This window comes from Glaciecola sp. 33A (assembly GCF_002836745.1).
Lineage (GTDB): Bacteria > Pseudomonadota > Gammaproteobacteria > Enterobacterales > Alteromonadaceae > Glaciecola.
This window is the reverse complement of record NZ_PJAR01000038.1, coordinates 57,672-155,944: the sequence shown is the minus strand read 5'-3', so window position 1 is coordinate 155,944 and position 98,273 is coordinate 57,672. Positions and strand designations below refer to the sequence as shown.

The following is a 98,273-nucleotide window of genomic DNA, read 5'->3' as shown; positions in this document are numbered from 1 at the left end:
TCCTTGCTCATGACATATCAACAACATCTGCTCAAACACCGATTCAATCTCTTGTTTACGGCCACTGACAAAAACGGCAATCGTTGTCCAGTGTGGCACTGAATCACAGCTCAACGCCTTAAATATAATATTCATTTCACAGCACCACTGGATTTCTCGACTCGAGGTAATGCCTTTGGAATAGGCAAACAGAATGATTTTAAGTAAAGCCGCTGGATCATACACAGGCCGACCATTCTTATTATTTTTATACTTGGGATAGAACACTGATAAATCCAACGTCGAATCAATCAAATGATGGATTGCATGTTCAAACGTGCCAGCTTGAAGTTGGTCGAGATAGTTAATCACAACCATCGTACTTTGCTGATAATTTAGGGAGATAAATCGTGGCATCACCAAGGCTCCTATGGCTAATTGATAATACCTATTTGATCACAAACGGTGATCGGTGGGAAGTTAAAACTGTGTGTTTTTTAAACTATTTTAGGGTTTTTCTACAGCCTCAACGCCAAGTTCACTGGCGTAGGTAAGTTGGTGGCTTTTTTGGAACAAAAAAGATGACAGCTTACCGAAATCCGTGTCCAACTTTTTGTTATGCATTAGTTTTTCCAATTATGATCCATGGGTCGATTGACAGAAAGCGTAGGATTGGCCCATGAAATATCAGTATCTAAAGTTATGGAAAAGCTAACGGGTTTAGAACTAAGAGATATTGTGGGTTCCGGTTGATACTCTACAAATTGAGTTATTTGTGAAATTCCCGTTTCTGGAACGTAGATACGAACTGACTTTCCCGACTTTGATGAGCCTACCAATGTATCGCCCCATTCATTTTCGACTTCAGGTTTGAGAAAGTACTCATTAGTACCGTCAGGCGTGGACACCCATGATTTGGCGCCGTAGACATTTTCTTGATTTGGAGGTGCGTCAAGCCAAACCGTAATATTGGCAATGTCGTAGCTAGGTAGTCCATTTGGAAACAAGACAGCAATGCTTCCGTCTTTTTGCTCATGCAATTCTACTGTAAAGGATCCCACGACCTCTTCTCTTGCAAGCGAGTCGTAGTCAGATATCGCTGCTCGAACCTCTTCGATACTGCCGTTCTCAACCATCACCAAGCCTTTAGCTGGATTAAATTTTGATTCAGTCACAGGACTAGCCTCCTTACTATCACCACACCCCAAAAGAACTGAAACCAAAATAGCAAAACTGAACTTATTCACTAGCTCTCCTTAACGCATAATAACTTATTATGCAGACCGCATTGTAACAACGAGATAGTTTCATTTCACACAGCCCTCATACTCGATTATTTTCAATAGCTTACTATTTTTTCGGTGATAATTTCTACAACTTTTTCTGCGTTTACGATGCATGCATGGTAAACCCGCTCGTCACGTTCTTATAAATACAGTAAAAAAATAACCTAACGTAAAAGTACAATTAAATCAGTGTGGTTACTATGCGTGCATCGTAACCACAAGGTCTAATCTAGCCTTAAGTGCAGGAATTAAATGGTCTGTAGGCCTGTTGTCACTTTTGTAAAATGCGGTTTACTGAGCATTTTTAGAAAGCATTCGACATGTCATGAGAACAAAGCATTATTCAATACAAACTGAGAAAACTTACCTGTTATGGATAAAACGTTTTATTTTGTTCAATCAGAAACGTCACCCTAAAGACCTCGGCGAACAAGAGGTGACACAATTCCTGACACACCTTGCTGTCAATCGAGAAGTGACTTCATCTACACAGAACTTGGCGCTGTGCTCTATTGTGTTTATGTATAAGCATATCTTCGAAAGGGAGTTAGCACTCCTGCCTGATGCAGTAAGAGCTAGAGCACCTACGAGAGTCCCAACTGTACTTTCGCACAAAGAAGCCCTCTCTGTCATTGGACTAATGCACCCCCAATATAAACTCATGTTTTCGTTGCTATATGGTAGCGGCTTGCGAAAAACAGAGTTACTTAAGTTACGGATTAAAGATATCGACTTCGACGCTAAGACTGTATTTGTATTTCGTGGAAAAGGCGGTAAAGACCGCACCACGATGTTACCTAAAAAGCTGATTGAACCATTAAAAGCACAGATAGAAAAAGTACGCGGCATACACATGAAAAATATTGCTGAGGGAAGCGGGATGACAAGCTTACAGACGAGCCTAGCAAGAAAGTACCCCAATACTGTAAAGAGTTTAAGTGGCAATACATATTCCCATCAACCACGCGCTGTGAACACCCTTATGATGGTTATTACTGTCGACATCATCTTCATAGTACGGCATTGGCAAGAGCCTTGAATAATGTATGCGGACAACCGTCCGCTTTTTACTATTACAACAGATTAATATTGCTAGGCGACGTTTGTAAAAATATAGTTAATTTAGAATCTTTCAAAGTTAGCAATTGGTACAAACTTTTCTTAAAAATTTGAGCTGCGTATGGCGGCTTTTGCCGTTAAGCTGTCTAAGACAAGTTCAGGCAGTTAGCTGACTGTCAGGATTTTTTACATTACGACGGCTTAGAGCTCACAGCGATTTACAGGCGTTCACTCGCTCATCTTTCCGGGTATGCTTAAGACAATATAGCTGGTCAGTCATGTTGTGACTAAATCTAAAGCAAAATCGCCTTAAATCTTATGTGAGCAACTGCAAACTATTACTATATTAGTAATCCAAGATTAATCAACCTTGGATTCCAATACCGTATAATGACCTGACGTACCGGTCATATCTCAAGCAGCTAGAACGGGTTAGTAACCTTTGGACATTGGCATCATATAATCCACCTTCAGGACTCAAAATCCTCAAAGAAGCCAATCGTAATGGTTCGGAAACCTGTTCAAGTCGATTAATCAGGTCTCTTGCCCGACTAGCTACCCTTGTTAATTGGGCTGAATTGCTATTGTTGCCCAATACCATCTGGTCAGTTGCTTTAAGCCAATTTCGAGCAATAGCAAAATCACCTTGAGATTTCTTGAATGTATCTAGGAACAATTCATCAATCGGTAAGACATTAAATTGGGAATTAGCGTTATTCCATGGATAGGTCACAACTCCTTGTGCTCTATGTTGAGCAGATATTAATTCCTGCCACCTAGTACTGCTGTCCGTAACCAGCACAGAGCCAGTTGCTTGAGCAATCAACAGTGCCATTTCATAGTTAGGCCCCATTCGAAATTGAACGAGCTGCTCACTAAGTCTAGGCTCTACTTGCTGTAAAAGTGTTAGCGGTGAAACTTCGGCTATTCTCCCTAATTCATCGATCAATTGAGTAGCAGCACCTTCATCCAAACCAAATTGACCAATCAACAACTGAATTCGCGCTTCTCGGGGCATCATAACTGTTGAATTCAATAAGTCTTCAGTAGACAACCTGAAATGTAATCGACGGTCTTGCCCCGTTACTATATCTCGCCTATCGCCACGTTCTCTTGCCATCTCCATCATTGCTCTCATCAGAGGCAAATCAAACTCGCTTGGGTCGGGGATTACATTAATCAATCCGAGACCAATATATGGCTCTAACTCAAGCATGAACATAAATTCCTTTAATGCTTGGTATTTGAATTTGGCTGGATTCTCTATTGGGCTAAAGTCTGGTCTAACAATATTAGGGTTGGTTACCGGCGTCTCAATCAAAAACTCATCAAACATAGATGCCATCGGTAACGCATTACTGCCAATTGTTCGAGTGTCTAGTGGTCCTGTGTATAAGCCTCTGAACTTGCCATCAGATTTTGGCAGAAGTGAGTAAATATCGGTGTCACGAGGCCACAGTACCGAATAGAACTCATAAACCTTCTTAATCTGGTCACTCGAAAGCTCCCGCCTGACGTCTAGCCACGTTTTCCCGCTATTAAGTCCCAAGACATCACGGATGCAGTTGCAGAGTGCCAATTGCCGTTCTCTGATGCCGGCTACAGTCCATGTAGAGCGCAATTCCTCTGGGACATTTTGACAACAATTCTTGTATTTTTTACCGCTACCACATCCACACCGATCGTTGCGTCCTAATAGGGCTTCATCAATATCTTTGTTTAAGTAATTACTCGGTGGTGTCGTTCTACCAAAGGCATCCTGATAGTGAACAGAGCCATCTTCGAACTTAGCATACATCTCCCCACCAAAGCGCACGCCCTCTCTAGGTGGCAATAGTACGTGTCTTAACTCAGACCAATGACAAGTAATATCCCGTTCAGGGCAAAGCCACTCGCTTTTACCAGCCGCAACTGACTCTTTTGCTCTGCTTTTTACGATGTGGTTTATCTTCGTTACATCATCGGCTGATAACTTACGGGTATTGATAAACTCAATAGTGTTGACCATGCTTTGACGCATACGAGTCGCATTAGTACGCTGCTGTAGTGGATTAGCGTTTTCAGGATCTTGAGCGTATTCGAGGTTTGTCAAAATCAAGCAGCGATTCTTGTCTAGTGGAAATATCGTTTGAGAGCCCTTCAACGCAATATCAGGGTCATTAGGATAATCGCATAACTCAAAATCAGGTGGGCAGGCATAGTTATAAATGGTCACCGGGTGGTCGGATAAAATAAATTTCACTTCCGAGTCTTCTGCTGACACCAACTCTCGAACGCCTTCAGCCCACAAAGTGCAATGCATGGTCCGTAATGCCTGCATTTCAGTCATTAACTGTACCTGACTTAGCTCTGGGTATTTACTTCTAATCCAGTCCAAACCTTTAGGAGTTCGAAGTTTCTGAGCGTCTAAATAAGTGAAAAAAACCTCAAAACTATTGTGCCACTTAGCTTGATCGTCAGTAATAAAAGCGCGCACTGCTAGAGAACCGTTGTCGTCTATTGGTCCAAAAAGTTTTTGCTCAATCTCATCGTTTACTTCTGCACCAAAGAATGTTGAATAGAGATGCTCTTTGTAGAATTTTTGTGCAGGTGTGTACCATTTTCGAAATTTAACTTTTTTCAATTCGCCGTTTGGTAAAGGTATATTTTTTGGTGTTAGGTGACAGAGCTGATTATTACGCTCACTCATGAAACCTTTTTGATACCATTGAGGAATATAATGATTATCTTTTGTTGCCATCCCACCTCCATTCCTTAGAGCACTCAATTAGGGTTATTGTCGAGTTTTCAATGCCGGCTAGTTTTTCTTGTGTATCCAAATACTACCAAACTTAATCTCGGTTTGGCGAGAGAAATAAGAGCTGTTACGAATGTGAACATATACTTGTGCTGCATATTCACCTATGTTGCATGTACCTTCATTCGAAAAGGTACACTGTCGTCAAAATCGATTAAAGGGCGGCATTGAGCGTGAAGCAGACGGTTTAGCGTTTAACCTGACTAAGAAGTTTGTTCCAAAATAGGAACTACGAGTGGCAGCTGCCGAACGATTCAAAATAGCAGATTACAGTCATTAAAGCTTGGCAGACTTTCTAAGTAAAAAGTGTCTACAGATTTAGGGGAAGATCGGTGGTCACAATGAATAAAAATAGTAATGAGTTTGACGCAATATACCCAATATCAATTTTCAAACGAAATTTTAGTAGTGTAATGCGCAAATTTGAGTCTAAGAACTGGACTCGCGTTCTAATAACAAGAAACAGTGAACCTGTCGCAGAAGTTACTCACCCGACATCTAATAACTAATTTGGTTGTCAAAGCTCTTCATTCCAAACTGCCGGATGGGCTGGTTTGACGGCAGCTTAGAGCGAATTGCAGTCATACGATAAAATTGAAAGCGACAAGAAAAAACACTCAAACCTCCCTATGAGTGATGTGTGATTTCGAATAAATTGGATTACGCTATTAAGCAAAAGTATCAACGCCACCATAAGATGGCGAAGTGAAAGCGTGAAATACAATAATGAAATTCCAGCAATAATTGTTATGTGAGATTTAGAATGGGCTTTCACCATTATTTATCACGACTCTATAACCATCCACATCTTCGAATGTTTGAGCACCGCCCTCCCAGTATGGGTTGAAGGAGTCGACCTTTATAAAACCAGCCCCAGATATTTTGTCGATAGCCGCAGCAAACTCAAGATCGTCAGGAACATAATATACTAAAAGATTTTCCAACGTAGGCGCACGGCCAGCTTTCTCTTTGCTGTGTGTAGTAAATTCTAAGTGATAATGTTGTTTAGGGTGGCCAAGCATTCGACCACTAAAATCGCCATGACCATCAAAACCTCCAATGACCTCAAAACCGAGTCCGTCAGCATACATTTTTGTTATCTGTTCCAGATTATCCGTAGGTCGACCAACTCTCATTACTGCATCTATTGGTATCATTCTCATCTCCTAATTAATATTTTTGAGTTTTTGTTATTATAAATGATTAAAGTTCAGACGTATGATAAAACCTCAAGCTAAGTTAAGGTAAAGGCTTTTCTAACTAGATAGTAAGATTTTAAAAAGCATTTAATATGGACATTTATGCAATGCAAATTACTGCGGTAGGAATATAGCTATCATAAAGCTTTGCCATCAGGTTGTTTGCTGATGGTGAGCGAAACGAACCTGATATTTTGGTGACGTAACTAATCTATAGGTTACCTTTAATCACTGCATAGCGAATGACCGTTATTGGCACATGCCTGCCCGATAGCTGACTCGCTCCTAGGGGCGAATAGTAGTAACTGGATGTAACTTTGCCGAACGAATGCAATAGTAGACTTAATAAAAAATCAGTCCCCTACTCCCATTGATCAGGTTCGATTAATATTCTGTGAGGTCGTTTTTTATAGCAACGCAGATATTTGACGGTTTTCTTGACGGCTTGCAAAGTAATAGATATAAAAAGCCGCTTAAAAACAGAGGCTTAGCTACAAAATATGGCGGAGAGAGAGGGAGTTAAAAAAATGAATTAAGCAACTGTATTTAATGACTTAAAACCAAAATTATTTTTATAAGTGTTACTACTAGTGTTACTATTTATCGGTATCAATTTGGTAATAAAAACCAATTTTGCAAATAGAAAGCCTTTAAAAAAACGTAATGAATACATTTTCTGTCAATGAGTTATCCAGCTGCGCCCTACTTAAGTTAGCGAAAAAGTCATTCGCAAAAAAAAATCTTAATAAACACTCACAATTATAAGAACGGCTCGATTTGCGATAGACAATGGCTAATCTTTTTCGCATCTATGCTTAATATAACATTATCCACACCGGGAACCGCTGCGAAGAAACCTTTGAGTTTACCTTTTTGTCCGAAAAGCTTAACAGTTCCTGTTCTAGTAAGGTAATCACCCAAATTGACATTCTCAAGGTTGGGTACCTTCATTGCTTTTGCTTCAGCATCCGTAATCAATGCGCTAAATTCAGCAATTTGTGTTTTGTTAAGACTAATTGAAATAGTGTTAACAACATATTCATCAGTCGCAAAAATTACAGCTCTTTTTTCAATTTCATTAGTATAAAGTAAATTTATGGAACCATTATATATTTTCTCTCGACATACAGTCACAGTGCCTTTACCAACCTGCTCAAGCTCCCTTATTTGCATTGCAACTCTTACTTCTTGTTCAGTTCTTTGATTAGCCGGTTTTGCCAGTGAGTTATCACAATTTTCTTGGCTAAACAAAACAGAATGAAAGGGAGTTAAAGCCTTATCATAGTACTTATATTCAATATTCAATCCGAGCGTTCTTGAAATACTTTCATTAGTACCGGTTTTGCAATACAACGAACCCAACGTATCATTCAGTTGTTTATCAATTTTAGCCCGCTCCTCTTCACTAATTTCCGTCCCCACTCTGTCAATAACTTGGATCTCAAGAACATGAGTATTACCTTTAATATAACCATTTCTCAGCATATTTCGGTCATTGATTTTAACTGGGTAGCTAGCTGCTTGCTTAAGTACCTCAGCTTTATATTGCGCTAACTGAGATTCTTTGTCTTGAGAATAAACGTTCCCTGCTAGCAAGAATGTTAAGGTAATTAGCATTGGACTTATTGACATTCTCATTCTTGCTCACCAACTTCTAATATTTGCTCATAGAGAATCTCTAGCACCAAATTCACCAACATTTCCATTTGAATTTCCTAATCAACATTTCGTTTATTGCATCATGCAACAGGCCTATAATTATTATTTGTTTTTTATGCGTATTTTGCAATGTGTTTAGGTGCTCATGTACACTATCATAGGCAGGTAAGTGACGAGATAGAAAAATTGTGCCAAATAGTATCTACTTGGAATAGGGGTAAGAAAACAATTTGGGGGATCTAGTATTGCCGTTTTGATGGAAATGTCAGCTCATGTGAGTGCCAGCTAAAAATTCCTATATGACTTGTTTTCGAGTAAATTGTAATCCTTATGACATTGCAATCTGAATAACATTTTCCCAGTGACAGATAACTTGAAATTATAAAAATAATAACGGAATTTCCAAGGTATTTAGACCATTGCACATGTTAGCTGGAAAAACCCGCACGAATCTTTTTGTGAGTGCGAATTACTCAATGAATAATACTCATGGCATACTACTTAACCACTGGCGTATTAGGTAAGCTGTAAGTACAACTCCTTCGCCTGTGTCCACTTATCATTTGTATCTTTGTTTAGTCATATATTTACCTATTACTGTAGCGATTTTGTTCTAAACAAAGCGAGTAACTCATCAAACGCTTGTCTACCATGTTCATCCAATAATAAATACTTTTCCAACAGTCTCCATTCTTGTGACTGCCATGGTTCAATATCCAACCATCCGATCGGAATACTTAAATCGCGCTCAATAGCTCTCGCTTCTTGCTCGTACAATGATCTTTTTCCATTAACAATTAAGCTTATATGTGGTTGAGTAATGGAACGTCCAATGATTTTATTCGCCAAATCAGTTTGCGAACCGAAATAATAGACGAGTTTGTGAAGGTTTTCTCCCCTATTTTTTGTGGCTTGATAAGCATCTTTTGCAAACATTTTTTATGGTCCTTTAGTTATATGGATGCTTAACCGGCACTAGTCTGTCAATTAATCACATAACCATATTGTTTTTATTTAAACCAATCTATAATTCTTGTTAATGAATTAGTATTTCTTGTTATTTCCGTTATTGAGCTTGCTTTAGTAATTCTCAACTGGCCGAAATCATTTATCGGTTCGATTGGTGCTTTCGCATCACCATAATAGTATGTTTCTGTTTTTCCTTTGCCGTCACCTAAATATGAAATAACGACCGTATGATATTCATCTTTTTTACTCATATAAATACTTCTGAAAACCAATAAACGTTTCTCGGATCACTGATGGCGAACCAAGCTCGTCAACAGCATCGCTAATGGTGTTGTACTTAAGTTCGATTAGACTACGCATTTTATTTGGCGATAACTCTGCCACGCCGTCTTCAACGTATTTTCCAAGGATGAAATTGATAAACTCTAGCTGCTTATTATCAGTAAACGCTTTTTTGATACTTGGGCTTGTCGTTGTAACTCTAGCTTCACGACTAACAGCTTCACTGGCGAAAGCTACATAGCGCAGTACGTCGTATACATCGCTATCTTTAGCATCAATAAGCTCTTTCATTCCATCAAGCTTTTCTTCATCGTAACCGGCTTCTGATAAGCTTAAAAGTAATGCTTCCCGTGTGGTTGGGTCGCTCCATATTTCGCGCAACTGGTCTTCATTTTCAAAAAAATCAGGTAAATCTGAGAATAGACGCTCTACAAATTCTTTGGCTGTTATGGGCTTATCGCCGAACCAATACATTACCGATGAAATATGTTTTATTTGTCGAGTCTTTCCATCACTTAATTTAATGACAACCTTTTTATTTTTCTGGCATTCACAGGGGATAGAGTCACAATCTGGGCAACGAGATGGCTCACAAACACAGGGTACTGAATCGCATTTTTCACAAATAGGTTGACCACATACACAGGGCTCATACCCGCAATCTACACAAGGTTCTTTAGGGCACTTGCATGGGCTAAAACTACAAACTTCGCACGGAGTTTTTTTGCAACTGCAAGGATTGTCACCACATACTTCACATTGATTTTCTGGAGGTAAGGGTTCGCCATCCCATTCGGGGTCAGCAAAATTATGATGTGCTTTTACAAAGTCATAGATTGTGAAATAGTCTTTCCCTTCATACATTCGCGTACCACGACCAACAATCTGTTTAAACTCAATCATATTGTTACAGGGACGCATAAGAACAATGTTGCGTACGTTACGCGCATCAACTCCCGTAGAGAGCTTTCGAGAAGTGGTTAATATGGTCGGTATAGTTTTTTCGTTATCAGCAAAAATCTTAAGATCGTTTTCGCCGGCGGCTCCGTCATTTGCGGTGACGCGAACGCAATAGTTTACATTACTCGTCCAGCCTTTCTGTCTAGCGTATTGATTAATAAAGTCACGGACCATGCCAGCATGTGTCTGGGTAGCGCAAAATACAAGCGTCTTTTCATTTGGTTTGAATTGATCCATCCAGTATTCAACACGCTTTTTTTCTCGTTCTGGGATGGTAATAATGCGATTAAAATCACCTTCTTTGTAAAGACGTCCAGGTTCAGGCTCACCAGTGACGACCACTCCGTCACCTGGACTGTAGACGTATTCATCCATAGTACCGACTGTAGGGTAAACTTTGAACGGCGTTAAGAAGCCGTCATTGACTCCCTGCTTTAACGAATATTTATATACTGGCTCATTAAAGTACTCATATGTATCAACGTTGCCATCGCGTTTAGGAGTAGCTGTTAAGCCTAGATGAACCGCTGGTTTAAATCTGTTTAACACGTCTCGCCATCTACCTGCTTTATTCGCGCCAGCTCTGTGACACTCATCAATTACAACTAAATCGAAAAAGTCTTCCGGGTATTGGCCCAGATAGGCGGTAATGTCTTCGTCAGGATCGCTACCAGATAAAAATGTTTGAAAAATAGAAAAGAAAACACTGGCATTTTTAGGCACCTTCCCCGTTTTTTTAACTTCTTTTGGATTTACTCGGCAAATTGCGTCTTCACCGAAAGGACCGAAATCATTGAAGGCTTGGTTGGCTAATATATTGCGATCTGCTAAAAATAAAATACGGGGACGACGTTTGGCTAATTCAGGATTTTTCTGCGCGGTTAAACTCCACCGACTTTGAAACAACTTCCATGCTATTTGAAAGGCAATACAGGTTTTACCGGTTCCAGTTGCTAATGTCAGCAGTATTTTTTGCTTCCCTTCAGCTATCGCCTCTAGTGCGTTATTAATTGCATTTTCTTGATAATAACGAGGTTGCCAGTCGCCTTTTGTTTCAAAGGGTATTGTAGCAAACCGCTCACGCCACTCTTTTTTGAATTCAGGTGCTTGTTTATCTTGTTCATTAAAGGTTAGGGCCCAAATCTCATCCGGTGATAAGTAACGCTCAACCAGCTTTTCTTCGCCAGTGACCATATCAATTTGATAAATGTCATGCCCATTCGTTGAATAAGCAAATCGGCACTGTAAGCGCTCAGAATAGTCTTTAGCTTGCCGCACCCCTTCGGTATAGCTCAAGGCTTCCTTTTTAGCCTCTATAACTGCTACTTTCTGACCTTTGTGTATAAGCACGTAATCGGCAATCAATCGTTGACTACGCTTTCCACCGACTAATATGCGGCCTTTAGTAATTTCATATTCCCGTCGAATACGGCTATCGCCAACTTGAAACCAACCATCATTTTCGAGGCGGGGATCAATATGGTCAGCGCGCGTTTCCGCTTCATTGCGGTTCGCTTTATTCTTCGGGATAAACGTCATGCGGCAATTCCTTTGCTTTTAGTCAATTCACCAGTAAAGGCTTTTTGCAGGATGGATTTTTTGAGTTCGTCTAATGCAATTATCTTGCCTTCGTAGATTTTTTTTAATGCTATTATCCCTGAATCAAATTCAGAAATATCTTTCCCTAAATTTACTTGACTTTTCATATCTGGCAAACATAATTTTAAATCCAGAACATCACCTCGGGAAATTCCCGGAATTGCAGCACCGTTAGCTAATGACTGAAAATATTGATATTGCGTACTTACAAACCAATAGAGTATCTCTCCCTTGGCATTAGTTGGGCGAATGGCCATCAACTGCCGGCTAATAGCTAATTCTTTATCGTTCATAACATTAATTTTACCAACTCCTGAACCCTTCACAGTGATTAAAATGTCACCCTTAATGGCTGTCCTTTTTGGATGTTCCGTCCACTTAGTGACCACCGGATAAATTTGACCAAAATCTGAGGGACCAGTTAAGTAACCAATACCTGTCCGCTCAGAATTATAATCCTTTGCATCTATATGCTGACCAGATATTAATTCACATAAATTACCTAAATTATATATTTCCCACCCCTCACCACGCTGACTAAACACCTGCTGCAAATAGCTATCAAACAACTCACGGGCGTTTTTAAGGTTACGCTCGGCTGTGGCGCGCGCTTTGTCGATGTCTGCAAAGGCTTGGTCGAGAATGGCAACGATGCGTTTTTGCTCTTCTACATTTGGAAATGGCAGTATACGACTTTCCATTGATCCTTTTGTAACGTGGACCATTGTTGTTCCCGTGCCCTGCTCAGATTTAATAAGCTCCTTATCCCAGTCTAGTAAGTAATAGAGATAATTCTTATCTACCAACTCATCATCTATTTCTATCTTCCAAATATGATAGTGATAGATGACTTTACCACCTTCCCAAATCCTAGGCCCAAATGAGGCTGACCAAGCATATAAAAGGTCGCCATTATCACAATATTTGTCAGCTCCTAACTCCATATCAGAATAAAACCACCCCCTATTTGTGAAGAAGTTACCTACTCTTAGCAGCGGATAAGGTCCCTCTGATAACATTTCGTGCTTCTTATAAGCTCTACCATTAATAAGTCTGCAAACATCACTTAACTTAAGATTAGCCCAGCTCATCACAAAAGCGCCTTGATATTACTTAAAATAGCTTCACTCTCTTTGTCCAGCGCAATAATTTCTTCTATAATTTCAGATGGTTCGCGTAGGGCTATTTCTTCCGCAATATTGGGATTTTTAGTCGATAGGTCCCAAGTTTTTTCGTCTAATTCATTTGTAGCTACTGACCAAGACTTTTCAGATGATTCAAACGTCTTTTGTAATTCAACAAAGTCTTGTAAGTCCTTGTCGTTAAGCGGATTGGTTTTACCCATATTACGGCCAACGTTCAGCTCGTAGAACCATGTGCTTTGAGTGGCTTCACCTTTGGTAAAAAACAGCACAACGGTCTTAACACCAGCTCCTATAAATGTGCCTCCTGGACAATCGAGTACTGTATGTAAGTTGCAGTTTTCCAGCAGTTCTTTTCGCAAGGCAATAGCGGCATTATCGTTATTGGAGAGGAACGTATTTTTAATCACCACGGCCGCACGCCCCCCAGGCTTAAGCGACTTAATAAAGTGCTGCAAAAATAAAAATGCCGTTTCGCCCGTTCTGATCGGGAAGTTTTGTTGAACTTCTGGGCGCTCTTTGCCGCCAAATGGTGGATTAGCCAAAATGATATCGTGCTGATTATTAGGAGTAATGTCTTGTAAATTCTCACCAAGAGTATTTGTATGAATTACGTTAGGTGCTTCAATGCCATGCAATATCATATTCATGATTGCAATTACGTAGGCTAGCGATTTTTTCTCCTTAGCGTAAAATGTTTTTGTTTGAAGTACGTCTAGCTCATGTGTAGATAGTTGTTTTTTCTCGGCTCCGCCTTTACGCATATAATCAAAGGCCTCACACAAGAAGCCTGCCGAGCCAGCAGCACCGTCATAGATGGTTTCACCAATCTTAGGCTTTAATACGTCAATCATGGCGCGGATAAGCGGTCGCGGCGTATAATATTCACCGCCATTACGGCCAGCGTTACCCATGTTCTTAATTTTTACTTCATATAAATGAGAAAGCTCGTGCTTATCGTCTTGTGAGCGAAAACGTAATTCATCAATTTTCTCTAATGCGTCTCTCAAAGAGTAGCCACTTTGGATCTTATTTTTTATCTCACCAAAAATTTCACCAATCTTATACTCGATGGTTTGAGGACCATCAGCACGTTGTTTGAAGCCCTTCAAGTAGGGGAAGAGTTCGCTATCAACGTAGTCCATCAAATCATCGCCGGTTAAGGCGTTGTTGTGGTCAAAGTTACCTTCCTTGTCTTTTGGAGCAGCCCACTTATTCCAACGGTGCTCTTCATCAATAATGTATTGATACTCTTGCCCCATTAGTTCAGCTTCTTGCGACTTAATGAACTCCAAGTCATCCAGGTACTTTAAGAACAGCATCCAAGAGGTTTGTTCGGTATAGTCTAATTCACTTGAGCAACCGGCATCTTTGTGAAGAGTGTCGTCAATATTTTTAAAAGTTTGTTCAAACATCTATGTTGGTTTCCATTACATCTTTAGATTTTAGTTTTCGCCCGCTTAATTATAAGTCTAAAGCCAAGCCGGTTTATATTTGATTCTGCGCTATGGGTTTATAGCCATACCCCAGATTACTAATTAATAGGCTTTTTATATACATTTTTAACTCGATATTTGTTAGCGTCGCTGATAATGATATTCAGTAATGCCTATCAGGCCTGAACCACCATCTTTATAGTTTAAATCCACTTCATTTATCGTTCTGCCTATCATTGTTAATGCTATACTCACAGCACTACCACACTAGTCTATGATGGTTGCCAGCAAAACAGCCTGGGCATATCGACACCGCTTCATATCGCATAAGCGTAACGTAATATTCAAGGCTACAGTTGAGAGACTGAGCGTTAACTCGTGTCGTTCTCACAAATGGGTTGAGTGGCGCTTGTACACACTCTGTTTCGACATTCTGTTGTTGGGTGCCGGTATCTGCTTGTTCAAATGTTGGTATATCATCTTCTGACTCTTTATTACTTTCCGGCTCCAGGTGTCCATCGTTTTCCTTAACCGAATTGTAAGACAATGGGTGAATGTCATTACCCGTTAATTGATATAAATAGTGGATTGCTTCCTGAGCTTGTTTAAACGCATTACCAAAGTAAAGCTCTTCATCTAATCCTTTCAACCAATATTTTAAATATGCGGCATGATCCGTTCGAGGTTGAATTTGATTATCGAAACGCGCGCATATTAGTGCCGTTCCTAACTCAGCTATTAGCTCTTCTAGTGCTATGTTTTCATGCTCAACATCACCCAGCGTTGATCTGTTCAATCGAGATAAGTGACCTGTCCAATGGATAAGTTCATGAATAATAGTCGCGTAATAGTTGTGATCTGCCGGCGCATTTGCAGATGAAGTGAAGTTTTTTCTATGGGGGATAAATATGCTGTCACATTCTGAATTATAATAGGCATTACCGTCATGAAAGTGGATATTAGCGTTGCAGTTTTCTATAAAATCGTCAATTAATAATTCATTTTGGAATTGATCAAACAAGTCTAACTGGCTTTTATCATGTGCTTCAATTTGGTCACCATTGAATAACTTGACCAATTTAAATCCGACTATACGTTTGTCGTTTATTTTTTTATCTCGTGTTGAAATACAAAAAATAGGTCTATGAATTTTTGTAGGTATTGAGCTTTTTTGTACTTTTCTTTTACTCTTGCTCCAATCGGATAATTCAGCCCATTTTGCGCTGGTGTATCCTTCATCTTGTGCTGATCTGATAAGAGCTATAGCGTTGTTGCCAATATAAATATGGCCGCTTATAGGATTATAGGGCTCTAAAACGCCATTGTGCCAGGGCATCCGCCATTCATCCAGTGGACTTCCTAACTGCTGCTTGATTACACTGGCTAAATTATCGAAAGATGCTACTACAGACATTCGTTCTATTCCCTGAACCTGTTTTGTCTCAAAATACTACGCTGTACTCTAGCACTACACTATAAACTTTTGCAGTGTTTTTATTGGCTAGATAATTAAAAATAGTTTAACGTGATGTGGAACGATCCGTAAATAAATGTTGTGCCATTTGCTCGATATTAATAATTTTTAGGTGAACAAAATGACCGAACCCAAAGCTACATATAAAGTAAACGGAGTTATCTATACTTCATTTCAGAAGCCTTTGATTGTTCTGTGCCTGCGCGATACATACTCAAGCCATCCATAAACGAATTACCCATGATCTCAAAATCTAATGTATTGCCATTTTCTCAAAAAAAATGACTGGTTAAATTTATACAATGACTTTTACGTATATTTAGATTTTGATTGATGGATATAAATGTAAAAGAAATTTATATTCGACGAATTTTATTAACGAGGTTATATTAATTGTGCAAATGTAATACTTTCAAAGGAACTGGATATGAGCTACACAGATGGTGATGAGTTTGAACAGGTTGTTTTAAAAACATTCAAAGGCGAAAGTGAAACTCGACCACGAGTGAAACCAATAGATGATTTTTTTGATAACATGAAGGTAGAATTTCCTCGAAATCTTAGAGAAAACTATCCTATTGGAACTACATTCATTGCAACTGTAAAAGTCTGTCAAAAACATAATAAAGATGGTTCTTTGCGTGGTCCTAAATATTTAAAGGCAGACACAAGCACCATAGATGTTCATGAAAAATCTAAATCATCTGAAGAAGAAATGGCTGTTCAGAAGACCGGAACGCAAAGTGGTCGTGCTTATGAATATATTCGAAGAACTGGCGTAATTGAAGATACTGCTGCTGAATCTGATTTTAATCAACTAAGAGAAATTGCTTACTCAAAGGCTTTAGATTTAGTTGAAAGTACAATCTCTCAGGCTAAAATACGAGCGCGGCAAGAAGTAATCAAGAGATATGCTTTACTTAGGTCTAAAAGCCAGTGTGAGGCATGTGAAGAACCGGCTCCATTTCTGAAAAAGAATGGAGAGGCTTATCTAGAAGTCCACCATATTATTGAATTATCAAAAGGGGGAGCAGACGCTCCAGATAATGTTGCGGCTATTTGTCCAAATTGTCACGCCCGTGTTACACATAGTGGTGACGCCAATATTTATAATACAACGATACAAAATAAAATTCGCAAGCTTGAAGATGCAATAAATAAGTTAACATAAACCATTGAACAGAGTATGACGGCTTTGCCGCAATAACATGCTCAACTATCATTAATTTGTTAGCTTTTTATTTATCTCCAATACCTGAATTAGTAATTCTGCGAGAAAATCCTGGATAAGATTTATCGAGGTCATCCAATATAGAATTAACCAACAAGCAAGCATCTGAAATTATATCGGGCAGACTTTGTTGCTTCGGATAGCGATGGAGTCTGTGAAGTGGATTTCCGCATGTTTCGAAGCAGGATTCTCGAACCGGCCCCCATGTTCCATGTGAATACCCAGAAGTCCACGAATAGTGTGCGTCGTAGGCATCTTTAACTCCTGTTCTTTCGCTAATTCTCCTGAGATCCAAGCCACTCCAGCTCCCTAGCTCGATGTTTAAAAACTCTTCCCAAAGATCTTCGCCAGCTATCGCTTCAATGGTGCTCTGATTAATATGCTTGGGCGGGTCCATTAGCTCATCAAATCGTAAAGCATTTAATTTCGCTTGCCCGGCTCCATAAGCACGCCATTTCTTCCATAATTCCGGATCATCTTTATCCAACAAATACCTCAGTGAAATGTGAGCTTCGAGGATTGTTCTGAGACCAAGTCTTCCAAGAATACCGGTTCCAATACCTACACCTAGCATTTCGTCGAGGACTCTTATTACATAAAGTGTTATACCAAATACAGCATCGTGTCTCGCGTCAATAGCGGTTGTAGAGTGTGTGTTAGACCAATGTGACTCGATTTCATTTAGGAGCGACGTTACATCAGCCCGAGAGACAAAAGGTGCTTCTGCAATTATTGGCTCTTTTTCTTCCATAAGAGCAAAACAAGGCGAGTTTCTCCACGCTTCATCCCAAAAAGCATTTGGCCATGTCAAATCTCTCTCGACAAGAGGGTTTTCTGCCAATTCCGAGGCTCGAATGAATGGTCGTATTTCTCTTAGATCACCCTTATACGGATAGCCTAACCATGTCTCTGCCGTTTCTCGGGGCACATGAAATTTTCCCGAAATGACCCGAGCCATCAATTTAAGCCAGCGACAGTCCGTAGCTTCTTGAGACTGATGCGGCAGATTGAAACCCACAGCATTCATCAAAACAGAAATATCGGGCTCTTCTTTAGGTAATAACTTAACCCATGTTTCCCTAGCAGGTAAGTTATCGAATAAACTTAAAACTACTAGCGCTGATGCGGTTTTTTTGTTCTCCAAGATAAACCCAATAAATTGCCCTCTTAACTCTTCAGGGAGCTTTGAAATGCCAGTTAAAGAAATATCTGAAAACTGTTCTTTTTCTCCGTGCTCACCAATGAATGAAAGTATTCTTAGGAATTCTTCAATAGCGTAATCTTGGTCATCAATCACTCGGATGATCGCAGCCCAAATCATTTCGGGAAGTCTTTCATTCGACCAAGACGAAAAAGTAACCTTATCAGCCACTACAGCAAACCCCGACTGTAACTGTTTCCCAACTTTTTTGTGATCATGAAGAGAAGTCCTATTTTTACCACTTCGTGATTTATTTCTCTTGTTTTTACTTTTTGGCATTCAATTTTCAATCCATGTTGAAGTGCGACTCTGAAAGCTAACAACTTATCATATAAGAATAAGTTAAATAAACACACGATCAAAAGCTCTTCTATATTCTTCTCTGAATTTTTTCTCCCTCAAAAGTGTTTCCTCTTTCAACCTGGCGTATGTTTTGTATCGCATCCATTTGGGTTTTGATATTGCGCTGATACCATCCATCGGTTTTAAATGTTTTCCATTTAATTTATTTTGCTCCTTACATACCGCTCTAGTAGCTCTGAATAAACTCCCTTCGTTTGAGCTTGTATGATAAATATTGTGACATGTACGGCACCTGAAGTTGCTTGCAATATAAAGGATTAGTGCTTTTTTATTGCAGCCTGGACAAAGTAACCATCGACGCACACCACCAAAGTTACATGGTGTTTTGGTTATATTGACGTAATCAACAGCGCTAGTTCGCTCAACACGTTTGCTAATCGAATAATGTAACTCCAATACCTCATCTATCAAGCGACAATCAATAGAGGCATTAACCGTATTTCGATTACGCCATTCCAACGTGAACTGACAATTTTGGTCAAAGGGAACGAGCTTGGTTAATTTGCGCAAATCAATACTAAAAAAATCTTCAGTCGTTGCTTTTGATTTGAACTTCCGATATGTACCAGAGCCGATGCCACCCATATTCATTTACCTTTTTCACCCAAATTATTAGCGTAAACTAATGAATTTAGTTCTGTTGTTTCTCTTAATATACCTATACCACCTGTACCAAGCTCCTTAAGCCCTTTAAATACCGAGTGTATAGAAGGTATAGGTAAAACATGCTTATCTAATAACTCGTTATTACCTATACCCGCTAAATGCCTTTACTTATAAGGACTGCTTCAACTTGGTATAGGTGGCTTAGGTAAACGTCAGTTAATCGAATATTTCATTAACTTCATGGCCTAAATGTTTTGCGAAACGAGTCCTAAATTCAGTAGCATCTGGAAGTTCGTAATATTTCCCTTCTCCTCTGCCTGAGCGACCAAACATATTTATTTTTAGTTTTTGCATCAATTTGCCTATTTGGCTTTTTGCACCTAGTGGCTTGATAGATAAATTTTTATCAGCCGCCCAATTACAATATTTATAATTTAAATCAGAACTAGGTATGCGAGTGGCACCATCAAACGGCTTAAGCAGTGACAGCTCGTAATGAAAATATTCTAGTAAGGGTTTTAATCCTTGGAGTTTTTCTTCTATCAAGCCTTTTGTTGCTGGTGCTTTGTATGGGTTAAAGGTACTAAGGTCTATATTGTTTAAGTGGTATAAAAATGCTGCTGCGCCATTTGTCTCGATTTGTTTATTAAGTGCCTTCCAATAATTAGTATCATCTATCGTGTGCTCAGAAGGTTCTAGTATAAGAAACCGGCGCTCTCGCGTTCCAGCAGAAATTACTTGATCATGATTGCCTGTAAAAATGAACCGCGCCATATTAGGAATTGGTTCTGGGTCAATACCCTTCAATTCAAGGCTAATAGCAGGTTCAGAAATAATACCTTTAGCTCTGTCGAACACTTTCTTTTCAGTCATATCAATTTCATCACCAAATATAAGTAGACGTCCTGCTAGTATCCCATTAAAGCGACCCATAATTTGATAACTGCCGTTAACCTGATGTGCGTTAGAACCAAGCATCTTCTTAAGGAGTTTATAAATAGTTCCTTTGCCTGTGCCCTCCGCTGATTTCATCAAAACAGCGACTGTAGGCTTTTCGTCGGGCTTTTGAAAAATATGAGCTAACCACTCAATGAAGTAAGTAAATGCCTTAGTATCATCAGCGCATAATACGTCCCTAATGTGCTTGAGAATTAACGCAATATCACCTTTTTTAGGTTCACATCCAAAACCTTGAAATGTATTAAACATATTGTCCGGAAGTTTCCGTATATTTGGGTAATATCCTATTCCGTTGGAATAAAATGCTTTACCTGGCCACTTGCACCAAGCCTGCCCTTGGTTTTTATTTGCTACTTTGGGTTTGTGCGAATAGTAATGATGAAAGTCACTTATTCTCTCAAATGTCATACGAACGCCATCTACAGGGCATGGTTTGTAACTCATAATCCGGTGGTTACCCCCAATAACAACGTGCGAGTATTGCTCGTTCATTTTAATCAACAACTCAAGTTCGCAATTTGTTAAAGTGTTACCGTCAATCATGTTTTGAGTAGATGGGATAGATTGGTTAAATTCGACGATGTTATTCATAGCCTTTCCTCCTTGTGAATCGCGTTGTAATAATCGTTCCAATCAGTCAGTCCGGCTCGTTTATCTTCACTATTAAAAGGAGGGAAACTAACTGAGCCCTTTACCATACTGGCCGCATGATTTGCTTTTAACTTGCCAGGGTTAATACCCGTTGCTTCTTCTGTTAAAAAGTCGTCATCGCCGGCAAATATAATTTTAACATCGGGCCATTTTTCTTTTATAGCATTACCCACAGGTAGTAAGTTCGCGGCAGTCATTGCAGCTAAAACAGGTATGTGAGTCATTTGATAAAGGCTCGCTGCCGTAGCGTAGCCTTCACAAATAAGTACTTTAGGAACCTTTTTTAATTCGACAAGCGATAACCCGTTAAAGCCATAAGGACAACAAGAACCTGTTATTCGTCCACCTTTTAAAAATCGCTTATTACCATCTAGGAATATTCGTTGTAAATTTTCCACGTTACCACTAGATAAATTAACTAGCGGCACGAGCAATTCGCTGCCAGTGGCTTTTAAACCAATAGCACACTCGATTCCTTTGTCGGTTAAATAAGGGTGTATCGCTGCCTGATCCGCGGCTTCGTATGTTTGCCTGGCATACCTTGCAGTTTTCCTTTGAAGTAGTTCTTTTTTGCGTCCCCTTAGTTCGTTACTTTGTTTTATTCTAAGGCGATCTTGTTGAGTATAACTCTTACCATTTTGCTTAAAGGTTTCTGTTAATCCTGTTTGCCAGTCCCCCATAACTAATAGTTCATTGAAAGCGATATACCACCCATTGTTACTTTTAGGCTTTGAGATTGTAGGAACTCGGTGTAGCTCTTCATCCTGAACAACGTGTTCCACTATCAGACCAAATTCATTGGCAGCCTGTGTTTGCGAATAAATCATGCGGCTACCCTCCTTGAATTTCTAATCTTTGAGTAGTGGGTTAGAATGTCACGTGCTTTTACAATTGATTTTTCATCAACTAATGAATACCGAGTAAAATGCGTGAGGCCTCCACGACGATGCCTGTGTGGTTCCATTTTTCTATCAATAATTAAACCATGCCTATTTGCTAAGCTTGATATAGTGGAATGTAAGCAAGTTTCACCGTATGCCTGAAGAGCTTCAAGCTCTATCATGCCGGCAGGACCACGAAAAATTAGTTCATCAATACATAGTTCTATTTTGAACGGTGCTTTTATTTTGGTATACTTAACGTGTCCAGTTAAGGCGCTGCTTTGGGTTTCTGGAGTGGCGTTTTTCATTTTATCTCACCCCATTAGACAATTCTTGACGTTGTTCAACTAAACTAGAAACTAGCTGTTTAATTTCGTCATTGTTTTTGCCTGAGGCTATTGCTGCTGCCATTGCATCAAGTTCATATGAAATCCAAACCACGGACCTCAACCCCATTGCACAGTTTGGTAGGAAAGTACCTTCGTTTATCCTATTTGCTAACGTTGATTTTGAGAACCTAAAACGTTTCAAAACTTCTGATTTACGCTGGAAATGTATTTCTTTGGACATATAAATATCTATTTGGTGATTGTTGGAATGGTCCCCATGATAAATATTTGTGTGTTTTTTCTAAGGTGAAAATCAAATTTTGATTTTCACCTTGACAAACCTCTTATAATTCTTTTAGCTTTTTTCGAATCTCATTATAATGACTATCGATAGTTTCAGGTGAAAGAAAGTGTTGTTCAGCAACTTGGTTTTTTGCTTCTTCGTATGACTTCCCACCTTTTCTCAAATTGTATATTTTAGAATAAATAATATATTTCAGACCGATGACTCCTTGATGGCCTGATGATGACTTAGATATTTTTAGTTTCTCTAATGCGTATTTTTTACCTATAGCCTCATCCATTGCTTTGATAGTTAGCAAAGACAACTCTCTCTGTACAGAGTCTGGTAAAATTCCATCGGAACTCAATAGCAATGCAAACCTGATCTCAGCTTGTGTACTGAATAGTTCTTCTGAGGGGATTGATTTGTTGCATACATTATTAAATTTAGCATAGTAGTCATCGTAAATTTTATTTGCGCCTGGATACCTTTCAGGAACCAACACTCCATAAGTATTCTGTCCTTCAACTATCTTGAGAGAGGCAAGAACACCTCCGATGTGTATCGCCATGTCAGTACTCCATTATTGGTTTTTCATGTTGTAGCTTTAAAAAACTTATCAAAAGTTTTATTAATACCCATGATAATTACGCACCTTTCAAATTTGAAATTTAAGGCTATCTAACTATCCTTAGCGTTTTAACATTGCTCAGGCTCATGTTACCGTTAGAATTTTGTTCTATATGGTTTGACCAGCAATCCATAAGGCTTCTCCTGCGTTCAAGATATTCAGAGCGGTTGTATGCGCCTCTCACTGAATTTCTATCTGTATGTGCCAAAGCGCTTTCTATTAAATCGGCGTCATGACCTTGTTCATTTAGCGTAGTACTAGCTAGAGATCTCAAGCCGTGTGCGACTAGCTTATTGTGAAACCCCATTCTCTTCAATGCTAGGTTAGCAGTTGATTCATTAGCATGCCGTCTAGGATTTCTATCACCAGGGAAAACGAATTCCCTATGCCCGCTGATTGGCTGAATTAACTCCAAAAGTTGAATAGCTTGGTCTGTCAAAGGAACGATATGCTCTCGCTTCTTTTTCATTCTTTTGGCAGGAATGGCCCAAAGCTTATTATTTAAATCAATCTCTTCCCATCGAGCACCAGCAGCTTCGCCGGGCCTAACCATTGTGTGTAATTGCCATTCGATCAAACATCGAGTAACAATTTTAATACTAGCTGTATTTAACGCCTTCATTAAAATCGGTAAGTCAGCAGGCCTAATTGTAGGCATATTCGTTTTTATCGGTGCTTCAAATGCTTTACTGATGCCCGCTAGTGGATTGCTATAAACAACGCCCGTGTTAACAGCAAAAGTCATTATTTGATTTAATCTTTGGCACAACCGCTTTACCGTCTCTAAACTTCCTGCTGCTGACAAAGGCTTCAAAACCTTAATTACGTCTACAGCGTTTACCTTTGTTATTGGCGTTTTTCCCAATGACGGAAAAATATGCTTTGTCAGTGAACGAAATACATCTTCAGCATATGCTGGTGTTAAAGATGTTTCTTTAACAGCAAACCATTCAGTAGCAACTTTTTGTAAAGTATTTGAGTGCTCCTGTTGTAACTGGCGTTTAGTGTTTTCACGATGGGATTTAGGATCTATATCCTGTGAAAGCAAAACCCTTGAACCATCTCTGGAATCGCGAGCTTGTTTCAGGCTAACTATTGGGAAAGTACCGAAGCTAATGTTACTTCGTTTATTGGTATAAGGATGATAGTAGTTGAAAAGCCAGGTTTTGGTTCCGTTTGGTTTAACACGAAGCGCAAGCCCCCCACCATCTGACAAGTTATATTCCTTATCTTTCAGCTTTGCTTGACTAACCTCTGTATTAGTTAACGGCTTAGTGATTTTCGCCATGTTAGTAACACCAATTTATTTAACAGAAAGTAAATGTTACTTATGATGTTACTATAAATATAGGATGTTACAAGTTCACAATGGATGCTACTGGCAATAAAAAACCCGCTAAACCCTTTTTTAATATAGGCTGCGGGTCTTTATTGGTTCTTATCGAACCTGTGTATGGCGGAGAGAGAGGGATTCGAACCCTCGTTAGGTTTAACCCTAAACACACTTTCCAGGCGTGCGCCTTCAGCCACTCAGCCACCTCTCCAATTGGCGCGTATAGTAAGGAAAACCTTGGCAGCTTTCAAGTACTGATTTACGCATTTCCTTTTAATGTCATGTTTAATTCAGCGGCAAAGCCAAGCATCCTGTTAAGTGGTACTAATGCGCGCTGACGCAATGCTTCCTCTACAAAGATTTCTTTACCTTGGTGATCCACCAATGCGTCTCTCATAGCCTCTAAGCCATTCATTGCCATCCATGGGCAAAGTGCGCAGCTGCGGCACGTAGCGCCATTACCCGCGGTTGGTGCTACAATAAATTCTTTGTTTGGTGACAACTGCTGCATTTTATAAAAAATGCCTTTGTCGGTGGCGACAATAAACTTCTGATTGGGAAGCTCTGTAGAAGCCTTTATTAGCTGAGATGTAGAACCAACAGAGTCTGCCATTTCAATCACGCTAGCAGGCGACTCAGGGTGCACTAGCACCGCTGCGTCGGGATGTAAGTGCTTTGCTTTGAGCAATGCTTGCGCTGAAAACTCATCATGCACAATGCATTCGCCATTCCACATGAGCATTTCTGCGCCAGTTTCTTTTTGAATGTAAGCACCTAAATGTTTATCTGGCCCCCAAATAATTTTCTTACCTTGACTATCAAGATGTTCAACAATTTCAAGTGCAATGCTTGATGTCACTACCCAATCCGCCCTAGCCTTCACTGCAGCTGAGGTATTTGCATAAACCACAACGGTATGATCTGGGTGTGCGTCGCAAAATGCAGAGAATTCCTTAACTGGACAACCTAAGTCGAGCGAACAGGTTGCTTCGAGGGTTGGCATAATGACGGTTTTATCTGGGCTTAAAATTTTAGCAGTTTCACCCATAAATTTTACGCCAGCAACTAACAAGGTTTTTTCTTGTGCATCACGACCAAATCGCGCCATTTCAAGTGAGTCTGAAATACAGCCGCCGGTTTCTTCTGCTAAGGCTTGAATAACTGAGTCGGTATAATAATGCGCAACTAACACCGCATTTTTCTGCTTAAGAAGTATTCTGATTTCTGACTTGAGTTGCTCAGCATAATCCGAGGTTATCGGTATAGGCCTAGCTGGAAAAGGATAAGATATGCGTTGTAATTGTACTGCGTGGGTCATATGCAAAGTGTGTAATTTGTTATGGTCCGAGTAGTATAACTCAGTGCGTCCAAGAATTCACAGATTGGTGCTAACAAATTTACCAGCTTGAATTGGTTGTTTGTAAACCTAGATGACGGTTTGTATTTTTTGACTTGTAAGAAAGAAGTGGTGGGTCGTGCTGGGTTCGAACCAGCGACCAATTGATTAAAAGTCAACTGCTCTACCAGCTGAGCTAACGACCCACTTTCAAAGGATGGTTGGTGTAGATAATTGGTGGGTCGTGCTGGGTTCGAACCAGCGACCAATTGATTAAAAGTCAACTGCTCTACCAGCTGAGCTAACGACCCAATGTGCTTTTCCTGCGTTGCTTATCTACCTCAACGGCGGCATATAATACTGAAATCGAAACTCGGTGCAACCTTTAAATACGATTTATTTGATTTAACTTTAAAACTGCATGTAAAGTAAACAAAAAGCTCATAGTTTAAAAACTACAAGCTTTTTAATTGTTCATTTGCCAAACGGCTTGGTGTTGCGTCAGGGTACTCTGCAACCACTTGTTCGAACAAACGCTTTGCTTTTGCCTTGTTACCGACTGATTTTTCAACCATACCAAGCTTCAAAATCGCGTCCGCACGCTTCGGGGAATCAGCAAATTTATTCACCACACTTTCAAATTGCAGCCTTGCACCATCCCAATCCTGTTTATTGAACAACAACTGACCTAGCCAATAATGTGCATTATCGGTGTAGCTCGAGTTTGGAAAAGTGGATAAAAAAACTTGAAAAGCAGGAATAGCGTCATCGTAGTTGCGTTCTTTGAGTATCAGATTAACTGCTGACTGATAAGCCTGCTCTTCAGATTGGCCAGCTGGACGATTACCTTGTGCGCTTGGCGCAATAACCCCGACTGAATTTCCTGCTGATGCTGTCTGTTCCGATAAATCAGAGAAGCGATTTTGTAACTCAAGATACAGCTCTCTTTGACGCTCTAATATTTGTCCTAATTGATGATTGTGGAGCTCAATAGATCCTCTTATCGTATCGACGTCGCCTTGTAACATGTCAAGTTGTTGCTGGACACGCTGTTGAGCCTCAACACGGCTTTGGTCTTTGCGTTCGAGTATCAACAAGCGAGTGGCAACGTCCGTCGGATTGGTGATGACCGGAGGCGTGTTTTGCACCTTGGTATTTTGAGCGGCGGCATTTTGAGCCTGATTAGTTTGTTTTGGATCATTTAAATCGACAATAGGCGCTTGAGCAAAAGCCCAAGCGCCTGTGAAACTAATAAGACCAACTACAATAATTGGTTTAATCATGATTGCTTACTGATAAACCACAATACCGCGACGATTTTGAGCAAATGCATACTCAGATCCGCCTTGAACTGCTGGTTTTTCTTCACCGTAAGAAACAACTGATACTTGTGCAGAGCTTACGCCTGCATTCATCAAGTATGTCTCTACAGATTGTGCACGACGTTCGCCTAATGCAATGTTGTACTCTGGTGTACCGCGGTTATCACAGTGACCTTCGACTACAATTGACTGTCCTGGGTTCTTAACTAGGAATGCAGCATGCATATCTAGTACTGAATGAAAGTCAGATTTAACTGATGCTTGGTCGAAGTCAAAATAAACAACGTTTTGAGCAACCAACGTGGCTTTTTCACTTTCGAACATATCTTTGGCTTTTTGAAGAGCATCAGCTTTAGCAACATCAACACGCTTCGCTTCAGCATCAGCGACCGCTTGTGCATCAGCAACTTGTTGTGCAGCAGCTTCTGCTTGGCTATTCGCTTCAGCTTCAAGTTCTGCATCTGTTGGGCCAGACTTACATGCCGCTAGGGTTACTAAAGGCACAACCATCAAAAGCGTTTTAAGTGCGTTTTTGTTCAACATACTAGATCCTTATTATATTTTAAAATTCAATTTACAGTAAAAACGGCGACCAACTAGGAGATTTAACTTCCCCATCAGCCACTGGTTCTTTAAACGAGAAGCGTCCGTCAAGTGAAACCCATGCTAATGCTGGTTTTCCATTCTCTAGCACGCTATATATTATCATACTTCCATTCGGCGAAATACTGGGCGACTCGTCCAGATAAGTATTCGTCAGCACCAACATGTCACCGTTTTTTAAATCTTGCTTAGCTATATGATAATCACCTCTGGTGCGATTTACGATAACTAATTGCGAATTGTCAGGGGTTATAGCACCGCCTAAATTCATCTCACCTTCAAAAGTTAGCCTACTTTTTCGGTTGCTTGCTAAATTTACTTGATAAATCTGCGGTTTACCACCCCGTTCCGAAGTAAATATCAAGCTTTTTCCATCTGGCGTCCAAGAAGGCTCTGTATCAATTGCTCTATTTCGCGTGATCCGAGTTAAATTTCGAGTTTGTAAATCCATTATGTAAATTTCTGGATTACCGTCCTTAGACAGCACCATTGCTAGCTTCTTGCCATCAGGTGAGAAATTTGGCGCGCCATTGATGCCAGGAAAATCGGTCAATCTTGTGCGACTTGTCGTATAAATATCCTGTAAATAAATTTGCGAGCGTTTATTTTCAAAACTCACATAAGCCAAAGTGTTGCCATCTGGCGACCATGTTGGCGACATTAAAGGCTCGGGAGATGACAATAACGTTGTTGGATTTACATTATCGTAGTCGGCTATGACTAAACGATATGGTTTTGGGTTGGTATCGCGATCTAACACTTTGATATAAGCGATGCGTGTTAAGAAAGCGCCTCTCTGACCGGTTAACTTTTCATATACAATGTCACTGATAATATGAGCATATTGACGAAAATCACTGCCATTAATTGTTTTGGTGCGTTTTTCGATAACGTGGTCACGTGTCATGACCAATTTTCCGTTCTCGAGCGTTTTGGCCTGTCCGCCTGTTGCTTGCGCACGCAAAACATCAACCAGCTCAAAAGTCACTAAAAACTGGTTCAACCCTGTTGATTCAACACTTCCGACTAGCACCATATCAATGCCTTTTTGTGCCCACGCAGCATAGTTTATTTCAGTATCTGTGGTTGGAAACTGGGGCATTAATGACAACTTCAAGGGATTAAACTTACCACTGCGCTGGAGATCAGAAGCGACAACTTCGCTTAAATTTTCTGGCAAAGATGTATTGCCTAAATATTTAAACGGCACCACACCAATTGGGCGTGCAGACTCAATACCACCGGTAATGATTATTTCATTAGTAGCGGCGTTCAGTTGAAAGTTAAAAAATAATAGGACAGCGGCTGCCATTATCGTTACTTGTTTGCTGCTAAATTTGAATATCCAAGTTGTCATGAATTTAGACAATCCTCTAGTTGGTATTATTGATTTAAATAACTGTTTGTTGGCAATTATAAAAAATAGGGCTGACGCAGTTGACTTAAATCAACCAAAAATACACCATAAGTAGTGCTTCTTTTTAGATAGGACATAGTGTTAGCTAATTAGTTCTCATAAACTAGCGTCGTATCTCTTAATTTTTCATTAACGTCTTTATTACTTGGCATCGGTAATGTTCCTGCTTTCATCGCGGCTGTCCGCAGCGCTAAACACAACGACTCATCGCCGGTCCCAACGGCATCTAAGACTAAACCGTTAGAAGCAATTCGCAGTCGAAGTCGGCAAGACTTACCCGCTATACTGCCTGTTTGTATCAAATTCTGTTCAATCCGTGCTTTGATTTTGCTATTAGCAATTTGCAACTCAGACAATATCTGTCGCTGCCTGCGCTCATTACGATCCGCTTGTTCAAGCTGCATTTTTTCCTGCATTGCATTGTCTCGTAGCGCGCGTTCTTGATCTGCCTTGTCTTGGCGTGCCTTTTCTATCTCTTGTTGTTGCGCTTTTTCTTGCGCTAATCTGGCTTTTTGCTGCAGCTCTCGCTCTGTGCGTACCTGTTCTTCCTTCTGCTTTTTAGCATCAGCCGCTTTTTTACGCTTAACTTTATCAGCAGTGTCGCGCTCTTGCTTCTTGCGCTCTGCTTCTTTACGTTTATTTACAGCTTCTTGATCCTGTTTTCTTTGTGCTGCAGCTTCAGATTGTTGTTTTTCGCGCTTATTTTGCTCTATAACATTACTGTCGATGAAGGTTGCTTCGATAATATTTGGCGCTTGAGTATCTTTATTACCTGTTGCCAGATCGACCGGTGCTGCTGAAAACTTAAAACTCACCAATAAAGACACAACAATAAGCATGTGCGCAGCGCCAGAAATCAAAAATGATTTTTGCTGCAAGGTTAGCGATTTCTTCTCTTTCGTATCGCTTGGCTTAGGTTGGTTTTGTGCACTCATTAATTACGCTTTATTTGGGTCAGTCATTAAACCAACCGACGGCGCACCCGCATTTTGCAACAACACCATCAACTCGACTACTTTCTCGTAATTCACTTTACCATCGCCATTCACTACCACAGGAATAGTTGGCGTTTGCGCCAGCTTAGCTTGTACTAGCGTAGCAACATCCACCGCAGTCAATTCTTCGTCGGGATTATCACCGATATTCAAAAAATACTGCCCTTGCGCATTTATCGACACAATTAACATGTCGTCTTCGTCAGTCTCAATCGTTTTTGCATCAGATTTTGGTAGATCAACTTTCACGCCCTGCATTACTGCGGTTGCTGTTGCCATAAAAATGACCAAGAGTACCAACATAACGTCGATATATGGTACGACGTTAATTTCTGATACCGGCTTTCTGCGTTTTCTCACATACATGTTAACTCTCCTAATTCAGGACAATAAATTTGCTATCAATTATTGAGACTGTTGACTGGAGGACGCCATATTCTGACGATTTAATATAGCTGAAAACTCTTCCATAAAGTTACCGTAGGCGTTTTCTAACTTCTCAACACTATGACTAAAGCGGTTATATGCGACTACGGCTGGAATAGCTGCAAACAGTCCAATAGCAGTCGCAATAAGCGCTTCTGCAATACCAGGCGCAACCATGGCTAGCGTGGCTTGTTTTGCTTGACCCAGCGCAATGAATGAATTCATGATCCCCCATACTGTGCCTAATAAACCAATATAAGGTGAAATTGAACCGACGGTAGCTAGGAACGGTAGGCGCGCTTCAAGCTCGTCAACTTCGCGCGACATAGTCACGCGCATAGAACGATAAGTGCCGTCCATAATAGCATCATTGACTGCACCGGATGTTTTACGTAAACGCACATATTCTTTAAATCCAGCACAAAATATGAGGGGCAAACCGGTTAATTGAGCTCGGGCAGAAAGTTCTTGATAAAGCTTGTTCAAATCAGCCCCTGACCAGAACTTGTCTTCAAAGATTTTCATTTCTTTTGTTGCTGCGCTCAATACAGCATTTCTTTGAAAAATAAAGGCCCATGAAACAACCGACATGGTTAATAACAACAGCATAATAAATTGCACGACAATACTTGCTTCTAGCAGCAAGTTGAGGATAGACATTTCAGACGTCACGTTTAATTTCCCTTAATATAAAGCCAGGTATTGCGATTGGTTTCATCTTTTCCAAATCGACACAGGCTACTCTGACTTCAGCGCTAACGAGCAGTTCTTTTTCAGTACTCGTAACATTGTTATTGTTATTGTTATTGTTATTGTTGTGCGTATTTGCAGAATCTTTGACACGATAAGCGTGTTGCCGAAACACCATACTTGCCTTCTTCAACTCCACTACCTGACAGCTAACACTCAACATATCATTGAAAGCAGCCGCCTTACTATTTTTCATACTAAGCTCTTTGACGACAAAACCGATGGATTGTTCCAATAAAGTTTTTTGTTCTATGCCTAAGTGTCTTAACCACTCTGTACGCGAGCGCTCCATGAACTTCAAATAATTAGTGTGATAGACAAGTCCACCGGCGTCGGTGTCTTCGTAATATACACGTATCGGTATCGAAAAAGGTTCATTACTGAGCAAAAACGACTCCTTTCAGGTTAGATTTTATATAGCAAACTATCCATTATCACTATTTCATATAAGTCATCGTTACTATGAATATAAACATAAGTAGGATGCGGATATTATCGAATTTAAAGGCATAAAATACAACACATAAATTGGATTAGAAAAACTAATCTATAATGAGAATATTTCTCGTTTGATATCTCATCTGATGTGTTTATGATATACACCATTGAATAGCGGCTACAACTTAGTTGTATTGCTTTTGATGTTCCCTGACAACAGTTTTCCTTCCGTTTTACTTGTTGTTTTGCCCATGCATTGCGTGGGCTTTTTTTTGCTTAATATAAGTGCTTGGTATCTAATCGACCTTTGGCATAATTAAACCAAAATGCAAATATGCGTGCTGGGTCGCAATTCGCCCGCGCGGAGTCCGCTGTAAAAAGCCTTGTTGTATTAAATATGGCTCTATAACGTCCTCTATGGTTTCCTTTTCTTCACCGATGGCTGCTGCTATATTATCTAACCCTACAGGGCCACCCATAAACTTTTCAATGATCGCGAGTAACAACTTTCTATCCATAAAATCAAAGCCTTTATTGTCAACATCAAGCATATTGAGCGCTCTACCTGCAACGTCAGCATTTATCTTACCGTCGGCTTTAATTTCAGCGTAGTCTCTTACTCTACGCAATAAACGGTTAGCTATTCGAGGCGTACCACGTGAACGCTTTGCCATCTCAAATGCCCCTTCTTTCTCCATACTTAACTTTAAATAAGCGGCACTACGCTGAATAATATCGGTTAAATCGGCGACGTTATAAAATTCTAAACGTTGCACAATGCCAAAACGATCTCGTAGCGGAGAGGTTAATGATCCAGCTCTGGTAGTAGCACCAATTAATGTAAACGGAGGGAGGTCGAGTTTAATACTGCGCGCCGCTGGCCCCTCACCAATCATGATATCCAATTGATAGTCTTCCATCGCTGGATACAGAATTTCTTCAACGACCGGGCTTAAGCGGTGAATTTCATCAATAAACAAGACATCGTTTTCTTCAAGATTCGTCAGTAATGCAGCAAGATCACCGGCTTTTTCCAGCACCGGACCCGAAGTGGTTTTTATATTCACCCCCATTTCATTAGCGACAATGTTAGCCAGTGTGGTTTTACCTAAACCTGGAGGGCCGAATATAAGCAGATGGTCAAGCGCATCATTGCGCTTTCTGGCTGCTTGAATGAAGATTTCCATTTGTTCACAGACATGATCTTGACCAGTGTAATCACAGAGCATTTTGGGTCGAATTGCGCGGTCAATAACTTCATCTTCCGGATCAGCAATGGCTTGTATTAAGCGATCAGCTTCAATCATAACAACTCCCTATCTTTTTGTAATCTTTTAGGATTGAGCATAATGTGAATACGCGTCATAAAATAGTCAAGATAGTAATTTAACCGCATACGCTTAAACCATTGCCTTAAGTGACACTCTGATCGCTTGCTCGCTTGTCATACCTTCGGTATAAACTTGTTTTATGACTCTTTCTGCTTGCACCGGTTTATAACCCAAAGCGAGCAAAGCACTTAAGGCTTCATTTTTAGCATGTGCGTCGCCTCTTAATGAAGGACGTTGAATCGGGCTGTTCGGTGCAGCAGGGCCCGCCCCATCAAAATGCGTATCGCTGCGTGATAGTTTTTCTAATTTGTCTTTTAATTCTACAACTAAACGCTCAGCAGTTTTCTTACCCACACCCGGCAGCTTTACTAAATTTGAAATATCTTCATGAATAACACATTGCACGAAATCTTGTGCCGACATACCAGACAATATAGTGCAGGCGAGTTTGGGGCCGACACCATTGGCTTTTATGAGTTCGCGAAACAAAGCGCGCTCCGAGGTATCTGAAAAACCAAATAATAATTGTGCATCTTCGCGCACAACAAAGTGAGTATAAATAGTCGCCACTTCACCTATATCGGGAAGCTGATAGAAACTGGTCATCGGCAATTGAATATCATAGCCCACACCATTGACGTCAACTAAGACATCGGGTGGGGTTTTGTCAATTAACGTGCCTTTAATTCTGCCGATCATCGGATTTTTACCCTGCCTTATTTATCTTCTTAAGCGACCGCGCACGATCTTCGAAATTTTGCCTGCGCTTTTACCCGACATTTTAATCAGGCTTTGCGACGTGTGAATATGACATAAAGCAACAGCCAATGCATCAGCTGCGTCGGCCTGAGGCGTTGCGTTCAACTTTAGCAAGGTCATTACCATGTGCTGAACTTGGGTTTTGTCTGCCCCACCCGAACCCACTACAGATTGTTTAATTTGACGTGCTGAATATTCAGCGACCGGCAAGTCAAAGTTAGTAGCAGCTACAATTGCTGCCCCGCGAGCTTGCCCAAGTTTAAGCGCTGAATCGGGATTTTTAGCCATAAACACTTGTTCTATTGCAAATTCAGTAGGAGCAAACTGAGTAATAATTTCACTAACGCTGTCAAAAATACGTTTCAAACGAATGGAGAGTTCGTCATGCGTTAAGCGAATACATCCACTCCCCAAATAGCTAGCCTTACCACCCACGACTTTAATAACGCCGTAGCCTGTAATTCTTGAACCTGGATCGATGCCTAAAATAATACTCATGCGCTAATCCGGAACAAATTGTGCAATCGCATCGCGATTGGTTTTTGACCAAACTCGCTGCATTGCTTCTTGTTTACTCGTCCAATTAAAATCGGTGTGTTCTGTCAACACAATAGGCATACCAGCGGGTACTTTTATGCAAAAAACATATTCGTTATTAAATTCAGTACCGGGCGGATATCGGTACAGCCAAATTGGTCGAATTTTGTATTGATTCATTAATCGACAATCCAATATCGGATGTAACGATTTAGGCAATGCAATACCGGTCTCTTCAGCTAACTCGCGATAGGCTGCGTTGAGCGGTATTTCTCCCATTTCAATGGTTCCGGTTACCGATTGCCAAAAGTTAGCATCGTCATCACGCTGCATAATCAGCACCTGCTTGTGTTCATCTCTGATCACAACCAACACTGACTCTGCGCGTTTCAGTTGCATATTTTTATTCAGCGCCCTTGTCTGATTTTTTAGTATCCGTTTTAATCACGGTTGCAATTGACAGCTCAGCCAATTGTTCAGGGCTCGCAAACCCTGGCGCATTAGTCAATGGACAAGCGGCTGTTGTGGTTTTTGGAAATGCCATTACGTCACGAATTGACTCAGCACCCGTCATCAACATAACCATTCTATCCAAACCAAAGGCCAAACCCGCGTGAGGTGGAGCGCCATAACGCAATGCTTCAAGTAGGAAACCGAACTTTTCATTGGCTTCTTCATCTGTAATACCCAGAAGTTTGAACACAGTCGCTTGCATATCCATGTTGTGAATACGCACCGAACCACCTCCTAATTCAACGCCATTAAGCACCATGTCATAAGCATTTGACAAGGCGTCAGCCGGATTCGCTTTTAAGGCTTCAATGCTGCTGTCACGAGGTGCAGTAAACGGATGGTGCAGCGCATATAGATGTCCATCAGCCTCTTCGAACATTGGGAAATCGACAACCCATAAAGGACGCCACTCACCCTCTAACAAGTCGAAATCTTCGCCTAATTTCAGGCGTAGGGCACCCATTGCATCGGTAGCAATGGTTTTACTGTCCGCGCCAAACAAAAGAATATCACCGGTTTGGGCTCCGGTTTTTTCAAGTAATGCCGTCATGCTAACTTCATCAAAAAACTTAAGAATAGGTGATTGTAAGCCTTCAACTCCTTTACTGAGGTCATTAACTTTGAGCCATGCCAAACCTTTGGCTCCGTAGATACCAACAAACTTTCCGTAATCATCTATTTGCTTGCGCGATAACGTGGCGCCACCAGGCACTCGAATAGCTGCTACACGGCCTTTTTCATCATTCGCTGGGCCGCTAAAAACCTTAAAATCGCTGTCTTTTACAATGTCATCAACGTCGACTAATTCAAGTGGATTACGCAAATCAGGCTTATCACTGCCATAGCGCTGCATAGCCTCGGCATAGCTTATAGTTGGAAAGTCGCCTAAGTCCACATTTAACAACTGAGCAAAAAGTGAACGCATCATTTTTTCTGTGATTGCCATGACATCTTCGGCGTCCAAAAAAGTGGTCTCGATATCTATTTGGGTAAATTCAGGCTGGCGATCAGCACGTAAATCTTCATCACGGAAGCACTTTACAATTTGATAATATTTGTCCATACCTGACATCATCAACAACTGTTTAAACAGCTGTGGTGACTGTGGCAATGCGAAAAACTGACCTTTATGTGTTCGACTTGGCACTAAATAATCACGCGCGCCTTCCGGTGTAGCTTTGGTCAAAATAGGCGTTTCGATATCAAGAAAACCGCCATCTTCAAGAAAGCGTCTAACCGCCGCCGTTACTTTAGAGCGAAAAACTAAACGTTGCGTCATCAATGGACGGCGCAGATCTAAGTAGCGATATTTTAAACGCTGCTCTTCTGAGTTATCTTGGTTAAAATCAAGTGGTAATGCTGGTGCACTATTAAAAATGGATAACTGTTTGCCAAGGATCTCAATTTCACCGGTTTTCATTTCTTTGTTTATTTGCGTATCCGGACGCATACAAACTAAACCAGTAATTGCGACACAGAATTCATTACGTAAAGTGGAAGCAAGCTCGAATATCTCAGCGGCGTCTGGGTCAATAACAACCTGCACAATGCCTTCACGATCCCGTAAGTCAATAAAAATCACGCCGCCTAAATCACGTCTTTTGTTCACCCAGCCATAAAGTGTGACTTCTTTACCGGCATAACTTTCATCAATATTTCCACAGTAATCTGTGCGCATAAGCTTAATCCCAATGGTGCTGTTTTTGTTTTGTATTTTTTAATACTTGCATAATACTAGCGTCGCTTAAGGTTTCCTGGCCACTTTGGCTATAAGGCAGGCAAAGCAAACGCTAATCTGAATTGTGTCAGGCTTCTATTTTAAAGCTACCGAAAGTGCGAAATTATAAACTAAACAATGGGGATTCTAAACGACTGAATCAATATATTCGGTAACTAATTGTGGGAATCTATCGGATCAGGTGCAAATGGTTAGCAACGTGCTCATCAATTGAGCACGTTTAGCCAATTTAGCCTGCAGCAAAATCATCTAGCGCAGTTTTGCAACTCACTCTCTTTTTCGATAAAGCGATTAACGTAATCTTGGGTAATTGCAGATAACCATAAATAACCGACTAAAAATCAATTAGGAAAGCAGATCACGTGCTCAACTTCTAAGTGAATACCAAACGATTCACCTATTTTATGGTCGTGATGACTAGGCGCTAGACAAAGTAGCGGTTCACCTTCTTTTAACGACAATCGATACAATATATGAGCACCGCGAAAAGAACGTCCTACCACCTTCGCTTTTAAGACACTTTCGTCCTGATGTCTTAAATCGTCAGGCCTGACTAACATTTTTGCGGTATCGCCGACCTTAAACGTGGCGTTATCTATGTATTCTTGCGGCAGAAGAAAGCGACCTAGTTGCGTTTCAAGCCACAGCAGTTTTTCGTCACTGGCTTCAAGTCTACTCTCCTTGTCATTTTCATAAGCCACCACTTGCACTGGAATAAACACACCTTCGCCAACAAAATCTGCAATAAATTCGGTCTTCGGTTCGTGATATAAGTCATATGCCGTGCCCCATTGTTGGCATTGTTGATGATGCAGCACACCTATCTTATCTGCCATTGCAAACGCTTCGGTTTGATCGTGAGTAATTAGTAGTGCCGTGATATTTTGCTGCTTAATAATACTGCGAATTTCGCTCGACAGGCGCTCCCTTAAGTCTGGATCCAAACTCGAGAATGGCTCATCCAGTAATAATAAGTCAGGTTTAGGAGCAATCGCTCTTGCAATGGCAACGCGTTGTTGTTGTCCACCAGATAGTTCGTGCGGATATTTACTTTTCGTATCATTTAAACCTACCAACTCAATCGCTTCTTGAGCCAGTTTGAGAGCCTCAGACTTGGATAATTTACTTAAACCGTAGGCAACATTTTTGAGCACATTCATGTGTGGAAATAAAGCAAAATCCTGAAACACCACGCCAACCTTGCGTTTTGCCACCGGCATTTTATATTCAGCATCGCTAACTACAATGTCATTGACGCTAATACTTCCGCCCTGCACAGACTTGAAGCCCGCAATGGCTCGCAGTAAGGTCGTTTTACCGCAACCGGATGGCCCTAAAATGCAGCCTATTTCTCCCTGTTGCAATGAAATCGTCAAGTTTTGTAGCACTTTTTGTGTACCGTAACTCAACGATAGATTATTAATATCAAGCATATTTTCGTTCTATTCCATCAAGCGTTTTAGTCAGTATTATTACCGGCAAAATGCCAACTAAGACAATTGTAATTGAAGGCAGTGCCGCATCAATCAAGCGTTCATCTGAGGCTAATTCAAAGGCTTTAACAGCCAGTGTATTGAAATTAAAAGGACGCAGTACAAGAGTAGCTGGTAATTCTTTGAGTATGTCTACGAAAACCAGTAGAGTAGCACTTAACAAGCTCGCCTTTAACAATGGAATATGAATTCTCAATAGTCGCTGCGTTGGTGAGTCACCCAATACTTTTGAAGCCTCATCCATACTAGGTTTTATGCGTTGTATACCAGCTTCGGTATTGTTTAAGGCGACACTCATGAAGCGGATCGCATAGGCAAAAATAAGTGCAAATACAGTACCTGAGAACACTAATCCGGGCTGAAAATTAAACCACACATTGGTCAGCACATTAAGTTTTATATCTAACCATCCAAGTGGAACTAATACCCCAATCGCGATAACTGTGCCAGGTAGTGCATATCCTAACGATACTAATTGTATAAACCCACTGACTGTTTTAGAGGGATGCAGGCGTTTGGCATAACTAAACAGTAAGGCCATGGCAACCACAACAATGGCACCTATGCTAGCCAACATCGCCGAATTCATAGCGTATTCGGGGTAGTCTGCCAGGCTCGACAGATCGGAGAAACTTAAAGCCCAAGTGGCTAATTGTACAAATGGGATAATAAAGCCAAATGCGACAGGCAAACTACACAGCATGAATATGAGTCCGCCATTGATGCCCTTTACTTGTTTAGCCCGCGCCGACTTGCCTTGTCTTGACGAATAATTCTGGGAGTCACGTCGGCTCATTTTTTCTACCATGATCAGAATAAAAACAAATAAACATAGAAAACCTGCAAGTTGAGACGCAGCCTTAATATCGCCCATACCAAACCACGTTCTATAAATACCGGTGGTAAATGTGCTAACACCAAAGTATTCAACCGTGCCAAAGTCGGCTAGTGCTTCCATCATTGCTAAAGCCGCTCCGGTCATAATTGCGGGACGAGCGAGTGGTAAAGCAACTTTAAAAAAATGCTTTAATGGCGACACCCCCGCCAGTTCACTCACTTCACGATACTTTTGCGATTGCTCAGAAAAGGCGGTTCTTGCCAGTATATAAACATAAGGGTAAAGCACTAATGACATTAGAATGATTGCACCGGACAACGATCTGACTTCAGGAAACCAATAGTCTTGAGCGCCTAAATCAAATGTACTGCGGATAAAGGTTTGTAGCGGGCCGGCAAAATCAAGTAAACCGGTGTACGTGTAGGCAATGATGTAAGCAGGCATGGCGAGCGGTAATAATACCATCCATTGAATTAGGCGCCGACCATAAAAATCATAATTGACAATAAGCCAAGCTAAGCATGTACCTAGTATTGTTGCACCAAAACCAACACCAAAGGCAAGCAGCAGGCTATTGCTTATATATCTGGGCAATACAGTTGCAGCAAGGTGCTGCCAGATAGCAGTGTCCCAAGAAAAGAAACTGAAAAATATAACGAAAAGCGGCAAGCCTAGTAAAAGACCTGCCAATACCGAATATATTGTAAAGGCCGAACCTTTAAATGCAGTTTTTATCAATCGATTAGCGCCAACCTGCTTTATCCATCAACATAAGCGCTTTTGCGTTAGTCTCGCCCACTTTCGCTAGTGATACTTCTTGCCCTTTAAATGTCCCCATATCTTGCAGGGTTTGGCTCCATTTTATACCTGCTTTTACTGGGTATTCATGATTTGTTTCAGCGTACCAAACCTGAGCTTCATCGGTTAACATAAAACGGATAAGCGTTTTCGCAGCGTCTAAATTGCTAGCATATTTGGCAATGCTAACACCTGAAATATTAACATGCGCACCAATGGTGTCTTGGTCTGGCCAAAATACAGCGACTTGCTGAGCTGTTTTTCGAGTCGCTTCGTCATCGGCGTTTAGCATGCCGGCTAAATAATACGTGTTAGCAATAGCAACATCACACTCACCGGCAACAACGGCCTTAATTTGATCACGGTCGCCCCCTTTCGGTGTGCGCGCAAAATTTGCAACTAGGCCTTTGGCCCAATCTAGTGTTTTTGCTTCACCTTGCGTTTGGATCATGCCTGAGATCATGGATTGATTATAAACGTTATTGGATGAACGAATACAAATTCGATTTTTCCATTCTTTGTTTGTTAATGCCTGCATAGTTGACAATGACACAGGGTCAACGCGGTCTTTAGCATACATAATCGGACGCGCACGCAATGTTAGTGCCGTCCAATGTAATTCCTCATCCCGCAAATAAGCCGGCACATTGGCTATAATAACCTCATCGGCGTTAGCTTGCGTTATACCGAGTTGCTTTGCCCTCACCAAACGACCAACATCAGCTGATATAAGCACATCTGCAGGACTAAACTGTCCTTCTGATTTGATCCTTGAGATAAGTGCATCCGCGTTACCCGTGACCAAGTTCACTTTAATGCCAGTTTGTTTGCTAAAATCATCTAAAATCGGTTTAATCAACGCTTCTTTACGTCCAGAGTAAACGTTAACTTCAGCACTGACGCTGTGTGCAGAGAAAATTACTAACGAGATTAAAACGAATAAACGAGAAATGCTTATGGTCACTTTTTTCCATCCTTTTAAACTTTATAGATCATGTGGCTGTATGTTAGTTGATAATAGTTCTCAATTGCAACTAGGGATCACTTAAATTGTTTAAAATGCGCAAAATAGCTTTGATTAGGTCCATAGGATATACTTGATTTTATTATTTAGGCTACATACATGCTTTTTATCGAATGAATGATTCAAGATTAGTTTATTCGACCGACACAGGTAGAATAAAAGAAAAGACCGTTAGCTTACAAAATTCCCCAAAGGGCGATGGTATTGTAAGGATACGAAAAGAAACTAAAGGCCGCAAAGGCAAAGGCATGAGTATAATCGACGGTCTAGAAATGAGCGATACTGACCTCAAGGCACTATGCAAAGAGTTAAAAAAGCAATGTGGTTGCGGAGGCGCAGTGAAAGGGTTCAGTATCGAAATTCAAGGCGATGTGCGCGATAAACTTAAACAAATTTTAGAGAGCAAAGGAAAGCGCGTCAAGTTAGCAGGCGGCTGAAATTTTGAGAGATAACTAAGTAATGCATAAACTGTCTATATCTGACCTGCATATATTATTGGTCGAACCGTCCGATACGCAAAGTAAGATAATTAAAACGTTGCTGCTCGCAGAAAATGTACAAACAGTAGATGTTGTGCAAAATGTCGAGCAGGCCAAAGCATCTATAATGGCCCATGGCGCAGATATGGTGGTAAGTACCATGTATCTAGCCGATGGCAATGGCTTAGATATTTTAAGATTCATTAAAGACGACGACGCTAATGCATCAATCCCCTTTATGTTAGTGAGTAGCGAAAATAGCATCAGCAAACTTGACGAATTTAAACAAGCGGGTGTGGCTGCTATTCTTCCAAAACCGTTTGAGCCTATTCATTTATCTCGTGGCCTAAACGCGAGTTTGCAACTCATCAATACCGACGAAATTGACTTAAACTATTTTGAAGCGCAACACGTGCGAGTGCTTCTTGTCGATGACAGCCGATTAGCGCGAAATCATATTCGCAGAGTGCTCGAGGGCATGGGTTTAAGCAAGGTAATGGAAGCCGAAAACGGCGCTCATGCTCTGACGTTATTAAAAGATAACGAATTCGATTTGGTTATTACCGATTACAATATGCCTGAGATGGACGGCAGAGAGCTTTCAGAGTTCATTCGATTCAATCCAGCGACAACTCATATCCCAATCATCATGGTGACGTCTGAGTCGTCGTCAAGTCCACATATGGCTAATATTCAACAAACCGGTGTTAATGCTCTGTGCGATAAACCGTTTGAATCGGATGAAGTCAAAGCAATGTTAGTAAGATTACTGGATTCTGACTTATAAAGTAGGATAATTAGTATCCCATATATGAATATTTAGGAAATTTCTCCTTTTATCCATTGACACTGCGCGACCACTTACTTACATTTCATGGCGGGGGTTGATTCGCATCTCTCTACTTTTACCAAATAGCATTCGTGAGCAATTTGGTAGTCACTGTTTACGCAAAGGATATGAAGTGCCCAAACAAGAACTTGAAGAAATACGCAAAAAAATTACATCACTTGATTCCGATTTACTTTCTCTATTAGCAACTCGTCAGGGGCTAACCAATCAAGTTGCAGAAACAAAAGTCAAAAACCAGATACCGGTGCGTGATCAGGCGAGAGAAGAGCAACTGCTTATTCGTCTCATTAAGCAAGGACAAAAAGCAGGTTTAGACCCTCACTACGTAACCCAATTATTCCATGTCATCATTGAAGATTCAGTATTGAACCAACAAGCTATGTTAGCTCGTTGGGCTAATCCAGGTAGCGAAAAACCGCTTAATCGCGTGGCATTTTTAGGTGACAAAGGCTCTTACAGTTACCTTGCTACGCAAAAGTACTTTTCAAGACGCCCAGGAGAGTTACTAGAAATAGGCTGTCAAAGCTTTGTTGAAATTATCAATAAGGTAGAATCAGGTGAAGCAGACTTTGCAGTGCTGCCGATTGAGAATACGTCATCCGGCAGTATTAATGAGGTATATGACCAGTTACAACATACGCGTTTGAGTATTGTTGGTGAACTTACTCACCCGATTAAGCATGCCCTTTTAGTCTCAGAGGACGTTGAAATCAGTAAAATCAAAACACTGTATGCGCATCCGCAAGTGTTTGCCCAATGCAGTCATTTTTTAGCTGAATTAGGCAATGTCGAGGTAAAACCTTGTGACAGTACTTCTGCCGCAATGATTGTCGTGAATGAATTACGTTCAGGTGAAGTTGCAGCCATTGGCAGCGAGGCTGGCGGCAGTTTATATGGTTTAAAAGCAATTAAGTCAAACTTGGCGAATCAAAAAGAAAACCACAGTCGATTTATTGTAGTGGCGAGTGATTCAGTAAAAGTGCCTTTACAAGTGCCTGCAAAAACCACATTGATTATGTCTACCGTGCAAAAACCCGGTGCCTTAGTGGAGGCATTATTAGTCTTGAGAGAAAATCAAATCAACATGACGAAACTGGAGTCACGACCTATTACAGGTAATCCATGGGAGGAAATGTTTTACTTGGATGTTGAAGGTAATATCGCTGATGGACCAATGCAAAATGCGATGGAAGCTTTACGTGGAATGACACGCTACTTTAAAGTATTAGGCTGTTATCCGATTGAGGAAATCAGCCCTACTAAGATAGCGGCAGTAAACGCGTTAATGGAATAGCTTTTTAGCCGTTCCTATTTCATGCAAAAACGATCTAACCTTGTGGAACGGTAAACAGTTAAAGACATGAGAGTCCACTCGTAAAAGAAAGTAATAGATCAAGATCGGAGATCGCCATCAACTTATTTTTGAAAAATCATGTCGGAAAGGTCAAATTGCGACCAAATTGCTTAATATACACTCAACTCTTTGTTTGTACATTATGTGCGCAATGACAAATAGAATCTAGGCGCGTATAAATTCTTTTAGCAAATTATGGCGATTTTACATTATTAAATTCACCCGAGCGTTTGGCTAAAGAAGGTTTCTTAACGCTAGCCAGTGCAATTTATTTTTATATGACACCACGAAGCCCAAAACCGTCAATTCACCAAACTGAGTTTGTACTATTTCTTCCTTAACAGCTGGCTATCATCCGCCTTCAGCAATAATTGCTTACTGTCTATTAAACATTGCTCGGCATAATCACCAAACCATTGCTTAGTTTCATTGAACTGGTTTACAAATGATGCTTTATCAACTTCCTCGACCAGTTTCAGAGCTTCTCCAAATCGGGCATGAAAACGTTTCAGAAGAGCTAAACTTTCGGCATTATTAAAAATAATATCAGCATAAAGCTCAGGCGCTTGAGCAAAAAGTCTACCAACCATTGCTAATTCTAGGCGATAGATTGGCGAACTGAACATCAACAAGGATGCCAAACTGGGATCTTCTTCTTTAAGATGCTGACCGTATACAAAAGTACTGAAATGTCGCATTACCTGAATAAACGCCATCGCACTATCATGCTCTTTGCTCGAGGATTCATGCAGCACCGCTCCCCAAGTTCGCATTTGTTCAAGCAACCATTCGTATTTATCAGGCTCTCTGCCATGACATACCACAACTACCTGTTTAATCATGCCGGGGCTGTCAGGGCCAAACATCGGATGCAAACCAACAACAGGACCCTGATGCACTTTCAACATAGCTTGTAAGGGCTGATCTTTTACACTGGTGATGTCGGCTAAAATACACTGTTGTGGCAAAGCCGATAAACCTTCAATAACTGATACAGTTAACTTTATTGGTACCGCAACAATAACCAAATCGGCACCCGTAAATATCTCGTCAGCCCTCGCCCAATCGTTCTTTTCTAAGCTTGTGACCGAATAATCACTTTGCTCAAAGAGGGCCACAAACACCTTACCTAACGCGCCTGCACCACCAATAATCACCACTTTATTAATACTTGGATTGATACAGCGATAATTCGCATGTTGACTACGATAAGAGTCGCGCATGACCCTGCGCAGAACGTCTTCTGCCAAATCAGGTGACAAGCCAATAGATTCTGCTTGTTGACGCCGCGCAGCAATCATCTCAGATTCTCTGCTTGGCACATATATCGGCATGCCGGTTTGGCTTTTAACATCGCCCACGCGGCTAGTCAGCTCATTTCTGAGCTTTAATAGCTGTATAAGTTGGCTGTCAATATCATCAATATGATCACGCAGTTCAGCAAGGGTTTTATCAGTTTCTAACATACCCGTTTTACGCATTTAAGCGCTTCGTTTGGCGCATAGGCAGCACAGTGATAAGCCTGTCACGAGTCTGCAAAATAAGATCATGAGTTTGTTGCCAATTAATACAACCGTCAGTAATAGAGACGCCATAGTCCAAATCTTTAAGGGTTTTACCCGTTGAACTTTGGTTGCCCGCATTTAAATGGCTTTCTAGCATGATGCCAATGATTGATTGATTGCCTTCTAATATTTGGTTAACCACGTTCTGCGCAACTAAAGGCTGTCTGCGGTAGTCTTTAGCACTATTTGCATGACTGCAATCAACCACTAAACTTGACACAATATTCTCGTTGCTCAACTCGGCTTCGCAATCAGCGACACACACTGAATCATAGTTGGGTTGCTTACCGCCGCGCAAAATAATGTGGCCGTCCGGGTTACCTTGCGTTTTTATCACACTCACCTGCCCTTGCTTATTGATCCCCATAAAGCGGTGCCCTGATGCCGCAGATTGAAGCGCATTAATAGCGATACTTAGTGAGCCATCAGTTCCGTTTTTAAATCCGACTGGCATCGATAATCCGCTCGCCATCTCACGGTGAGTTTGCGACTCTGAAGTTCTTGCGCCAATGGCAGCCCAACTAAACAATTCACCTAAATATTGGGGACTGATTGGGTCTAATGCTTCGGTTGCTACAGGCAGGCCTAGTTCAGCTAACCAAATAAGTAATTGTCTTGCTCTGCGTAAACCTGTTTCAATGTCAAAAGTATCGTTTAAATGCGGGTCGTTGATTAAGCCTTTCCAGCCAGTTGTTGTGCGCGGCTTCTCAAAATAAACACGCATGACAATATAAAGCGTGTCTATAGAGGACTCATGCAGGTTCTTTAGTTTCAACGCATACTCTTTTGCCGCGTCTATATCGTGAATTGAACAGGGTCCACAGACGACTAATAAGCGATGGTCTTCGCCATGAATAATATCTGAAATAACTTTTCTCGATGCAATAACGCCTTGCAACGCTTTTTCACTCACTGGAAGCTCGTGGCTTAGCTCATCGGGCGTGACTAAAACTTCTTCCGATGAAACATGAATATTATTAACTGTGTCTTTTTGCATTTTTTACTCTTTATAAGAAAACGGATGAGATGTTAAACGTGAGACCACAACAGCAAGAAAAGGAATAAAACTATCGAGAACTTTGCTACCAAACCAGTATGTAAACTTTTGTTTACATAAAGAAATCACATGAAATATAGTACTGTTTGACTTTTTAACAAACTATCAGCCTAGCTTCAAGTTGAATATGGATTAATTTGCAATAATCACAAAAAAGCGCCCATTTAATGAATAAACCAGCGCAATTGCTATATGTTACCCTTTTAATGCGATTCCACCTACCCCTGTTGTTGTTCGGATATATTAAAGTTTGAAACTAGGCGTTAAAGATTAGAATGAATGTTGATATGCTACTTGTTGTTATTGCATCATGTAATCGACTATTTGGATAGGTCAGCACTGAGTTAAAAAGTGCCAAAAGCCGCCAGAGGGGCTTACTTCAATTGAGTTGATTTTTGCCATTAAATTTCCACTCTTACTCCAATCTAAAAGGGCAGCTGATCTTCCCCGAAATCTGTAGACATTTTTTACTTAGAAACCGAAGTAAGGTAAAAATAGTATTCAGTTTCAGACTTTAATCCGACAAGCCGTTGTCGTCTTTGCAAAATTAAATATATGCAGCCATAACCACCTTATGACTACATATGTAGGGGTTATCCTGCAGGGTAAACATAACTAGATTGAATACCTAATGGAATACCTAATGCCCAATATATTAGCAAGAAAATGGTCCAAGCAATGAGTATGGTAATACTAAATGGCAACATTAATGAGAGTAAGGTTCCAATACCGGTTGATTTTACATAACGTTGACAGTACACCACTACCAATGGAAAGTAAGGCATAAGCGGGGTGATAATATTCGAAGATGAATCACCTAAACGATAGGCTGCTTGAGTTAAGTCAGGCGAAATTCCTAATTGCATTAACATGGGTACAAAAATCGGCCCTAACAATGCCCATTTAGCGGATGATGAACCAACGAATAAATTCACAAAAGCAGTTAATAATATAATACCTACGATGGTTATCATTGGTGGTAACGCCATTCCTTTAAGAAACTCAGCGCCATTGATCGCCATCAACGCACCCAAGTTTGACTTACCAAAAGCATCAATAAATAACGCGCAGAAAAAAGCCATAACAATATAATAACTCATTCCTTGCATTGCTTTGGTCATGCTATCGATCATATCTTTAGTCGAAGTGTAGGTACCGGACATAAAGCCATACACCACACCAGGTAATAAGAAAAGCAGGAAAATTAACGGCACAATTGATTGCATAATGGGTGCTGAAAAGGTTGTCAGCTGGCCATCAACGTCGCGCATTGGCGATGTCTCTGGTATAAGCACCAGGACTAATGTAATGATGCCAAGTAACATAACCAAGCTTGCTGCGCGAAGCGCTTTAGTTTGTTTAACCGATAGTTCATCAAATCGAGGAATTTCGTTAGGATCGCCATCCACTTCTACATTTTGTAAACGTGGCTCAACAACCTTATCTGTTATATACCAACCGATACCGACAATTAGCAGTGTTGATGCAGAATTAAAAAACCAATTGTTTAGTGGATTTATTTGAATGTCTGGATCGATGATTTGCGCAGCCGCTTGGGTAAACGATTGTAGCAAGGGGTCTATTGCTGATGGGATAAAGTTAGCGCAAAAACCACCACTCACACCGGCGAATGCAGCTGCAATACCGGCAAGAGGATGTCTGCCCATGGCATAAAAGATGACGCCAGCTAATGGGATCACCAGCACATAACCTGCGTCTGTGGCGGTATGACTGATAATAGCGATCAGCACAACCATCGGCGTCAGGAGTGTTTTAGGCGTTGAATCTAGCATGCGTTTTAAGCCCGCGCTAATAAAACCACTGTGCTCTGCAACGCCAACACCCAGCATGGCAACAAGTACCACACCCAGTGGTGCAAAACCCGTAAAGATGCTAACCATGCGACTTAAGAAATCAGCTATCGCCGCACCAGTTAATAAGTTTTTCACTTCAATTGCTTCCCCTGTACGAGGGTCTAAAGCATCGAAGGTCATTTGAGAAAATATGGCCGAACATATCCAAATAACCACTAAACAGATAAAGAAAATGATAGCCGGGTCCGGTAACTTATTACCTACTCGCTCAACTTTATCAAGTGCACGGGTAACCCAACTAGAGGATACTTGTTGCATAGGTGTCTCCATTATCATTGTATTATGGTAGTGTCCAATCAGCTACCAAGTTAGCCTACTATCAAATTTATGCGCGCATTTTTATACGCTCATCACATACGGTCCGCCAGTTATTTATGTTTTCGGCGATTTAAGTCATCTTAGGTTGACTCGGATACGCAACCGATTATCAGTTGGCATTCCGAAGTCCTCTTATTTTATTAGGTAACAAAGTGGTCGCCTTTGCCAGCGACATAGTGAATCCGGGACCTTCGTTTTCAAGTTCAGATGCCGGCAAGTAAAAATGTTTTAGCGCTCGTGATTTATACAGAGCCGCATCCAGAATATTCCATTGTTCGTTGTGCCAAACCTCTACCCATGCGTGACCAAATGCACTTATTTTTTCTTTTTCTTCGATGATGACAGTGCCAATTATGACTCTTGCGGACAGTCCCACAGACCTTGCAAGCGCGGTGAGTAGCACTGCGTATTCAGTGCAATCGCCGCTGCGCTGCGTGGCCACAACTGAGGCAATATTGAAACCATTGATATAAGTGGGTTGGTTAATATACTCAGCGACATAGGCTACTAATGTTGGTAATTCTAACGGCAAATGATTGCTATTAATAAAACCAGCCGCAAATTCTGTTGTACTTTTTTCGCTGACATCAATAACAAAGCTGTCGAGCAAGTATTTGGGGCTGACTTTACCAGAGAAAGTTGGTCGCTCGCTCATCTCAATAAGTAACTTATTACTATCAATGATCTGGGTCTTTATAGCAGGCCAATTGTGCAATTTTTCGCTTATTGCTAACGGATTTGATGTGCTTATTTGAAAGCTAATTTTATCACCTAAGGGAAGCGTTTGATTGGCTTCTAGAGTAATGTCAAATTGCGCAATGGATGGCACGCTCTGGGCATTTACATGAGTAAAAAATGATAACGCCAGCCAAACAGCTATTATTCTCATTGTAAGCTAGGTTCACCTTGCGAGTAGATCAACTCCACTTTCATCAAAATAGGCCCCTGTGCAATTGTGCCTTTTTGAAAAACGCCTTTCTCATCCGCCAAAAACTTCATAACAATGGCTCCCATATCAATCTCAAAATTTGCATTGGTGTCATCATTAAGTTTACTCAGCACAACAGGAAGCGCCGATGTCGGATCAGCGCTTGGCGCCCACATGTGAAATTTGTCCGAGTTATCTTCAGACTTGCGTAAAATATCGAGTTCAAGATAGCTACCGAAACCCGATAATAACCAGCCACTATGCTCAAGTGTTGTCTGTATTGGTTTGCCCTGAAGCTCGCCCTTAACGTGCCAAACTCCATCTTTATCCTCTAACCAAAATTGCGAATTCTTCACACCATTTTTGAGAGTGTACTCTGAGGCATTAATAAGAGAACCATCCGGCCTACTCCAAGATGTAGATACCGTGTCGTTGCGCGCAATCGAGCTAGCATCAACCGGTATCAATATCGCTGAGTTGTTGGTAATGCCTATGTCGCCATCTGCATCTTTTGCGTAGCGCTCTCGCATATAACCCATAGGTACTTCATTGATAGTTAATTGATAGAGTGCTTCAAAAAAATTCGGATTGGTTTGATTGTCCAAAAAAGCCTGAACAAATGATTCAAATACATTGAAAAAAGTCTGTCGGTAGCCAACTTCATTATGAATACAAAGCTGCAAGCTCTGATTAGTTTGCGCAGACATACCTTTTAGAATACCAGATACTGTTTCTTTGCCTTCACCCAAGTTGTATAGGATATCTAGCGACAAATATGGCGTATTTTCAATAACCCCGCTATTAAGGGAATAATTAGATTTCCCCGTCAGTGACTTTTTGTTCAACGTCTCTGCGCTAGATAAACTATATTCAACGACCGAATAAAGAGAGTTAGCCGGGCCATCAAAATCAGTAAAAACATAACATTGAATAGGTGAAGCACTGCCAATATCAATAGTGTAATATCGCACGCCATCACTGTCACTGACCAGCGTAAACTCCCCTTTCACTTCAGAATTCACATTGTATTGCTTGATTTCAAGATTGGACATTTCTTTCAGTTCGCTTTCTCGCGTCATTGCTTCTTGAAACCAATCTGGAAAATCTTTTATATTTATAAGGTCTGCTGCATTTGCGCCGAATGACAAAATAGAGGAAAATATTAGACATGTAATTATTTTTAAGTGCTTCATGTAGATTCGATCCTTGAATTTTAAGATTGACCACGCTAATAAGCATACTAAACGTTTTTTAATTATTTTTTAATTGTTTTTTTAATTCCTTTGAATAAGCGGACATTTATTTAACTTGATTATCGGTTGTAATCTGAGCTAGGCTATTTTTTCGGCGCAGTATGTTTGCTGAACGCCGTGTCAACAATCAATATAAGGATATAAATGATGAAAAAAATATTAGTTGCTTTAGCCCTGGTTTTCGCATTCACAGTCAGCGCTCAGAACAATAAAGAGGCCGATAACCTCGATGAGTTATTTGAACTAATGGACATGGACTCGATGGTCGAAACCATGTACGACCAAATGCAAAGTATATATAATGAGGTTGAAAAAGATGTCGATATTTCACCCGAGGAGTTAGCTATTAATCAAAAGTATCGAGAGCAAATGACCAATATCATGAAAAAAGAAATGAGTTGGCAGGCGATGAAAGTCGATTTAAAACAAATTTATCTGCAAAATTTTACAGAAAGTGAAATAGCTGACATGCTCATTTTCTATAAGTCACCTACCGGGCAGTCGGTATTGCGAACAATGCCAGTTGTTATGCAGGAATCGATGAAGCTTGGCCAAGCAATGGCGCAAAAAGCGCTGCCAAAAATACAAGCACTGACTGAGCGCAAACTGCAGGAACGTCAGGAATTACGAGATAATAGTAACTCGTCAGAAAGTATTTATATAAACTACTCGTCATTAGCTTGTTTGATGGCGTTTAGTTATAAAAAATTACTCCTTAATTAACTCTTCAGGTTTAAGAAACCGATTTAGAAGCCCTTCATTTGTTGGGTGCTTCTCCAATAGCTCAACCATTTTCTTTGCGCTGTCTATTGGTTTAAGATTACTCAGTCCTCTGCGCAACAGTCTTATGTTTTCAACATCTTTGGGATTAAGAAGAAGCTCTTCGCGGCGCGTACTGCTTTTGGCGACATCCAGCGCAGGGAAAATACGCTGATTGGCAATCTCTTGTGATAACACGATTTCCATATTACCCGTGCCTTTGAATTCCTCAAATATGACCTGGTCCATTCGGCTGCCAGTATCCACCAGTATAGTCGCCAAAATGGTAAGCGACCCACCATTCTCGATCTTTCTAGCTGCGCCAAACAGTTTTCGTGGAATTTCCATCGCTCTAGCATCAAGCCCGCCCGACATTGTGCGACCACTGCTTTTTCGCTCTGCATTGTGCACTCGTGTCAGCCTAGTGAGAGAATCAATGAGGATCATAACATCATGACCTTCGCCTGCTTCCTTACGGGCTTTTTGAAGTAGATTATTAGCAATACGCACATGATGGTCATAGGTTTCATCAGTAGATGAGGCGTGAACTTCAGCCGGAACGCTGCGCTTAAAATCAGTTACTTCTTCCGGTCGTTCATCAACTAGTAACGCGTAAAGTTTTATCTCAGGATAAGCCGTCCCAACGGCCTGACAAATGTGTTTTAACAAGGTGGTTTTGCCGCAACCGGGAGGAGCAACAATCAACCCACGCTGGCCCATTCCGATTGGTGTAATTAAATCCATTGCTCGCATACTAAGTTCCTGAGAACCTAATTCCATCCGAATACACTGGGAAGGATTTACTGCTACGCCGTTTAGGAAACGCTTTTGTGGGTCACCATGAGGTGCATCCTTGGCCTCCCCGTCTGCTTGTTGAGAGTCATTCTTCTTTTTCAGATTCAAAGATAATATTTTTCTTGTCATGATATCGCTTTTTAGGTCTAGAGGATTAATTGGTTGACACTTTTTACGTAGTCTCACGCTTAGCATATATTACACACGCACATTCGGCATATGTCAGTTATGTGGTTTTAGCACTGAAGTGAGTCAATACAGCACAGATAAAGAGTCCGCGAGGACGCTCATAAATAGGTTGTTACTAGCAATTAACGTTTTACGCTGTTATCGGCTAGGTATTTATTAAGTGGCAGTTGGTTCAACTACTACCAGCATTAATACTGCAGATCCGTGAGAATAAATTATTTTCCAAGAAGAGTCCATTTTTCTAAAAACGAATGTTGCGGCAAAAGGTCACATTCTCATTTGTTGCTGATCTTTTAGGGTGTCGAGCACTAGCGCGTATTACGTTAGGATAACAAGAAACGTGATTATAACGCTACATTATTATTATTCAACAAGCCATTACTAATTAAACTGTTCGCTTTTGCAGTCTTAAGTCGTTGGCAACCTTAAGTAAATAAATGCGTGTAGTGTATAATTGAAGCTTATGCTTTTCGTTGATAAAAAGGTATTTTATGACTGGTCTAAAATATGTGACAGCCATTTAAATAAAAAGCACCGTGAAGCTGAAAAAACACCTTCGATCGCGTAACCTTCAGAAGGAAAAATCAACGGCTGCTGTCGCAATTCCTTGTTTTAATCGGTAGTTTATATTGACTACGTCTAGGCCTTTTTGAGCATGATACCAAAAAAAGTGAGCAAATGATGCTTACGTATACGACTGAGTTTTTCGTAATGAGCATTTTTAATGTGCGTTAAGGCACTAGGATTAATTAAGGTAAAACACGGTACACCGAATACTGACAAAGCCCTATCTATATTTATACATACTTAAAATCTACGTTGTTATACAAGGTGTGCTGAAAACATCAGCAAAAGTGCAACAAACAACGTAGTAACAAGATAAATAGTATCGTTAGCGTTCTCTTATAGCACTTACAATTATAGTACTTACAATACTATTGGGTTAAAAAGTGTAGATATTTGAAATAAATTATTGACTAATTTTCACCCAGACATATACTGTACATATAAACATGTATAATCATATTGAGGTGATACAAATGAATACATCTAATTATTTAAGTAGACATATTGCTGTAAACACTGGCTTTTCGAATGCGATGAAAAACAGTGCAGAACGATATGTAGGACAATTAATAAAAACAATATCGAGCGGAATTAAGGGCATTGATCAATTAGTTCAGCGCTATGGCGTTTGCTTGAACAATAGTGAAAATCAACTTTCAGACAATACTTTTCAGAAGTCATTGATACTTTATGGACAAGATCAAAGACTAGATTATGTAAATTTACCTCCTTGTATGTATATGATCATTGCCGACGCCGATACTGAAACAAAGTTTGTCATTCATCGCTTATATTTGCCTTATAAAAATGGCGTTCGCTTTTCTACCTTCTTACTCAATGACGACGGTGATGTCATAGAAAGCGTCTGTTATCAACGCAATAGTAAATATTTACAGGCATTTAAGGTCATCAGAAAACACATTGTGATGGCGAGTTACTCGACGGAAACAGAAGCTGCATGACACAAAAAGCCCGCAATTAAGCGGGCTTTTGAATGTTAACGATAACACCAAATTAAAATTAGTTAAGTTTTTCTTTGATACGTGCAGACTTACCTGAACGCTCACGCAAGTAATACAATTTAGCGCGACGAACAGCACCACGACGTTTCACTTCAATAGAAGAAATTGCTGGGCTGTGAGTTTGGAACACACGCTCTACACCTTCACCACTAGAAATCTTACGTACAGTGAAAGCAGAGTGTAGACCACGGTTACGCTTAGCGATAACTATGCCTTCGTATGCCTGAAGACGCTCTTTCTCGCCTTCTTTTACTCTTACTTTAACAATTACAGTGTCACCCGGACTAAAGGCCGGGACATCAGTTTTGAGCTGTGCTTGCTCAATTTTCATGATGATATTTTGACTTACTTTACTCATCAGATCCTCTCATCCTAGTTAACTGTCATTCTGCTGCAACTTCTGCCCAGACTTTAGCTGGGACAGAATTATTTGTTGCTCCTCAGTCAGAGCTAGGTAATTTAGTAAATCAGGGCGTCTTTCCAAAGTTCTTTTTAGAGACTTTGTGAGTCGCCACTGCCTAATTTTTTCATGATTGCCACTTAGCAACACACTCGGAACAACTTCACCATTTAACACTTCGGGCCGAGTATAATGCGGACAATCTAGTAAACCATTCGTGAAAGAATCTTCCACCGCTGATTGACTATGTCCTAATACATCAGGCAACAATCTCGATACCGAATCCATCAACACCATTGCTGGCAGCTCGCCGCCACTTAAGACGTAATCCCCAATTGACCATTCCTGATCAACTAATGCATTAATAACGCGCTCGTCAATGCCTTCGTATCTCCCAGCCACTAATATAATATTAGGTAGCTGCGTTAGAGACTGAACCGCTGTCTGGTTTAGCGTTTTACCTTGTGGTGTTAAATAAACAACCAGGCTATTTTCACCTAATGCAGTTTTTGCATCAGATATTGCGTCAGTTAATGGCTGTACCATCATCAGCATTCCAGGGCCACCACCATAAGGGCGGTCATCAACGGTTCGATGTTTGTCGGTGGTATAATCACGAGGATTAAATATATCCACCTTAATAATGCCGTTTCTCACTGCTCTGCCAAACACGCCTTGATTCAAGAAGGGTTCAAACATCTCAGGAAAAAGCGTCACTACACCGAAACGTTGGGTAGGTTTCATTAAAAACCTGGATCCCAGTCCACCGTAATAGATTTAGCCTGTTTATCAACATTCAACACAACTTGGTCATGTAAGAATGGTAACAAACGTTCTTTTTGACCGAATGCATCGTTATGTCTAGCTTTTATAAGCATGACATCGTTTGCACCTGTTTCGAACATGTCTTTAATGACACCCAAATCATAGCCTTTGTCGGTTACAACTTGCATACCAATTAAATCTTTCCAATAAAAATCTTCCTCTAACTCAGGCAAAACTGAAGTAGGAACCGATATCTCAGCATTTTTAATTTGCTCAACATCTTCTCTTGATTCAATTCCAACTAACTTAGCAACCAGACCATTACCGTGTGCTCGCCACTCGTCAATTTGTATCTCTTGATTATCGCAACCGTTGCCGTTTAACTGCCAAGGTGCATAACCAAATATATCTTTTGTCACTTGTGTAAAGCTGTTTATTTTGACCCAACCTTTAACCCCATAAGGAGCGCCGATTTTGCCAACAATAATTGTGTCAGACGCTGAACTCATCTTTACCTCAAATGACTAATAAAAAAGCGCTACTAAGCAGCAACTTTTGAATCTTTTACCAAGCGAGCTACGCGGTCAGAAACACCTGCCCCTACGCCTACCCAATACTCAACACGCGCTAGGTCTAAACGTAAACGTTCAGCTTGACCTTGAGCAGTTGGATTGAAGAAACCCAAGTTTTCGATGAATTTACCGTTGCGTGCACGACGACTGTCTGCAACAACTACTTGATAAAATGGACGCTTCTTTGCGCCACCACGCTGTAAGCGAATAGTAACCATATATGCCTCAAACTCATTGTAGCGTTACCGTTAACATACCCTAATTCCCGCTACGCTGGAAAAAAGGTTGCGGAATTATACGCCCCACGGCTCATTTTGCAAGGTCTTTGTCACTCTAAAGACAAAATGAGCAAAGGGGCCTATTAGACCCGTTTAGTGCTTATACTAATGGCATTTAGCGAGGACCGAAGCCACCACCCATGCCGCCCGCACCACCTGCACCGCCGGGAGGCATCATCCCTCCCATGCCGCGCATCATTTTCTTCATACCGCCACCCGACATTTTCTTCATCATTTTTTGCATCTGCATGAATTGCTTAAGCAATTTGTTTACGTCTTGAATTTGGGTGCCTGAACCAGAAGCAATTCGACGCTTTCTTGATCCTTTGATAACATCCGGGCGCTGACGCTCTGATGGAGTCATGGAATTTATAATAGCTTCCATTTGGGTGAACTGTTTATCGTTCGCTTGGTCTTTAATTTTCGCCGTCATATTGCCCATGCCTGGCATTTTATCCATCAGCGACATCATGCCGCCCATGTTTCGCATCTGCTCTAACTGCTCTTTAAAGTCCTGTAGATCAAACCCTTTACCCTTCTTCATTTTCTGAGCGAGTTGTTGTGCTTTGTCTTTATCGACTTTGCGTTCAACGTCCTCAATTAAGCTCAGAACATCGCCCATGCCCAATATACGACTGGCGATACGTTGTGGATGAAACGGTTCTAAGGCATCGAGCTTTTCGCCCATACCTAAAAATTTAATTGGTTTACCCGTAATGTGTTTAACTGATAGTGCAGCACCACCGCGAGCATCACCGTCGGCCTTCGTCAAAATAACACCGGTTAATGGCAACGCTTCGTTGAATGCTTTTGCTGTATTGGCGGCGTCTTGACCTGTCATGGCATCGACCACAAAGAGAGTCTCAACAGGCTTCACCGCTTTGTGTAGCAGTTGAATTTCGTTCATCATTTCAGTATCAACAGCAAGGCGACCTGCAGTATCCACAATTAACACGTCAATGAACTTTAATTTCGCTTGTGCAATGGCACCTTCAACAATATCGATGGGTCGTTGTAGCGCTGAAGAAGGGAAGAACTCGACATCAACTTCTTCCGCCAAGGTTTGAAGTTGTTTTATGGCCGCCGGTCTATATACATCGGCACTAACTACCATTACTTTTTTCTTTTCGCGTTCTTTCAAGTATTTAGAAAGTTTACCGACAGTGGTGGTTTTACCTACACCTTGCAAACCCGCCATCAAAATGATTGCTGGCGGTGTTGTCGCAAGATTTAGACCTTCGTTCTCTGAACCCATAATTGCTTCAAGTTCACCTTGAACAATTTTAATTAGCATTTGACCTGGGTTGAGACTTCTAGATACCTCAATACCGACCGAGCGTTCTTTTATGCGTGCCACAAAATCTTTAATGACGGGTAGTGCAACATCCGCTTCAAGCAGGGCCATGCGCACTTCACGCAAGGTATCTTTAATGTTGTCTTCGGTTATTCTGCCTTTACCACTGATGTTTTTGAGGGTTTGGCCTAATCTGTCTGATAAATTCTGAAACATATTAATAATTTGATTTCTCTATAATTACCCTAGAGTATACAATAATTATGTTGCGTATATCGACACTGTTTTGTTATAAACTTGCGAGGGTTTTAATTAAGGTTAATGATGGATTATAGTTTTGCTGTTTACGCTCCTACGCTGTGCCTTTATTTATGGGCAGGAATAGCGCTGTCAAAGGCATTTTTTTCGCCTCATAATAAAGTAAGCAAGTTACCACATTATATACTTTATGCCGCAATTGTTGGGCACTTAGGCTTTATTTTAGTATCAACCCTTAATAATCAATCTGAGCAATTGAGCATTACCCAAGTCGCGGTTTTACTAGCATGGTTAGTCACTGTCACTATGGTGGCGGCTAATGCATATATTAAAAATTTAGTTTTCTTACCTGTCGTCAGTTTATTTTCAGCATTATTTATCACCTTACAAATACTTATTCCTCAAAGCACAGGTATTCATATCGACATGAGCTTCGGCCTCATTATTCACATTATATTGAGTTTATTTGCATTTGGCGTGCTGAGCATTAGTTTTTTGTATGCTTTGCAGCTCGGCTATATTAACTACCAGTTAAAGCACAAACAGATTTCGTTGGCCAACAATCAACTGCCTCCGCTACTCAGTGTTGAAAATATCCTAACGAAATTAATGATAATGGGCACTGTGTTGCTTGCCATTACGTTAGTTTCAGGGTTTATATTCGTACCAAATATGCTTGCTGATGGCTATGCCCACAAAACTATTTTGTCGAGTCTAGGTTTCCTTGTCTATGTCTTAGCCTTAGTTTTGCATCACTTCTCAGGGCTTAAAACGCGTGTATTAGTCACATTCAATTTGGTAGGTGTTACCTTATTAACACTCGCCTACTTCGGCAGTCGATTAGTTCGCGAGATTATTTTATAACATCACCTAATCGCAATCGCTAACCATGCTCTTTTTAATACTAGATACTCGCTTTTGAATAGTAGATACTAGACGCGTTGCAATCATTTTTTATTTGTGCACAAATTATACGAGGAAACTCATAGTTGGACGCTATTTCCACCCAAACTCTCTTTACCATTCTTGCTGTGCTTATTGTCGTTTCAGCCTATTTTTCAAGTTCTGAAACAGGCATGATGACGATTAACAGATACAAGCTAAAACACTTGGCTAATGAGGGTGACCCCAGAGCACTGCGTGTTCAAAAGTTAATCGACCGACCGGACAAGTTAATTGGGCTTATTTTGATCGGCAATAACTTAGCAAATATCGCGGCGTCGCTTATCGCCGGTATTATTGCCTCTCGTTATTTTGGTGAATTTTACGGCACAATCGTTACTACATTTGGTTTGACACTTGTCATGCTAGTATTTGCTGAAGTAACACCCAAAACCTTAGCCGCAATGTATCCTGAAAAAATCGCATATCCTAGTTCATTGATCCTATTACCTTTATTATTTGTTTTTACACCCTTTGTAAAACTCGTCAACGGATTTACTAATGTTATTCTGGCTATTTTGCGGATTAACCCGAGTGGCGAAAATGGAGATTCATTGAGTCGTGAAGAATTGCGAACCGTTGTGTACGAAGCCGGAAACCTAATCCCTAAGAAACACCAAGATATGTTAGTAAGCATCTTAGACTTAGAAAAAGTCACCGCAGAAGATATAATGGTAGCGCGAAGCGATATCTATGCAATTGATATCAACGACGATTGGAAAGACATTCAAAAGCAACTGACTCATTCACAACATACCCGTGTTTTGCTATACCGCGACAGCATTGATGATGCAGTCGGTTTTATTCATGTTCGCGATGCACTCAGGTTATTATCTAAGGACCAATTCACCAAAGCGACCATACTACGTGCGGTAAAGGAGATTTATTACACACCTGACTCCACATCGCTGCATACATTAATGTATAAGTTTCAAGCGGTCAAAGAACGGATTGGCTTGGTAGTTGATGAATATGGAGATATTCAAGGTCTGGTAACATTAGAAGACATATTGGAAGAGATTATTGGTGATTTTACAACATCCATGCTCCCAGACTATAGCAAAGAAGCGTTAGAGCAACCAGACGGAAGCTACTTGGTTGACGGTAGTGCTAACATCAGAGAATTGAACAAAGAGATGGATTGGCATTTCCCAACAGAGGGCCCAAAAACGCTCAATGGTTTAATTATTGAGTATTTAGAGGCAATACCTGAAAATAACATCAGTGTGCGACTGGCTGGTTACCCTGTTGAAATAGTCGATATTAGTGGCAATATGATAAAAACAGTTAGAATTTTACCCCTTTTTTACACCTCTATTATCGAAGTAGATGCAGCAACGAAACAATAAAAAGGCGGATATGTTATTGCGTGTTAGATGGTTTACGTGATTTTAAAGGAAATACGTTTGGGGCCTTTTCAACTCTCTTTTCACGCGCACGCTGTTTAAAGGCTTCCACCTTTTGGTTAAGGGAAGCTAACTTATCTAATATGTCCTTGAGTTCTTCATCATTGTTAATATCCGCCTCTTGAGCATGCTTCTCAAGAGTCTGATACAACGTTAATGGCAATGACTTTTTTGACATGTGAACAATTAAGAATCTTCAATTAATAACCAATATGTATGTATCGGTAAGTATAGGAAATACTAAATGAATGTTCGACAGGAAACTCGCAAAAAATAATAATAGCGAGTTAAAGAGTTGGGTAAGGTTAAGTTAGGCTTTGATAAAATCCTAACTGACTGCCTGATGAGCGCTCAAAATCGTAATTAATCATAAGAACATCAGCAGTATCGAAAATACGCGCGTTAAATCCATGGCAAACAACATCACTCAATAAACTCACCAGCGGCATGTGACTAATTACTAGTAAGCATTTAATACTGTTGTCTTGTAACAACTCCCCATCGATTAGATCTTGGACATCATTGGCATTGCCATCAGGGGTAATCGCGGAAGTTTGGATGGTCTTCCTAATTGACATAAACTGCTCAACAGCCCCCAAAGTTTCAATCGTCCGAACATATGGGCTCACCAACGTCAGATCCACTTGTTTCAAGGGACTATGTGCATCCAGCTGCTTGGCCATCCATTTTGCCGCATGTTCAGATTGTGAAACACCAAACCTGGTAAGATGTCTGGATTGATCATCTTGTTTATAAGGCTCGGCCTCACCATGACGCATTACAAATATAATCATGAAATAGTTATCTTTTTAATGAAGTTTTTTCGCGAATGGACGCTAACACTTTATCAGCCCTGTCCACAATAGCGTTTTAGTATCAATTTAACGACAATAGTCGAAATTCCTTTACAACTATTCCAATTACAGGTGTTATCAGTCTACCACTTAAAAGGAAAATCATTGCTCCTATCAAGAATAGAAAATCGAGATTATTCAACAAGAAAACTTGAAAATGGTCTCGAGTACGCCCTGATAAAATGCCCTGAGGCACAAAAAGCGGCCGTTTCAATATCAATTGAGATGGGCCACTTTAGTGATCCTGATGAATGCCAAGGCTTGTCCCATCTTATGGAACATATGCTTTTTGCTGGCAGCCAAAACTACCCTGATGGAAACTTCTTAAATCAATTACTCGACACACACGGTGGCTTCGTTAATGCTTGGACTTGTGCAGAGTCTTGTAATGTTCATTTTGATTGTCAAGTAAATCAGTTTTCACAAGCGTTGGATGTGTTGATTGATATGCTGACACAGCCTATATTGAGCATGGATGGAATTTCTCAAGAAATTGATGCTATCGACGCTGAGTTTTCGATGAGGAAGCTGGACGATGTTCGCCGCCTCTATGACGTGCATAAACAAACTTGCAATCCTAACCATCCTTTTAGTCGATTTAGCGTTGGTAACAAAACAATATTCACTCAATTCACAAAAGCAGAATTGCAACAGAAATTACGCCAGCATCACCAGCACTATTTTAATGCAAAAAAAATAAAAGCATGTTTTGTTCTGCCTCACACAATGGCAAACGTTGAGTTCATCACTTTCATCGAATCAAAGCTTATTACTTTTAAATCAAGCAATATCACTACTGTCCCAAAAAAATACCCAGACTTGTATTTACCGCAGCAAAAAGGATGTTTGATTGAGGTTAAACCTCACAAATTCGCACAAAATTTGATGCTCACATTTTGCCTTCCTAATGTTTCTCGGTACTATCGTAGTAAGCCAATTTTACTAGTCACACATTTGATTGAAGATGGCTCAGAAAACACCTTACAACACGACTTAAAACGTATGGGATTTATTCTTGATTTAAGCGCTAGCGACGGTATTCAAGGTGACAACTTTCAAGACATCAATATTAACTTGCGGTTAACAGAACATGGATTAGCAAACACCAAAAAAATGATTCAATTGATTATGCAATGGTTTGATTTTTTGAGACAAAATGGTATCGAAAAATGGCGATTTGAAGAAAAAGCTCAACAATTAGCCTTGCAAGTCGAGCATGCAATACTGCCCTTGAGTATTGACCTAGCCGTTATGCTTTCATCTAAATTGCATAAACTGACATTACAACAAGCACTGGAATATGATGTTGTTATGGATAATTATGATCCAGTCGTTTTTGAGCAATTTCTTACTTATTTTACAGTTAAAAATTTACGCGTGTTTTGTATCAATTCACAGGTATTTTGTGATCAAAAAACAACGCAATATAAAGTGCCATTTAGTTTGCGGAAGTTAGATTTCGACATCAAAAATAACACATTATTATCACTTCAACTCCCTCCTAAAAATCCCTTTATGAGCAATAATTTTGGCTTGGTGGCACAAGAACTTAAGTCAACCGAGATAAAAACATTCAAGAATTTTGATTTTTTATTAAAATTTTCGCAAAATTACCAATTTAAAACACCAAAAGGCGATTGTTATCTTTCTTTAGAAAATCCTAATATGATTGGAAGTGCACGTAATGTTGCTATCAAAAGACTGTGGATTGCATGCTTGAACGAGGAGCTCAGTGAAGTATACAATGGCGCGGAAATGGCAGGAATAAACGTCAGGTTATATGGCCATCAAGGTGGTATGACATTGCATACTAGTGGCTTTTCTGACCGCCAACTCGGGCTATGTCAGGAGATACTCAGTTTTATACAACAACTCAACATAAAGCCTACAATATTTTCTGCTGTAAAAGAAAAACTCGCTTTAAGTTTGAAAAATACACTACTAAACAAACCTATCAACCAACTATTTGCTAACGTAAATATTTTGTTGCAAGAAAATACCTTTAGCCATGAGTCTATATTGGCAGTCCTCGAGACAGTGTCGTTATCCGAATTACACCTGCAAGCTATTGCTTATTTTAAAAAGATACATATCGAAGGTTTAGCTGTTGGCAATTGGACTGTGGCACAAATTGAAGCCTTTCATAGTAATGTAGTTGCATGCGTTAAGGATGTGGACAAGGTATTGAAATCAAGCAGGAATGTTGCTCAAATAACGGATCGAAAACTATGTATACAGCATAACCAGTCACAGCAGGAACATGCCATTGTTTTATATTTTCAATCTCCGTCAAATAACAATGCGTGCCGTGGCTTGTATATCGCTATTGAGAAACTTCTGGCGCCTATTTTCTTTGATGAATTGCGAAATAAACGAAACTTGGGTTACCTAGTTGGTTGTGGTTACTTGCCCATCAATAAGCGTCCCGGCCTAACTTTTTACATTCAGTCGCCTACACATTCTAGTTATGATTTATATGTGGCAATGACAGATGTGCTTGACGATTTTGTTCGCAACATTGGTGAATTTGAACCTATTTTTGATAGTTTTAAAGCGTCTCTAAAAAAGCAATTTAGAACATTTGATACAAATACAAACCAACTGGCTCAGCGCCTTTGGATGGATTTTGATGACTTGGGTGCGTCAACTGAAAACAATCCTATGGATGACGTTATTAATTTATTAACGTTCGACTTATTTAAAAAAGGTTGTGAACAATTAGTTGCACGAAGCGGTCTTGGAAAGGCAATATTTATTACCGATCCCAAAAGCGCTCTTCAAACCCGCTTTGTAGACTTCGAATTCATTGATGATCCCACTGCATTTAAACAAGTCGTCAAATACCAATAAATGCGCTCAAAAAGCGAGCAAGCTATGTCGCTTAACACGTGCTAATATGGCGCAATCCGGTTAATTTTCAAGCAAATACAATTATGATTGGTTAAAATTTGAGCGAACGACGGTAAAACATCAATAAAACCTTGAGAGAGCACGGTTTTTTGGGCATTCTTAGCAAGTTAAAAATAATAACAATAATAACGAATCAGGCGGTAGAATTTGTGACTCGTGCCTTTTCCCAGAAATGGCTTATCTTAATCATGCTTGCAAGCATGCAGTTTCTGTCTCCGGCAACTGCAAGAGTCTTGACCAGCCTGAACTTTGAACACCTCTCTGCTCAAAACGGTTTTTCCCAAAGCAACGTAATCCAAACCATTGAAGATAAATATGGATTCATTTGGATCGTCAGCAGTGACGGTTTAAGTAAATATGATGGCTTTCAAAACCGATTATTCAGCGCAGATGGTTCAGTACCGGGTTCAATTCCAAGTAATTCAGTGAGCGGTATCGTTATAGACGACCAGCGTAATTTATGGATAGCAACGGACCAAGGCTTAAGTAAGTATCATTACGAAACAGACAGCTTCTCAACCATAACCACTGAAAATAGTATCATCAAGGCAAATGAGATTAGCGCCATTGCTAGTGCATCAGGAAAAGAAATCTATTTCACGGTCCAAAATTCGTTATACCGATTAAATGCTGAAAGCGAAAAAGTCACGCAAGTAATCAGTCAATCTCCCTTCCCCACAAGTATTATGTACATTAAAGACGAAAATTCGAGAATATGGATGAGCTCTGCGTATTCTGGTATTTACATTTTTGATAAAATTTCGGGTCAGTTATTTGATTTAACGCTTGAAAACCCGTGGAATTTCACACTCCCTAACGTAAAAATAAATAAAATTGAAGTGGTCGGAAACAAGTATTGGATTGCGACAAATAAAGGCTTGATAACACTCGACTCAAGTACCAATAAACAAAATAATCTATCGCAAGCGCTAAATCCAGAATTACCATCTAATGTCATTAATGCCCTTAATTTTGACGGTGAAAGCCTATGGATTGGCACTAATAGAGGTTTAGCTATTGCTGACAAAGATTCAAATATTCAAACGGTTATCAACCATAACAATGCATTCTCAAGTGGCTTACGAGATAGCAATATAAGCAATATCTTTATTTCAAGAATGGGGACGGCTTGGATAGGCACTGCGAGCGCAGGACTGCACAATTATCATCCAGCTTCTAGCCCTTTAAAACTATATAAACCCGTTGAAGGCGATAGCAAAAGTTTATCAGGTAGACAAATCATCGGCTTTGCAAACGACATCAAGCAGGACATTTGGGTGGCAACTCGCCTTGATGGGCTAAACAAGTTCAACCAAAAACAAGGTTATTACATACAGATTCCGCTGAATATTACAGCAATGGTTAATGACATCAAAATTGATGCTAGTAATAAAGTGTGGTTAGCAACCAGTGAAGGTATATACAGTTACAGAATCGAAGGTGATAGTGTAGCGTTTGAAAACCAAATTCATGCAACCAAGTCTTTTGAAGCTATTGAAATATTTAATAATAGGTTGTGGATTTGGCATCAAGACAAAGGCTTGTCGAACATTGATCCGAAAACTTATGAAGAGACCTTTGTCAGTCTGCCCAGTGATATTTCGGTTGCCATGCCTGTGTTTACAGATGATAGAAGCAAAGTTTGGTTACAAACCAATGTTGGTGTCCTGATTAGTGACCGCGGCAGTAACCAATTTAGTCGGCCTTCTGGCCTTGAGGAATTTGGCCAGTTAAATATAATCCAAGTTTATAGCCACCAAGATGCCTATTGGGTAATTACTGAGAACAAGGGTATTTTTAAACTCGATAAAGTGAGTTTAACCTTGTTGAAGCAGTTTAGTGGCTTGAATGACAATGCTACTTCTGATATTCGCTCTGCAATTGGGCTTGAAAATAGTATTTGGTATGGCAGCAGGCAAGGCATCTACACACTGGACTTTGACTCTTCGAACATTGTTAAAAGACGTTCAAAAAGTGCATTAAATTTCAATGAATTAGGTCGTGGAGCAATTATTGCGACAGCAGATGGCAACCTACTGATAGGTGGTTCAATCGGTATTCATTACTTAAAAACCAAACAACAGAACGTCAACAAATACGACAAACCAGTTGAACCACAGTTTATAAGCTTCTCTGCACCCAATAAAAGTCTTGAGCAGGAAACGCCACAGTTACCTGCATTTATGATGCACCGATTCGACATGGCTCACTCTGAAAGTCGCATTAATATTGAGTTTGGTGTTATTAACAGTATTAACTCAAATGCAACTGAATACCGCTATATCCTTGAAGGCTTGGATAAAGATTGGACCTATACAACAACCAACCGTTTGGCTTCGTATAGCTACCTATCCTTTGGTGACTATATATTTAAAGTACAAGCACGTATCAACGGTGGTGAGTGGTCACAGCAAAATGAACTGATTATTGCAGTAGAAAAGCCTTTTTGGCTAAATACACGTGCGCTGATATTTTACGCTTTCTTCATTATTTTCTTAGTCATTTACCAAGCAAACAAAATGAAGTCTCGAAAAAATCGTGACCAAACTTTAACTGAAGATGTTGAACGTTTAACGCTTACCCTGTCTTCAAGTGGCGATGAATTATGGGATTGGGATATTTTTAGCGGACAGATTTATCGGGCGAACACCTGGAATACCATTGATTTCCCGCAAGACAGCATGCGCAGTCATACTACCTATGAAAACAATGTTCATGAAAATGATGTTGAACGTTTAAAGCAGTCTCTGGATGACCATTTAGACGGCAAAACCCAGTTCTTCGAGCTCGCCTACAGAGTAAAAACGTTTGCTGGCGATTGGGTCTGGGTATTGGATCGAGGCAAGGTTGTAAAGCGCGATGCACATAACAAAGCGCAACGCATGACAGGTACCCTAAAAAACATCAATCATTTGAAGCAAGCAGAAGAGCAACTTAATTTGTTTAAGAGCAGCTTTGAAAACATTACAGAAGGTGTTTTCATTGCCGACCAAGAGTTTAAGTTCATGTCGGTCAATAGTGCCTACTGTAACTTTACTGGTGATACGGTTGAAAAAGCGCTGGCCAGTAAATTATCCTTCAGTCAGTACCCTGAAGCTTTTACCGAAGAAGTCAAAAAGACACTTAGACACAAAGGCAGTTGGTCTGGTGAAGTGGACGCTGTGCGCACAAATGGCGAAAAATATCAGATAGAAATGACGATTGATGCGATCCGCAATGAAGACAATCATATTAGTCATTATGTTGGTGTGTTCTCCGATATCAGTTCACGTAAAAAAACAGAAAAAGAATTATTGAAGCTAGCGAACACAGATCCATTAACGAACTTACCAAACCGTTCATTTTTCCAAGCCAGTCATGAAAACTTAGTACGCCGCGAAACACCCCACGCACTTATTTGCCTCGATATGGATAACTTCAAACGCATTAATGACTCTCTTGGGCATCAAACCGGTGACTTATTAATAAAACAGATTGCTCGTCGTTTACAAAAAATAACCACTTCTAGTTCAACTACTTACCGCCTAGGTGGTGATGAGTTCAGTATGTTGGTTGAAGCAACGGCAACCGTGCATCGTATCTCGCATATTGCGCAAGACATACTGGATACACTTTCGCGTCCATTTTATATCGCCAAACAAGAGTTTGTGTTAGGTGTCAGCATCGGCATTGCAACCTATCCTGAAGATGGTACTAGCCACCAAGAATTGCTTAAAAATGCAGATACGGCAATGTATTTTGCTAAAAATAATGGCGGTAGTAATTATCAATTTTTCAGTGGTGAAATGAATAAAAACGCGGTTCGCCAATTGCAAATTGAAAACTTAATTCGGTTTGGTATAAAAGAAGACTTGTTCAGTGTTTTTTATCAACCCAAGGTCGATATTGCTTCGGGTCGTATGGTAAGTATGGAAGCGTTGGTCCGATTTGAACACCCACAAAAAGGCATTGTCAGCCCCGGTCAATTTATTCCGTTAGCCGAGCAGACAGGGCAAATATTGGAAATTGGTGAGCAGGTGTTACGAAAGGCTTGTATGGATACCAAGCGTTGGGTTGATGCCGGATTATTTACCGGCCGCGTTGCGGTTAACATTTCAGCCAAACAGTTTGAATTACCAGATCTTGACGATCGAATCGAACGCATCTTAAAGCAAGTCGGCTTGAGTCCACTGCATTTAGAATGTGAGATCACTGAAGGCACGTTGATGGAAAACCCAGAACAAGCCCTTAAGATGATGCAGCGCTTGCGTGAGCGTGGCATTCACTTAGCTTTGGATGACTTTGGCACAGGCTATTCATCACTGGCGTATCTGAAAAAATTCCCTATTCATACGCTGAAAATAGACAAAGCTTTTATTGATGATATTGCGACCAGCTCAGTTGACAAACACATGACCGAATCGATCATCAAGATTGCACACAACCTCGGCTTGAAGGTGGTTGCAGAAGGTGTCGAGCACGAAAATCAATTAGAGATACTGAAACGCTACGACTGCGAAATGCTGCAAGGTTACTTGTTTAGCAAGCCTGTAAGTGCCGCCAAATTTGAGCAATTATTGGTGGAAGGCAGAAACATGAAGCATATGTTGGAATCAAGAAAGCCAAGTCCAATACGTCCAGCCGTTAGAATAGCCAAGAGCTAACTTACTCTGCACAGTAATTTAAGGACGTAAGTAGCAGCTATCAAAACCGGTTGTTTTGCGCATCTGTACGGCTTTAGAAATAACAAACATGGGCAACAACATTGGCCCCATTATCATCCCGCCTACTAACCAGCGTTTTTTACCCATCGCATTTTTAACCGCTTCAATATAATAGTAAATACTACTAATGAGGAAGCTTATTACTATCATTGAGGCCATCAACATGATATCGCTCCAGTGAATTGACCAATGACTGTCATGGTCACAATTTGCATATATACTGACCCTTGACCTAGGTTTAACGACTGCCCAAACGAAACTAAAGTATAGCAAACTGCTGAATAAATAAGCTGTGAATTTACTATATGATATAAAAAACCGAGAAAAACGGAAGTAATCCCCAAACGTAGACACACATTCGGGGTTTTTATGTATACATCAAGATATCCACAAGCTTAATAAAAAGTCTTGCCTTCTTTATGCATTGTTAACAATATCTCAGCTGGCTGGTACTTGTCGGTGTAAGTTTCAGTATAATGTTGTAGGCGACTGACCACATGTGCAAGACCTAAGGTGTCCATATAACGGAAAGGTCCACCTAAAAATGGTGGAAAACCAATACCAAAAATAGCCCCTATATCGCCATCACGAGGATTTCTAATTACCTCTTCTTGCAAGCACAGTGCCGCTTCATTTAGCATCATCAGTACACAACGTTCCACAACTGTGTCGTCTGAGTATTTTTTCTCTGGCTTAACTCCAAGTAACTTATACACTGAATCATCAATATATTTACCTGGCTTTTTGGCTTTATAGTCGTAAAAACCCGATTTGTTCTTCTTACCCTTGCGATCATTTTCTAATAACTTATTAAAAGCTTCAGGGGCATTAAAACGCTCACCAAATTGACTTTTTAAAATCGGGATAATCTTAGTACCCACATCAATACCTACTTCATCGAGCAGTTTGAATGCGCCTACTGGGAAACCAAACTTAGTCAGCGCTCTGTCAATTGAATCGAGTGGTTGCCCTTCTACTGCCATAAAACCGGCTTCACTCATGTAAGGAGCCAGAATTCTATTAACGTAAAAGCCAGCTCCGTCTTTTACCACGATAGGTGTCTTACCTTGACGCTTAGCAAATTCAACCGTGGTTGAAATGGTTTGGTCCGATGTAAGCGCATGTGGAATAACCTCAACCAATGGCATTTTATCTACAGGTGAAAAATAATGTAAACCGATTACGTTTTCTGGGCGTTTCGCTTGGGCAGCAATTTCAGCAATGGGTATAGACGATGTATTAGACGCAAAGACAGTGTTTTCATTACAGTGCTGTTCAATATCCGCGACCATCTTTTGCTTTAATTTAACATCCTCGAACACCGCTTCAATCACCATGTCGTTCTGTTTGTAACCACTATAATCGACACAGCCACTCAATAAAGAAAGCTGCTTTTGCATCTCTGTTTTTAACATGAAACGCTTTTTCACTTTCTTATTCAAAATGTCATAGCTGTAGCGTATGGCACCGGCAATCCCATCGGTGGTTATGTCTTTGATACGCGCAGGCACTTTTGCTTTTGTAACTGTGACAAAGGCAATCCCGCCGCCCATCAATCCACCACCCAACACGCCAATTTTTTTCACTTTAATTGGCGCAACATCTGCAACACCCGATTCTTTTTTCATGTCCGTTGTTGCAAAGAAAATTTCACGTAATTGTTTTGATTCTGGCGTCATCACTAACTGGCCAAACAAACGGGCTTCTGCTGCATAGCCTTTTCGTGGCTCATTTGTGCCCGCCTCAATACAATCGATAATGTACATCGGCGCAGGATAATTCCCCAATGTCTTCGCTAAGGTTTGTTGACGTGCTTTTTTGAACAATATATTGCGTCCAAACGAGGTATTCTCAAGCACTTTTGTCGTCATGTCTTTTTTCAACACACGTTTAGTTATTTTCTTGTTTGCCATTTCTATAGCAACATCAAGTAGCACAGATTGCGGCACCATATCATCAACAATGCCATATTTTTTTGCTTGCGCAGCGCGCACAGGCGCGCCAGTCAGCATCATCTTCATTGCTTGTTGAATGCCAATAAGGGCGGGTAATCTCTGTGTTCCACCACTACCTGGTAACAAACCAAGCTGAACTTCAGGTAAACCCAATTGTGTTTTGGGGCTATCAGAACAAACTCTATAATGACAAGCTAATGCTAACTCCAAGCCGCCACCTAGAGCTGGACCATGAATAGCCGCGACAAATGTCTTTTGCATAGCTTGAATGCGATCGAATAGTTTCTGACCTGAGATGGACAGCTCTTGAGCTTCATCCGCATCACTGCAAGCCGCAAGCATGGTTACGTCAGCACCAGCAACAAACGAATCTTTTTTGCCACTTGCAACAACAACGCCAAGTATTGCAGTGTCATTTTCAATTTCATCAAGTATTGCGCTAACTTCATCACCAAAGTCGGCCTTAAGAGTATTCATGCTGTCGCCTGGCACATCCATGGTTAATATGGCAATACCGTCGTCTCTTTTGGTTAAGGTAAATGCACCCATTATTCTGTCTCCACTATCATTGCCGCGCCTAAGCCACCTGCTGCACATGCAGTCAATAGACCGGTTCCACCGCCTCGACGGTTAAGTTCATTCAACATTTGCGTAATCATTCTTGTACCAGTTGCCGCAAAAGGATGTCCATAGGCTAACGAGCTACCCATGACATTAAATTTTTGCATATCAATGTCGCCAATTGCTTTGTCTCTGCCCAATTTCTCTTGCGCAAATTTATCACTCCCAAACATTTTTATGTTTGACAATGTTTGCGCTGCAAACGCTTCATGCATTTCAATTAAGGTTAAGTCGTTGAGTGTCATGCCTGCACGCGCTAGGGCGATTGGTGACGCATACGATGGGCCCATTAGCATGTCATCCCATACATCAATAGCGGCAAATGCATAGCTCTTCAAATAACCAATAGGTTTATAACCGAGTGCTTTGGCTTTGCTCTCAGTCATCATAATAATTGCTGAAGCGCCGTCAGTAAGAGGAGTTGCATTAGCCGCCGTTACCGTACCGTGTTTTTTATCAAACACGGGGCGAAGCTTTGCGTAACTTTCTAGTTTTGAATCGAAACGAACGTTGTTATCTCGTGATACCCCTTTTTTATAAGGTTCAGGATAGGCCGTCATCACTTCGCTATCTAAATTACCCGCTTCCCAATTTTGCGCCGCTAGGGTATGCGAACGGTGCGCTAACTCGTCTTGGTCCGCGCGACTGATAGCATGTTTTTTAGCCATTTGCTCAGCTGTTTGTCCCATCGACAAAGCAGTTGAATATTCAGCAACCGCTGGCGGCACGGGCAATAAATCTCTTAAACCTAGTTTTTTCAGGACCGCCAGTTTTTGACCCAGCGTTTTGGTTTTTTGTAAATCGGTAAGCGCACATGCTAATTTTTTAGAGACACCAATTGGAGATACTGACGTTGAGTCAGCACCACCCGCAATACCTACATCAATATTACCAACAATCATGGATTCAGCAATATTCACCGTAGACTGGAAACTGGTAGCGCACGCTCGCGACACACTATATGCGTCAGTTCGCACATCCATGCCTGTTCCAAGAACAATCTCGCGGGCAATATTGGGCGCTTCCGGCATTTGCACAACTTGTCCGTACACCACTTGTTGAATAATCGCAGGGTCAAGATCGTGCTTTAGCATCAACTCATTGACCACCATTTTACCTAAGTCAACAGCAGGGACGCCGTGAAAGTCGGTTGCCATCTTGGCAAATGGAGTGCGCAGTCCAGCAACTATCGCAATTCGATCGCCCTGCTGGGTTTTTAAAACTTGTTTCTGTGACATAGATTATCCTGTGGCTATAAATGAGTTATTGCAAAAAACAGCATGGCAATACCTTCTGGTCAGACCTCTAACTAATATTGTGACGGAATAAACAGTAAAATTCAAATTTTACACGTGTGTATTACAAGCATTAGCACTATAAACATCATTAGAGCACGCCCGTATTTGTGAAGCTAAGCAATAAAATACAGAACCAATCATAAATTTACGAGTCGTAAAGTTGAAATTTCGAGATAGATCCACATATAAGACTATCAGAGTTTTTTGTGTTTACTCTACGTTTACGGCAAACAAACCAAAAAACACAGAAAAATATAACGGAAATAGCGTAATAAAGGCTAAAAATAACCATGGCAGTAGAAGAGTTCAAGCAATTACAAGCCCACTTAAACGCACAAGTTATTGGGCAACCCTCTCTCACTTTAAGTATCCTCATTGCGTTACTAGCAGACGGTCACTTACTTGTTGAAGGCCCACCAGGACTTGCAAAAACGAGAGCAGTCAATTCATTGTCTGACGGTATAGAGGCTGACTTCCACAGAGTGCAATTCACACCCGATTTGTTGCCTGCTGATTTGACCGGCACCGACATATATCGCCCTGAAACTGGCGAATTCATATTTCAAAAAGGCCCACTATTTCATAATTTAGTGTTAGCTGACGAAATAAACCGTGCGCCAGCGAAGGTTCAATCAGCCTTACTTGAAGCGATGGCAGAGCGCCAAATTACCGTTGGAAACACAACCTACAAGCTGTCTGAGTTGTTCTTGGTTATGGCAACACAAAACCCATTGGAACAAGAAGGCACATATCCCCTCCCCGAAGCACAACTCGATCGCTTTTTAATGCATGTTGAAATTGACTATCCAGACGCTGAAACTGAATTAGAAATTTTACGCCTTACTCGCAGCGAAGCCATAAAAACGGACTTGCCTATTGTTAAAAGGCTAACTCAAGATGACATAGCCAAGGCCAGAGCAGAAATAATGAATATCCACCTTGCGCCGGCTCTAGAAAACTACATCGTGCAATTGATTATGGCCACTAGGCGCCCTGAAAACTATGACGCGGAGCTCGCACAATGGATTGAATTTGGTGGCAGTCCGCGCGCCACTATAGCATTAGAGCGTTGTGCTCGTTCGCATGCCTGGCTCAATGGTCGTGATTTTGTTGGACCAGATGATGTACAAGCAGTATTACACAACGTGCTCCGCCATCGCATTATATTGAGCTATCAAGCACAAGCGGAAGGAGTTAATGCAAATGCTGTACTCGATAAAATCGTTGAACTTGTTCCTGTTGCATGATTGTAATTGGATCATTTTGGTTAAAAACACTCTGCATAAATTGAGAATGATTGATGTCACTCATGTTTAACAATGGCTCGAATAACAGCAGTCTAGCGACGGCAGAAAACATTCAGCTATGGTTGGCAAAATATAAAACCAATGGCGTTGATATCAGCCTGCCTGAACTATTATGCTACCGCTCCTTATCTCATTTACTTAACTTACGTCCGAGTAGAGATATAGCGGGCGCGCTGTCTGGTGAAGATCGCTCCAAAATCAAAGGCCGAGGTATGGAATTTGATGAGGTGAGACATTATCAGCCCGGCGATGATATACGCAGTATAGATTGGCGAGTAACTGCACGCACGGGTAAAACCCACACTAAAGTGTTTCGTGAGGAACGTGAAAGGCCGGTGTTCGTGTTTACTGACTTCACTCAATCAATGTACTTTGGCACCGCTTATTTATGTAAGTCAGTGCAAGCAGCGCATTTAGCCGCACTGATTACTTGGAATGCGATTCAACGCGGTGACAAGGTCGGCGGTTTGATTTTTAATAATACTCAAGACATTGAATTAAAACCTAAAGCCCAAGCAAAGAACGCATTAGCATTGATGCAAGCCTTAGTTAATATTCATGAGCCTCGATTTGAAGCGGTGCAAATAGACGCGCAAAGTATCTTTTTAAAAGCAACTCAACGCTTGCAACATTTAGCCAAGCCAGGGGCTTTAGTCTATCTAATTAGCGATTTTAATGGATTAAACGATGCTTCAATGGCAGTTATTAGTAATATCGCTCGCCACTGTGAAGTAAAGGCTATTTTAGTTAACGACCCAATGGAAATTGCACTGCCCAATTCCGCTTTTCAGCAAACTCTCAACATTACTAATGGCACCGAGCGCCAGCAGGTCAATTTAGGTGAAGCGGCGACTAACCAAAAGTATCAGTCACAACAAGCAACACACTTTGAGAGTATCAAACAGTCATTTGCTCGATATGCAATCGCATTGAGAACGGTATCATCGGCCTACCCTATGGAACAGCAACTAAATCAGCGCGATATGGGAGAGCTTTTATGAGTTCTTTTATAAGTGCTTTTATAAGTGCTTTTATAAATAGCTCAGCAAGCACCAACAGCCCTGCCGACGTGTCGCTGGACTCTGCCTTGCAAGGCCTTGCTGACATTAGCCTTGGCCAAACACCTTCGATTTGGCCACTGGCCTGGGGATGGTGGGTTTTAATCTTGCTGATAATATTCGCAATAGTCGGTATTTATTGGATTGTTGCTCGACATATATCCAAGCATAAATTTAAACGCAGTGCTTTAAAGGCAGTTTTAAACATATCAAGCAGGGAGCCCCAAGCATTGTCGACACTACATGCTGTTTTACGCAGCTCAATTATCCATTATTTTCCATCGGAAAGTATCAATAGTGTGCAGGGCCAAGCATGGCATGAATTATTGCAATCGAAAGCAAAACCACATAAAGAAGTGGGTCAACAATGCCTTACACAACTTACTCAGCTTGAAGCTAGTTTGTACGCAAAAATACCCAGTATCAATGTGGACGATGCTAAACAAGCCGTCTATCTGTGGATAAAACACTGTTTACCGCCCTCTACAGCAGAATTAATAAAGCCAGAAACGGTCGAGACTGACAACAAAGGAGTTCAGCATGTTTGAATTCGCTTGGGTTTGGGTGCTATTAATACTGCCGCTCCCACTGCTGATTTATTTTATGTTTCCAAGCAAAGCAAAGAGTGAAAGCGCTGCGTTGCTGGTACCGAATTACTTAAAAGTACACAGCCATTCGACCAAGAGTTTAAAAAAATCCACACCTCGACTATTTTTAGCTACGTTAATATGGTGTTGTTTAGTGCTTGCTGCCGCAAGGCCACAATGGCTGGGAGAACCCGTCTCTATTCCAAATGAAGGACGTGATCTGATGATTGCGGTAGATCTTTCAGGCTCAATGAAACAAGATGATATGCGCATAAATGGACGCGCAGTAAACCGTCTTGTCATGACTAAATATGTACTAAGAGAATTTATTAAACGCCGTGTTGGTGATCGCTTAGGATTAATTTTGTTTGCTGATACCGCATATCTGCAAGCACCACTCACTTTTGATAGGGATACTGTCAAAACGCTGCTTGATGAATCAGTCTTGGGCTTAGTCGGTGATCGTACCGCTATTGGTGATGCTATCGGTCTTGCTGTCAAACGTTTTGACGACAAAGAAGAGTCTAATCGTGTCCTAATACTCTTAACTGATGGCAGAAACACCGCTGGTAATATCACGCCTGAGCAAGCCAATGAATTAGCGATTGATAAGGGTGTTACTATTTATACCATTGGCTTGGGTGCCGAAGAACAAGAGATTTCCAGTGTCTTTGGTCGTCGCACAATTAATCCATCACAAGACCTCGACGAGCGCCTTCTTATAGAAGTTGCCAGGTCAACGGGTGGCCAATACTTTCGAGCGCGCGATACGCAAGAATTAGAAGCAATATATCAAACCCTCGACCGACTTGAGCCTGTTGCAGGTGAAGGACAAAAACTTCGTCCTCTTACTGCTTTATTCTATTTACCTTTAGGTATCGCAGTTATGATAAGTGCATTATATGCGTTGTTTTATCTTCTCAAACAAGTTTTTTCAAACTTGCAAAAATCTAATCTGCCTAGCACTCAAAGTAACATTAGTAGCGCACCGAGAGGCCACAAATGACTGACTTTCAAGCATTTCACTTTATTCGTCCAGAATGGCTGATAGCAATCATTCCTTTACTTATTATGGCTCTATTGCTAACTAAAATCTCGAATAAGCAAAGTGGCTGGCAAGGTATTGTGTCGAGTCATTTATATCAGTACCTGGTTGTCGCTAAAGATAAAAAGTCATACAAACCGCCGTTCTATTTAGTTGGTTTGGCATGGCTGTTAGCCTGTATTGCTATGGCGGGTCCGACTTGGCAAAAATTACCGCAGCCTGTTTACCAAGTATCCACGGGGAAAGTAGTGATTTTAGATATGTCGATGTCGATGCGTGCCACCGATATACTGCCTGATAGACTTACACGAGCAAAATTTAAAACCATAGATTTACTGAATAGTTTGGAAGATGGTGAAGTAGGATTGGTGGTTTACGCTGGCGATGCATTTACCATAAGTCCGCTGACCTCTGATGTCACCAATATAACAACGCTTATTCCCAGTTTGCGACCTGAAATAATGCCGATACCCGGCAGCGATCCTTTGTTTGCGATGCAACAAGCCGAAAAATTACTCGCATCAGCAGGATACAAAAAAGGTGAAATTTACTGGATAAGCGATGGTATTGAATTTGACGATATCGAGGAGCTTCAAGGCCATATTGAAAAGTCGCCATATCGCTACTCAGTGCTAGGAGTGGGCACCCAAAAAGGAGCCCCTATTATGATGCTTGATGGCAGTTTTATGAAAGACGTTAGAGGAAATATTGTACTTCCCACCCTCAACAGTAACTACTTTTCGCAAGTACTCGGTAATACAAATGGACGCTACACACCTATTCAAAATGACGACAGTGATATAAAAAATATGCAATTTAGATCGCTAACCATAGAACAAGACCAAGTAAGTGGTGACGTTATTGGACAAGGAGACCAATGGCAGGATATGGGCGTTGTCTTTGTACTCATGATTCTTCCTTTCGCAGCCTATGCCTTTAGGCGGGGTATTTTGGTGGTACTACTAAGTACAATCTTATTTTTGCCAACCGAGCCCTCTTATGCAAACGACAAAGCAGCAATAGAGAATACGCCTAAGGCCAATGAGTGGATGGGCAACATTTTTAAGAATGCCGATCAACAAGGCCTTGAAGCGTTTAAAAAACAAGAGTTTGATAAAGCGAGCAGCACATTTACAGACCAAATGTGGAAAGGCGTTGCACATTATAAAAACAAAGATTACGAAGCAGCATTGAACGCATTCACGTCAGTACCTGGCCCTGAGTCAGCATATAACCAAGGTAATGTACTGGCGCGCTTAGGGCAACTAGAACAAGCGATAGAAAAGTATGACGAAGCTTTGAAAGAACGCCCTAGTCATACAAATGCCATGGCAAATAGAAAGGTGGTTGAGGATTTATTACAGCAACAGCAACAAGAACAAGAACAAGAAAACCAAGATGGTCAGCAACAAGACGGAGAAGATCAAAAATCAGGTGAGTCTGAAAACAGCGACCAACCATCCGGTGAACAGAGCAAGAGCGATCAGCAATCAGACGATCAACAATCAAGTGATCAGCAATCAGACGATCAACAATCAAGTGACAAGCAACAAGAGTCCGAACAAGACGCCAAGCAAAACCAAGATGGATCCAAAGGCAATGAGGGTAAAGAAGAACAGAATGAGTCTGAGCAACAAAATGCTGAATCTGAATCTGAAGAGGCGCAGGGTAAAGCGGGTGAAAATATCGAGCCAAAAAGTAATTTACGACAGCAAAAACCGATGGAAGAGATGACATCCCAAGAAAAGGAGCAAATGCAACGTATGCAAATGCTCATGAACAAGGTACCTGATGACCCAGCGTTTCTGTTACAACGAAAAATGCTATTAGAATCACAAAAAAGGCGAAGTGAGAGGTTCTCAAAGCCGAATAAGAAGGATTGGTAGTAATGAAACACAACTCCGTTTGGTATTTTTTCTTAGTGTCAATTGTATGCTCTGCAGCTCTGTTAGCGTCGAATACAGCAATGGCAACAATCACTGATTTACGTGTATCTGTGGATAAAAATCCCATCATGATTGACGAGGCCTTGCAGTTAATTATTAGTGCTGAGGGCGAAATTACATCTCGTCAAATTGATTTATCCGCATTAGAAAACGACTTTCGTTTGTCGAACACTTCAATTAGCCAGTCAACGCGTTCTATTAACTTCAATACAACAAAAACCACCACTTGGGTAACTCAATTATTTCCAAAAGAGATTGGGACATTTTCTATCCCCGTATTTGAAATGGACGGACAGAAAAGCAAAGCATTCGATATTATTGTAACGCCTGTCGGCAATGGACAAGGCGCAACTGCGCGGGATTTTTATGTCACTGCAAATGTCGATATGGACACTGTTTATTTACAACAACAAATAAAATACACAACCAAACTGCTAATGGCGAAAGATATTCAACGCGGCTCTTTGCAGGCGCCTGAGTTAGAAAATGCAATTATCAAACAAATAGGTGAAGATAAGGAATACGAAGACTTTCAAAATGGCGTTCGCTATCGGGTTATCGAACGTACCTATGCTATTATCCCCCAGAAAAGTGGTTCTTTTTCTATCTCAGGTACCGTATTTAATGGTGAGGCCGTTACCGACTCTCGCCAATCATTTGGCTTTATTAGCCGCACCAAACCGATTAATAGGGTCTCTCCCACCATCGATTTAACCGTACTGCCTATTCCCGATAACTACCAAGATCACTGGTTACCTAGCGAATTTGTAAAATTGGATGAGGAGTGGCAACAAGACCCAACGCGCATTATATTGGGCCAGCCTATTACCCGTACCATTACCTTAACTGCGGCGGGGTTAGTTGAAGAGCAACTACCGGAAATTGCAGGGATATATCCACCTGACTTCAAAACTTATCCCGACCAAGCAAGCACCGCAACGGTAGACAAAGGCTCGGTGTTGTTTGCACAAAAGATCCAAAGTGAAGCTATTATTCCAAATCGAGTCGGTAAATTTGTGCTTGGCGAGGTGGTTGTCCCTTGGTTTAATGTGGTCACAAGAAAAACAGAATACGCGAAGCTTCCCGCACGCTCTGTAGAAGTATTGCCGCCTAGTAAAGACATTGTCTCAAACATTCAACCTATTTCAGCGATGGGTCAGAAACCACCAATAACAGCAATTGACCAATTATCGGCTTCAAGTCAATTGGGCACTAGCAACGCAGCCGATGAATTTAGTTTTGATTGGCTACACGTCAGCCTATTTGCTCTTTGGCTTGTCAGTTTGAGCATATTCGGTTTTATGCTTATCGCAAGCAGACGCAACGATGATAGACAACAAGTAAACCCATCCGATAGCATGGTAAGCGAAGCTGAATTATGGAAAAGATTGCAAAAAGTGATTGCTTTGCATAATGTAAAAGAGACCAATCAGACATTGACAAAGTGGCTTGAGGAATTGACCGAGAAGCCTATTCAGTCTATTAATCAATGTTTTGTAGCTATGAACGCAACCGAATGCGTCACACAGTATAATAATATGATGCAAAGCACATATGGCTCTGCTCAAGCGACATGGAGCCATGAGGAGTTAATTTCAGCACTGACATCGTTCAGACAGCCGATTATTAAGCGAAAACAACAAACGCATGATGCATTTAGTTTGTACCCCAAAACATAACAGGTCTGAAGCCAAATACTTGATCCACTATTAGCGTGTTGATGAAGTGGCGAAGACTTAGCTATAATATGAATAGAATACAATAATAAAAAATAAGAGGGACATAATGAAACGACTTGCCAAAATAAGTATGCCAGTGAAACTGGTCGTTGTATCTAGCTTAGTCATTGCAATGGCAGCCTGCAGCCCTGCATCGAATAAAGATAGCCAGCAACCACAACCGGCTAAGACCGAAACAGTTAACGCACCAGCAACCGAATCGCAAACACTCGCTGCATTTTTTGCGCAAAGCAGAGAAATCGACCTCAAACGCTCGCCTATGGCACAAAGTTACTTAGGGATAAAGTGGGATTATGATAAGTGGGGTGATTTTTCAGAAGCCAACGCAGATGAAACACGCGCACTGATGGAAACTCGTTTAACGCAAGCTAGCGAATTTGATGTTACTAAACTCAGTGATCCAGAAAAGCTAAGTTTGAGCATTTATAAGGTTGATTTAGAACGCAAACTAGCCAACGATCAGTTTAGGCATCATACCTATATCATGGACCAATTTAGCGCTTGGCACACCACGGTGCCCAGCTTTTTAATTAATATTCATCGCATAGAGAATGAAGAAGATGCGCAAGCTTATATTAGTCGACTTAATAAAGTCGCCCCTTTGTTTGACCAAGTTATCGAACAATTAAGAATAAGAGAAAAGCTTGGTGTAATGCCACCAGCATGGTCATATGATCAAATGATGCAGGCGGCTGCGAATGTTGTCAAAGGTAATCCTTTTTCCGAAAGCCCAGCAGACTCGACAATATTTGCCGACTTTAAACAAAAACTAGATGCATCTGAACTGAGTAATGCTGAAAAGTCAGGGTTAATTGCAGATGCTAATACCGCTTTATTAACATCAGTAAAACCGGCTTACGAAAAGTTATTGCAAGAATTAGGTAAACAGCGCTTATTAACACCCGAGGGTGATGGCGTATGGCGATTACCAAATGGCAGTGCATGGTATCAAAACAGATTAAATTGGTTCACAACAACTGAATTAAATGCGCAAGAAGTGCATCAAATTGGACTAGACAATGTTGAGCGTATTCACGAGTTAATGCGCGGTATTATGCAACAAGTGAAATTCGAAGGGAGTTTGCAAACATTTTTCTTGTTTATGCGTAACGATGATCAATTTTATTATACCAACACAGATGAAGGCCGCCAACGTTATATGACCGAAGCGAAAGACTTCATCGATAAGATGGAAGCTAAACTACCAGAGTACTTTGGTCTAACACCTAAAGCGCGGATGGTGGTGAAGCGTGTTGAGGCTTTTCGTGAGCAATCTGCAGGCAAAGCTTTTTATCAAAGTCCTTCAAAAGACGGCAGTCGCCCAGGTACATACTACGCAAATTTGTTTGATATGCGCAGCATGCCAACCTACCAAATGGAAGCATTGGCTTATCATGAAGGTATTCCTGGCCATCATATGCAAAGGGCAATAGCACAAGAGCTTGAGGGCATACCTGAATTCCAAAAGTACGTTACTTTCACCGCTTATACTGAGGGCTGGGGCTTGTATACTGAAGAGTTAGGCAAAGACATGGGCTTTTATGCAGACCCCTATTCTGACTTTGGACGTTTAGCAATGGAGCTATGGCGCGCGTGTCGATTAGTGGTTGACACTGGTCTTCATGAAATGCAGTGGAGCAGAGAAAAAGCAATACAATACCTGATCGACAATACACCGAACCCAGAGGCTGACTCTGTTAAGGCAATTGAACGTTATATTGCGATGCCCGGTCAGGCGACAGCTTACATGATTGGAAAGTTGAAAATAATGGAGCTGCGCGATAGAGCTCAAACAGAGTTGGGCGATAAATTTGATTATCGTGATTTTCACGATACGATCCTAAAAGACGGCCCGGTGCCGCTGACAGTATTGGAAGAGAGCGTGAATAAATGGATTTTGACTGCTAAATAAAACGCTAATTAAGGATGTAAGCCGTTCTTAGCTAGAACAAATAGAAAATCGTATAGCTGTTGCTCATGCGATTTTTTATTGCTCTGTGACCTGTGTCACATAAAAACGGCTTATGTTCGCTGAGCAAATCATTATTCGAACAATTCTTTTAAATGACGTATTCTGCATTAAGAATATAAAAAAGAAGAAACTTCATGTTTTCGCGAAATAAAAATCAGAACTCATCGGTCTCTATTGACATGATGAAAAAACAAAAACGCTATGAAGCCCTTGTTAAGGCATTCCATGCCGATCTATTTCGTTACGCAATGTGGCTGATAAAAGATAAAGCAATAGCAGAAGATGTAGTTCAAGAAACGTTCCTTCGCGCTTGGAAGTCACTCGATTCGCTGAAAGATGAAGCTGCAGCTAAATCATGGTTAATTACTATTTTGCGTCGTGAAAATGCACGCCGCTTCGAACGTAAGCAATTTGACCTCGTCGATATTGATGATGTTGCAGTAGCTGACCCACATATATTTGGTGACGTGGCATTGGAACATCGAGAACTAAGACGGATCATGTCCAACTTAAGCGAAGAATATAGAGAACCATTAATGATGCAGATATTAATGGGTTTTAGCGGAGACGAAATTGCGGAGCAACTTAACCTTAATAAAAATACAGTAATGACAAGACTATTTAGAGCACGAAACCAGATTAAGGAAGCCTTACTAGGCGAAGAACTCAAAGGAGAACAGGTAAATGGATGAGTTATCATTCCGTCGCACCATTTATGCTGAGCCAAATACAACCGATCCCGACATTATTCAGGCGGCCAAAGATGACCCAGCAAAACAAGTATTTTGGGACGAAGTTAAAGCAATGGATGCACAACTAGCACAAGCGATGAGTATACCTGTGCCAGAAAATTTTGCCGACAAGCTCATTTTACGTCAAGGTATGGATGAGTTCTCACAGAAACGCCAGAAGCGCCCTTGGTACATTGCTCTGGCAGCATCGGTCGCAATGGTAGTTGGTGTTTCTTATGTCACCCTTTTTGCTGGCAATAACGGGCTTGCTAATGATATATATGCGCATATTAATCATGAGTACATGAATAAAGAAATAGCAATGACCGGACAGCACGTATCTCAAAATGTGATTAATGAGAAAATGGCGACTTTCAATGGTGTATTATCGGGTGAAATTGGTGATGTACTATCTGCTAATTACTGCTACTTAGGCACTATTAAAAGTTTACATATGATTATAAAAGGCAAAACAGGACTGATTAACCTATTTGTAGTTGATAACAATAACAGCAAAGAACTAAAAGAAGACTTTAGTACCAATGGACTTGTTGGCACCTCCTTTTTATTGCAATCAGCAAAAATTATTATTGTTGGCGACGATAAAGAACAAGTCTCACACCTACAAACGGCAGCACAAAGCGCCTTTAGGTTCTAAAACGCACAGTTTTCATCACATCAATCGGCCGCTACTTGCGCGTTGCGGCTGTTCTCCACCAATACAATTGTTATTAAAAACAATTATCTACTTCCTCCCAATGCGTTTGATAATATAATAATCTTGCGTTGCTTTTTATCACAAGTTGAGATTAAAGAGCCTTATCTGTTACCATCATGCAAACAATAAAAACAATAGAGAGTAATATGGAAACCGGTACCCTTATATCTTTGGCTATATATTTTATCGCAATGATAGGCATAGGCGTCTATGCATATAGACAAAATGAAGAAACGTGTTCTGGCTATTTACTCGGAGGTCGAAAACTCAGTGCTCCCGTAGTTGCGCTATCAGCAGGTGCTTCTGATATGAGCGGTTGGATGCTGCTTGGCATTCCAGGCGCAATGTATTTATCCGGTGCATCGTCTCTTTGGATTGCTTTTGGACTGTGCATAGGCGCATGGCTAAATTACATTATTGTGGCTCCCAGACTTAGGGTGTTTACTGAATTAGCGAAAGATGCAATAACGCTACCCGACTACTTTGAAAATCGTTTTTACGATTCTAGTCGTTCGTTAAGAATTATCGCTTCGATCGTCATTATTATATTCTTTACACTTTATACCTCAGCCGGCATTGCTGCCGGAGGCAAGTTATTCGAATCTTCTTTTGGTTATAGTTACGAAGTCGGTTTGTATATTACCGCAGGTGTCGTGGTTTGTTATACCTTGTTTGGTGGTTTTATGGCCGTTAGTTTAACTGACTTCGTGCAAGGTATTATTATGTTTATTGCATTGGTAATGGTGCCTACCGTCGTTGTCTTCGAACTCGGCGGTATTAACAATACAATCGACGTCTTAGCCGAAACGGACAGCAACCTACTTTCTTTGTTCGTTGATGCGAACACGGGTGCGACAGTTACCTTTATAGGTATCGTCTCATTAATGTCATGGGGCTTAGGTTATTTTGGTCAACCACATATTATTGTGCGTTTCATGGCGATCTCTAGCATAAAAGCGATGCCTGCGGCTCGCCGTATTGGCATGAGTTGGATGATTGTATCCATCTTTGGTGCAGCTGCTACAGGTCTGTTTGGTTTGGCATATATGAACTCTATTGGCCAATCTTTAGATGACCCTGAGACTATTTTTATAACCCTTTCTCAATTGTTATTCCATCCCTTAGTAGGTGGCTTTTTATTAGCCGCTATTCTGGCTGCAATCATGAGTACTATTTCTTCACAGTTGTTAGTGACGTCTAGTTCTCTAACGAGAGACGTTTACGTTACCTTTATTGACCAGCAATGCAGTGAACCCAAGCAAGTTGTAATTGGACGCATATGTGTAGCGCTAGTGGCGGTTGTTGCAATTGCTCTTGCATATGATAAAGACAGCAGTATTTTGTCATTAGTCAGCAATGCGTGGGCAGGCTTCGGTGCCGCATTTGGCCCACTAGTTCTGTTTTCTTTACTGTGGAAAGACATGAGTCGAATTGCCGCAATAGGTGGCATCGTAAGTGGTGCGGCAACCGTATTGGTATGGATTTACGCACCATTAGGTGAAAATGGTGGATCTATTTATCCAGATTTGTATGCCATTATCCCTGGATTCATTGCATCAAGCTTGGTAATTGTGGCAGTATCTCTACTAAAGCCTGAGAAAAATGACAATATTCGTTTACTTTTCTCTTCATTTGTCGATAGATATGCAACTGAGAGTAAAAAATAATATGAAAAGGCCACCAAATTAGATATGGAATTTTTCGCTGCTCGCCAGCCTATTTTGGACAGGAAAAAATCATTATTTGGCTATGAATTGCTTTTTCGCACTAGCTTGGACAACGTCTTCCCCGACGTTGACCAAGAGCAAGCAACGTCAAAAATGATAGAAGGATTGCAGTTTGATCTCGGCTTAGACCGTATATCCGAGGGTAAGCTAGCATTTATTAACTTTACCGAGAAAACCCTTCTAGGCGGCTACGCTGAGTTACTTCCTAAACAAAAAATTGTTATCGAGGTATTAGAAACAGCACAGCCAACCAAGGCACTTTATCTTGCACTACACAAACTGCATCAAAAAGGCTATACGCTAGCGCTAGACGATTTTATTCATGATGAAAGATGGACACCATTTTATAAGCTTATTGATATTATTAAAATTGACTACCTTGAGAGTACTACCGAAGAAATTGATAGAACTATTGCCGCGGCTCAACAATACCCCAATATTAAGTTACTAGCAGAAAAAGTGGAAACTAACGAAGAATTTACAAAAGCTTTAGAACTCGGGTTTGATTACTTCCAAGGATACTTTTTTAGTCGACCTGAAGTGATAAAAAGCGTTTCACTGACGCCTGCTCAAACCTCGATTGCCGGAATAATGAACAAAGTAGCGTCTGAAGATCCGGACTTTGACGAAATTACAAAATTATTTGAATCAGACGTCACTCTTTCTTTTAAGCTATTACGTTACACGCAATCGGCAATTTTTAAGCGCCAAAATGCAATTAAAACCATCAAACAAGCTGTTTTAATGCTAGGAAAAACTGAACTTGAACGTTTTGTAGGTTTACTTTTTGCCGCTCAATTTAGTGGTAATAAACCACAAGAACTTATTCGCTTGTCGATGCAACGTGCTAAATTTTGTGAACTATTAGCGCCTCATTGCGCAAAGAAAAATAACAGTTCATCCGCTTTCTTGACCGGCATGTTGTCTTTGATTGACGCCATGCTCGATGCCGATCTCGATGTAGTTATCAGCGGTCTACCGTTAAGTGACGAAATCAAACGCGCACTGACGAAAAAACAAGGTTGGTTAGCCGACTGCGTGACACTTTGCCAACACTTTGAAAAAGGCAATTGGCAACAAATGGAAGACAGTTGTAAACACTTACAAATCCCTTACGACGAAATACTTAAAGCATATCAAAACGCCAGTGTTTGGGCTCAAGAAAAAGTGGATGAGTTTGTCTAAGCCCTTAGACAAACCTCACACCGGATAACAACGTTGCTGTTGCACGTCACTCCCTCTGATTGATGTAGTGAAGATATATAACATATTTGTAATATTTTCATTGTTTTAGTTATTAAAACGCTATTAGACATACCAAATTATAATAATCGAATATATCTTAAATATGCTAAAGTTCTAAGCATATAGATTTTTAGCATATTAACCTTTTAACAAGGAGTCCGTCACTGAAATGGCTACCTCAATTCCATCCATTACTCACCTAAAGCAGCTTGAAGCTGAGAGTATTCATATTTTTAGAGAAGTTGCAGCTGAATTTGACAATCCAGTCATGTTATACAGCGTCGGTAAAGACTCATCGGTGCTTCTGCACCTAGCAAGAAAAGCATTTGCCCCTGGCGTCATTCCATTTCCGCTTTTACATGTTGATACTAAATGGAAGTTTAAGGAAATGATCTCTTTCAGAGATGAAATAGCCAAGAAACATAAGCTTAATTTGCTTGTTCATACTAACCAAGAAGGCGTAGAGCAGGGCGTCGGCCCCTTCAGCCACGGCAGCGCAAAACACACAGATATTATGAAAACGGTTGCTTTGAAGCAGGCGTTAAACAAATACAAATTTGATGCTGCATTTGGCGGTGCTCGTCGTGATGAAGAAAAATCGCGTGCCAAAGAACGTGTATATTCATTTAGAGATGAGAATCACCGTTGGGACCCAAAAAATCAGCGGCCGGAGCTTTGGAATATCTACAACAGCCAAATAAACAAAGGCGAAAGTATTCGTGTGTTCCCAATGTCGAACTGGACTGAGCTAGACATATGGCAGTACATTTACCTTGAGAATATTGAAATTCCATCATTGTACTTATCTAAACCACGCCCTGTTGTAAAGCGCGACGGCACCTACTTTATGGTCGATGATGACCGCATGCCTATGGAACCGGGTGAAACGCCTGAGATGCGTTCGGTAAGATTCAGAACCCTTGGCTGCTATCCACTTACTGGTGCGGTTGAATCTACTGCAGATACCTTGCCCGAAGTTATCCAAGAAATGTTGCTAACTAAAACATCCGAACGCCAAGGACGAGTTATCGATCATGACTCCTCTGGCTCTATGGAAAAGAAAAAAATGGAAGGTTACTTCTAATGACAACTAATATTGTTTGGCATGAACATGACGTAAATAAAAAAGCCAGATCAGAAGCACTGAGTCAAAAACCAGCCGTTATTTGGTTAACTGGATTGTCTGGCTCAGGTAAATCAACTATTGCTAATTTACTTGAGAAAAAGCTCTATTCAGAAAGCAAAATGACCTATTTGCTAGACGGCGATAACGTGCGACATGGACTCTGTGGTGATCTGGGTTTTGATGACAAAGACCGTGTTGAAAATATTCGCCGGATTAGTGAAGTTGCAAAATTATTTGTCGATTCAGGCACTATTGTTATTACCGCATTTATATCTCCCTTCAAAGCTGACCGCGGGTACTGTCGTTCTTTATTAGAAGTGGGCGAATTTATAGAAGTATTTGTCGATACCCCTATCGAAATTTGTGAGCAGCGCGATCCCAAAGGGTTATATAAAAAAGCACGCAGTGGCGATATTAAACACTTCACCGGTATCGATTCCGCTTATGAAGAACCCATGTCCCCTGAAGTCCATTTAACTTATATGGACGAAACCCCAGAGCAAACCGCTGAACGACTTTTCAATATGCTATCGACGAGAGGGTTTATATAAATGACGAGTTTTGAATTAACGCCAGACTTCGTTGAAAAGGTCAAGCAAATTGCGCTTGAAGCCGGCGACAAAATCATGGCAATATACGGCCAAGACTTCAGTATTTATGACAAGTCTGATTCTAGTCCTTTGACAGAAGCAGACTTAGCCGCTCATCATCACATTGTTGATAGCTTAACAGCTATATCACCATTGCCTATACTGTCTGAAGAATCGGCACATATTCCATGGTCAGTGCGCAAAACATGGGTCCGGTACTGGCTCGTAGACCCTTTAGATGGAACCAAAGAATTCATAAAAAAGAACGGCGAATTTACCGTTAATATTGCGTTAATCGAATATGGTGAGCCTACTTTTGGCGTAGTTCACGCACCGGCCATTAATAAAACTTACGTTGGTCAAGTCGATGTTGGTGCTTACAGTGAAGAAAGCGGTATCAAGACCGCGATAAAAGCAAACACACACAAAACCGGAGAAAAGTGGAAAATTGTTGGCAGCCGCTCTCACCAGAGTACGGAGATAAACAAGATACTTGATAGCCTTGATGGTGAAAATGAGCTGGTTGCAATGGGCAGTTCACTGAAACTTTGCTTGGTCGCCAATGGTGAAGCTCATATGTATCCGCGCGTTGGACCTACTAGCGAATGGGACACTGGTGCAGCGCATGCCGTTGCTATTGCAGCTGGCGCAAAAGTCACTGTTTTGGACCTTAATAATCCATTTGACAAAGACGCATCTCCACTTCGATACAATCAAAAAGATTCTGTCTTAAACCCCTATTTCTTGGTAAGTTGCTCACATGAATAACGAAAACGAATTGCTTCAAACCGACATATTGTCGTACTTAGAACAACACGAAAATAAAGACCTACTGCGATTTTTGACCTGTGGTAGCGTTGATGACGGCAAAAGCACCTTAATTGGCCGTTTATTATATGACTCAAAAATGATTTATGAAGACCAGCTTGCCGCGATTACAAAAGATAGCAAAAAAAGTGGAACAACCGGCGAAAAAGTTGATTTAGCATTACTCGTCGACGGTCTGCAGTCAGAACGCGAACAAGGTATTACTATTGATGTTGCTTACCGTTATTTTAGTACAGAAAAACGTAAGTTTATCATTGCCGATACGCCAGGACACGAGCAGTATACCCGTAATATGGTAACAGGTGCATCAACATGTGACCTTGCTATTATTCTTGTGGATGCACGAGAAGGCGTAAAAACACAAACTAGACGCCATTCATTTTTAGTTTCTTTGCTGGGTATAAAGCATATTATTGTTGCCGTTAATAAAATGGACTTAATGGAATATCGACAGGATGTTTACGAGCAGATCCAGAGAGACTACATGGAATTTTCAACGCAATTAACCATTCCGGATATTCGTTTTGTGCCTCTATCCGCGCTTGAAGGCGACAACGTGGTTAATCGCAGCGACAAAACACCTTGGTTTAAAGGTGAGTTGTTGATGGAATTGCTTGAAAATATGGAAGTGACGCAACAGTTATATAAAGACTTTCGTTTTCCAGTACAGTATGTCAATCGGCCAAACCTCGACTTTAGAGGATTTGCAGGGACTATTGTTTCAGGTTCAATTAAGCCAGGAGATGCCATTATCGCATTACCTTCTGGAAAAACCTCAACTGTTAAGACAATTTCTACATTCAACGGTGATTTAGATATTGGATATGCACCAAACGCAGTAACATTGACCTTAAATGATGAGATTGATATTTCACGCGGAGATATGATTGTTAAGTCAGATGCTTTGCCTTTGCAATCAACTGCATATAAAACTCATATGGTTTGGATGTCTGAAGATGCGCTTATTCCTAATAAGCAGTATAGCTTTAAATTTGCAACCAAAAAAGTGTCTGGAAGCGTATCGAGCATTGACTATCAAATAGATGTAAATACCTTACAAAAAACTGACGCGTTGCACCTTAACTTAAATGAAATTGGTGTTACTAACATCAAATTGACTCAAGAGGTCGCTTGCGACCCTTATGCTGAGAACCGCAAAACGGGTGCATTCATTATGATCGACCGTCTCACCAATGGCACAGTCGGTGCTGGTATGATTATTAGTGAGAATGAAATCAATAAAGGTGCACATCAGTATTCTGAATTTGAGCTTGAATTTAACTCATTAGTGAGAAAACATTTCCCACATTGGAATGCAAACGACATTAGTGGCTAGGTAATTATTTAGAAAGTCGTAGAATGAAGGGAATGCAGTTATTAATCCACTGTATTCCCTTTTTGGTTGTTCTAATCGAATGAGGTTAATGAAACTTAAGCCAAACCAGAAAAAGTGTAAAAGACACCCATTAGTACTAAATATGTTAACAAAGATGCAAACTGACTAAACATGCCACTTCATATTACCAAAAAATAGGTTATGCTTAGTTTTTGAAGAGCAGTCTAGCTGTGAGCGAGCATAATCACTGCAATAGCCATCGCACGAATACCCATTGCAGGAGCAGCCATTGCAAAAAAACACAATGAACAACAAGGCAGTTATACAATGACTTGGGAACAAATTCTCGTCTTAGTTGTTTTTTTAAGCACTATTTTTGGCCTTGCTTTTACCAACAAACGCCCCGCCAGTGTATTTGCCGCGAGCATGCTTCTACTGCTGTTAACGCAGCAACTTTCGCTTGAAGCCGTTTTAAAAAATGTTACCAATACCGGACTTGTCACCCTCGTTTTGCTGTTGCTCGTTAGTCATTCCATTGATAAAACCGCCTTCATAAAACGACTCGGTCGAGCTATTGTGAGAAAGTCATTCACGCAGAGCTTCTGGCGTATGTTCGCCGTCACCTTTAGCTCTTCTGCTTTGCTTAATAACACGGCTATTGTTGCTAGTTTAATTGGTCCAATTAAACAAAACCAATTACATGCTCCTTCGCGACTATTAATTCCTCTGTCCTACGCCGCAATATTGGGTGGAACGGTCACCTTAATTGGGACATCAACAAACTTAATAGTCGACAGTTTCTTGATTGAACATGGGCATCCCGGGTTTAACTTTTTTGATTTTACCTTGTTTGGCTTAACTGCCGGTTTAGCCTGCGCTGTGCTGTTGTTTTTTCTCACTCCTTTGTTGCCCAATATTGCTAGCAACGAAAACAGCTATCAGAGCTATCTTTTGGAAGCTGATGTTGAAGCAGCATCAGAATTGATCGGAAAAACGGTAGAAGATAACCACTTGCGCAACCTGCCAGAGTTATTTCTAATCGAAATTATTCGCCGCAATGTCGTTATGTCACCAGTGACGCCTGATATGTTAATTGAAGAAAGTGATAAATTAATATTCTCTGGCAACGTACAAAAAATGGATAACCTTGCGCATATTAAAGGCCTAACTATGTTTGCGGAAGCTGACGGCCTATTACGTGATAATTTAACTGAAGTGATCGTGTCAAATCGTGCCCCAATTATTAATAGAACACTCAAAGAAGTCGGTTTTAGAGCGTTGTTTGATGCAGCGGTTGTTGCTATACGAAGAGACGGCGAACAGATATCTGGTAAGTTAGGAGAGTTGAAACTACAAGCAGGTGATTTTTTATTACTTGCAACAGGCTCCGATTTTCAGCGTCGAGATAACATCACCAAAAACTTCTTTATTGTATCCGAACAAAAAATCACAAGAAAGCTCAAGCCATGGCAAGAAGCTTTCACCCTTCTTGGGTTCGTTAGTACTATTGTTTTAGCGGCAACATCAATGGTTCCCTTAGCCCTTGGCCTAATCTTCTTTACCGCAAGTTTGACACTAATAAATGTTTCTTCAATTAGAGAAATTAAGCGCCATTTGCCGGTCAATCTTATCTTAGTCATCGTTGGTGCATTAAGTTTAGCAACCGCACTCGAAAGTAGTGGAATTATTCGCTTAGCCACTGATGGATTGGTGCCAATCATTGGTGATATGCCACCGGTATTTGCGTTGATCTTAGTGTATATTATGACGTTGCTACTTACCGAGTTTGTCACTAATAATGCAGCTGCAGCGCTCATGTTTCCGTTTGCCTACGGCATAGTTAACGCAATGGGACTGCCATTGACGCCATTCGCACTTGCTGTCGCCTTCGCCGCTAGTGCTAGCTTTATCTCTCCTTATGGATATCAAACTAACTTAATCGTGTTCAGTGCAACAAACTATAAGTTTAAAGACTTCGTTAAAATAGGCACACCCATCTCTATTCTTTACTCAAGTATCGTGTTGTCATTGCTAAGTTGGGTGTATTTGTAAGACTTACTTTTGGCACTAAAGCTTAAGTAAGTGAAATTAAAATGAAGACGCTGCAAAAGCGAATGAACGTGATTAAGACACTCACGACGCGCGTTTTGACCCGCGTACTAGAATAGAGTACGCTTACGTTTTAAAGAAATCTTTTGCCCGTTCTAATGGAGACGTTCATGAAATTAACACTTATAAAAAGTTTTGCCGCAATTGCTCTACTTGGATTTTTCACGCAGTTTTCAGCTGCACAAGATGTCACTCCAATGGCAGCTGCTAAACAAATCGCTGACATCGTTGCTTCAATAAATCATTTCCCTTCTGATGAAGATAAAGCCGCACTAGCAATTATTTCTGCTGACAACAGTTTACCCCAAAATGTAAGAGATATGGCTACTGCAGTGTCTACTATAGCCCATTCAGCAAACGATGAAGGGAAAATCGCAATGACGCGCATTCAAGCAAGCGATAAAGCGCCAGATTCGGCTAAGTCCTTAGCCGGAATGATTGCTAATTTCAACCATATGCTAAGCGATGAACAAAAACAGAAATTGGCTAAAATATATCCTTAAAAAACGACTTGATGTTTTGTTAGCCACTTTTTTTCTATCGAAGAATGTGGCGAGCATTTTTTCTTAGCGCAGAAGAAGCTCTATTGACTATCGATATCGGCTATAAATTCTAAACATAACAAGCGCATCAGCGAAACAGGTTTGCGGCGGTCCTATTTTATATGTATTGCTTTCACCTTTGGCACATACAAATCAAATGCATGTGCCTTTAACACTCTAACCATTCTGATTAATTCAGATTAAAACGCATACCTTGCAGATAAAGAGTACTGCTTACCATCACCGTCTCCAACAATGCCGACGCCTAATGCTAATTGTTCGTTAACATAGTAATGACCACTTAAGCCAAGTTGTGTCCTATCATCGCCAATCTGTCGGCGCACAATGTGTGTGTCGATTTCAAACTGATCAGTTAACCGAGAGCGAGCGCCAATTTTTATTTGAAGACCGTCATCATCAGCCTCAGCTGAATTGACGCCGCTACTTGCCTCTATATTAAGGTTAACAAAGCCTAGTGAGCCATATAAGTCAGTGATATCTGAAATACCGTAGCGATACCCTAGGTTGACATCAAAGAGAGTTACGTCAACATCGACGTCTGCTGGGTCATCAGATAAACGGCTATACTTTCCGTCAACAAATATATTGTCAGTTAGTAAGTATGAGGCTGTTATCCCCAAGCCTAGTGGATCAAAGCCATTGGCATTGTCGATCGATAGGGACTCAACAGAGCCTTGTACAAAATTCCATTCTGGTGCTGTTTCAGCAAACACTGCAGTTGAAGAAAGGCCGCTGCTTAATAAGATAATTGCTGCTAATTTGGTTTTCATAAGTTTCCTTTGTGTATGAAGTTTGATTTATGTTGTTACGTATATTGTTGATTTCGTTGATAAGATTACACTAGCGTAACTGAACAAAAACTGAACTTTAGTTGAACGAGAGATGAATGAGAAAGAGAGTATTATGAATCAATAGACTAATAGATATATTGACTTAGCAGGATAAGGCCGCAGCAAAATTAGGTATATTTAATATCAAGCCTAGCTTAATGCACAACAAAAGTTTCAAAGTTAACTATAGACTCAAAAATATGTATGCATAACCATTAAAAAATAGAATAAAATTATAATAATAATTTAAAAATTAGTTATATTTTTTAATAAAAAATAAATATTAGGAATTAAATGCTAAAAAATCATATCTCTATGGCTGATAAAAGAATCCAATGCTAGACGCTGCGCTTTATAATATATGACATTATCAGCAACGGATATGGACAACATGAACAACGCCGCACACGCAATCAGCAAACTAGATAAAGACACGTCAAATAACGAATTTTGGGAGAATATAGCAAACCAAATCGTTATCGATCCTAAATACAAACACCGTATTTATGCTGACTGGACCGCAAGCGGGCGTTTATTTCGACCAATAGAAGACCGGATTACCAATATGGTCGGGGGATTGATGGCCAATACTCATACTGAGGACAGTTACACCGGACGCGTAATGACAACGTGGTTGCATGAAGCTGATCAGGCTATTAAAAAACATGTGAATGCATCAACCGACGACGTTTTATTAAATGTCGGCAGCGGCATGACCGGGGCTTTAGCTAAATTAATGCGTATGATGGGGTGGTGGTGCCACGAGCAACACCGAGCAGCCGTAGTCGCAACTATGGGTGAAAAACCCTTGGTTTATATTACTCATCGTGAACATCATAGCAATCATACAATGTGGCTCGAAAGTTTAGTTGAACTTAGAATTATCCCTGCCTTACCAGGTGATGAAATAGATATCGACTGGCTAGAGCGTGATTTAGCCGACGAACAGAACCGAAAAACTAAAATAGCCTCTATCACAGCGGCGTCAAACGTAACTGGTATCGAAACGCCATATCGCCAAATAGCAAAAATAATGCATCACCATGGCGGGGTTTGCTTTGTTGATTTTGCGGCATCAGGCCCTTATGTCGACATTAATATGCATCCTGCAAAAGGTGAATGGCTTGATGCAATATTCTTTTCACCACATAAATTTTTAGGTGGTCCTGGCGCATCAGGTGTTTTACTTTTTAATAAGCATCTTTATCAAAACAAAGTACCCGAACAGCCCGGTGGTGGTACTGTATTATGGACCAATCCATGGGGTGAGCACCGCTTTATTGAGGACATACAACAACGAGAAAGCGGCGGTACTCCCGGTATTTTGCAGACAATACGCACCGCGATGGCAATTCAGTTGAAAGAGGAAATGGGAACTCAACGTATTTATGAGCGTGAGCAATACCTAAACGCTGTCTTATTCAAACGCCTAGGGAACATTGAAGGTGTGCGTATATTGTCAGAGCAACATAAACATCGCCTAAGCGTATTCTCAATTGTATTTGACGACATTGACTACAAGACTGCAGTGCAAAGATTGAGTAATGACTTTCAGGTCGAAACGCGCGGCGGCTGTGCATGCGCTGGTACCTATGGCCATCATTTGTTAGACATAGATTATTGCACATCCAAAGGTATTACTGACCAACTTGATGATGAGTTTCAAAGTTTGAAGCCAGGTTGGGTTAGAGTGAGTTTACACCCTAGTATGAGCGAAATGGACATTAATAAAATAGCCGACGCAATACAACAAGTCGCCAGAGGTGCTATCGCTCAAGTCGTTACAATACCTAAAATTAAGTCTATTTGGGAACCCTTAATTTAACTAAACGTCGCCCTACGTTTGTATGCTTTTTTTAAATGGGGGTGTATCTTACACTAATTAATATTTAAAACTAAAAGCGAAAGAAGCAAACTAAATAACGCGATTCAAACATCACTTTTGACCTTCAAAGGCCACCCATAACAAAAATTCTTGATAACGTTCATTGTTTTTCGCTTTACTGTCTCGCCATTCTTGAAATTGTTGGGAAGTACACTGCAGCTCCTTTTTCGTTTCTTTTTTCATTAACTTGTCTGTTGTCGTAGTTTGAAAAAGTGAGCTTAAACTAAGCTGACCATTTTCATCTGAAAGTATACCGCCGCCCTCATTTAACTCCTCCTGGGCTTGGGCTGATGAAACAAACATTAAAAATATAAAACCCATCAGTTTGAAACAGCTAATAGTGTTGAAGTACCTAATTAAAAAAAAGTTTGAAGCCATATTGTTACTGCCTATTTACAAGCTAATTGTGTATCGGTGCAGATAGAGCAAGCGAAAATAAATTCGCTTACTCTCCAATTATTTAAAGTTGTACCATGCCCCCAATAGCAAAAGAATTAAACGACTTTTGACCCTCAGTATCACCCTGAGTAGCTTGGATCCACAATCTTACGCCTTTGGTTGGTGCGTAGTGATATGCCACAGTTGTGCGGTCATGGTCGGCGCCAGCAAGACCTTGTGCGGACTTGCTGCCATATTGACCTAAACTAACACTGGCAGCATGTTTACCTTTGGTATAACCTAATTTACCGTTTATAAAGTCACGCTGACTATTATTAACGAGGTCAGATTCACCGTATGTTGCCGTGAAATTAACCCCGGATTTATGCTTATATCCGGCTAAAACGCCTCTTCCACTTTGCGCCCCAAAAAATCCTGGGGTGGCATTACCGTCAATATTTGCTTGCGGATCTAAATCGTTATCTGTATCCCCGAAATCACTTACCCAAGCATTAGCTCGCCAACCATTCTTGGCATATTTAACCGCAAACTCTCTGCTGCTATCTTCGCCTTGTTGAGCATAAAATTTTATCCCCCCCATAAAGCGAGGAGACTCATAAGCGATACGCTCACTAAAGATAGATTGAGTTTGCACAAAAGGTGTTTGACTTTGTCCTGTAGGTCCCCTTCGGGTGGACCCAAATCGTTGGCTCATGCCAAGGGGATCTGACCACCACGTGCCTGATTGATCTACATCCGAGGCAATCCAAGTTATCGAAGCTCCGGTGCCTAACTTTAACTTTCCATATTTTCCTGACACCCAAATTTCTTGAATTCTGTTTCGTGCATTTGACTCCGTATGCAGTATGTTTGAGACCCCTTCATCTAGGCCAATTTCAACTTGAGCGCCAAAAATGATGCCCTCAAAGTCAATCGAACCTTTGATGCCGATAGTCGATTCTGCAAATTCGTGTCTACCAAAGTATACATCATCAGATGTGTCGTCGCTGACCACGTTATAAATAACGCGACCATATGCAGTTACATCTGCAACTGCATTTGTTGGTGAAATAAACGGTGTCAGTAAAACAACTGCGGTAAGCAATTTTTTCATTATTTTTTCCTTTTTATTTATTAATGTGTGTTCTTATCTGATTATTAAGTGGTTTGGCATCAGCAGAACTAAGGCCAGTACAACTATCTGTATTAAAATGAATGGAATAACGCCTTTGTAAATAGTCGTTGTTTTGAGCGATTTTGGAGCAACTCCTTTGAGATAAAAGAGACTAAAACCAAAGGGGGGTGTCAAAAATGAGGTTTGTAAATTGAGTGAGATTAATATTGCAAACCAGACTAAATCGACATCTAACGCCATGGCAACCGGTGTGAGAATTGGCACAATCAAGAATGCGATTTCAATGAAATCGATAAAAAAGCCAAGAATTAAAATAGCCAACATTGCGAGCAAGATAAAAGTCCACTTTTCACCCGGTAATTCCATAAAAAAGTCTTCGACTAAGTATTCACTACCGGAATAACTGAAGACCATTGAAAATGCTGTTGCACCTATTAACACGGCAAATATCATTGCGGTAACTTTCACTGTTTCTTTGGACACTGCGTGCGTTGTCAAAAAAGATAACTTTCCATAACATCCAGCTAAGACCAAAGACCCTATAGCACCAATCGCAGAAGACTCAGTTGGTGTTGCGATACCGCTGAAAATAGAACCCAGCACCGTAATAACTAAAGTCAATGGTGGCACAATGTCTTTCATTGCTTGCACCAATAGCTCGCGCTTACTCTCCGTGACTACTAGGGGTGGACAAAACTCTGGTTTGAGTTTGCCTAGAACTAAAATATAGATGGTGTAAGCAGCAATAAGTAAACAACCTGGAATGATAGCGGCTTTAAATAAATCACCGACGGGGACACCCATTACGTCGCCTAGAATAATCAAAATAATCGACGGTGGAATAATTTGGCCTAGGGTTCCAGATGCACAAATCACGCCAGCTGCAGTTGGCTCATGATAGTTATTTTTCAGCATAACAGGCAAAGATATAACGCCCATGGCTACTACGCTTGCGCCAACAACACCTGTAGACGCTGCCAATAGAGCACCTACGATTATGGTTGAAACCGCAACGCCGCCAGAGAGCCCACCAAATAACTTAGCTGATGATTCTAATAGCCGTTCTGCTAATCCTGTTTTTTGTAATACGATCCCCATGAATACAAACATAGGAATGGCCATTAAAGTGGTGTTTTCCATTATGTTCATAATGCGATAGGGCATGAATGCAAATAAATCAGTTCCTAATACAATGATACCGACGATCACTGATATTCCGGCAAAGGTGAATGCAACCGAGTAACCTAAAAACAAACACAGCAAGGCGATGGAAAATAAAATAATACCGGTCATTTTCTATTCTCCGTTGATTTTACAACTCTGATGATTTGAATATTTTTGAGTGTGACGTATAGGATACTAAGTAACAGGAATACACTTGATACAGGAATAACCGAGCGCACAATCCATCGGTAAGGCAAGCCACCAGGAGCCGCGCTGCCCTCCCCCATATCATAAGCATCCATTGTATAACTCAAACTAAAATATAAGATGAGCAAAGTAAAAGGCAAAGCGAACAGCAAG

Annotated in this window: 86 protein-coding genes, 3 tRNA genes and 1 pseudogene (1 of these 90 only partly in view); 30 read left to right on the top strand and 60 right to left on the bottom strand. The window is 40.7% G+C overall.

Features of this window, described 5'->3' with window-relative positions; all coding sequences use genetic code 11:
* Both CXF81_RS09555 and CXF81_RS09550 read right to left on the bottom strand, forming a co-directional pair.
* A partial coding sequence (locus CXF81_RS09555) for a transposase (RefSeq protein WP_198556368.1) occupies positions 1–396 on the bottom strand: 396 nt, incomplete at its 3' end.
* Between the two features lie 206 nt (positions 397–602).
* Positions 603–1,226, bottom strand: a complete 624-nt coding sequence (locus CXF81_RS09550; protein ID WP_101181131.1) for a hypothetical protein — start codon at positions 1,224–1,226, stop codon at positions 603–605.
* A 352-nt stretch (positions 1,227–1,578) separates the two neighbouring features.
* Between CXF81_RS09550 and CXF81_RS09545 the strand changes: the two genes are divergently transcribed.
* Positions 1,579–2,304, top strand: a complete 726-nt coding sequence (locus CXF81_RS09545) for a phage integrase N-terminal SAM-like domain-containing protein (RefSeq protein ID WP_369828675.1) — start codon at positions 1,579–1,581, stop codon at positions 2,302–2,304.
* A 384-nt stretch (positions 2,305–2,688) separates the two neighbouring features.
* Here the strand turns inward: CXF81_RS09545 and CXF81_RS09540 are convergent, their stop codons facing one another.
* The 9 genes from CXF81_RS09540 to CXF81_RS09500 form a co-directional block, all read right to left on the bottom strand.
* Complete coding sequence (locus CXF81_RS09540; protein ID WP_101181130.1) at positions 2,689–5,064, bottom strand: DUF4238 domain-containing protein; 2,376 nt, start codon at positions 5,062–5,064, stop codon at positions 2,689–2,691.
* Between the two features lie 815 nt (positions 5,065–5,879).
* Complete coding sequence (locus CXF81_RS09535) at positions 5,880–6,278, bottom strand: VOC family protein (RefSeq protein ID WP_101181129.1); 399 nt, start codon at positions 6,276–6,278, stop codon at positions 5,880–5,882.
* Between the two features lie 801 nt (positions 6,279–7,079).
* Positions 7,080–7,952, bottom strand: coding sequence for a hypothetical protein (locus tag CXF81_RS09530; RefSeq protein WP_101181128.1), 873 nt, complete (start codon positions 7,950–7,952; stop codon positions 7,080–7,082).
* A 621-nt stretch (positions 7,953–8,573) separates the two neighbouring features.
* Positions 8,574–8,915 (bottom strand): hypothetical protein, encoded by a 342-nt coding sequence (locus CXF81_RS09525; protein WP_101181127.1) that lies wholly within the window; start codon positions 8,913–8,915, stop codon positions 8,574–8,576.
* Between the two features lie 74 nt (positions 8,916–8,989).
* The gene (locus tag CXF81_RS09520; protein ID WP_101181126.1) at positions 8,990–9,199 is read right to left on the bottom strand and encodes a hypothetical protein; all 210 of its coding nucleotides are present in this window, start codon (positions 9,197–9,199) and stop codon (positions 8,990–8,992) included.
* Complete coding sequence (gene hsdR / locus CXF81_RS09515; protein ID WP_101181125.1) at positions 9,192–11,729, bottom strand: EcoAI/FtnUII family type I restriction enzme subunit R; 2,538 nt, start codon at positions 11,727–11,729, stop codon at positions 9,192–9,194. Before hsdR ends, CXF81_RS09520 begins: the two co-directional genes overlap by 8 nt.
* Complete coding sequence (locus tag CXF81_RS19880) at positions 11,726–12,880, bottom strand: restriction endonuclease subunit S (protein WP_157825539.1); 1,155 nt, start codon at positions 12,878–12,880, stop codon at positions 11,726–11,728. Before CXF81_RS19880 ends, hsdR begins: the two co-directional genes overlap by 4 nt.
* Positions 12,880–14,346, bottom strand: coding sequence for an N-6 DNA methylase (locus CXF81_RS09505; RefSeq protein ID WP_101181124.1), 1,467 nt, complete (start codon positions 14,344–14,346; stop codon positions 12,880–12,882). The genes CXF81_RS19880 and CXF81_RS09505 overlap by 1 nt, the downstream gene beginning before the upstream one ends.
* Positions 14,347–14,626: 280 nt before the next feature.
* The gene (locus tag CXF81_RS09500) at positions 14,627–15,781 is read right to left on the bottom strand and encodes a zincin-like metallopeptidase domain-containing protein (RefSeq protein WP_101181123.1); all 1,155 of its coding nucleotides are present in this window, start codon (positions 15,779–15,781) and stop codon (positions 14,627–14,629) included.
* Between the two features lie 487 nt (positions 15,782–16,268).
* On the opposite strand from CXF81_RS09500, the gene CXF81_RS09495 reads away from it, so the two are divergent.
* The gene (locus CXF81_RS09495; RefSeq protein WP_101181122.1) at positions 16,269–17,012 is read left to right on the top strand and encodes an HNH endonuclease signature motif containing protein; all 744 of its coding nucleotides are present in this window, start codon (positions 16,269–16,271) and stop codon (positions 17,010–17,012) included.
* A gap of 67 nt (positions 17,013–17,079) precedes the next feature.
* Here the strand turns inward: CXF81_RS09495 and CXF81_RS09490 are convergent, their stop codons facing one another.
* From CXF81_RS09490 to CXF81_RS09360, 27 genes are all read right to left on the bottom strand, one after another.
* Positions 17,080–18,552, bottom strand: coding sequence for a DUF5677 domain-containing protein (locus tag CXF81_RS09490; RefSeq protein ID WP_101181121.1), 1,473 nt, complete (start codon positions 18,550–18,552; stop codon positions 17,080–17,082).
* A 63-nt stretch (positions 18,553–18,615) separates the two neighbouring features.
* Positions 18,616–19,221, bottom strand: a complete 606-nt coding sequence (locus CXF81_RS09485) for a hypothetical protein (protein WP_101181120.1) — start codon at positions 19,219–19,221, stop codon at positions 18,616–18,618.
* A gap of 237 nt (positions 19,222–19,458) precedes the next feature.
* On the bottom strand, positions 19,459–20,793 hold the full coding sequence (locus CXF81_RS09480) for a primase-helicase family protein (RefSeq protein ID WP_101181119.1): 1,335 nt from the start codon (positions 20,791–20,793) through the stop codon (positions 19,459–19,461).
* The gene (locus tag CXF81_RS09475; protein WP_101181118.1) at positions 20,790–21,680 is read right to left on the bottom strand and encodes a toprim domain-containing protein; all 891 of its coding nucleotides are present in this window, start codon (positions 21,678–21,680) and stop codon (positions 20,790–20,792) included. The genes CXF81_RS09480 and CXF81_RS09475 overlap by 4 nt, the downstream gene beginning before the upstream one ends.
* Positions 21,677–22,042 carry a hypothetical protein gene (locus CXF81_RS09470; protein WP_101181117.1) on the bottom strand — a complete coding sequence of 122 codons (366 nt, stop codon included), beginning with the start codon at positions 22,040–22,042 and terminating at the stop codon, positions 21,677–21,679. The genes CXF81_RS09475 and CXF81_RS09470 overlap by 4 nt, the downstream gene beginning before the upstream one ends.
* A gap of 1 nt (position 22,043) precedes the next feature.
* Positions 22,044–22,304, bottom strand: coding sequence for an AlpA family transcriptional regulator (locus CXF81_RS09465; RefSeq protein WP_101181116.1), 261 nt, complete (start codon positions 22,302–22,304; stop codon positions 22,044–22,046).
* 103 nt (positions 22,305–22,407) lie between these two features.
* Positions 22,408–22,917, bottom strand: coding sequence for a hypothetical protein (locus tag CXF81_RS09460; RefSeq protein ID WP_101181115.1), 510 nt, complete (start codon positions 22,915–22,917; stop codon positions 22,408–22,410).
* 106 nt (positions 22,918–23,023) lie between these two features.
* Positions 23,024–24,265 (bottom strand): integrase domain-containing protein, encoded by a 1,242-nt coding sequence (locus CXF81_RS09455; protein ID WP_101181114.1) that lies wholly within the window; start codon positions 24,263–24,265, stop codon positions 23,024–23,026.
* 166 nt (positions 24,266–24,431) lie between these two features.
* A tRNA-Ser gene (locus CXF81_RS09450) sits at positions 24,432–24,521 on the bottom strand.
* A 48-nt stretch (positions 24,522–24,569) separates the two neighbouring features.
* On the bottom strand, positions 24,570–25,628 hold the full coding sequence (gene nadA / locus CXF81_RS09445) for a quinolinate synthase NadA (RefSeq protein WP_101181113.1): 1,059 nt from the start codon (positions 25,626–25,628) through the stop codon (positions 24,570–24,572).
* Between the two features lie 148 nt (positions 25,629–25,776).
* Positions 25,777–25,852 (bottom strand) — tRNA-Lys (locus CXF81_RS09440).
* 29 nt (positions 25,853–25,881) lie between these two features.
* A tRNA-Lys gene (locus tag CXF81_RS09435) sits at positions 25,882–25,957 on the bottom strand.
* A 144-nt stretch (positions 25,958–26,101) separates the two neighbouring features.
* Complete coding sequence (gene ybgF / locus CXF81_RS09430) at positions 26,102–26,929, bottom strand: tol-pal system protein YbgF (RefSeq protein WP_101181112.1); 828 nt, start codon at positions 26,927–26,929, stop codon at positions 26,102–26,104.
* Positions 26,930–26,935: 6 nt separating this feature from the next.
* Positions 26,936–27,511 (bottom strand): peptidoglycan-associated lipoprotein Pal, encoded by a 576-nt coding sequence (gene pal, locus CXF81_RS09425; protein ID WP_101181111.1) that lies wholly within the window; start codon positions 27,509–27,511, stop codon positions 26,936–26,938.
* Between the two features lie 31 nt (positions 27,512–27,542).
* Positions 27,543–28,928, bottom strand: coding sequence for a Tol-Pal system beta propeller repeat protein TolB (gene tolB, locus CXF81_RS09420; RefSeq protein WP_198556367.1), 1,386 nt, complete (start codon positions 28,926–28,928; stop codon positions 27,543–27,545).
* A 149-nt stretch (positions 28,929–29,077) separates the two neighbouring features.
* On the bottom strand, positions 29,078–29,923 hold the full coding sequence (gene tolA / locus CXF81_RS09415; protein ID WP_101181110.1) for a cell envelope integrity protein TolA: 846 nt from the start codon (positions 29,921–29,923) through the stop codon (positions 29,078–29,080).
* 3 nt (positions 29,924–29,926) lie between these two features.
* On the bottom strand, positions 29,927–30,349 hold the full coding sequence (gene tolR, locus CXF81_RS09410) for a protein TolR (RefSeq protein WP_101181109.1): 423 nt from the start codon (positions 30,347–30,349) through the stop codon (positions 29,927–29,929).
* Positions 30,350–30,388: 39 nt separating this feature from the next.
* Complete coding sequence (gene tolQ / locus CXF81_RS09405; protein WP_101181108.1) at positions 30,389–31,081, bottom strand: protein TolQ; 693 nt, start codon at positions 31,079–31,081, stop codon at positions 30,389–30,391.
* Positions 31,071–31,547: a tol-pal system-associated acyl-CoA thioesterase gene (locus tag CXF81_RS09400; protein ID WP_101181107.1), complete on the bottom strand. Its 477-nt coding sequence runs from the start codon at positions 31,545–31,547 to the stop codon at positions 31,071–31,073. The genes tolQ and CXF81_RS09400 overlap by 11 nt, the downstream gene beginning before the upstream one ends.
* Before the next feature lie 346 nt (positions 31,548–31,893).
* Positions 31,894–32,904, bottom strand: a complete 1,011-nt coding sequence (gene ruvB / locus CXF81_RS09395; protein ID WP_101181106.1) for a Holliday junction branch migration DNA helicase RuvB — start codon at positions 32,902–32,904, stop codon at positions 31,894–31,896.
* Positions 32,905–32,997: 93 nt separating this feature from the next.
* Positions 32,998–33,627, bottom strand: coding sequence for a Holliday junction branch migration protein RuvA (gene ruvA, locus CXF81_RS09390; RefSeq protein ID WP_101181105.1), 630 nt, complete (start codon positions 33,625–33,627; stop codon positions 32,998–33,000).
* 21 nt (positions 33,628–33,648) lie between these two features.
* Positions 33,649–34,185, bottom strand: coding sequence for a crossover junction endodeoxyribonuclease RuvC (gene ruvC / locus CXF81_RS09385; RefSeq protein ID WP_006010566.1), 537 nt, complete (start codon positions 34,183–34,185; stop codon positions 33,649–33,651).
* Between the two features lie 3 nt (positions 34,186–34,188).
* Positions 34,189–34,623 (bottom strand): dihydroneopterin triphosphate diphosphatase, encoded by a 435-nt coding sequence (nudB, locus tag CXF81_RS09380; RefSeq protein ID WP_101181104.1) that lies wholly within the window; start codon positions 34,621–34,623, stop codon positions 34,189–34,191.
* A gap of 4 nt (positions 34,624–34,627) precedes the next feature.
* Positions 34,628–36,415, bottom strand: coding sequence for an aspartate--tRNA ligase (aspS, locus tag CXF81_RS09375; RefSeq protein ID WP_101181103.1), 1,788 nt, complete (start codon positions 36,413–36,415; stop codon positions 34,628–34,630).
* Between the two features lie 401 nt (positions 36,416–36,816).
* Complete coding sequence (locus CXF81_RS09370) at positions 36,817–37,908, bottom strand: ABC transporter ATP-binding protein (RefSeq protein WP_101181102.1); 1,092 nt, start codon at positions 37,906–37,908, stop codon at positions 36,817–36,819.
* Positions 37,901–39,544 (bottom strand): iron ABC transporter permease, encoded by a 1,644-nt coding sequence (locus CXF81_RS09365; RefSeq protein WP_101181101.1) that lies wholly within the window; start codon positions 39,542–39,544, stop codon positions 37,901–37,903. The genes CXF81_RS09370 and CXF81_RS09365 overlap by 8 nt, the downstream gene beginning before the upstream one ends.
* 4 nt (positions 39,545–39,548) lie before the next feature.
* Positions 39,549–40,568, bottom strand: coding sequence for an extracellular solute-binding protein (locus CXF81_RS09360; protein ID WP_198556366.1), 1,020 nt, complete (start codon positions 40,566–40,568; stop codon positions 39,549–39,551).
* Positions 40,569–40,741: 173 nt separating this feature from the next.
* On the opposite strand from CXF81_RS09360, the gene yciH reads away from it, so the two are divergent.
* From yciH to CXF81_RS20670, 4 genes are all read left to right on the top strand, one after another.
* A complete protein-coding gene (gene yciH, locus CXF81_RS09355) occupies positions 40,742–41,065 on the top strand; it encodes a stress response translation initiation inhibitor YciH (protein WP_101181100.1) in 324 nt (107 codons plus the stop codon).
* A gap of 22 nt (positions 41,066–41,087) precedes the next feature.
* Positions 41,088–41,894: a response regulator gene (locus tag CXF81_RS09350; protein WP_101181099.1), complete on the top strand. Its 807-nt coding sequence runs from the start codon at positions 41,088–41,090 to the stop codon at positions 41,892–41,894.
* Between the two features lie 175 nt (positions 41,895–42,069).
* Positions 42,070–43,251, top strand: a complete 1,182-nt coding sequence (gene pheA / locus CXF81_RS09345) for a prephenate dehydratase (RefSeq protein ID WP_101181141.1) — start codon at positions 42,070–42,072, stop codon at positions 43,249–43,251.
* A 239-nt stretch (positions 43,252–43,490) separates the two neighbouring features.
* Positions 43,491–43,652, top strand: coding sequence for a glycoside hydrolase family 19 protein (locus tag CXF81_RS20670; protein ID WP_157825540.1), 162 nt, complete (start codon positions 43,491–43,493; stop codon positions 43,650–43,652).
* Here the strand turns inward: CXF81_RS20670 and tyrA are convergent.
* The 5 genes from tyrA to CXF81_RS09320 all read right to left on the bottom strand — a co-directional run bounded on the left by tyrA (position 43,638) and on the right by CXF81_RS09320 (position 50,246).
* Positions 43,638–44,777, bottom strand: coding sequence for a bifunctional chorismate mutase/prephenate dehydrogenase (gene tyrA / locus CXF81_RS09340; protein WP_101181140.1), 1,140 nt, complete (start codon positions 44,775–44,777; stop codon positions 43,638–43,640). The two genes, CXF81_RS20670 and tyrA, sit on opposite strands and share 15 nt — an antisense overlap.
* A 7-nt stretch (positions 44,778–44,784) precedes the next feature.
* Positions 44,785–45,873 carry a 3-deoxy-7-phosphoheptulonate synthase gene (locus CXF81_RS09335; RefSeq protein ID WP_101181098.1) on the bottom strand — a complete coding sequence of 363 codons (1,089 nt, stop codon included), beginning with the start codon at positions 45,871–45,873 and terminating at the stop codon, positions 44,785–44,787.
* Between the two features lie 653 nt (positions 45,874–46,526).
* Entirely contained in the window at positions 46,527–48,065 is a 1,539-nt protein-coding gene (locus CXF81_RS09330) for an AbgT family transporter (RefSeq protein ID WP_101181097.1), read from the bottom strand.
* Between the two features lie 169 nt (positions 48,066–48,234).
* Entirely contained in the window at positions 48,235–49,014 is a 780-nt protein-coding gene (locus CXF81_RS09325; protein ID WP_101181096.1) for a transglutaminase-like domain-containing protein, read from the bottom strand.
* A complete protein-coding gene (locus CXF81_RS09320) occupies positions 49,011–50,246 on the bottom strand; it encodes a hypothetical protein (protein WP_101181095.1) in 1,236 nt (411 codons plus the stop codon). Before CXF81_RS09320 ends, CXF81_RS09325 begins: the two co-directional genes overlap by 4 nt.
* A gap of 204 nt (positions 50,247–50,450) precedes the next feature.
* On the opposite strand from CXF81_RS09320, the gene CXF81_RS09315 reads away from it, so the two are divergent.
* Positions 50,451–51,029 (top strand): DUF2059 domain-containing protein, encoded by a 579-nt coding sequence (locus CXF81_RS09315; RefSeq protein ID WP_101181094.1) that lies wholly within the window; start codon positions 50,451–50,453, stop codon positions 51,027–51,029.
* Here CXF81_RS09315 and rho read toward each other — a convergent pair.
* Both rho and CXF81_RS20665 read right to left on the bottom strand, forming a co-directional pair.
* Complete coding sequence (gene rho, locus CXF81_RS09310; RefSeq protein ID WP_101181093.1) at positions 51,015–51,989, bottom strand: transcription termination factor Rho; 975 nt, start codon at positions 51,987–51,989, stop codon at positions 51,015–51,017. The two genes, CXF81_RS09315 and rho, sit on opposite strands and share 15 nt — an antisense overlap.
* A gap of 216 nt (positions 51,990–52,205) precedes the next feature.
* Positions 52,206–52,304, bottom strand: a pseudogene (locus CXF81_RS20665) (hypothetical protein); the annotation flags it as partial.
* 785 nt (positions 52,305–53,089) lie between these two features.
* On the opposite strand from CXF81_RS20665, the gene CXF81_RS09305 reads away from it, so the two are divergent.
* On the top strand, positions 53,090–53,578 hold the full coding sequence (locus CXF81_RS09305; protein ID WP_101181092.1) for a hypothetical protein: 489 nt from the start codon (positions 53,090–53,092) through the stop codon (positions 53,576–53,578).
* Between the two features lie 58 nt (positions 53,579–53,636).
* Here the strand turns inward: CXF81_RS09305 and rplS are convergent, their stop codons facing one another.
* From rplS to ffh, 5 genes are all read right to left on the bottom strand, one after another.
* Positions 53,637–53,996, bottom strand: coding sequence for a 50S ribosomal protein L19 (gene rplS / locus CXF81_RS09300; RefSeq protein WP_101181091.1), 360 nt, complete (start codon positions 53,994–53,996; stop codon positions 53,637–53,639).
* Between the two features lie 18 nt (positions 53,997–54,014).
* A complete protein-coding gene (trmD, locus tag CXF81_RS09295) occupies positions 54,015–54,782 on the bottom strand; it encodes a tRNA (guanosine(37)-N1)-methyltransferase TrmD (RefSeq protein ID WP_101181090.1) in 768 nt (255 codons plus the stop codon).
* A complete protein-coding gene (rimM, locus tag CXF81_RS09290) occupies positions 54,782–55,312 on the bottom strand; it encodes a ribosome maturation factor RimM (protein ID WP_101181089.1) in 531 nt (176 codons plus the stop codon). The genes trmD and rimM overlap by 1 nt, the downstream gene beginning before the upstream one ends.
* A 32-nt stretch (positions 55,313–55,344) precedes the next feature.
* On the bottom strand, positions 55,345–55,593 hold the full coding sequence (rpsP, locus tag CXF81_RS09285) for a 30S ribosomal protein S16 (RefSeq protein ID WP_006010610.1): 249 nt from the start codon (positions 55,591–55,593) through the stop codon (positions 55,345–55,347).
* A 175-nt stretch (positions 55,594–55,768) separates the two neighbouring features.
* Entirely contained in the window at positions 55,769–57,163 is a 1,395-nt protein-coding gene (gene ffh / locus CXF81_RS09280) for a signal recognition particle protein (protein ID WP_101181088.1), read from the bottom strand.
* 105 nt (positions 57,164–57,268) lie between these two features.
* Between ffh and CXF81_RS09275 the strand changes: the two genes are divergently transcribed.
* Positions 57,269–58,069 (top strand): inner membrane protein YpjD, encoded by an 801-nt coding sequence (locus CXF81_RS09275; protein WP_232771869.1) that lies wholly within the window; start codon positions 57,269–57,271, stop codon positions 58,067–58,069.
* A gap of 125 nt (positions 58,070–58,194) precedes the next feature.
* The gene (locus CXF81_RS09270; RefSeq protein WP_101181087.1) at positions 58,195–59,496 is read left to right on the top strand and encodes an HlyC/CorC family transporter; all 1,302 of its coding nucleotides are present in this window, start codon (positions 58,195–58,197) and stop codon (positions 59,494–59,496) included.
* Between the two features lie 13 nt (positions 59,497–59,509).
* Here CXF81_RS09270 and CXF81_RS09265 read toward each other — a convergent pair whose 3' ends face one another.
* Together CXF81_RS09265 and sixA are read right to left on the bottom strand one after the other, a co-directional pair.
* Positions 59,510–59,731 carry a hypothetical protein gene (locus CXF81_RS09265; RefSeq protein ID WP_101181086.1) on the bottom strand — a complete coding sequence of 74 codons (222 nt, stop codon included), beginning with the start codon at positions 59,729–59,731 and terminating at the stop codon, positions 59,510–59,512.
* Between the two features lie 127 nt (positions 59,732–59,858).
* The gene (gene sixA / locus CXF81_RS09260; RefSeq protein ID WP_101181085.1) at positions 59,859–60,347 is read right to left on the bottom strand and encodes a phosphohistidine phosphatase SixA; all 489 of its coding nucleotides are present in this window, start codon (positions 60,345–60,347) and stop codon (positions 59,859–59,861) included.
* Positions 60,348–60,512: 165 nt separating this feature from the next.
* On the opposite strand from sixA, the gene CXF81_RS09255 reads away from it, so the two are divergent.
* Positions 60,513–63,257 (top strand): insulinase family protein, encoded by a 2,745-nt coding sequence (locus CXF81_RS09255; protein ID WP_101181084.1) that lies wholly within the window; start codon positions 60,513–60,515, stop codon positions 63,255–63,257.
* Positions 63,258–63,505: 248 nt separating this feature from the next.
* Complete coding sequence (locus CXF81_RS09250) at positions 63,506–67,960, top strand: EAL domain-containing protein (protein WP_369828674.1); 4,455 nt, start codon at positions 63,506–63,508, stop codon at positions 67,958–67,960.
* An 18-nt stretch (positions 67,961–67,978) separates the two neighbouring features.
* Here CXF81_RS09250 and CXF81_RS09245 read toward each other — a convergent pair whose 3' ends face one another.
* The 3 genes from CXF81_RS09245 to fadI form a co-directional block, all read right to left on the bottom strand.
* Entirely contained in the window at positions 67,979–68,185 is a 207-nt protein-coding gene (locus tag CXF81_RS09245) for a hypothetical protein (protein ID WP_101181083.1), read from the bottom strand.
* Positions 68,186–68,415: 230 nt separating this feature from the next.
* Entirely contained in the window at positions 68,416–70,524 is a 2,109-nt protein-coding gene (fadJ, locus tag CXF81_RS09240) for a fatty acid oxidation complex subunit alpha FadJ (RefSeq protein WP_101181082.1), read from the bottom strand.
* Positions 70,524–71,834, bottom strand: coding sequence for an acetyl-CoA C-acyltransferase FadI (gene fadI / locus CXF81_RS09235; protein ID WP_101181081.1), 1,311 nt, complete (start codon positions 71,832–71,834; stop codon positions 70,524–70,526). Before fadI ends, fadJ begins: the two co-directional genes overlap by 1 nt.
* A 350-nt stretch (positions 71,835–72,184) precedes the next feature.
* Here fadI and CXF81_RS09230 point away from each other — a divergent pair, with 350 nt between their 5' ends.
* The 17 genes from CXF81_RS09230 to CXF81_RS09150 all read left to right on the top strand — a co-directional run bounded on the left by CXF81_RS09230 (position 72,185) and on the right by CXF81_RS09150 (position 92,461).
* Positions 72,185–73,141: a MoxR family ATPase gene (locus CXF81_RS09230; RefSeq protein ID WP_101181080.1), complete on the top strand. Its 957-nt coding sequence runs from the start codon at positions 72,185–72,187 to the stop codon at positions 73,139–73,141.
* A gap of 53 nt (positions 73,142–73,194) precedes the next feature.
* On the top strand, positions 73,195–74,202 hold the full coding sequence (locus tag CXF81_RS09225; protein WP_232771863.1) for a DUF58 domain-containing protein: 1,008 nt from the start codon (positions 73,195–73,197) through the stop codon (positions 74,200–74,202).
* On the top strand, positions 74,199–74,807 hold the full coding sequence (locus CXF81_RS09220) for a DUF4381 domain-containing protein (protein ID WP_101181079.1): 609 nt from the start codon (positions 74,199–74,201) through the stop codon (positions 74,805–74,807). The genes CXF81_RS09225 and CXF81_RS09220 overlap by 4 nt, the downstream gene beginning before the upstream one ends.
* Positions 74,800–75,852, top strand: coding sequence for a VWA domain-containing protein (locus CXF81_RS09215; protein ID WP_101181078.1), 1,053 nt, complete (start codon positions 74,800–74,802; stop codon positions 75,850–75,852). The genes CXF81_RS09220 and CXF81_RS09215 overlap by 8 nt, the downstream gene beginning before the upstream one ends.
* Entirely contained in the window at positions 75,849–77,777 is a 1,929-nt protein-coding gene (locus tag CXF81_RS09210) for a VWA domain-containing protein (RefSeq protein ID WP_101181077.1), read from the top strand. Before CXF81_RS09215 ends, CXF81_RS09210 begins: the two co-directional genes overlap by 4 nt.
* A 2-nt stretch (positions 77,778–77,779) precedes the next feature.
* Positions 77,780–79,516, top strand: coding sequence for a BatD family protein (locus tag CXF81_RS09205; RefSeq protein ID WP_101181076.1), 1,737 nt, complete (start codon positions 77,780–77,782; stop codon positions 79,514–79,516).
* Positions 79,517–79,622: 106 nt separating this feature from the next.
* Positions 79,623–81,488 (top strand): DUF885 family protein, encoded by a 1,866-nt coding sequence (locus CXF81_RS09200; RefSeq protein ID WP_101181075.1) that lies wholly within the window; start codon positions 79,623–79,625, stop codon positions 81,486–81,488.
* A 194-nt stretch (positions 81,489–81,682) separates the two neighbouring features.
* Positions 81,683–82,240 carry a sigma-70 family RNA polymerase sigma factor gene (locus tag CXF81_RS09195; protein ID WP_101181074.1) on the top strand — a complete coding sequence of 186 codons (558 nt, stop codon included), beginning with the start codon at positions 81,683–81,685 and terminating at the stop codon, positions 82,238–82,240.
* Positions 82,233–82,937, top strand: a complete 705-nt coding sequence (locus CXF81_RS09190; RefSeq protein WP_101181073.1) for a DUF3379 family protein — start codon at positions 82,233–82,235, stop codon at positions 82,935–82,937. Before CXF81_RS09195 ends, CXF81_RS09190 begins: the two co-directional genes overlap by 8 nt.
* Before the next feature lie 206 nt (positions 82,938–83,143).
* On the top strand, positions 83,144–84,664 hold the full coding sequence (gene putP / locus CXF81_RS09185) for a sodium/proline symporter PutP (RefSeq protein WP_101181072.1): 1,521 nt from the start codon (positions 83,144–83,146) through the stop codon (positions 84,662–84,664).
* Positions 84,665–84,688: 24 nt separating this feature from the next.
* Positions 84,689–85,909, top strand: coding sequence for an EAL and HDOD domain-containing protein (locus tag CXF81_RS09180; RefSeq protein WP_101181071.1), 1,221 nt, complete (start codon positions 84,689–84,691; stop codon positions 85,907–85,909).
* A gap of 229 nt (positions 85,910–86,138) precedes the next feature.
* The gene (gene cysD, locus CXF81_RS09175; protein WP_101181070.1) at positions 86,139–87,053 is read left to right on the top strand and encodes a sulfate adenylyltransferase subunit CysD; all 915 of its coding nucleotides are present in this window, start codon (positions 86,139–86,141) and stop codon (positions 87,051–87,053) included.
* Positions 87,053–87,646: an adenylyl-sulfate kinase gene (gene cysC, locus CXF81_RS09170; RefSeq protein WP_101181069.1), complete on the top strand. Its 594-nt coding sequence runs from the start codon at positions 87,053–87,055 to the stop codon at positions 87,644–87,646. The genes cysD and cysC overlap by 1 nt, the downstream gene beginning before the upstream one ends.
* Positions 87,647–88,453, top strand: a complete 807-nt coding sequence (gene cysQ / locus CXF81_RS09165) for a 3'(2'),5'-bisphosphate nucleotidase CysQ (RefSeq protein ID WP_101181068.1) — start codon at positions 87,647–87,649, stop codon at positions 88,451–88,453.
* Positions 88,446–89,849: a sulfate adenylyltransferase subunit CysN gene (gene cysN / locus CXF81_RS09160; protein WP_101181067.1), complete on the top strand. Its 1,404-nt coding sequence runs from the start codon at positions 88,446–88,448 to the stop codon at positions 89,847–89,849. Before cysQ ends, cysN begins: the two co-directional genes overlap by 8 nt.
* Before the next feature lie 327 nt (positions 89,850–90,176).
* Positions 90,177–91,901: an SLC13 family permease gene (locus CXF81_RS09155; RefSeq protein ID WP_101181066.1), complete on the top strand. Its 1,725-nt coding sequence runs from the start codon at positions 90,177–90,179 to the stop codon at positions 91,899–91,901.
* A gap of 167 nt (positions 91,902–92,068) precedes the next feature.
* The gene (locus CXF81_RS09150; RefSeq protein ID WP_101181065.1) at positions 92,069–92,461 is read left to right on the top strand and encodes a hypothetical protein; all 393 of its coding nucleotides are present in this window, start codon (positions 92,069–92,071) and stop codon (positions 92,459–92,461) included.
* A gap of 239 nt (positions 92,462–92,700) precedes the next feature.
* Here the strand turns inward: CXF81_RS09150 and CXF81_RS09145 are convergent, their stop codons facing one another.
* Positions 92,701–93,291 (bottom strand): porin family protein, encoded by a 591-nt coding sequence (locus tag CXF81_RS09145; RefSeq protein WP_101181064.1) that lies wholly within the window; start codon positions 93,289–93,291, stop codon positions 92,701–92,703.
* Positions 93,292–93,742: 451 nt separating this feature from the next.
* On the opposite strand from CXF81_RS09145, the gene CXF81_RS09140 reads away from it, so the two are divergent.
* A complete protein-coding gene (locus tag CXF81_RS09140; protein ID WP_101181136.1) occupies positions 93,743–95,176 on the top strand; it encodes an aminotransferase class V-fold PLP-dependent enzyme in 1,434 nt (477 codons plus the stop codon).
* A 111-nt stretch (positions 95,177–95,287) separates the two neighbouring features.
* Here the strand turns inward: CXF81_RS09140 and CXF81_RS09135 are convergent, their stop codons facing one another.
* From CXF81_RS09135 to CXF81_RS09120, 4 genes are all read right to left on the bottom strand, one after another.
* Positions 95,288–95,557 (bottom strand): hypothetical protein, encoded by a 270-nt coding sequence (locus CXF81_RS09135; protein ID WP_157825538.1) that lies wholly within the window; start codon positions 95,555–95,557, stop codon positions 95,288–95,290.
* A 139-nt stretch (positions 95,558–95,696) separates the two neighbouring features.
* The gene (locus CXF81_RS09130; RefSeq protein ID WP_101181062.1) at positions 95,697–96,728 is read right to left on the bottom strand and encodes a porin; all 1,032 of its coding nucleotides are present in this window, start codon (positions 96,726–96,728) and stop codon (positions 95,697–95,699) included.
* 33 nt (positions 96,729–96,761) lie between these two features.
* Positions 96,762–98,042 (bottom strand): TRAP transporter large permease subunit, encoded by a 1,281-nt coding sequence (locus CXF81_RS09125; RefSeq protein WP_101181061.1) that lies wholly within the window; start codon positions 98,040–98,042, stop codon positions 96,762–96,764.
* Positions 98,039–98,273 carry the end of a TRAP transporter small permease subunit gene (locus CXF81_RS09120; RefSeq protein ID WP_198556364.1) on the bottom strand. Its footprint extends 284 nt past the window's final position, so 235 of the gene's 519 nt are visible here — the last part of the coding sequence; its start codon lies off the right edge, out of view — the gene reads right to left on this strand; its stop codon occupies positions 98,039–98,041. Before CXF81_RS09120 ends, CXF81_RS09125 begins: the two co-directional genes overlap by 4 nt.

Excerpts from the sequence above, each read along its gene's own strand:
- CXF81_RS09540 (WP_101181130.1), bottom strand. The coding sequence starts at position 5,064 with ATGGCAACAAAAGATAATCATTATATTCCTCAATGGTATCAAAAAGGT.
- CXF81_RS09535 (WP_101181129.1), bottom strand. The coding sequence starts at position 6,278 with ATGATACCAATAGATGCAGTAATGAGAGTTGGTCGACCTACGGATAAT.
- CXF81_RS09530 (WP_101181128.1), bottom strand. The coding sequence starts at position 7,952 with ATGTCAATAAGTCCAATGCTAATTACCTTAACATTCTTGCTAGCAGGG.
- CXF81_RS09525 (WP_101181127.1), bottom strand. The coding sequence starts at position 8,915 with ATGTTTGCAAAAGATGCTTATCAAGCCACAAAAAATAGGGGAGAAAAC.
- CXF81_RS09520 (WP_101181126.1), bottom strand. The coding sequence starts at position 9,199 with ATGAGTAAAAAAGATGAATATCATACGGTCGTTATTTCATATTTAGGT.
- hsdR (WP_101181125.1), bottom strand. The coding sequence starts at position 11,729 with ATGACGTTTATCCCGAAGAATAAAGCGAACCGCAATGAAGCGGAAACG.
- CXF81_RS19880 (WP_157825539.1), bottom strand. The coding sequence starts at position 12,880 with ATGAGCTGGGCTAATCTTAAGTTAAGTGATGTTTGCAGACTTATTAAT.
- CXF81_RS09505 (WP_101181124.1), bottom strand. The coding sequence starts at position 14,346 with ATGTTTGAACAAACTTTTAAAAATATTGACGACACTCTTCACAAAGAT.
- CXF81_RS09500 (WP_101181123.1), bottom strand. The coding sequence starts at position 15,781 with ATGTCTGTAGTAGCATCTTTCGATAATTTAGCCAGTGTAATCAAGCAG.
- CXF81_RS09495 (WP_101181122.1), top strand. The coding sequence starts at position 16,269 with ATGAGCTACACAGATGGTGATGAGTTTGAACAGGTTGTTTTAAAAACA.
- CXF81_RS09490 (WP_101181121.1), bottom strand. The coding sequence starts at position 18,552 with ATGCCAAAAAGTAAAAACAAGAGAAATAAATCACGAAGTGGTAAAAAT.
- CXF81_RS09485 (WP_101181120.1), bottom strand. The coding sequence starts at position 19,221 with ATGGGTGGCATCGGCTCTGGTACATATCGGAAGTTCAAATCAAAAGCA.
- CXF81_RS09480 (WP_101181119.1), bottom strand. The coding sequence starts at position 20,793 with ATGAATAACATCGTCGAATTTAACCAATCTATCCCATCTACTCAAAAC.
- CXF81_RS09475 (WP_101181118.1), bottom strand. The coding sequence starts at position 21,680 with ATGATTTATTCGCAAACACAGGCTGCCAATGAATTTGGTCTGATAGTG.
- CXF81_RS09470 (WP_101181117.1), bottom strand. The coding sequence starts at position 22,042 with ATGAAAAACGCCACTCCAGAAACCCAAAGCAGCGCCTTAACTGGACAC.
- CXF81_RS09465 (WP_101181116.1), bottom strand. The coding sequence starts at position 22,304 with ATGTCCAAAGAAATACATTTCCAGCGTAAATCAGAAGTTTTGAAACGT.
- CXF81_RS09460 (WP_101181115.1), bottom strand. The coding sequence starts at position 22,917 with ATGGCGATACACATCGGAGGTGTTCTTGCCTCTCTCAAGATAGTTGAA.
- CXF81_RS09455 (WP_101181114.1), bottom strand. The coding sequence starts at position 24,265 with ATGGCGAAAATCACTAAGCCGTTAACTAATACAGAGGTTAGTCAAGCA.
- nadA (WP_101181113.1), bottom strand. The coding sequence starts at position 25,628 with ATGACCCACGCAGTACAATTACAACGCATATCTTATCCTTTTCCAGCT.
- ybgF (WP_101181112.1), bottom strand. The coding sequence starts at position 26,929 with ATGATTAAACCAATTATTGTAGTTGGTCTTATTAGTTTCACAGGCGCT.
- pal (WP_101181111.1), bottom strand. The coding sequence starts at position 27,511 with ATGTTGAACAAAAACGCACTTAAAACGCTTTTGATGGTTGTGCCTTTA.
- tolB (WP_198556367.1), bottom strand. The coding sequence starts at position 28,928 with ATGACAACTTGGATATTCAAATTTAGCAGCAAACAAGTAACGATAATG.
- tolA (WP_101181110.1), bottom strand. The coding sequence starts at position 29,923 with ATGAGTGCACAAAACCAACCTAAGCCAAGCGATACGAAAGAGAAGAAA.
- tolR (WP_101181109.1), bottom strand. The coding sequence starts at position 30,349 with ATGTATGTGAGAAAACGCAGAAAGCCGGTATCAGAAATTAACGTCGTA.
- ruvB (WP_101181106.1), bottom strand. The coding sequence starts at position 32,904 with ATGATTGAAGCTGATCGCTTAATACAAGCCATTGCTGATCCGGAAGAT.
- ruvA (WP_101181105.1), bottom strand. The coding sequence starts at position 33,627 with ATGATCGGCAGAATTAAAGGCACGTTAATTGACAAAACCCCACCCGAT.
- ruvC (WP_006010566.1), bottom strand. The coding sequence starts at position 34,185 with ATGAGTATTATTTTAGGCATCGATCCAGGTTCAAGAATTACAGGCTAC.
- nudB (WP_101181104.1), bottom strand. The coding sequence starts at position 34,623 with ATGCAACTGAAACGCGCAGAGTCAGTGTTGGTTGTGATCAGAGATGAA.
- aspS (WP_101181103.1), bottom strand. The coding sequence starts at position 36,415 with ATGCGCACAGATTACTGTGGAAATATTGATGAAAGTTATGCCGGTAAA.
- CXF81_RS09370 (WP_101181102.1), bottom strand. The coding sequence starts at position 37,908 with ATGCTTGATATTAATAATCTATCGTTGAGTTACGGTACACAAAAAGTG.
- yciH (WP_101181100.1), top strand. The coding sequence starts at position 40,742 with ATGAATGATTCAAGATTAGTTTATTCGACCGACACAGGTAGAATAAAA.
- CXF81_RS09350 (WP_101181099.1), top strand. The coding sequence starts at position 41,088 with ATGCATAAACTGTCTATATCTGACCTGCATATATTATTGGTCGAACCG.
- tyrA (WP_101181140.1), bottom strand. The coding sequence starts at position 44,777 with ATGTTAGAAACTGATAAAACCCTTGCTGAACTGCGTGATCATATTGAT.
- CXF81_RS09335 (WP_101181098.1), bottom strand. The coding sequence starts at position 45,873 with ATGCAAAAAGACACAGTTAATAATATTCATGTTTCATCGGAAGAAGTT.
- CXF81_RS09330 (WP_101181097.1), bottom strand. The coding sequence starts at position 48,065 with ATGCAACAAGTATCCTCTAGTTGGGTTACCCGTGCACTTGATAAAGTT.
- CXF81_RS09325 (WP_101181096.1), bottom strand. The coding sequence starts at position 49,014 with ATGAGAATAATAGCTGTTTGGCTGGCGTTATCATTTTTTACTCATGTA.
- CXF81_RS09320 (WP_101181095.1), bottom strand. The coding sequence starts at position 50,246 with ATGAAGCACTTAAAAATAATTACATGTCTAATATTTTCCTCTATTTTG.
- CXF81_RS09315 (WP_101181094.1), top strand. The coding sequence starts at position 50,451 with ATGATGAAAAAAATATTAGTTGCTTTAGCCCTGGTTTTCGCATTCACA.
- rho (WP_101181093.1), bottom strand. The coding sequence starts at position 51,989 with ATGACAAGAAAAATATTATCTTTGAATCTGAAAAAGAAGAATGACTCT.
- CXF81_RS09305 (WP_101181092.1), top strand. The coding sequence starts at position 53,090 with ATGAATACATCTAATTATTTAAGTAGACATATTGCTGTAAACACTGGC.
- rplS (WP_101181091.1), bottom strand. The coding sequence starts at position 53,996 with ATGAGTAAAGTAAGTCAAAATATCATCATGAAAATTGAGCAAGCACAG.
- trmD (WP_101181090.1), bottom strand. The coding sequence starts at position 54,782 with ATGAAACCTACCCAACGTTTCGGTGTAGTGACGCTTTTTCCTGAGATG.
- rimM (WP_101181089.1), bottom strand. The coding sequence starts at position 55,312 with ATGAGTTCAGCGTCTGACACAATTATTGTTGGCAAAATCGGCGCTCCT.
- rpsP (WP_006010610.1), bottom strand. The coding sequence starts at position 55,593 with ATGGTTACTATTCGCTTACAGCGTGGTGGCGCAAAGAAGCGTCCATTT.
- ffh (WP_101181088.1), bottom strand. The coding sequence starts at position 57,163 with ATGTTTCAGAATTTATCAGACAGATTAGGCCAAACCCTCAAAAACATC.
- CXF81_RS09275 (WP_232771869.1), top strand. The coding sequence starts at position 57,269 with ATGATGGATTATAGTTTTGCTGTTTACGCTCCTACGCTGTGCCTTTAT.
- CXF81_RS09265 (WP_101181086.1), bottom strand. The coding sequence starts at position 59,731 with ATGTCAAAAAAGTCATTGCCATTAACGTTGTATCAGACTCTTGAGAAG.
- sixA (WP_101181085.1), bottom strand. The coding sequence starts at position 60,347 with ATGATTATATTTGTAATGCGTCATGGTGAGGCCGAGCCTTATAAACAA.
- CXF81_RS09250 (WP_369828674.1), top strand. The coding sequence starts at position 63,506 with ATGCTTGCAAGCATGCAGTTTCTGTCTCCGGCAACTGCAAGAGTCTTG.
- CXF81_RS09245 (WP_101181083.1), bottom strand. The coding sequence starts at position 68,185 with ATGTTGATGGCCTCAATGATAGTAATAAGCTTCCTCATTAGTAGTATT.
- fadJ (WP_101181082.1), bottom strand. The coding sequence starts at position 70,524 with ATGGGTGCATTTACCTTAACCAAAAGAGACGACGGTATTGCCATATTA.
- fadI (WP_101181081.1), bottom strand. The coding sequence starts at position 71,834 with ATGTCACAGAAACAAGTTTTAAAAACCCAGCAGGGCGATCGAATTGCG.
- CXF81_RS09230 (WP_101181080.1), top strand. The coding sequence starts at position 72,185 with ATGGCAGTAGAAGAGTTCAAGCAATTACAAGCCCACTTAAACGCACAA.
- CXF81_RS09225 (WP_232771863.1), top strand. The coding sequence starts at position 73,195 with ATGTCACTCATGTTTAACAATGGCTCGAATAACAGCAGTCTAGCGACG.
- CXF81_RS09220 (WP_101181079.1), top strand. The coding sequence starts at position 74,199 with ATGAGTTCTTTTATAAGTGCTTTTATAAGTGCTTTTATAAATAGCTCA.
- CXF81_RS09215 (WP_101181078.1), top strand. The coding sequence starts at position 74,800 with ATGTTTGAATTCGCTTGGGTTTGGGTGCTATTAATACTGCCGCTCCCA.
- CXF81_RS09210 (WP_101181077.1), top strand. The coding sequence starts at position 75,849 with ATGACTGACTTTCAAGCATTTCACTTTATTCGTCCAGAATGGCTGATA.
- CXF81_RS09205 (WP_101181076.1), top strand. The coding sequence starts at position 77,780 with ATGAAACACAACTCCGTTTGGTATTTTTTCTTAGTGTCAATTGTATGC.
- CXF81_RS09200 (WP_101181075.1), top strand. The coding sequence starts at position 79,623 with ATGAAACGACTTGCCAAAATAAGTATGCCAGTGAAACTGGTCGTTGTA.
- CXF81_RS09195 (WP_101181074.1), top strand. The coding sequence starts at position 81,683 with ATGTTTTCGCGAAATAAAAATCAGAACTCATCGGTCTCTATTGACATG.
- CXF81_RS09190 (WP_101181073.1), top strand. The coding sequence starts at position 82,233 with ATGGATGAGTTATCATTCCGTCGCACCATTTATGCTGAGCCAAATACA.
- putP (WP_101181072.1), top strand. The coding sequence starts at position 83,144 with ATGGAAACCGGTACCCTTATATCTTTGGCTATATATTTTATCGCAATG.
- CXF81_RS09180 (WP_101181071.1), top strand. The coding sequence starts at position 84,689 with ATGGAATTTTTCGCTGCTCGCCAGCCTATTTTGGACAGGAAAAAATCA.
- cysD (WP_101181070.1), top strand. The coding sequence starts at position 86,139 with ATGGCTACCTCAATTCCATCCATTACTCACCTAAAGCAGCTTGAAGCT.
- cysC (WP_101181069.1), top strand. The coding sequence starts at position 87,053 with ATGACAACTAATATTGTTTGGCATGAACATGACGTAAATAAAAAAGCC.
- cysQ (WP_101181068.1), top strand. The coding sequence starts at position 87,647 with ATGACGAGTTTTGAATTAACGCCAGACTTCGTTGAAAAGGTCAAGCAA.
- cysN (WP_101181067.1), top strand. The coding sequence starts at position 88,446 with ATGAATAACGAAAACGAATTGCTTCAAACCGACATATTGTCGTACTTA.
- CXF81_RS09155 (WP_101181066.1), top strand. The coding sequence starts at position 90,177 with ATGACTTGGGAACAAATTCTCGTCTTAGTTGTTTTTTTAAGCACTATT.
- CXF81_RS09150 (WP_101181065.1), top strand. The coding sequence starts at position 92,069 with ATGAAATTAACACTTATAAAAAGTTTTGCCGCAATTGCTCTACTTGGA.
- CXF81_RS09145 (WP_101181064.1), bottom strand. The coding sequence starts at position 93,291 with ATGAAAACCAAATTAGCAGCAATTATCTTATTAAGCAGCGGCCTTTCT.
- CXF81_RS09140 (WP_101181136.1), top strand. The coding sequence starts at position 93,743 with ATGAACAACGCCGCACACGCAATCAGCAAACTAGATAAAGACACGTCA.
- CXF81_RS09135 (WP_157825538.1), bottom strand. The coding sequence starts at position 95,557 with ATGGGTTTTATATTTTTAATGTTTGTTTCATCAGCCCAAGCCCAGGAG.
- CXF81_RS09130 (WP_101181062.1), bottom strand. The coding sequence starts at position 96,728 with ATGAAAAAATTGCTTACCGCAGTTGTTTTACTGACACCGTTTATTTCA.
- CXF81_RS09125 (WP_101181061.1), bottom strand. The coding sequence starts at position 98,042 with ATGACCGGTATTATTTTATTTTCCATCGCCTTGCTGTGTTTGTTTTTA.